The 115343-nt window shown below is 44.7% G+C and carries 100 protein-coding genes, 1 tRNA gene and 1 riboswitch (1 of these 102 cut by a window edge); of the genes, 71 read left to right on the forward strand and 30 right to left on the reverse strand.

The genetic code is table 11. The features are described 5' to 3' along the window. On the reverse strand, positions 1-1277 hold the 5' portion of the coding sequence (locus AABA11_RS06860; RefSeq protein WP_338266489.1) for a penicillin-binding protein activator. It extends 511 nt beyond the left edge of the window; only the first 1277 of its 1788 coding nucleotides appear in the window; the start codon lies at positions 1275-1277; its stop codon lies off the left edge, out of view. A gap of 104 nt (positions 1278-1381) precedes the next feature. On the opposite strand from AABA11_RS06860, the gene rsmI reads away from it, so the two are divergent. The 6 genes from rsmI (at position 1382) to thiH (ending at position 8286) form a co-directional block, all read left to right on the forward strand. Beyond that, positions 1382-2245 carry a 16S rRNA (cytidine(1402)-2'-O)-methyltransferase gene (rsmI, locus tag AABA11_RS06865; RefSeq protein WP_338266491.1) on the forward strand — a complete coding sequence of 288 codons (864 nt, stop codon included), beginning with the start codon at positions 1382-1384 and terminating at the stop codon, positions 2243-2245. A 94-nt stretch (positions 2246-2339) separates the two neighbouring features. Next, positions 2340-2444, forward strand: a riboswitch (TPP riboswitch). A gap of 179 nt (positions 2445-2623) precedes the next feature. Further along, the gene (thiC, locus tag AABA11_RS06870; protein ID WP_338266493.1) at positions 2624-4612 is read left to right on the forward strand and encodes a phosphomethylpyrimidine synthase ThiC; all 1989 of its coding nucleotides are present in this window, start codon (positions 2624-2626) and stop codon (positions 4610-4612) included. 15 nt (positions 4613-4627) lie between these two features. Further along, positions 4628-6145 carry a thiamine phosphate synthase gene (gene thiE, locus AABA11_RS06875; protein WP_338266496.1) on the forward strand — a complete coding sequence of 506 codons (1518 nt, stop codon included), beginning with the start codon at positions 4628-4630 and terminating at the stop codon, positions 6143-6145. Further along, positions 6142-6339 (forward strand): sulfur carrier protein ThiS, encoded by a 198-nt coding sequence (gene thiS, locus AABA11_RS06880; protein WP_265729350.1) that lies wholly within the window; start codon positions 6142-6144, stop codon positions 6337-6339. The genes thiE and thiS overlap by 4 nt, the downstream gene beginning before the upstream one ends. A 1-nt stretch (position 6340) precedes the next feature. Next, a complete protein-coding gene (locus AABA11_RS06885; RefSeq protein WP_338266499.1) occupies positions 6341-7117 on the forward strand; it encodes a thiazole synthase in 777 nt (258 codons plus the stop codon). Continuing rightward, complete coding sequence (thiH, locus tag AABA11_RS06890) at positions 7114-8286, forward strand: 2-iminoacetate synthase ThiH (RefSeq protein ID WP_338266503.1); 1173 nt, start codon at positions 7114-7116, stop codon at positions 8284-8286. Before AABA11_RS06885 ends, thiH begins: the two co-directional genes overlap by 4 nt. Positions 8287-8369: 83 nt before the next feature. Here thiH and aroA read toward each other — a convergent pair whose 3' ends face one another. Then, the gene (gene aroA, locus AABA11_RS06895) at positions 8370-9647 is read right to left on the reverse strand and encodes a 3-phosphoshikimate 1-carboxyvinyltransferase (protein WP_338266505.1); all 1278 of its coding nucleotides are present in this window, start codon (positions 9645-9647) and stop codon (positions 8370-8372) included. A 282-nt stretch (positions 9648-9929) separates the two neighbouring features. Here aroA and AABA11_RS06900 point away from each other — a divergent pair, with 282 nt between their 5' ends. From AABA11_RS06900 to AABA11_RS06915, 4 genes are all read left to right on the forward strand, one after another. After that, the gene (locus AABA11_RS06900) at positions 9930-10829 is read left to right on the forward strand and encodes an aldo/keto reductase (protein ID WP_338266507.1); all 900 of its coding nucleotides are present in this window, start codon (positions 9930-9932) and stop codon (positions 10827-10829) included. A gap of 175 nt (positions 10830-11004) precedes the next feature. Then, the gene (locus tag AABA11_RS06905) at positions 11005-11517 is read left to right on the forward strand and encodes a putative pterin-binding protein (RefSeq protein ID WP_265729354.1); all 513 of its coding nucleotides are present in this window, start codon (positions 11005-11007) and stop codon (positions 11515-11517) included. A gap of 8 nt (positions 11518-11525) precedes the next feature. Further along, positions 11526-13952: an ATP-binding protein gene (locus tag AABA11_RS06910; protein ID WP_338266510.1), complete on the forward strand. Its 2427-nt coding sequence runs from the start codon at positions 11526-11528 to the stop codon at positions 13950-13952. Continuing rightward, positions 13953-15008, forward strand: coding sequence for an HD-GYP domain-containing protein (locus AABA11_RS06915; protein ID WP_338266512.1), 1056 nt, complete (start codon positions 13953-13955; stop codon positions 15006-15008). Here the strand turns inward: AABA11_RS06915 and AABA11_RS06920 are convergent. Continuing rightward, positions 15005-15514 carry a YchJ family protein gene (locus AABA11_RS06920; protein WP_338266514.1) on the reverse strand — a complete coding sequence of 170 codons (510 nt, stop codon included), beginning with the start codon at positions 15512-15514 and terminating at the stop codon, positions 15005-15007. The two genes, AABA11_RS06915 and AABA11_RS06920, sit on opposite strands and share 4 nt — an antisense overlap. A gap of 94 nt (positions 15515-15608) precedes the next feature. On the opposite strand from AABA11_RS06920, the gene sbcB reads away from it, so the two are divergent. From sbcB to pyrC, 4 genes are all read left to right on the forward strand, one after another. Continuing rightward, positions 15609-17063 carry an exodeoxyribonuclease I gene (sbcB, locus tag AABA11_RS06925; RefSeq protein WP_338266516.1) on the forward strand — a complete coding sequence of 485 codons (1455 nt, stop codon included), beginning with the start codon at positions 15609-15611 and terminating at the stop codon, positions 17061-17063. Between the two features lie 9 nt (positions 17064-17072). Beyond that, on the forward strand, positions 17073-18107 hold the full coding sequence (locus AABA11_RS06930) for an AI-2E family transporter (protein ID WP_265727576.1): 1035 nt from the start codon (positions 17073-17075) through the stop codon (positions 18105-18107). Between the two features lie 163 nt (positions 18108-18270). Then, the gene (locus tag AABA11_RS06935; RefSeq protein ID WP_265727575.1) at positions 18271-20148 is read left to right on the forward strand and encodes a DEAD/DEAH box helicase; all 1878 of its coding nucleotides are present in this window, start codon (positions 18271-18273) and stop codon (positions 20146-20148) included. Between the two features lie 139 nt (positions 20149-20287). After that, positions 20288-21319 (forward strand): dihydroorotase, encoded by a 1032-nt coding sequence (pyrC, locus tag AABA11_RS06940; RefSeq protein ID WP_338266521.1) that lies wholly within the window; start codon positions 20288-20290, stop codon positions 21317-21319. A 163-nt stretch (positions 21320-21482) separates the two neighbouring features. Here the strand turns inward: pyrC and AABA11_RS06945 are convergent. Continuing rightward, a tRNA-Leu gene (locus AABA11_RS06945) sits at positions 21483-21567 on the reverse strand. A gap of 183 nt (positions 21568-21750) precedes the next feature. Between AABA11_RS06945 and AABA11_RS06950 the strand changes: the two genes are divergently transcribed. From AABA11_RS06950 to AABA11_RS06970, 5 genes are all read left to right on the forward strand, one after another. Beyond that, positions 21751-22482 carry a DUF599 domain-containing protein gene (locus AABA11_RS06950; protein WP_338266523.1) on the forward strand — a complete coding sequence of 244 codons (732 nt, stop codon included), beginning with the start codon at positions 21751-21753 and terminating at the stop codon, positions 22480-22482. Then, positions 22472-23176, forward strand: a complete 705-nt coding sequence (locus AABA11_RS06955) for an O-methyltransferase (protein WP_265727572.1) — start codon at positions 22472-22474, stop codon at positions 23174-23176. The genes AABA11_RS06950 and AABA11_RS06955 overlap by 11 nt, the downstream gene beginning before the upstream one ends. Before the next feature lie 212 nt (positions 23177-23388). Beyond that, positions 23389-25317 (forward strand): molecular chaperone HtpG, encoded by a 1929-nt coding sequence (gene htpG / locus AABA11_RS06960; protein WP_338266527.1) that lies wholly within the window; start codon positions 23389-23391, stop codon positions 25315-25317. Positions 25318-25481: 164 nt separating this feature from the next. Beyond that, a complete protein-coding gene (locus AABA11_RS06965) occupies positions 25482-26321 on the forward strand; it encodes a DNA ligase (protein ID WP_338266530.1) in 840 nt (279 codons plus the stop codon). A gap of 31 nt (positions 26322-26352) precedes the next feature. Continuing rightward, positions 26353-27057, forward strand: coding sequence for an alpha/beta fold hydrolase (locus tag AABA11_RS06970; RefSeq protein WP_338266532.1), 705 nt, complete (start codon positions 26353-26355; stop codon positions 27055-27057). Here the strand turns inward: AABA11_RS06970 and AABA11_RS06975 are convergent. Both AABA11_RS06975 and xthA read right to left on the reverse strand, forming a co-directional pair. Then, positions 27054-27368: an ArsR/SmtB family transcription factor gene (locus tag AABA11_RS06975; protein WP_338266534.1), complete on the reverse strand. Its 315-nt coding sequence runs from the start codon at positions 27366-27368 to the stop codon at positions 27054-27056. The two genes, AABA11_RS06970 and AABA11_RS06975, sit on opposite strands and share 4 nt — an antisense overlap. A 182-nt stretch (positions 27369-27550) precedes the next feature. Continuing rightward, a complete protein-coding gene (xthA, locus tag AABA11_RS06980; RefSeq protein WP_265727566.1) occupies positions 27551-28363 on the reverse strand; it encodes an exodeoxyribonuclease III in 813 nt (270 codons plus the stop codon). 183 nt (positions 28364-28546) lie between these two features. On the opposite strand from xthA, the gene gorA reads away from it, so the two are divergent. Both gorA and AABA11_RS06990 read left to right on the forward strand, forming a co-directional pair. After that, a complete protein-coding gene (gorA, locus tag AABA11_RS06985) occupies positions 28547-29920 on the forward strand; it encodes a glutathione-disulfide reductase (RefSeq protein WP_265727565.1) in 1374 nt (457 codons plus the stop codon). Positions 29921-30114: 194 nt separating this feature from the next. Next, a complete protein-coding gene (locus AABA11_RS06990; protein ID WP_338266537.1) occupies positions 30115-31587 on the forward strand; it encodes an aminoacyl-histidine dipeptidase in 1473 nt (490 codons plus the stop codon). A gap of 155 nt (positions 31588-31742) precedes the next feature. Here the strand turns inward: AABA11_RS06990 and AABA11_RS06995 are convergent, their stop codons facing one another. Then, positions 31743-32111, reverse strand: a complete 369-nt coding sequence (locus AABA11_RS06995) for a methionine-R-sulfoxide reductase (RefSeq protein ID WP_338266539.1) — start codon at positions 32109-32111, stop codon at positions 31743-31745. A 269-nt stretch (positions 32112-32380) separates the two neighbouring features. On the opposite strand from AABA11_RS06995, the gene AABA11_RS07000 reads away from it, so the two are divergent. The 9 genes from AABA11_RS07000 to AABA11_RS07040 all read left to right on the forward strand — a co-directional run bounded on the left by AABA11_RS07000 (position 32381) and on the right by AABA11_RS07040 (position 43994). Further along, positions 32381-32563 carry a hypothetical protein gene (locus AABA11_RS07000; RefSeq protein ID WP_338266541.1) on the forward strand — a complete coding sequence of 61 codons (183 nt, stop codon included), beginning with the start codon at positions 32381-32383 and terminating at the stop codon, positions 32561-32563. Positions 32564-32785: 222 nt separating this feature from the next. Continuing rightward, positions 32786-33496: a dienelactone hydrolase family protein gene (locus tag AABA11_RS07005; RefSeq protein WP_338266543.1), complete on the forward strand. Its 711-nt coding sequence runs from the start codon at positions 32786-32788 to the stop codon at positions 33494-33496. Between the two features lie 310 nt (positions 33497-33806). Continuing rightward, the gene (locus AABA11_RS07010) at positions 33807-35375 is read left to right on the forward strand and encodes an ABC transporter substrate-binding protein (protein WP_338266545.1); all 1569 of its coding nucleotides are present in this window, start codon (positions 33807-33809) and stop codon (positions 35373-35375) included. After that, positions 35375-36310, forward strand: a complete 936-nt coding sequence (locus AABA11_RS07015) for an ABC transporter permease (protein ID WP_338266547.1) — start codon at positions 35375-35377, stop codon at positions 36308-36310. Before AABA11_RS07010 ends, AABA11_RS07015 begins: the two co-directional genes overlap by 1 nt. Then, positions 36307-37089 carry an ABC transporter permease gene (locus AABA11_RS07020; RefSeq protein ID WP_338266551.1) on the forward strand — a complete coding sequence of 261 codons (783 nt, stop codon included), beginning with the start codon at positions 36307-36309 and terminating at the stop codon, positions 37087-37089. Before AABA11_RS07015 ends, AABA11_RS07020 begins: the two co-directional genes overlap by 4 nt. After that, on the forward strand, positions 37086-38474 hold the full coding sequence (locus AABA11_RS07025; RefSeq protein ID WP_338266553.1) for an ABC transporter ATP-binding protein: 1389 nt from the start codon (positions 37086-37088) through the stop codon (positions 38472-38474). The genes AABA11_RS07020 and AABA11_RS07025 overlap by 4 nt, the downstream gene beginning before the upstream one ends. Positions 38475-38598: 124 nt before the next feature. Further along, positions 38599-38850 carry a hypothetical protein gene (locus AABA11_RS07030; protein ID WP_338266556.1) on the forward strand — a complete coding sequence of 84 codons (252 nt, stop codon included), beginning with the start codon at positions 38599-38601 and terminating at the stop codon, positions 38848-38850. Positions 38851-38961: 111 nt separating this feature from the next. Beyond that, positions 38962-43068 (forward strand): response regulator, encoded by a 4107-nt coding sequence (locus AABA11_RS07035; protein ID WP_338266558.1) that lies wholly within the window; start codon positions 38962-38964, stop codon positions 43066-43068. Continuing rightward, on the forward strand, positions 43065-43994 hold the full coding sequence (locus AABA11_RS07040; RefSeq protein ID WP_338266560.1) for a GGDEF domain-containing response regulator: 930 nt from the start codon (positions 43065-43067) through the stop codon (positions 43992-43994). The genes AABA11_RS07035 and AABA11_RS07040 overlap by 4 nt, the downstream gene beginning before the upstream one ends. 138 nt (positions 43995-44132) lie before the next feature. Here the strand turns inward: AABA11_RS07040 and leuA are convergent, their stop codons facing one another. After that, positions 44133-45806 (reverse strand): 2-isopropylmalate synthase, encoded by a 1674-nt coding sequence (gene leuA, locus AABA11_RS07045; RefSeq protein WP_338266563.1) that lies wholly within the window; start codon positions 45804-45806, stop codon positions 44133-44135. 192 nt (positions 45807-45998) lie between these two features. On the opposite strand from leuA, the gene AABA11_RS07050 reads away from it, so the two are divergent. The 5 genes from AABA11_RS07050 to AABA11_RS07070 all read left to right on the forward strand — a co-directional run bounded on the left by AABA11_RS07050 (position 45999) and on the right by AABA11_RS07070 (position 50924). Then, positions 45999-46472 (forward strand): Lrp/AsnC family transcriptional regulator, encoded by a 474-nt coding sequence (locus AABA11_RS07050; protein WP_409371072.1) that lies wholly within the window; start codon positions 45999-46001, stop codon positions 46470-46472. Between the two features lie 108 nt (positions 46473-46580). Continuing rightward, complete coding sequence (gene ribA / locus AABA11_RS07055; protein ID WP_265727712.1) at positions 46581-47189, forward strand: GTP cyclohydrolase II; 609 nt, start codon at positions 46581-46583, stop codon at positions 47187-47189. A 139-nt stretch (positions 47190-47328) separates the two neighbouring features. Then, positions 47329-48144 (forward strand): hypothetical protein, encoded by an 816-nt coding sequence (locus AABA11_RS07060; protein ID WP_338266565.1) that lies wholly within the window; start codon positions 47329-47331, stop codon positions 48142-48144. Positions 48145-48192: 48 nt separating this feature from the next. Continuing rightward, a complete protein-coding gene (locus AABA11_RS07065) occupies positions 48193-49815 on the forward strand; it encodes a lipoprotein N-acyltransferase Lnb domain-containing protein (RefSeq protein WP_338266567.1) in 1623 nt (540 codons plus the stop codon). Further along, positions 49815-50924: a hypothetical protein gene (locus AABA11_RS07070; RefSeq protein WP_338266568.1), complete on the forward strand. Its 1110-nt coding sequence runs from the start codon at positions 49815-49817 to the stop codon at positions 50922-50924. The genes AABA11_RS07065 and AABA11_RS07070 overlap by 1 nt, the downstream gene beginning before the upstream one ends. 45 nt (positions 50925-50969) lie before the next feature. On the opposite strand, the gene AABA11_RS07075 is transcribed toward AABA11_RS07070, so the two are convergent. Continuing rightward, the gene (locus AABA11_RS07075; protein WP_338266571.1) at positions 50970-52178 is read right to left on the reverse strand and encodes a DEAD/DEAH box helicase; all 1209 of its coding nucleotides are present in this window, start codon (positions 52176-52178) and stop codon (positions 50970-50972) included. Between the two features lie 251 nt (positions 52179-52429). On the opposite strand from AABA11_RS07075, the gene AABA11_RS07080 reads away from it, so the two are divergent. Together AABA11_RS07080 and AABA11_RS07085 are read left to right on the forward strand one after the other, a co-directional pair. Continuing rightward, on the forward strand, positions 52430-52990 hold the full coding sequence (locus AABA11_RS07080; RefSeq protein ID WP_338266573.1) for a DUF1415 domain-containing protein: 561 nt from the start codon (positions 52430-52432) through the stop codon (positions 52988-52990). 79 nt (positions 52991-53069) lie between these two features. Further along, a complete protein-coding gene (locus tag AABA11_RS07085) occupies positions 53070-53903 on the forward strand; it encodes a CvfB family protein (RefSeq protein WP_338266574.1) in 834 nt (277 codons plus the stop codon). Positions 53904-53931: 28 nt separating this feature from the next. On the opposite strand, the gene AABA11_RS07090 is transcribed toward AABA11_RS07085, so the two are convergent. Beyond that, positions 53932-54879 carry a ketopantoate reductase family protein gene (locus tag AABA11_RS07090; RefSeq protein ID WP_338266576.1) on the reverse strand — a complete coding sequence of 316 codons (948 nt, stop codon included), beginning with the start codon at positions 54877-54879 and terminating at the stop codon, positions 53932-53934. Between the two features lie 85 nt (positions 54880-54964). Between AABA11_RS07090 and AABA11_RS07095 the strand changes: the two genes are divergently transcribed. Then, the gene (locus AABA11_RS07095) at positions 54965-55450 is read left to right on the forward strand and encodes a YajQ family cyclic di-GMP-binding protein (RefSeq protein WP_265727721.1); all 486 of its coding nucleotides are present in this window, start codon (positions 54965-54967) and stop codon (positions 55448-55450) included. A 48-nt stretch (positions 55451-55498) separates the two neighbouring features. Here the strand turns inward: AABA11_RS07095 and AABA11_RS07100 are convergent, their stop codons facing one another. Then, complete coding sequence (locus AABA11_RS07100; RefSeq protein ID WP_265727722.1) at positions 55499-55819, reverse strand: MGMT family protein; 321 nt, start codon at positions 55817-55819, stop codon at positions 55499-55501. Positions 55820-55879: 60 nt separating this feature from the next. Between AABA11_RS07100 and AABA11_RS07105 the strand changes: the two genes are divergently transcribed. The 14 genes from AABA11_RS07105 (at position 55880) to AABA11_RS07170 (ending at position 70661) form a co-directional block, all read left to right on the forward strand. Next, entirely contained in the window at positions 55880-56350 is a 471-nt protein-coding gene (locus tag AABA11_RS07105; protein WP_265727723.1) for an FxsA family protein, read from the forward strand. A gap of 129 nt (positions 56351-56479) precedes the next feature. Further along, on the forward strand, positions 56480-56770 hold the full coding sequence (locus tag AABA11_RS07110; RefSeq protein ID WP_024022707.1) for a co-chaperone GroES: 291 nt from the start codon (positions 56480-56482) through the stop codon (positions 56768-56770). Positions 56771-56829: 59 nt separating this feature from the next. Further along, entirely contained in the window at positions 56830-58473 is a 1644-nt protein-coding gene (gene groL, locus AABA11_RS07115; RefSeq protein ID WP_265727724.1) for a chaperonin GroEL, read from the forward strand. 329 nt (positions 58474-58802) lie between these two features. Next, complete coding sequence (locus tag AABA11_RS07120; protein ID WP_338266587.1) at positions 58803-61034, forward strand: motility hub landmark protein FimV; 2232 nt, start codon at positions 58803-58805, stop codon at positions 61032-61034. Continuing rightward, positions 61027-61851 carry a tRNA pseudouridine(38-40) synthase TruA gene (truA, locus tag AABA11_RS07125; RefSeq protein WP_338266589.1) on the forward strand — a complete coding sequence of 275 codons (825 nt, stop codon included), beginning with the start codon at positions 61027-61029 and terminating at the stop codon, positions 61849-61851. The genes AABA11_RS07120 and truA overlap by 8 nt, the downstream gene beginning before the upstream one ends. Then, positions 61835-62452 (forward strand): phosphoribosylanthranilate isomerase, encoded by a 618-nt coding sequence (locus tag AABA11_RS07130; protein WP_338266591.1) that lies wholly within the window; start codon positions 61835-61837, stop codon positions 62450-62452. The genes truA and AABA11_RS07130 overlap by 17 nt, the downstream gene beginning before the upstream one ends. Further along, complete coding sequence (gene trpB / locus AABA11_RS07135) at positions 62445-63653, forward strand: tryptophan synthase subunit beta (RefSeq protein WP_265727726.1); 1209 nt, start codon at positions 62445-62447, stop codon at positions 63651-63653. Before AABA11_RS07130 ends, trpB begins: the two co-directional genes overlap by 8 nt. Then, complete coding sequence (gene trpA, locus AABA11_RS07140) at positions 63650-64456, forward strand: tryptophan synthase subunit alpha (RefSeq protein WP_265727727.1); 807 nt, start codon at positions 63650-63652, stop codon at positions 64454-64456. The genes trpB and trpA overlap by 4 nt, the downstream gene beginning before the upstream one ends. A 31-nt stretch (positions 64457-64487) precedes the next feature. Then, positions 64488-65354, forward strand: a complete 867-nt coding sequence (gene accD, locus AABA11_RS07145) for an acetyl-CoA carboxylase, carboxyltransferase subunit beta (RefSeq protein WP_338266595.1) — start codon at positions 64488-64490, stop codon at positions 65352-65354. Between the two features lie 4 nt (positions 65355-65358). Next, positions 65359-66615: a bifunctional tetrahydrofolate synthase/dihydrofolate synthase gene (gene folC / locus AABA11_RS07150; RefSeq protein WP_338266599.1), complete on the forward strand. Its 1257-nt coding sequence runs from the start codon at positions 65359-65361 to the stop codon at positions 66613-66615. Between the two features lie 3 nt (positions 66616-66618). Continuing rightward, positions 66619-67194 carry an SPOR domain-containing protein gene (locus AABA11_RS07155; protein WP_338266602.1) on the forward strand — a complete coding sequence of 192 codons (576 nt, stop codon included), beginning with the start codon at positions 66619-66621 and terminating at the stop codon, positions 67192-67194. A 93-nt stretch (positions 67195-67287) separates the two neighbouring features. Further along, on the forward strand, positions 67288-67803 hold the full coding sequence (locus AABA11_RS07160; RefSeq protein WP_265727731.1) for a CvpA family protein: 516 nt from the start codon (positions 67288-67290) through the stop codon (positions 67801-67803). Positions 67804-67880: 77 nt separating this feature from the next. After that, complete coding sequence (gene purF / locus AABA11_RS07165; RefSeq protein ID WP_265727732.1) at positions 67881-69389, forward strand: amidophosphoribosyltransferase; 1509 nt, start codon at positions 67881-67883, stop codon at positions 69387-69389. A gap of 96 nt (positions 69390-69485) precedes the next feature. After that, positions 69486-70661, forward strand: a complete 1176-nt coding sequence (locus tag AABA11_RS07170; RefSeq protein ID WP_338266607.1) for an O-succinylhomoserine sulfhydrylase — start codon at positions 69486-69488, stop codon at positions 70659-70661. Between the two features lie 113 nt (positions 70662-70774). Here AABA11_RS07170 and AABA11_RS07175 read toward each other — a convergent pair whose 3' ends face one another. Next, positions 70775-73981 carry an efflux RND transporter permease subunit gene (locus AABA11_RS07175; RefSeq protein ID WP_338266610.1) on the reverse strand — a complete coding sequence of 1069 codons (3207 nt, stop codon included), beginning with the start codon at positions 73979-73981 and terminating at the stop codon, positions 70775-70777. Between the two features lie 11 nt (positions 73982-73992). Further along, entirely contained in the window at positions 73993-75087 is a 1095-nt protein-coding gene (locus AABA11_RS07180; protein WP_265727735.1) for an efflux RND transporter periplasmic adaptor subunit, read from the reverse strand. 260 nt (positions 75088-75347) lie between these two features. Here AABA11_RS07180 and AABA11_RS07185 point away from each other — a divergent pair, with 260 nt between their 5' ends. The 4 genes from AABA11_RS07185 to AABA11_RS07200 are packed head-to-tail and all read left to right on the forward strand — an operon-like array spanning position 75348 to position 82383. Next, the gene (locus AABA11_RS07185) at positions 75348-77276 is read left to right on the forward strand and encodes an ATP-binding cassette domain-containing protein (protein ID WP_338266613.1); all 1929 of its coding nucleotides are present in this window, start codon (positions 75348-75350) and stop codon (positions 77274-77276) included. Positions 77277-77279: 3 nt separating this feature from the next. Next, entirely contained in the window at positions 77280-77888 is a 609-nt protein-coding gene (locus AABA11_RS07190; RefSeq protein ID WP_338266616.1) for a DUF2760 domain-containing protein, read from the forward strand. 4 nt (positions 77889-77892) lie between these two features. Then, entirely contained in the window at positions 77893-79659 is a 1767-nt protein-coding gene (locus tag AABA11_RS07195) for an Hsp70 family protein (protein WP_338266619.1), read from the forward strand. Positions 79660-79662: 3 nt separating this feature from the next. After that, positions 79663-82383 (forward strand): hsp70 family protein, encoded by a 2721-nt coding sequence (locus AABA11_RS07200; protein WP_338266622.1) that lies wholly within the window; start codon positions 79663-79665, stop codon positions 82381-82383. Between the two features lie 44 nt (positions 82384-82427). Here the strand turns inward: AABA11_RS07200 and AABA11_RS07205 are convergent, their stop codons facing one another. From AABA11_RS07205 to AABA11_RS07240, 8 genes are all read right to left on the reverse strand, one after another. Next, positions 82428-83612 carry a murein transglycosylase domain-containing protein gene (locus AABA11_RS07205; RefSeq protein WP_338266624.1) on the reverse strand — a complete coding sequence of 395 codons (1185 nt, stop codon included), beginning with the start codon at positions 83610-83612 and terminating at the stop codon, positions 82428-82430. Positions 83613-83649: 37 nt separating this feature from the next. Further along, positions 83650-85836, reverse strand: a complete 2187-nt coding sequence (locus AABA11_RS07210; RefSeq protein WP_338266627.1) for an OsmC domain/YcaO domain-containing protein — start codon at positions 85834-85836, stop codon at positions 83650-83652. Positions 85837-86030: 194 nt separating this feature from the next. Next, complete coding sequence (locus AABA11_RS07215) at positions 86031-86855, reverse strand: ABC transporter ATP-binding protein (protein ID WP_265727741.1); 825 nt, start codon at positions 86853-86855, stop codon at positions 86031-86033. Continuing rightward, a complete protein-coding gene (locus AABA11_RS07220) occupies positions 86852-87937 on the reverse strand; it encodes a FecCD family ABC transporter permease (RefSeq protein WP_338266629.1) in 1086 nt (361 codons plus the stop codon). The genes AABA11_RS07215 and AABA11_RS07220 overlap by 4 nt, the downstream gene beginning before the upstream one ends. Then, entirely contained in the window at positions 87934-88899 is a 966-nt protein-coding gene (locus AABA11_RS07225; RefSeq protein WP_338266632.1) for a FecCD family ABC transporter permease, read from the reverse strand. Before AABA11_RS07225 ends, AABA11_RS07220 begins: the two co-directional genes overlap by 4 nt. Positions 88900-88958: 59 nt before the next feature. After that, positions 88959-89900 carry an ABC transporter substrate-binding protein gene (locus tag AABA11_RS07230; RefSeq protein WP_338266634.1) on the reverse strand — a complete coding sequence of 314 codons (942 nt, stop codon included), beginning with the start codon at positions 89898-89900 and terminating at the stop codon, positions 88959-88961. Positions 89901-90057: 157 nt separating this feature from the next. Further along, entirely contained in the window at positions 90058-90825 is a 768-nt protein-coding gene (locus tag AABA11_RS07235; protein WP_338266637.1) for a lipase family protein, read from the reverse strand. Positions 90826-91070: 245 nt separating this feature from the next. Continuing rightward, complete coding sequence (locus tag AABA11_RS07240; protein WP_265727746.1) at positions 91071-91223, reverse strand: hypothetical protein; 153 nt, start codon at positions 91221-91223, stop codon at positions 91071-91073. Positions 91224-91693: 470 nt separating this feature from the next. On the opposite strand from AABA11_RS07240, the gene AABA11_RS07245 reads away from it, so the two are divergent. Beyond that, positions 91694-92305 carry a MarC family protein gene (locus tag AABA11_RS07245; RefSeq protein ID WP_265727747.1) on the forward strand — a complete coding sequence of 204 codons (612 nt, stop codon included), beginning with the start codon at positions 91694-91696 and terminating at the stop codon, positions 92303-92305. Positions 92306-92328: 23 nt separating this feature from the next. Here the strand turns inward: AABA11_RS07245 and AABA11_RS07250 are convergent, their stop codons facing one another. After that, positions 92329-92814: a putative 4-hydroxy-4-methyl-2-oxoglutarate aldolase gene (locus AABA11_RS07250; protein WP_338266639.1), complete on the reverse strand. Its 486-nt coding sequence runs from the start codon at positions 92812-92814 to the stop codon at positions 92329-92331. Positions 92815-92916: 102 nt separating this feature from the next. Further along, positions 92917-93432 carry a hypothetical protein gene (locus tag AABA11_RS07255; protein WP_265727749.1) on the reverse strand — a complete coding sequence of 172 codons (516 nt, stop codon included), beginning with the start codon at positions 93430-93432 and terminating at the stop codon, positions 92917-92919. 37 nt (positions 93433-93469) lie between these two features. On the opposite strand from AABA11_RS07255, the gene AABA11_RS07260 reads away from it, so the two are divergent. Beyond that, positions 93470-94624, forward strand: coding sequence for a M14 family metallopeptidase (locus AABA11_RS07260; protein WP_265727750.1), 1155 nt, complete (start codon positions 93470-93472; stop codon positions 94622-94624). A 162-nt stretch (positions 94625-94786) separates the two neighbouring features. Then, positions 94787-95359, forward strand: coding sequence for an elongation factor P-like protein EfpL (gene efpL, locus AABA11_RS07265; RefSeq protein ID WP_265727751.1), 573 nt, complete (start codon positions 94787-94789; stop codon positions 95357-95359). 86 nt (positions 95360-95445) lie between these two features. On the opposite strand, the gene trmJ is transcribed toward efpL, so the two are convergent. Genes trmJ through AABA11_RS07280 form a run of 3 tightly spaced genes read right to left on the reverse strand, consistent with a single transcriptional unit; the run spans position 95446 to position 100170 of the window. Then, positions 95446-96228, reverse strand: a complete 783-nt coding sequence (trmJ, locus tag AABA11_RS07270) for a tRNA (cytosine(32)/uridine(32)-2'-O)-methyltransferase TrmJ (RefSeq protein ID WP_265727752.1) — start codon at positions 96226-96228, stop codon at positions 95446-95448. Positions 96229-96284: 56 nt separating this feature from the next. Further along, positions 96285-97607 carry a J domain-containing protein gene (locus AABA11_RS07275; RefSeq protein ID WP_338266642.1) on the reverse strand — a complete coding sequence of 441 codons (1323 nt, stop codon included), beginning with the start codon at positions 97605-97607 and terminating at the stop codon, positions 96285-96287. A gap of 55 nt (positions 97608-97662) precedes the next feature. Beyond that, positions 97663-100170 (reverse strand): EAL domain-containing protein, encoded by a 2508-nt coding sequence (locus AABA11_RS07280; protein WP_338266643.1) that lies wholly within the window; start codon positions 100168-100170, stop codon positions 97663-97665. Between the two features lie 161 nt (positions 100171-100331). On the opposite strand from AABA11_RS07280, the gene moaC reads away from it, so the two are divergent. The 3 genes from moaC to AABA11_RS07295 are packed head-to-tail and all read left to right on the forward strand — an operon-like array spanning position 100332 to position 101511. Beyond that, positions 100332-100814, forward strand: coding sequence for a cyclic pyranopterin monophosphate synthase MoaC (moaC, locus tag AABA11_RS07285; protein WP_265727755.1), 483 nt, complete (start codon positions 100332-100334; stop codon positions 100812-100814). After that, a complete protein-coding gene (locus AABA11_RS07290; protein ID WP_338266645.1) occupies positions 100807-101061 on the forward strand; it encodes a MoaD/ThiS family protein in 255 nt (84 codons plus the stop codon). The genes moaC and AABA11_RS07290 overlap by 8 nt, the downstream gene beginning before the upstream one ends. Next, positions 101062-101511, forward strand: coding sequence for a molybdenum cofactor biosynthesis protein MoaE (locus AABA11_RS07295; RefSeq protein ID WP_265727757.1), 450 nt, complete (start codon positions 101062-101064; stop codon positions 101509-101511). Between the two features lie 21 nt (positions 101512-101532). On the opposite strand, the gene AABA11_RS07300 is transcribed toward AABA11_RS07295, so the two are convergent. Beyond that, positions 101533-102780 carry a tyrosine-type recombinase/integrase gene (locus AABA11_RS07300; protein WP_338269640.1) on the reverse strand — a complete coding sequence of 416 codons (1248 nt, stop codon included), beginning with the start codon at positions 102778-102780 and terminating at the stop codon, positions 101533-101535. Between the two features lie 332 nt (positions 102781-103112). Between AABA11_RS07300 and AABA11_RS07305 the strand changes: the two genes are divergently transcribed. Then, positions 103113-103385 carry a hypothetical protein gene (locus AABA11_RS07305; RefSeq protein ID WP_265727758.1) on the forward strand — a complete coding sequence of 91 codons (273 nt, stop codon included), beginning with the start codon at positions 103113-103115 and terminating at the stop codon, positions 103383-103385. Positions 103386-103436: 51 nt separating this feature from the next. Continuing rightward, positions 103437-103715, forward strand: a complete 279-nt coding sequence (locus tag AABA11_RS07310) for a hypothetical protein (RefSeq protein ID WP_265727759.1) — start codon at positions 103437-103439, stop codon at positions 103713-103715. Between the two features lie 68 nt (positions 103716-103783). Here the strand turns inward: AABA11_RS07310 and AABA11_RS07315 are convergent, their stop codons facing one another. Next, a complete protein-coding gene (locus tag AABA11_RS07315) occupies positions 103784-105013 on the reverse strand; it encodes a M48 family metalloprotease (protein WP_338266647.1) in 1230 nt (409 codons plus the stop codon). A gap of 212 nt (positions 105014-105225) precedes the next feature. On the opposite strand from AABA11_RS07315, the gene AABA11_RS07320 reads away from it, so the two are divergent. After that, positions 105226-105471: a sulfurtransferase TusA family protein gene (locus AABA11_RS07320; protein ID WP_265727761.1), complete on the forward strand. Its 246-nt coding sequence runs from the start codon at positions 105226-105228 to the stop codon at positions 105469-105471. A gap of 11 nt (positions 105472-105482) precedes the next feature. Further along, positions 105483-106544, forward strand: coding sequence for an AI-2E family transporter (locus tag AABA11_RS07325; protein WP_265727762.1), 1062 nt, complete (start codon positions 105483-105485; stop codon positions 106542-106544). A 72-nt stretch (positions 106545-106616) separates the two neighbouring features. Here the strand turns inward: AABA11_RS07325 and AABA11_RS07330 are convergent, their stop codons facing one another. Further along, positions 106617-108245: an alpha-glucosidase gene (locus AABA11_RS07330; RefSeq protein ID WP_338266653.1), complete on the reverse strand. Its 1629-nt coding sequence runs from the start codon at positions 108243-108245 to the stop codon at positions 106617-106619. 186 nt (positions 108246-108431) lie between these two features. Here AABA11_RS07330 and AABA11_RS07335 point away from each other — a divergent pair, with 186 nt between their 5' ends. Beyond that, positions 108432-109583, forward strand: a complete 1152-nt coding sequence (locus tag AABA11_RS07335; protein ID WP_338266655.1) for an MFS transporter — start codon at positions 108432-108434, stop codon at positions 109581-109583. A gap of 13 nt (positions 109584-109596) precedes the next feature. Here AABA11_RS07335 and AABA11_RS07340 read toward each other — a convergent pair whose 3' ends face one another. After that, positions 109597-110478 carry a LysR family transcriptional regulator gene (locus tag AABA11_RS07340; protein WP_338266657.1) on the reverse strand — a complete coding sequence of 294 codons (882 nt, stop codon included), beginning with the start codon at positions 110476-110478 and terminating at the stop codon, positions 109597-109599. Positions 110479-110571: 93 nt separating this feature from the next. On the opposite strand from AABA11_RS07340, the gene leuC reads away from it, so the two are divergent. From leuC to asd, 4 genes are all read left to right on the forward strand, one after another. Beyond that, on the forward strand, positions 110572-111999 hold the full coding sequence (gene leuC / locus AABA11_RS07345) for a 3-isopropylmalate dehydratase large subunit (protein ID WP_265727766.1): 1428 nt from the start codon (positions 110572-110574) through the stop codon (positions 111997-111999). 9 nt (positions 112000-112008) lie between these two features. Further along, entirely contained in the window at positions 112009-112659 is a 651-nt protein-coding gene (gene leuD / locus AABA11_RS07350) for a 3-isopropylmalate dehydratase small subunit (RefSeq protein WP_265727767.1), read from the forward strand. Between the two features lie 45 nt (positions 112660-112704). After that, positions 112705-113790, forward strand: a complete 1086-nt coding sequence (leuB, locus tag AABA11_RS07355) for a 3-isopropylmalate dehydrogenase (RefSeq protein ID WP_338266661.1) — start codon at positions 112705-112707, stop codon at positions 113788-113790. An 87-nt stretch (positions 113791-113877) separates the two neighbouring features. After that, positions 113878-114996, forward strand: coding sequence for an aspartate-semialdehyde dehydrogenase (gene asd, locus AABA11_RS07360; protein ID WP_338266664.1), 1119 nt, complete (start codon positions 113878-113880; stop codon positions 114994-114996). Positions 114997-115343: the final 347 nt, after the last annotated feature.

The following is a 115343-nucleotide window of genomic DNA, read 5'->3' on the forward strand; positions in this document are numbered from 1 at the left end:
TGTTCAATGAGCCTCTTACGGGCAAAACTTTCATTGATCAATAACAATTTCTGGATGGCATCTTGTCGTCCTTTCGGGGTGTTGGCGTAGGACTGATTGGAAATGATATCAACATTTTCCTTGCTGGCAGCCGCTCGAAATTCGTCACTTTGTTTTAATGCCCAAGTGTCTTGGATGCTTAATATAGCGGCCTTTTTAGCGCCTTCTTTTTTTGCAAAAGTGATGATTTCGTGAATTTCATCGTCAGCACTGAGTGAAAAATGGTACAAATTTTTAGGGTGTTGATTTATGTCCAGCTGGTTTAATGCAATAACGGGATAAGGCAGCTCTTGACGACTGACTTGAGCGACATTGTTTTTTTGCAGTGGGCCAATAATAACATCAGGCTGTTTTTCATTTGCGGCATTAAGGGCGTCTAAAACCGTTGGGAAGGCATCGATATCTACAACGCTCACCGTTGGTCTGGCTTCTTTCTGGCTGTAGTAGGTGGCAAAAAAACCATCAACTATGGCTTGAGAGGCGCGCTCGAGCTTACCGCTCATTGGCAATAATAAGACAATCTTTTGAGGTGCCATTTCTTTGACCGATGACATGATCAAAAAGTCTTGCGGTGGTGTAAGTGATGCTGGATGGTTTGGGTTGGCTGTCTGCCATTTCTCAAACATAGTGAGCTGTTGCTCGATTGATAAAGATTGATCTCGCAAAATACTGCTGATGGTTATCCAGCCATTCAGTAACGGAATATTTTGCTGTGATAGTTCATCCAGGTCGTTTTGAGAAAGGTTTTGAATGGCTGTCCATAATTTGGCTTGATTCTCATCGCCCTCGTTCAATGGCAAGTTGTACGTTAGATCCATGCGTAGGCGAACCGCATCAGACCAATTTCCAAAGTACTCCAATAAAGACGCTTTCGACTCTTTTAGAGTGTTTTGATTATCTGGATGACGCGCGGCAGGCAAGGTATCGGCTTGCTCTAAATAGTGCATTGCGTCTGTCGCGTTGTCTAAATAAGCGGCGGTTTGTGCTGCCAATAGATAAGCGTTGAATTGTATTGAGGAGGTGGTTGGTAAAACATCGCTCTCTAACAGGTCTAGGGCTTTCTGAAATTCACCTTGCTCATAAAACGTTTTTGCCGAGGTGTAGCTCGCCGCTAAGGCGTCCGAAACGTCGGAGCTTTTCCTTGGATGGTAGATGCTTGGAGGCAGTGTATTTTCTACTGGGGTATTCACAGTGGCTTTTTGAGCTTGGGGTTGTGGCTGCTCCATATTTAAATTCATGGAATTACAGGCGCTTAGCAGCAAACTACAAAGAGTTAATGGTATGATGCGGTAATTAATGAGGCTCATAAGCTTATATAAAAGTGACAAATAAAAGAGGCAACATGGTACCACATAGTTCTGATGATGCGAGAGGGTCGCTGTACATAGTTGCGACCCCAATTGGTAATCTAGACGATTTCAGTAAACGAGCTGAGCAAACTTTACGGGATGTAGATTATATCGCCGCAGAAGACACACGTCATACTCGGCGTTTACTCAACCACTTTGGTATTGAGGCTAAGCTATTTTCTATTCATGACCACAATGAAAAAGACAAAGCGGACTATGTTGCGAGTTTATTGGATGAAGGTAAGAGTGTTGCTTTGGTGTCCGATGCTGGCACGCCATTGATATCCGATCCTGGCTATCATGTCGTACATGCTTTGCGTGAAAAGGGTCACAAAGTCATGCCGATTCCTGGAGCTTGTGCTTTGATCGCTGCGTTATGCGCTTCAGGTTTGCCGACCGATCAATTCTTTTTTGCAGGGTTTGTCCCGGCTAAATCAAAAGGACGTTGTGACCTTTTTGAATCATGGAAAACGCAAGCGGGGACGGTGATTTTTTATGAATCAACGCACCGAGTCTATGACTCCATTGCCGATGTGCAAAAAGTGTACGGTGACGATGCCCAATTGGTTTTGGCACGCGAAGTCACAAAAACCTTTGAGACATTCTTGTCCGGCACGGCGTCTGAGATTCTTGCTATGTTCGACGAAGATGCGAACCAAATGCGTGGTGAGTTCGTGGTCATGCTGAGTTTTACGCAAGAGAGCGGCAACGAAGCGGAATTAGAAGCGAAGCGTATTTTGACGATTTTGTTAGAAGATTTACCGGTTAAGCAAGCGGCAGCGATGGCAGCAAAATTAACTGGTGAGAAGAAAAATTATCTCTATAAAATGGCCTTGGAAATGCAGGGCGCTGAATAATTCCAGGTTGGCACTTTAGACTGGGTTGATGATCGTTTTAAACAGACGGACAAAAAATCCGTGTTTACTTGGCGATCATAGTGAGTATACTCAGCGCTACTTGTCGGAGTGCCATTTGGCTGAGATCGCATAATTAAATGCGGGATCCGCAGAACCTGATCGGGCTAATACCCGCGTAGGAAACAAGAAAGTCTCCATTTTTTCTTATCTGCATCGAATGAACTCCTGATTTTTATGGATCCGATGCGGCCTTATTGTATTAGCCTCTTCCTCTATAATTTCAGGGTTCGTGTTTTGCTATGAACGCCTAAAGTGCGTTCGTGCGCTAAACAGCACCCAGACAAGCAATTCTCCATTTTTATAATAAGGGAAGTGCTCATGTCGACCACGAATGAATCCAACAATAAACCTGTAACCATTTCTAAAAAACAGTCTCGTGAAGAGTCACGCCAAGCGGCAAAATCTTTCATTGAATCTTTACAAGCCAAGCCTTTTCCCGCGTCTGAACGCATTTATTTGACAGGCTCAGACGATTCCATTCGCGTCCCTATGCGCAAGATCAATTTGACCGATACGCCAATTGGATCAGATCCTGATAATCTAACGTTTGAACCCAATGAAGCGATCTATGTTTACGATTGCTCTGGCCCTTATGCGGATCCTCAAGAACACATTGACGTTTATCGTGGTTTAGCACCAATGCGTGCTTCATGGATCGAAAAGCGTGGAGACACGGAAGTATTGCCTAGTGTGTCATCAGAATTCGCGCAGTCACGATTGGCCAATTCGGCACTGGATGACTTGCGTTTTAAAGCGTTGCCAACAGTCCGTAAGGCACGCCAAGGTAAATGTGTCACGCAAATGCATTACGCCCGTCAAGGAATCATCACACCAGAAATGGAATACATCGCGCTGCGTGAAAACCAGAATATCGACGCGATTAAAAGTGAATTGTTATTGAAGCAGCATCCTGGTCAAAGCTTTGGCGCGAACCTTCAAACGCGCATAACGCCAGAATTTGTCCGCGAAGAAGTCGCAAAAGGCCGCGCCATCATTCCAAATAACATCAATCACCCTGAATCTGAACCCATGATCATTGGTCGTAACTTCTTAGTAAAGGTGAACGCCAACATTGGTAACTCTGCTGTTACGTCTTCCATTGAAGAGGAAGTTGAAAAGCTAGTGTGGTCGACTCGCTGGGGTGCGGATACCGTGATGGATTTATCGACGGGGAAAAATATTCATGAAACCCGCGAGTGGATTTTGCGAAACTCACCTGTGCCCATAGGTACCGTACCGATTTATCAAGCATTAGAAAAAGTAGACGGTGTCGCGGAAGATCTTAACTGGGATGTTTTTCGCGATACTCTGATTGAACAAGCGGAGCAGGGAGTCGATTATTTCACCATTCATGCCGGTGTTTTGTTGCGTTATGTGCCAATGACGGCCAAGCGTCTGACAGGGATTGTGTCTCGTGGTGGCTCTATCATGGCGAAGTGGTGTTTGGCTCACCACAAAGAAAGCTTTTTATACGAACGCTTCCGAGAAATTTGCAAACTTTGTGCGGAATACGACGTGGCCTTGTCATTGGGTGACGGCTTACGTCCGGGTTCAATTATGGACGCCAACGACGAAGCGCAAATGTCGGAACTCCGTACCTTGGGCGAATTAACAAAAATTGCTTGGGAATATGATGTGCAAGTCATGATCGAAGGTCCTGGGCACGTACCGATGCAGTTGATCGAAGAGAACATGACGGAGCAGCTGAAACATTGTCATGAAGCTCCGTTTTATACCTTGGGGCCTTTAACCCAAGATATCGCTCCAGGTTACGATCACATTACGTCTGGCATTGGGGCGGCGCAAATTGGTTGGTACGGTTGCGCCATGTTGTGTTACGTGACCCCCAAAGAGCACTTAGGTTTGCCAAACAAAGAAGACGTAAAAGAGGGTTTGATTACCTATAAAATCGCGGCTCATGCAGCGGACTTAGCCAAAGGGCATCCGGGCGCTCAAATTCGCGATAACGCTCTTTCTAAAGCTCGCTTCGAATTTCGCTGGGAAGACCAGTTCAACTTATCCTTAGATCCTGAAACGGCGCGTTCTTATCATGACGAAACCTTGCCGCAAGCGTCAGGCAAGGTTGCGCATTTCTGTTCCATGTGCGGGCCCAAGTTCTGTTCAATGAAGATTACTCAAGAAGTGCGTGATTATGCGAAAGGGCTGGAAGACGCACAAGCCATTGATGTGAGTGCTTTAGAGGCAAGTGATGCGGAAGCAGGTATGCAGCAAATGTCAGAGCAATTTCGTGAGTTAGGCAGTGATGTCTATTTAACCACGGATAAAATTCAAGAAAAGTCGCTGTAAGAGCCAGGAGGATTTATGACTATAAAGCCTCCTGTTATCTGGTGTGTGGGGGGATCGGATTCATCTGCCCATGCTGGATTGCAAGCGGATTTACGCACCGGACAAGATTTAGGTTGTCATGTACAAACGATCGTCACTTGTATTACGGCGCAAAACTCTAAGGAAGTGCAGTCTGTCGAAGCAGTGTCGTTGGCGATGTTTAATCGGCAATGGCAGGCTTTGCTTGACGATGTGCCGCCAAACGCCATCAAGGTGAGCTTATTGCCTACTATTGAGTTGGTGAAGGCATGCGCTCATTGGTTAAGGAAAATGAAAGCCGACTTTCCTCAAGTATCGATCGTGTTTGACCCCGTTATGGCGGCCAGCAGTGAATTGGGAAATCGCCTGCAAAGTACGTCTGTGGGAGTGTGCCTATTACAAAACTTGTTGGCGCAGGTAGATGTAATTACGCCCAACCTTATGGAGTTTGAAACACTGACCGGCGTCTCTGGCGAGCAATCCATTGAAAAGATACATCGTCAGCTTGCTGCGTATTTTGCCTTGTCGCCGTCGCGCTGGTTATTAAAAGGCGGGCATGGGGTGTCAGATCAGTCGACTGATTGGTTGTTAGATGTGAATTCGATGGTGGGATTTGTCAGTCCGCGATTGTCGGTGAGCAATACACGAGGCACAGGTTGTACTTTATCGACGGCGTTAGTAAGTTTTATGGCTCATGGTTACGATCTTTTAGACGCAATGACCATGGCAAAGGCGTACATCACTGGGGCATTAAAAACGGGTGTTCAAATTGGGAAAGGAGCGGGGCCATTAGGAAGACCCGGTTGGCCGTTGCAAATTGACAACCTCCCTGAGATTGTTTCACCCAATATGAACGCACAGACCTCGACAAACTTGCCTTTTGCCAAGATGGACCTCAATAAAATGGGTTTGTATCCCGTGGTTGATTCCGTGGAATGGCTAGCATTAGTGCTAAAACAAGGGGTGAAAATTGCCCAATTGCGGATTAAGGACCCTCATGATGTAGATCTTGAATCACATATTCAGCAGGCCATCGCGTTAGGTATTGAGCACGACGCCCAAGTTTTCATTAATGATTATTGGCAATTGGCGATTGAGTGTGGTGCTTACGGTGTGCACCTTGGACAAGAGGATCTTGATGTGGCCGATTTGGTACAAATCCAAGCGGCGGGTTTGCGACTTGGTATCAGTACACATGGGTATTATGAAATTGCCCGAGCGCAATCTATCCAACCAAGTTACATCGCGTTAGGTCATATTTTTCCAACGCAAACCAAAGACATGCCGTCTCAGCCGCAAGGTTTAACTCGTCTTGCGCATTATGCAACGTTACTAAAAGGCGTGGTTCCTACCGTGGCTATTGGTGGTATCAGTGCTGAGCGGTTAACGGCGGTGGCGCAAACAGGAGTGGACAGTGTGGCGTTAGTGACAGCCATTACGCGTGCTGAGAATCCAGAATCCGCTACTCGATCACTAAAGGCGTCGTTCGAATGCCGTAACGAGGTGTGGCTATGAAAATTATGCTGAATGACGCGCCATGTGATTTTTTAGGCCACACTCTTTTGGATTTGTTGAGGTATCTGGGTAAAAGGGAGCAGGGTATTGCTATTGCGATTAATCAACAAGTCGTGCCAAAGAGTTTATGGGCAAGTACTGAATTGAACGAACACAGTCAGGTGTTTATTTTTGAGTCTATTGCTGGAGGCTAACATGTCGTCTTTTTTTATTGCTGGGCACGAATTTCACTCCCGGCTTTTTACTGGTACTGGTAAGTACGCCAGTGCGAACACCATGATGGATTCTTTGATTGCCAGCAAGAGCGAATTGGTGACTTTGTCTTTACGTCGTATGGATCTCAAGCAGCAAACGGATAATATTCTTCAGCCCTTGCAACAGCATGGCATGAAACTTTTGCCAAATACCTCTGGGGCAAGAACAGCAAAAGAGGCCGTTTTTGCGGCGGAGCTTGCTAGAGAGGCACTGGAAACGAACTGGGTTAAATTAGAGATTCATCCTGACCCGCGTTATTTGATGCCAGATGGCATGGAAACCTTGTTGGCAGCCGAAGAGTTGATCAAGAAAGGCTTTGTGGTGATGCCCTATGTGCACGCAGATCCCGTACTTTGCAAACGCTTAGAAGAGGTGGGGTGTCAATGTGTGATGCCGCTGGGCTCACCTATTGGTTCCAATATGGGGTTGGCAAGTCGACCATTTCTGGAAATTATCATTGAGCAAAGTACGGTGCCCGTGATCGTAGATGCGGGTATTGGTGCACCTTCAGATGCCGCCTTGGCGTTAGAGATTGGCGCCGATGCAGTGTTGGTCAATACGGCAATGGCGGTCGCTAGACAGCCTGCACAAATGGGAAAGGCCTTTCGGCTTGCTGTCGAGGCTGGGCGTATGGCGTATGAATCTGGCTTGGGGGAGCGAAGAGTGCAAGCACAAGCGACGAGCCCATTAACCGAGTTTATTGGGGCCTTGTCATGATGAATGAGCGTGTTCAAAACGTTCGCTTGTTAGAGCAAAGCCCAGCCGTGCCAGGGCAGTTTAGTGAATGTGTTGAAAATACGGATTGGCATGACGTTACGCGCTGTCATCAAGAGAAAACAGAGCACGATGTGTTGCGAGCCTTGAGCAAGAATAAGTTAGATGTCGAGGATTTCGCTGCGTTGATTTCGCCTGCAGCAGAGCCATATTTATTCGATATGGTGGCGAAAAGTGAACAACTGACTTTGCAACGGTTTGGAAATACGCTGAGTCTGTTTGCACCTTTGTACTTGTCCAACACCTGTGCCAATGAATGCACTTATTGTGGCTTTTCTATGAGTAATGCCATTAAGCGCTTAACGCTAAATGAATCGCAATTAGCAAAGGAAGTGGCGGCGATTAAAGCAAAAGGTTTTGACCATATTCTCTTGGTAACAGGCGAGACCAACAAGGTGTCTATGCCGTATTTTGAGCGCATGATTCCGCTGATCAAGCCGCATTTTAGCCAGCTGTCTATGGAAGTACAGCCATTGGACGTAGACGAATACAAGCAACTGCAAGTTATTGGTTTGGATGGTGTGTTGGTTTATCAAGAAACCTATCGACGTAAAACGTATTTGGAGCATCACTTACGCGGCAACAAGTCAAACTTCAATTATCGCTTGGATGCCCCCGATCGAATTGGTCAAGCGGGTATTCATAAGATTGGCTTGGGTGTATTGCTTGGCTTGGAAGACTGGCGTACTGATTCTGTCATGATGGCGCATCATTTGCGGCATTTGCAAAAGCGCTATTGGCGCAGTCGTTTCAGTGTGGCGTTCCCGCGTATTCGTCCTTGCGAGGGAGGCATAGTACCCAAGTCGGTAATTTCTGATCGTCAATTGGTTCAATTGATTGCGGCCTGGCGATTGTTTGATCGAGACTTGGAAATGAGCTTGTCTACTCGCGAATCCCCTGAATTCCGCCATCATGCCGTTAGAATGGGGTTTACTACCATGAGTGCGGAATCTAAGACGCAACCAGGAGGATATGCAGAGGACTCCCAAGAAGCCCTTGAGCAATTTGAAATCAGTGATGAACGACCGGTCTCTGACATTATGGCTATGATTCGTCAACAAGGCCGTGAAGTGGTGTGGAAAGATTGGGATCCTGCGCTGTCACAGGGTTGAGGGATTCAATTGGATGTATTCAACCGACATAACACGTTATGTGCGTAATGCGGCCCCAGCCGTGAAAGCTGGGGCTTTTTTGCTTAGCTGGCTACGGTATTAAATAGCTCAAAATACGTTGGGAAAGTTTTTGAGGTACAGCCAGGGTCGTTAATGGTAACAGGGGTGTCTGAAAAGGCGACCAGAGAAAAACACATGGCAATACGGTGGTCATTGTAGGTATCAATGGCGGCGTTTTGCAGCTTTGGCACTGGTGTTACCGTAATAAAGTCTTCCCCTTCGATAACCTCGGCGCCGAGTTTTTTCAGCTCTGTTGCCATGGCGTACAAACGGTCTGTTTCTTTTACTCGCCAGTTATAAATGTTGCGAATTGTTGTGGTGCCTTTTGCGAATAAAGCCGTTGTTGCAATCGTCATCGCTGCATCAGGGATGTGGTTCATGTCTAAGTCAACGCCGTTTAATTCATTGTGCTCGGCTTCTATCCAAGTTGGCCCATAGGTGATTTTGGCACCCATTTGCGCTAGTACATCAGCGAATTTCACGTCGCCCTGTACGCTGTCTGTGCCTACACCGTGAACTTTGATTTTGCCACCCGCGATGGCTGCAGCAGCAAGGAAGTATGATGCAGAAGACGCATCGCCTTCGACCATGATTTCGCCTGGGCTTTGGTAAGTTTGCTGACCTTTTACCACGAATGCTTGGTAATTCTGGTTTTCCACTTCCACACCAAATTGTTTCATCGCGTGCAGGGTGATGTCGATGTATGGTTTAGACACCAACTCACCATCAACGTTGATGGTGAGATCGTTTTTTGCGAGTGGTGCGCTCATTAGGATAGCGGTTAGGAATTGGCTTGAAATATTGCCTTTAATGGATACTTCGCCACCAGATAAACCGTTTGCCTTGATACACAATGGCGGGTAGTTTTTCTCACCTTCGTAAGCAATGTCCACGCCCAATGCTTGTAACGCGTCCACGAGGTCACCAATAGGGCGTTCGTGCATGCGAGGTTCGCCGTGCAAGTGGAACTCTCCCTTACCTAAGCAAAGCGCCGCAGTTAAAGGTCGCATTGCGGTGCCTGCATTGCCAAGGAATAGATCGCCGAAATCCGCTTTGATCGGCCCGCCAAGGCCTTCTAATACGCAGGTCGTGCCATTGTCTTCAATAGTGTAGTTCACGCCTAATTTGGTTAGGCTCTCTAGCATGTGGCGAATGTCGTCACTGTCTAATAAATTGGTGATTTTCGTAGTGCCCTTTGCCAAAGTGGCTAGCAACAAGATGCGATTTGAAAGGCTTTTGGAACCCGGAATTTGGATCTCTCCATTGGCTTTGGAAAGAGGGCCTAGCGTAATTGAATTCATTATTAAGTCCATCACAGTGGTGTTATGTAGATTGTTTGCTGTTTGTGTTTAATGCGTGTCGCTGCGAGTAAATTATAAGTGTTCGATATTGCGCAAATTGTGTCCGTTTGTTGTGTGGTCGCGTCACTCTATTTAAAGAGGTCAGTCTTGAATGCCAATTAGTATACCTTTGATGGTGGGTTGTGTCAGTTATGTCAATCAACGCGTCGTGCTATTTTTTAGCACGCATCGCCTTTAGAATAAGGCGCATTAAAATAATGATGTCATTAAAGGAGTCAATTTATGAGGCACCAATATCACCCTTTAGGGTTTGAAGGTTCGCGTATCGCTCAGGGTTTTTGGCGAATGAATGAATGGGGCATGTCTGCAACGGACTCATTGGGTTTTATCGAGGCGTGTTTGGATTTGGGTGTGACGACCTTTGATCATGCGGATATTTATGGTGATTATCAGTGTGAAGCTTTGTTTGGCGATGCGTTAAAGTGCAAACCTGCATTACGGGATAAAATGGAGATAGTCACTAAATGTGGGATTTTACTACCGTCTTATAATCGACCAGACATTCAAGTGCATCGGTATGATTATCGCTCTGAGCATATAATAGCGAGTGTTGATCGCTCTTTGGCAAACCTACAATGCGAATACATAGACACCCTGTTGTTGCATCGACCAAGCCCTTTAATGGACGCCGATGAAATCGCACAAGCCTTTGATTTGCTGTTTACTCTTGGCAAGGTGAAGCATTTTGGTGTGTCTAATTTCACGACACGACAATTTGATTTGTTGCAATCACGTCTAGACGCGCCGCTGATTATTAATCAGGTTGAGCTGTCACCGTTGGCGTTGCAGCACTTTGAAGATGGAACGTTAGATCATGCTCAGCAACATGCGGTGACGCCAATGGCGTGGTCGCCATTGGCGGGCGGTGAGTTATTTTCTGCAAAAAGTGAAAAAGCGGTTCGGGTGTTGGCTGTGTTAACGGAATTAGCAGCAAGTAAAGCGTGTTCGGTAGATCAAATTGTCATTGCCTGGTTGCTACGACATCCATCAGAAATTTGTCCGGTGATGGGCTCGGGAAAAATTGAACGATTGGCGTCGCTGGCTGGCGCACAGTCGCTGACGTTGACTGATGATGACTGGTTCCGTATTTGGATAGCGTCTCAGGGGCAGTCTGTTCCTTAATGTTTCGTAAGTCTATGTTTTACTATTTAAAAGCCGCAATTGCGGCTTTTTTTGTATCGGATGTTTTAGCTTTGTTTTTGTCGGTGTAGAAAGTGTGTTGTTTCGTAAGGTGTGACTGAAATTCCTTTTTTATTCTTTATACTTGCGCGATTCAAACTATTGTAGGTGGCATTAAATGAAACAGTACATTGCTATGGGGTTAGTCGTTTTAAGTGGTCTTTTTGTTTTTGATGCTGTGCACGCGCAGGATCTTCCTAAACCAAAAGGTAAAGTGATTCTGACGGTTTCTGGCAGCATCAAAAACACAAATACCGATGCAAACACGGCAGAATTTGACCGTGAGATGTTGTTGAACTTGGAAGTCAGGGAGCTGAATACAGGAACGCCATGGAGTGAAGGGGTTGACTCATACCGTGGTCCATTGTTGCGTTCTTTAATGGCGGCAGTAGGTGCGCAAGCGGGTAATTTGTCTGTAACGGCATTGAATGATTATAGTGCTGTTGTGCCTAGTCAAGACGGCGAGGATTACAATGTTATTTTAGCGATGGATTTAAATGGCACTCCTATGTCAGTTCGTAATAAAGGGCCATTGTTCCTTTTGTATCCATTTAATGAGTTGCCCAGCTTGAACAATGAAGTGATTCATAATCGGTCTGTTTGGCAAATTAAATCCATTCGTGTCGAGTAACGAACGAAATGCAATCTAACGTGACCCTTACACCGCGAGACATAAACCGAAGAAAATCATCGCCATTTTGGATTTTGTTGGTGGCGGCATGCCTATTTATGGGCGCTTCGGTGTTGATTTTTTTTGAATTGGTTGACCGTCAAAAGGTCATTATGTCTGCGGTTGAGGAAGATGCGTTATGGGCGTCTTACCAGTTAGATAGAGAGTCACTGAAGCTAAGAAACGCGTTGAAATTGCTGGAAGAAGATTTCAATGAGGGGCGTTTAGATGAAGCCAGAATGAGGTTTGATATTTTGTACAGCCGAATTCATGTGTTAGAGACAGGCCAGTTAAACGACATCTTCAGTCGTCTACCTGACTCTGAAACACTGTTAAGTTTTTTGCAAAGCAAGATGGCTGAAATGGACGTTCTTCTTTTTTCAGATTCTCCGATGGACACGGTGAATACCATCTTAAATCAAAGCGATGAATTGCTAAAAAAAACAGAAGAGGTTGTGCTTAAAACACTGGCGTCTAGGTCGCGACAAAAGGTCCTAGAGAGAAATGACTCGTTAGGGTTGTTTTTGTATTTGGGGTCGCTGATTGCTTTATTGACCTTTACAATGATTTTTATTATCGCGATGCTGTTTAAACAGCTGAAAGTAGCAAGAAAATCATTTGAGAAATCGCAAAAGTTAGCCGTTGAATTAGAGTCTGCAGTGCACTCGGCGGAAAAAGCATTGAAAGTGAAAACGGAATTTTTGGCAACGATGAGCCATGAAATCCGCACTCCAATGAACGTCATTATTGGGTTTAGTTATTTGTTGCTTGATGATTCTTTGGACAAAAAACAACGAGAAAAAGTAGTCAAAATCCAAAAATCGGCTGACGGTCTGTTAGCGATCATTAATGGAATTTTAGACTTTTCGAAAATTGAGTCTGGCAAGCTGGAGTTAGAGTCTGAAGTCTATAATCTAGATGAAGTTTTGGATTATGTTTACTACAGTAATGAGGAGGCCGCTAAGTCAAAAAAACTAGATTTTCTCATAAGCCGTGACTTTTCCATTAGCAATCAGCTCATTGGTGACAAGGTTAGGCTTCAGCAAATTTTGCTCAATATTGTGAGTAACGCCATTAAGTTCACTCATGCAGGGTCTGTGAGAATGTCATTCAGTTTACTTGGTGATGAATTACACATCGAAATAAAGGATACCGGGGTTGGAATCCCTGATGGTGTGGATGTGTTTGATGTATTTCAGCAAGCCGACAGCAGTACCACTCGGCTTTATGGCGGTACAGGGTTAGGTTTAAGCATTACTCAGCGGTTGGTTGCATTGTTAGGTGGTCAAATTTCTTATGAAAGTACGTTGGGTGAAGGGTGTGTTTTCCATGTACGACTGCCTTATCGGCCTAACAAAGACGTCAGTGGCGTTGAGTTAGAGGCTATTAAGGTCACTTTATTGCATGAAGATGCTGAATTAGGTCCATTGTTTGCCTCTCTCAACATTCCCAATGAAACGGTAAACGCATTTAGCGTTTTGGAGGCTGAGTGCCCTATTGTGGTGAGTGGTAACTGGTATCGTAGCCAAACGGTATTGCAGGATAAAGCGGCCGCTTATTTGGAACAAAAGGCCGTGTTCATTGGAAGTCATATTTCGTTTTTAAAGGGTTCCTCAACAACGGGCCTTGTTACACCTTCGAACTTTAAAAATATTTTGTTTTCACAGAAGTCAAAAGACGATGCTACGGCAAGCGAGATAAACGCTAAACCCAGCCATAAAGAAGACGCGCTCCGAAATAAAGTCATTCTTTTGGCGGAGGACAATAAGATTAATGCGAACATTGCCATTGCGATATTGAAAAAAGTGGGCGCGAAAGTCGATTGGGTTGAAAATGGTCAATTGGCGTGTGAAAAAATCCTTTCGGGCACATACGACTTAATTCTCATGGATATTAGGATGCCGATCATGGATGGTTATCAAGCAAGTCAAAATATTGCGAATGTTTTACAAGAACGTAAACCGCCGATTTTGGTGTTAACCGCGGACACATTTAATATGGAGCCAAGTAGCTTCGCTTCTTACGGCATTGATGACTTTCTGTTCAAACCCCTCGATCCGTATTTGTTGATCGACAAAATTGATACTTGGGTATCAAAAGTGGGTAGAGGTTCTTCTAGTGCTCGCACAACGCAAGTAGGTCAGGGAAACCGTGGTGCGATTGATATTGTTGACATTATTAGGCAACTTGAAAAGCTGGAAACCTGTTTGATGGAAGGCCATTTGAATTCTGAAAAAATGATTGAAGATATCGTTGCGTGTTGTGGTGATATTGAGGGCGTGGATGAACTGAAGTTGGCGATGCATGATGTGGCCTCGTACGATTATCATGATGCAATGTCAAAGGTTGCCATGTTCAAGAAAAGCTTACATTGCGACAGTTTAGAGGGAAATTAAGTGACTAATATAGCGGAAATAGACAGCAAAATGCAGTTGCAAGACAAGCGTGTACTTATCGTTGACGATGTACCAAGAAACATAGATTTGTTGAAGGATATTTTGTCTGAAAGATATCAGGTTCAAATTGCCAAAAGTGGCAAAGTGGCGTTAGACATTATAGAGCGCACCATGCCTGATATCATATTGTTGGACATTATGATGCCAGATATGAATGGGTTTGAAGTGTGCGAAAAGGTGAAGGCGAACCCTAAAACAGCGGATATCCCCGTGATTTTTTTAACCGCTGTAACCGATGCACAACATGAACAAAAAGGGTTTGATTTAGGGTGTGTGGATTTTATTACCAAGCCGATCACACCACTCACTACGCTTTCTCGAGTCGCAACTCACCTAAAGTTAGCAGAAGATAATTTGCGAAATAAACGCATCATTGAACACAGAACCAGAGAATTGGATGATGCTCTAGAGTCGGCTATTGGTATGCTAGGTGAGGTGAGTCAGTTGAACGATACTGACACTGGGGTTCACATGTGGCGAATGGCCGATTACAGTGCGGCATTAGCAAAAGAGATTGGCTGGGATGATGCTAAGGTTGAGCTATTAAAACTAGCAGCGCCATTGCACGATACTGGGAAAGTGGGCATTCCACACGCCATTTTGAAATCGCCGAATAAGCTGACAGAAGATGAATGGGAAATAATGAGACAACATACTGTCATTGGTCATCAAATATTAATCAAGAGTGAAGCGCCCTTGTTTAAATTGGCGGCAGAGGTAGCATTAGCGCACCATGAAAAATGGGATGGAAGTGGCTATCCCTATGGGCTTGCAGGGAAGGATATTCCAGAATCTGCGCGAATTGTTAGCATAGCGGATGTGTTTGATGCACTTACAATGGAGCGTGCTTACAAGCGTAACTGGTCCATTGAAGAGGCCTTTGACTACATTCGCCAATCCTCAGACGCCCATTTTGACCCAGAGTTGGTGGAACGTTTTCTTTCTATAGAAGATGAGCTACGCAAGATTAAAGACAAATGGAGCGCTGTGCATTAAGCCGCAGCGCAACATTTTTTGAATTTCTTGCCTGATCCACACAAACACGGGTCGTTTCGTCCCACTTTCATGGCGTCAGAGTTGATTAGGGGGGTGTTTTTCTGCACATCATGCTCCCCTGAAATATAGAACCACTGTCCTTTTATTTTTTTGAACACAGAGCGCTCGCTCAAGCGGCCAATGTGTTTGCCCTCTTTGAAGTGCGCTGAGAAGGCAACAATGCCGGTTTTGTCTTTTTCTAAACCATCCTCAGTGGCATTCACTTCAAGCTTTATCCATTTAGTATGTTCGTTACTGTCTTGGATGTCTGTGGCCGCTTGACCTGGTTCATCTTGCAGCTTTTGTGTTTTGGCTACGTATTCAAAATCACCAATGGCAAAAGCGGTGTAGCGAGAGCGCATCAGAGTTTCTGCAGTGGGTGCGGTGCCTGGGTTGTTGTGATACATACCACAACACATCTCATATGGGCTTCCTGTTCCGCACGGACAGTTCACTGGGATTGGCATAAATCAACTCCTCTCATCGCCAAATACACTTTAACAAATGCACTTTAAGGTGCGTATAATACTTTTTTTATTTAACGGCTAACAGGAATTATTTGTGACTTCAGCGGGCCCAACCTCTTTTTTTTGGTTTGATTTTGAAACGACCGGAACAGACCCAGCACGAGATCGTCCTATGCAGTTTGCGGGAATCAGAACCGATTTGGAGTTTAACCCAATCGGCGACCCTATCATGTTTTATTGCCGATTAGCAGAAGATGTATTACCGCAACCAGAGGCGTGTTTATTGACCGGAATCAGTCCGCAAGATGCCAATCGTGAAGGTTTGTGTGAAGCTGAGTTTATGCAAGCGGTGGAGGCTGAGTTGTCTGTGCCGGGAACCTGTGCGCTTGGTTACAATACCATTCGATTTGATGACGAGGTTGTTCGTTACGGTTTTTATCGCAATTTCATAGACCCCTACGCGCGAGAATGGCAGAACAATTGTTCACGCTGGGACATCATTGACTTGGTCCGAATGACGTATGCGATGCGCCCCGAAGGCATTGTGTGGCCAAAAGGGGACGATGGCCTGGTTTCCATGAAATTAGAAGCGCTGACGAAAGCGAATGGCATTTCACATGAGCAGGCGCACGACGCCTTGTCGGATGTGTATGGCACGATTGAAATAGCCAAGTTGATTCGAGATAAGCAACCTAAGTTGTTTGATTACTATTTTAAGATGCGTCAAAAGCATGAGTTGCAACAGTTTATTGATGTCGCTCGGTTAAAACCCTTTCTGCATATTTCAGGTATGTTTGGTCAGGCAAAGCACTATGCTGCGTTTGTGGTGCCTATTGCACCGCACCCAACCAATAAAAATGGCGTTGTTGTGTTTGATTTAATGGCAGATGCGCAACCATTAGTTGAATTAAGTGCCGAAGAAATTCGTCATCGCGTGTTTACGCGTCAGGAAGAGCTCGGTGAAGTAGAGCGTTTGCCGTTGAAAGTGATTCATTACAATAAATCTCCCGCGGTTGCGCCTGCGACGTTTTTAAAAGATGCGGATGTTGTGGCGCGCCTCAATCTGGATGGTGCGGTATGTCGTCATAATCTTGCCATCATAAAAGGGCATGCTGGATTAGCGGCTAAGCTGAGTGATGTTTTTTTACAAGAAGAGCGAGCCATCCATAAAGACCCGGATGTGATGTTGTATTCAGGCGGATTCTTTTCTAGGGAAGACAAAAGCAGAATGGAAAAAATTCGTTCTACACCGCCGAATCAACTTGCCGACTTAGCGTTGTCTTTTGATGATCGCCGTTTGCCTGAAATGTTAATGCGCTATATCGGTCGGAATTATCCAGAACAATTGACAGAGCAGCAGAGAGTAGAATGGGAAGAGTACCGACACATTCGCTTGCTTGAAAAAGAAGGTGGAGGATCCATTAATATGGAGCAATTCTTTGCGCGCTTGAACGATATCGCTCAAACGCCAGATCTGCCAGCTTCAAAGCAAATTATGCTGCAAGATTTAGCGGATTATGCGCAGAGCATTTACCCTGTGACTTTTTAAGGAAGTTGTATGAGCGAACAACATAAAGGTATTCATTGGCTGGTGGGCTTTGCCGCTTTTATTATTATCATTGCTGGCTTAAAGGCGGCTTCGCAAATTGTCGTTCCATTTATGTTGTCCGTTTTTATTGCCATTATTTGCGCGCCAGCCATGTCTAGTTTGCGCCGTCGAGGCTTGCCAACATGGTTGTCAATTTTATTGGTCGTGTTGCTGATCATGGTAGGTATTGGCTCGCTTGCGGTATTGGTTGGCGCCTCATTGGACAGTTTTTCCAATCAATTGCCCAACTATAAAGCGCGCTTTGCTGATGAGATGTCGGGACTTATCCGCGTTATAAATGGAATGGGGTTGCATATATCCTATGACCAGGTGAAAGGGTATGTTGATCCTTCTTCGCTTATGCAAATGGTTGCCAATGCATTGAGAGGGTTGGGGAGTGCGTTGACTAATCTTGTTTTGGTGGTGATGATCGTGATTTTTATTCTGTTTGAAGCGGTGGAGTTGCCAAAAAAATTGTCTATAGCGTTGCAGAACTCTTCTGTTTCGATGGGAAAGTTTGATTCGTTTATCAAGTCGGTCAATAGATATCTGGTCATTAAGACCTTGGTTAGTATGTTAACTGGTGTTTTGATTACGATTTGTATGTGGGTGCTGGGTGTGGACTTCCCTATATTATGGGGTGTTTGTGCATTCCTGCTGAATTTTGTGCCAAATATTGGATCTATTATTGCGGCGGTGCCCGCTGTGATGCTGGCGTTTGTTCAGTTGGGCGGTTTGTCAGCGGGGCTTACTGCGATGGCCTTTTTGGCGGTGAATTTAATTGTTGGGAATGTAATTGAGCCGCGTTATATGGGGCGAGGTTTGGGGCTTTCGACGTTGGTTGTCTTTTTGTCATTGTTGTTATGGGGATGGGTTTTCGGTCCCGTAGGAATGCTGCTTTCTATACCGTTAACTATTATTCTTAAGCTGGCCTTTGAAGCCAACCCACGAATGCATTGGTTGGTTGTCTTGATCGATTCAGACACAAGCGACTCTAAGCGTTAGAGGCGATAATCTGACTGACTAGGCAAGAATCTATTTTGCATTTTGACTAGCTTATTTTCCATTCTTTGTATATACTTTGCGATCAGTTTTTCCTCCGAGAATTTCATTAAGGCATGTAAATGGTTACAGGCCTTATCCTCACCAAAAAAAGGTACTAATTTACATGTCTGACGCTGATACTCAGCCTACATTTGATTCGTTGGGCCTAATCGCCCCTGTTCTTAAAGCGGTTGCTGACCTAGGTTACGAGCAACCATCTGCTATCCAAGCGCAAAGTATTCCATATCTATTAGAAGGTCGTGACCTTTTGGGGCAAGCGCAGACGGGTACTGGTAAGACAGCGGCGTTCGCGCTTCCGTTGTTGTCTCGCATTGACGTTACAGATAAAACGACACAATTACTTGTTCTGGCTCCTACTCGTGAACTTGCTATTCAGGTTTCTGAAGCATTCCAAAGCTATGCTCGTAACCTTCCAGATTTTCATGTGTTGCCAATTTACGGCGGCATGTCATATGACACGCAATTGCGTCAGCTTCGTCGCGGCGTACAAGTCGTTGTTGGTACGCCTGGTCGTGTGATGGATCATATACGTCGTAAAACATTGCGTCTAGATACACTGAAAGCATTGGTGCTTGATGAAGCGGACGAAATGTTGCGTATGGGATTCATCGACGATGTCGAGTGGATTCTTGAGCAAACACCGCCAACGCGCCAGATTGCGTTGTTCTCTGCAACAATGCCTTCTGTGATTCGTCAGGTAGCTAATCGTCATTTGAACAATCCTAAAGAAGTTAAGATTGTTACTAAGACATCTACGGCGACAACGATTACTCAAAAATTCTGGCCTGTTAGCGGTTTGCACAAGCTAGATGCGTTGACTCGTATTCTTGAGATGAATGAACATGACGGTATGATCATTTTCGTTCGTACTAAAGCGGCAACGGTTGAATTGGCTGAGAAGTTAACGGCTCGTGGTCACGCTTGTGAAGCATTGAATGGCGACATTAGCCAAAACTTGCGTGAACGTACAGTTGATCGCATCAAGAAAGGTCAGATTGACATTCTGGTTGCAACTGACGTAGTTGCGCGTGGTTTGGACGTTGAGCGTGTTAGTCACGTTGTAAACTATGACATTCCATACGATACAGAATCATATGTTCACCGTATTGGTCGTACTGGCCGTGCAGGTCGTTCAGGTACTGCTATTCTATTTGTTGCTCATCGTGAGCGTCGTATGTTGCAAGCCATTGAGCGTGCAACTCGTCAACCAATTGAAAGCATGACATTGCCAACGGCTTCTGACATTAACGCGCATCGCGTGAACCGCTTTAAACAAAGCATCACAGATACGATGGACAACGAAAATCTTGATTTCTTCCTAGAGCTTGTTCAGGGCTACCAGAAAGAAAACGAAGTAGATCCATTGAAAATGGCGGCGGCTTTAGCGCATATGGCGCAAGGTAAAACACCGTTATTGTTGTCTGAAATGGAAGTGCGCCAAGAGCGTCGTGAACGTCGTGAAGATCGAGATGGTTCTCGTGGCGAGCGCGGAGACCGCGGTGATCGAGCGCCTCGTGAACGTAAAGTTCGTCCAGTAACAGCGGAAGCAATGCCGTTAAAAGACGATCCAAGCACGTCTATGACACGCTACGTTGTTCAGGTGGGTTACAATGCGGGTGTTAAACCTGGCAATATCGTTGGTGCGATTGCTAACGAAGCGGAAATCGAAAGCCGTTACATCGGCCATATCGAAATCTATGAAGATTTCTCTACGGTTGATTTGCCGACGAACTTGAATTCTGATGTTTTGGGTAAATTAGGTAAAACACGCATTTGTGGCCAGCGCACTGATATCGCTAAGTTGGAAAATGCTGATGAGCTAAATAAGCGCGCAGCATCTCCTTCTTCTCGCAAGCGTCCGGGTGGTGATCGTGATCGCCGTCCATCTAATGCGGGTGAGCGTCGTCGTCCTTCTGGAAACCGTGATCGCGACAATAATCGTGGTGAGCGTCGTCCAAGAGCGCCTCGTAAAGACAGTTAATCTTTGTAGATTGCTTAGATAATGTTAAAAACCGAATCTAGAGATGGATTCGGTTTTTTTATGTCCGCAAGTTAGGTGTTTTGACTTATCGACTTCTGATAAAATTCACCCGTTCCCCTCTTAACTCAAAAGGCCAGTAATGAACGAAATTACTATAATCAAACCAGATGATTGGCATTTACATTTTCGTGATGAAGATATGTTGCTAGAGACCGTTCCTGCGACAGCGCGTTGTTTTGAGCGTGCTGTGGTGATGCCAAACTTGGTGCCGCCAGTAACTACCGCTGAGCTTGCTTTGCGCTATAAAGAGCGTATTTTGGCGGCACGTCCAGCTGGTAGTAGCTTTACGCCTGTGATGACTATTTATTTAACAGATAAAACCAGCGTTCAAGACATCAAAGAGGCTAAGCAAGCAGGGGTTTTGGCTGCCAAAATGTATCCCGCTGGCGCGACAACGAACTCTGATTCTGGAGTGAATTCTCTGGAGTCTTTGTACCCGGTGTTTGAGGCATTAGCTGAGAACAATATGCTTTTATTGATTCACGGCGAAGTAACGCAAAAACACATAGACATTTTCGATCGTGAGAAAGAGTTTATCGATCAGCATATGGTAAACATTGTCGAGCGAGTGCCGAATTTAAAAGTGGTATTTGAGCACATTACGACCAAGGATGCGGTGGATTTTGTGTTATCTGCTCGAGAGGGGGTCGCGGCAACAATCACGCCTCAGCATTTGATGTTGAACCGAAATGATATGTTGGATGGCGGCATGCGCCCACACAATTATTGCCTGCCTGTATTGAAGCGCAGTACCCATCAGCAAGCATTGCGTGACGTGGTTAAAGCGGGTTCACCTAAGTTTTTCTTAGGGACAGATTCTGCGCCACATGCCAAACACCGCAAAGAGTCTGACTGTGGTTGTGCTGGTTGTTACAGCGCTTGGTCTGCGTTAGAGCTTTACACTCAAGTGTTTGATGAGTTGGGTGCGCTTGATAAGCTCGAGGGCTTTGCCAGCCTTTATGGTGCTGACTTCTATGGTTTACCACGCAACACAGAGACTGTTACTTTGGTACGTGATTCTTGGGAAGTGCCGACAAGTATCACGCTTCCAAATGGTGATCCAATTGTGCCTTTCTTTGCAGGCAAGCAAGTGTCTTGGAAGCTCAAATAAAGCGGCGCCATAAGAATAAGTGATCAAATGCAACCGAATTCAGAAATGGGTTCGGTTTTTTTATGGTTATAGAACGTCAGTTATAAAACGCAAGATAGTGTGTTAGTTAGTGCAAAGGAAACTATTTTGAAAATGACTTAATACAAAAGAGGAGTGCATAAGATGGTGCGGATGGAGAGACTCGAACTCTCACGCCGTGAAGCACTGGAACCTAAATCCAGCGTGTCTACCAATTCCACCACATCCGCATGTCGTGTTGACGGGCGAGATATTACCTAGATTTTTTGACGATGCAAGCGTTTTTTGGTTTGGTATTTATATTTATTTTGTTCGAGATTTTTGCATAATTTTATAATGGCAAACGAGGACATCTAAATTGAAAAATGGTCTAATAATATCACCCTAAACTGTTATTTCAGCAGAGCGAATATATGGACAGCCATTCCGTTTCACTATTGTTAAATCCTCTTGATCTTGCAACACTTTTTGTCTTTTTTGCGTGTTGGTGGGGGTACGCTTTTTATGCTCAATATAATTCGAAACGCCGGTCTTGTTTGGTGAGCGTGTTGCATCAGTTTCGATTGGCTTGGATGTCACGATTGTTAAGACGAGATAACCGTATTGCCGATGCGTCTGTTATGGCAAATTTAGAAAGAAGTAGCTTATTTTTTGCATCAAGCAGTTTGTTGATCATTGCGGGGTTGTTTACGGCGTTTAACTATTCAGAAAAGGCGCTTGGAATCTTGTCGGATTTTTATCTTCTGGCGCCCATGAGTCAACAAGAATGGGAATTAAAAATTATTGTCTTGGTGGCTATTTTTTCTTATGCCTTTTTCACTTTCACTTGGTCAGTACGTCAATACAACTTTTGTTCGGTGTTAGTGGGGAGTGCGCCTTTGGCGACGGAGCGTGGTATCGAAGACAGTGAACGTGAATTGTACGCAATGCACATGGCGCAAATTTGCAGTTTAGCGGCTAACCAATTCAATTATGGCTTGCGCGCGTTTTATTTTGCGATGGCATTTTGTGGCTGGTTCCTTGGGCCTTACTTTTGTATGGCGGCAAGTGTGATGGTGGTGGCGGTACTTTACCGTCGTGAATTCCGTTCTAAAACATTCAAGACCTTGAGCCGCGGACTCGTAATGAAATCCCATGCTTCCTAATTTCCCTAAACCGTTACCCGAAGACGATAAACCAACCAATCGGACGATAAACGTTGACGATCGCTTGTATCAATATCTTGTGGATGTGTCTGTTCGAGAAGATGATTTATTAAGAGCACTACGACGTGAAACGGCTCAATATCATATGGCTCGCATGCAGTTATCGCCCGAAGTGGGGCAGTTGCTGGCCTTGCTTATTAAGTTTCAATCGCCCAAAAAAATCCTAGAAATAGGCGTGTTTACTGGCTATAGCACCTTGTCGATGGCGATGGCCATGCCAAACAATGCTCAGTTGATTGCGATTGAAAAAAAGCAGATGTGGCTGGATATTGCGACGCGTTATTTAGAGCAAGCTGGTGTGATCGATCGTGTGACAACGTATTGTGATAAAGCTTTGCCGGTCATGACGTCTTTTTTAGACACCGAACGTGAAAGCTTTGACTTCATCTTTATCGACGCGGATAAACAAAACCTTTTGGCTTACTATCAACTGGCAAAACAACTATTGCGCCCCGGTGGCTGTTTGTTGATTGATAACACCTTATGGTGGGGAAATGTTGCAGATGAGTCATTTACAGATAAAGACACCAAGATAGTTCGAGAGTTAAACCTGACCATTCATAAAGATAAAGATGTCGAGCTTTCACTCATCCCGATTGGTGATGGTTTGACCCTGGTTCGTAAAAACACCTAAAGCCTGATCGTAAAACGATCAGGTGTCTTTGCTATTTCCCTCCGAATGCCTTCCACTTTTGTATATCCACAAGTTTATTGTGACTTTTTGGCTCTTTTTATGGTTATGGCCTCTTGAAATCGCTTTAAGAGGCTTTATCTATGAGGCACAAGTGAAACGAAATACGCCTTTGGTTTTTCCGAAGGTTCATTCAAATAGGAGCAAGCTACAACATGGCAACTGATACTCAAAAAGAAACGTTAGGGTTTCAAACCGAAGTGAAGCAACTACTTCATTTGATGATCCACTCTTTGTACTCCAACAAAGAAATCTTTCTACGAGAGCTTATTTCAAACGCATCTGATGCGGTAGACAAGCTTCGTTTTGAGTCTGTCGCTAACGCAGACCTTCTCGCAGAAGACCCAAACCTACGTGTTCGTATCGAATTTGATAAAGAGACGAATACGGTTGTTATCGACGATAACGGCGTTGGTATGTCCCGTGAAGAGGCGATTACTAACCTAGGCACGATTGCAAAGTCAGGCACGTCTTCTTTTCTAGAGCAATTGAGCGGTGACCAGAAAAAAGACAGTCAGCTAATTGGACAGTTTGGTGTGGGCTTTTATTCTGCTTTTATTGTTGCTGATAAAGTCACCGTTGAAACGCGTCGTGCTGGAGCCGCAGAAAGCGAGGCGGTACGCTGGGTGTCTGATGGTTCTGGTGAGTTCACTATCGAAAACATCGACAAAGACACTCGCGGAACGCGTATTACCCTTCACCTTAAAGCCGATGAGAAGGATTTTGCGGATAACTTCCGACTACGCTCTTTAGTGACGAAATACTCTGATCACATCTCTATTCCTGTCGAAATGGAAAAGCCGGTCTACCCAGAAATGGACGAAGAAGGCAATCCTAAGCCAGTGGAAGAAAATAAAGCACCTGAATACGAAGCGGTAAACTCTGCAAAAGCACTTTGGACGCGCCCTCGTAACGAAGTAACAGATGAAGAATACCAAGAGTTCTACAAGCACATATCTCACGATTACCAAGAACCTTTGAAGTGGTCTCACAACAAAGTAGAAGGTAAATTGGAATACTCAAGCTTGTTGTACATTCCTTCCAAAGCGCCTTACGATCTTTGGAATCGGGACATGCAACGCGGCCTGAAACTCTACGTTCAGCGCGTATTCATCATGGACGAAGCTGAAGCTTTCCTACCGCCTTACATGCGTTTCGTGAAAGGTGTGGTGGATTCAAATGATTTGTCTTTGAACGTTTCTCGTGAAATTTTGCAAAACGACCACGCGGTTGATTCCATGCGTTCTGCATTGACCAAGCGTGTTTTGGACATGTTGACAAAAATGGCGAAGAACGAGCCAGAAGACTACCAAAAATTCTGGGATGAATTTGGTAATGTCATCAAAGAAGGCCCAGCCGATGACATGGGTAACAAAGATAAGATCGCTGCTTTGTTGCGCTTTAGCTCGACTCACACCGACGCGGCAGCGCAAAACGTGTCGTTGGTCGATTACATCGAGCGCATGAGTGAAGGCCAAGATAAGATCTACTACATCTATGCAGAGAACCACAATACGGCGAAAAACAGCCCGCATTTGGAAATCTTGCGTAAGAAAGGCTTTGAAGTCTTGTTACTGAGCGATCGTATCGATGAGTGGATGATGTCTTCTCTACAAGAGTTTGAAGGCAAATCTTTCCAAGACGTTACCAAGGGTAAGCTAGACTTAGCGGACCAAGAGAACGAGGAAGAGAAGAAAGAGAAAGAAGAAAAGGCTGAGCAAATCAAGCCGCTTCTAGATCGAATGAAAACCGTACTGGAAGAGAAAGTCGCTGGTGTAAATTCAACAGATCGTCTTACGAACTCGCCAGCTTGTTTGGTGGTTGGTGAGTACGACATGGGTCTGCAGATGCGTCGCTTGTTGGAGCAAGCAGGTCAGAAGCTACCTGAGTCTAAACCAACATTGGAAGTGAACCCAGATCACCCAATCGTTGCTAAGATGGATTCTGAAACCGATGAAGAGCGTTTCGCTGATATGGCGTGGTTGTTGTTTGAACAAGCGACCTTGTCTGAAGTTGGTCAGTTAGAAGACCCAGCTACGTTTGTTAGCCGTATGAACAAATTGATTGTTCAGCTAAGCAAATAACGTAGAAACCACACAGCGCTTAAAGCCCATATTTGGTAACAAATATGGGCTTTTTTTGCATTAACAAGAAGCTCGGTATGGCGTTAAGTTTGCGTGTCGAATCGAAATCGTTTAGCGTTAATGCGTGCTAAGGATTAGCATCTTGATAATCAAAGGAGTGAACGGTGTTTCTGATTAAAAATGGTTTAATTTATGTATTTCTGCTTCCCATGCTGGTGTTTGCACAGCCCGATGTGCAATTAGCCAAAGTCTATTCTGATGACACGCAAATCAATGATTACCTTGTGAGTGAAAAGTTCGACGGAGTTCGTGCTATTTGGACTGGGAGTGCTTTGGTTACACGTCAAGGAAACCCCATTTATGCGCCTTCTTGGTTTATCGAGCCATTACCGGCGGTTTGGTTGGATGGCGAGTTGTGGTCTAAACGAAATGATTTTGCCAATATTATGTCGACGGTAAGCAAACAAACACCTATAGACAGCGAGTGGCGTTCGATCCGTTATATGATTTTTGATGCGCCTGACAAAGATAGGCAAGACACCTTTGCCGAACGTTACCAACGCTATACTTCGATTGTGAATGAAATATCGCAGCCTCATGTGCAGCCGATAAAGCAATTTTCGGTTAAAAATAACGAAGAATTACTACGATTGTTGGCAGAATACGTTGATAACGGAGCGGAAGGTTTGATGCTGCATCGTAAGCTGGCTCGATTTGAGACAGGCCGCACGGATAACCTTCTGAAATTGAAACCTCACATGGACGCAGAAGCGAAAGTGATTGCGGTGCTAAAGGGCGCTGGAAAGTATCGGGATAAAATGGGGTCACTCATTGTGGAAATGCCGACAGGTTTGCGTTTTAAAATAGGCACAGGTTTTACGGACGCTGAGCGTGATTCTCCTCCCCAAATAGGCGAATATATCACGTATAAATACCACGGTTTTACGTCGCGAGGAGTGCCTCGTTTTGCGAGTTTTTTACGGGTTCGTGACGTGAATTATTAACGAATGTACTAATGTGAAGTTGAGGTGATTTGTGGATGTTTATTGTTTGCCTGGCACTATGTGTGATCATCGACTTTGGGCGTCCACCCAGCGCGCTATAGGCACATCGATTAAGTTGATACATTGTGCGATTCCAATGGAGAATACATTGGATGCTATGGTAGAGGCGCTTGCAAATCGATTACCAAAGGAGCCTTTTGATTTATTAGGCTTCTCGATGGGTGGCTATTTGGCGTGTGCATTTGCTATAAAATACCCAGAGCGCGTACAGCGTTTAATGGTGTTGTCTAACACTGCGTCAGGCTTGCTGGAGAGCGAGAGAAAACAGCGTGAAGTGGCGTTAAATTGGGTGTCTTCACAAGGCTACCGAGGGATACCCAAAAAAAAGGCACAGGCCATGCTGGGAAAGCGCCATAAAGACAATACGGATTTGTTGGCATTGATTCAGGCAATGGATGCCACACTGGGTGAAGCCGTATTGATTCAACAACTGACAAGCAGTCTGGATCGTCCTTCCTTGCTGAGTGAGTTGGAGCAGACCCACTTTCCGATTTGTGTCTCGGTGGGGGAGGAGGATGAACTGATGCCAGCGTCAGCTCTCTCTCATTTGAATCATTCAGATCGATACGAAGTTCGCGTGGCGGCGGATTGTGGTCACATGTTACCGATAGAGCAACCAAAATGGTTAGCGGATGTCCTTGTCCAGTTCTATTCGGGTGGGTGTGTTACTCGCTAAACGGTTGAGCAAAAGAGTGAATGCAGAGTCTTAATCAGCTCTTTTACCCGACTGTCGCCTATGCTGTAAAAAATCGTTTGAGACTCACGTCGAGTACTGACTAAACCGTCTTTTCTTAACACCGCTAGGTGTTGTGATAATGCCGATTGGCTTAATGGAAGTTTTTCGTTGAGCGCGGTAACGGACAATTCTTGATCCAATATATAACATAGGATCATCAGTCGGTTTTCATTGCTCAATGCTTTTAAAAAGACGGCGGCTTGTGAAGACTGCTTCAACATGTCTTCCATTGTAAGTTGCTCATTTGCCATGATGTTTTCTCGTAATGTAGAGCGCTAAAGTCACATTAAGTTCGTGACACAAATAAAACCATCCACAATCTCTGTGGATAAACGGGGGAGTAGTGCGGTTTGATTGCCGTTCGTATCATGTTGGGCGGTCATTATACGTTCTTGTATACTATTTGCACAATGACCCCCAGATGGTTGCTCTATTAATCTAGATCAAAGCTTGTCCAGATAGGAGCGTGATCGGACGGTTTTTCAAGGGCGCGTAAATCGTAATCGACATCGGAATCTTTTAAGAAAGGGGTTAATCCATTTGATGACATGATCACATCGATTCTAAGACCGCGTTTAGGCGTGTCTTCAAAGCCTTTTGAGCGATAGTCAAACCAGCTAAAACGGTCATTTTTTTCTGGGTTCAATTGACGATAGGTGTCTGTCAGTCCCCAGTTGCTGAGGGTGGTAAACCACTCACGCTCTTCTGGCAAAAAGCTGCATTTTCCTGTTTTTAGCCAACGCTTTGCATTAGGTTCACCGATACCAATGTCTAAATCGGTAGGGGAAATATTGATGTCTCCCATGACAATGATCTTTTCATCTGGCGAGTGAGCTGCAAGGTAGTCCATAAGGTCTGCGTAAAATTTACGTTTCGCAGGAAACTTGGTTTCATGGTCTCGGCTTTCACCTTGAGGGAAATAGCCATTCAGTACCTTAACAGGACCTTGTGGTGTGTCGAACGTGGCGATGATCATGCGACGTTGCGCGTCTTCGTCGTCGCCTGGAAAGCCATACTCTACGCTAGTGGCTTCTTGTTTACTGAATATCGCCACACCATAATGGGACTTTTGACCATAATAATAAGCGTGGTAGCCGACGGATTTAGGGATGTCGTGAGGAAAGGCATCGTCGTGCACTTTTATTTCTTGTAGCCCAATCACATCCGGTGCGTGTTTTTCGACTAAGGCTTCGATTTGATGTGGTCGTGCGCGCAAACCATTGATATTAAAAGAGACAAATTTCATGTGATTTATTCCGTAGCGGGTTTTCTTAATCATACCTAGATGTTGCTATTCCATAAAGTACTTAACGAATGAGAATGAGTTAGATATTTTTGATCACAACAATAGCCGCATTCTTTTTAACTTCTTTCACGAGCCCTGTTACACTGTTCGCATTAATTAATGCATTCACATTGGAGAGCTTAAATGGCTTATCAGTACGATTTATTTGTCATTGGTGCGGGTTCTGGCGGCGTAAGAGCGAGCCGTGTCGCAGCCTCAAAAGGATACAAAGTTGCCGTCGCTGAAGGCAGTGCATTAGGTGGAACCTGCGTTAATATTGGTTGCGTACCAAAGAAATTGTTTGTTTATGGCTCTGAATACGGTCACGGCTTTGACGAAGCGGCAGGCTTTGGGTGGTCCCATCAGGGGGTTGAATTTAATTGGTCTGTATTGCGCGACAATAAAACCAAAGAAATTGAACGTTTAAATGGTATCTACGGCAATATGCTTGGTAATGCCGGTGTGGAAGTTATCTCTGGTTTTGCGAGTTTTGTTGATGAACATACCGTCATGGTGGATGGCAAAACTTACACAGCAGAGCGAATTTTGATCGCGGTTGGTGCTAAGCCTTTCATACCTGAATTTAACGGCAGTGATCTGGTTGTCAGTTCTAATGACATGTTCTATTTGGACGAGCTGCCCAAAAAAGCCCTTGTTGTGGGCGGTGGTTACATTGCCGTGGAATTTGCTGGCATCCTAAATGGCTTAGGTGTTGATACCAGTCTTGCTTATCGCGGGGACCAGTTGTTGCGTGGCTTTGATCAAGATGTTCGAGATTTTGCCAGCGAAGAATACAAAAAGTCCGGCATCGATGTACGCCTGAATACTGACGTTGACCGCATTGAGCTGGTTGATCCTGCTAATCCAAATAGTTTACGTACAGTACACTTCAAAGATGGTCACTCAGAAGAATTCGGCTTGATTCTTTATGCAACCGGTCGAGTGCCGAATGTGGCTACGTTGGCTCTTGAAAACGCCGGTATTGAAACGGGCAAAAATGGTGCGGTGATTATTGATAAAAACTTCACTACGTCGGCAAAAAGCGTCTTTGCCCTTGGTGATGTGACGGATCGTATACAGTTAACGCCTGTTGCGATTAAAGAAGCTATGGCATTGATCGCTTATTGGTTTGAAGGCAAAGAAGTCGATTTTGATTACGACAATATTCCAACGGCTGTCTTTAGCCAACCAGCAATCGGCACAGTGGGTTTAACCGAGCAAGAAGCAGAAAAACGAGGCTTAGATTTCCGTGTGTATCAAACGGACTTCCGCCCAATGAAGCACACGCTAAGCGGCGGTACGTCTCGTTCCCTAATGAAGTTACTCGTAAATAACCTAGACGATAAAGTGATTGGTGCACACATGGTGGGTGACTACTCTGGCGAGATTATCCAAGGTCTGGGGATTGCCATTAAAGCTGGCGCGACCAAAGCGGATTTTGATGACACGGTGGGAGTCCATCCAACCAGTGCGGAAGAATTTGTGACATTCTCTGCGGCATCCTTAAAGAAAAAATAAGCTCGAAAGAGAAATGCATTCGGACAATGAACTTAATAAAGACGCGTCGGTAGTAATGATCGACGCGTCTTTTTTTATGGGTGTTATTTCACATACGTTTTCTCTATCGGCGTAGTCTTAATTTCGATTGCCACTCTTCATGCTCTTCTTTAATGTGCTTAACACAATAGACACTGAAAAATTAAGAGAGCAGAATGAACGACGTTTTAACCACGCTAGAGCCAAAAGCCATTTGGCGTCATTTTCAAACATTATGTAACACACCGCGCCCGTCCTATCATGAAGCCGAACTCAGAGAGCATCTTATCCGTTGGGCGAGCGGACTGGGCCATCAAACTTATGTCGACCCTGTTGGAAATTTGTTAATTCGTAAAGTGGCCAGTCAGGGGATGGAAGACAGAGAGACGGTCGTCTTGCAAGGTCATCTAGACATGGTTGCGCAGAAGAACGCCGACATCGATCATGATTTCACCAAAGACCCAATTGTTACACAAATCATCGACGGTTGGGTGCACGCAACTGGTACCACGCTTGGTGCCGATAATGGAATTGGCGTCGCAGCTGCGATGGCTATTTTAGAGTCAACCGATCTGGCTCATGGGCCAATCGAAGCCTTATTTACCATAGAAGAAGAAACCAGCTTGCGTGGCGCATTGCAGCTGGAAGAGGGTATTCTAAAAGGCAAGATCTTATTGAACTTGGACTCAGAAGACCGCGGCGATGTTTATATTGGCTGTGCTGGTGGCATGGACATAAACATTGAAAAACACTACCCCGCAGTCGCTGCGGACAGCAGTAGGAAGTCTTTTACCATTACGGTGTCGGGTCTACGTGGTGGGCATTCTGGTTTGGATATCCATAAAGGCCGTGCCAGTGCCAACGTGCTTATTGTCCGTTTATTGAACTTGCTGAAAGAGCGCTGTGAGTTTGGTCTATGCGCTTTTGCTGGCGGCACACTTCGCAATGCGATTTCACGAGACGCGCAAGCAACCATTAACATAAATCACAATGACCAAGCCACTCTATTTGCTTTTATTGAAGGGTTCAAAAAAGCCACCAAGGCGGAATTTTCCACGACCGAAGCTAATTTGGACGTGACACTGAACGCTGCGGAACTGGATTCAGAACTGAGAGACGCAGACAAAGATGCGTTGTTAAATGCTATGTTCTGTGCGCCTCACGGTGTACATCGCATGAGTGCTGATTTGGAGGGGGTAACGGAAACTTCCTGTAACTTTGGTGTGATTAACCTGCGGAACGCGGCGGATGGCAAGAAAGCATTTGATGCATGCTTGTTGGTTCGCTCTCTTGTGGATTCTGCCGTAGAGCACCTTGCTTATGTGGCAAAATCGGCCTTCTCCTTAATCCAAGCGGACGTCAAACTGGAGAACGGTTACCCAGGATGGAGGCCTGATCCAAAAGCAGGATTGTTGAAACATTTCTTAATGGTTCATACAGACGTCATGGGTCACGAAGCCAATGTGAAAGTGATTCATGCCGGCCTTGAGTGCGGCATCATTGGCGCGAAATACCCCGGTATGGAAATGGTGTCATTTGGTCCCAACATTCGTGGTGCGCATTCACCGACCGAACGCATGGAAATAGATTCCGTAGGGGATTTCTGGCGACTGCTGGTTGCTCTACTGGCGTCCGTTCCAAAGATTTAGGTCATTTCTCTTACCAGAGGAAGGGTGAGAGTTTACGCGGCATTTTTATGTCGCTTAAACTGGCTGAAGAGTGGAGCGGATCAAGTAAATGGAGCGACATTTCCTTCGATATTGTCGTGAGACTCAATGTGAATGTCGCTCTATTTTTGCTCTATTTACTCTTTACTTTTGAATGTCATTGAAATGGAGTTCACACAATGACGAATGTTGTTTTCAGTCAGCCTTTCTCCTTCAAACACATGGCCTAAGTGGCCGTCGCAATTTGCGCATACGATTTCAACACGACGTCCATCCGCATCGGGGACCCGTTTTACGGCATTGGGGATTTCGTCATCAAAGCTTGGCCAGCCGCAGTGTGATAAGAATTTATGCTCAGACGTGTATAGCGGTGCGTCACATTGACGACAAATATACACGCCATTCTCCATGGTATCAGTATATTCACCGGTAAAAGGTCGTTCTGTGCCTTTATGAAGTAAAACTTGTGCTTCTTCTGGCGTCAGTCTGTTGTATGGTTTGCTCATATAAAATCACTCTTTTCCACGGTAATGGGACGGTATTTCAGTAAATTATGGCATGTCTTGTTACAGGATACTAAGACAATAAATTGCATGACCGGTTCCAGCTAGGACGATTGAATGTTGGAAAGTGTCTTACTTTAAGGTAAGACGTTTTGCAAATAATCACTATATTTCATAGAAATATGAATTCGATTTATTTGCTTTTACTAAGTTGAATATTCCCTGCTAATCTAAATATTCCTATTTGATTGGCCTGTTCGGAGGGCTGTCTTATGCTTCTTAATTCTACGCAAATATTCACTCCATCAAACTCGGCGCTTTCTACTGAGTTCTATTCTTTGAGTGATGGATACGACGAGTATGACGAGTACGATAACGAAAGTGATGATGAAGAGTTTTACGGTGACCTTGAAGAAGGTGATGACGATTATTGGGATGATTCCAGCGATGACTGATACTTACGGGTAAAGAGTAAAGCTCAGGCATCCGCTGGCCTGTTTACACGTTACGCCCTGCCGACTGACGATGAGTACGAAGGAAGTTTAAACAACTTCCTTTTTTATTGGTGGTTATCCTTTTGTTATAAGTCAAGTTCGCTCGATCGGATTGCTTTCACTCTGCAGCGCTGGTTACACTGGAAGTGCATTTTCTCGATATAAAATTGAAAGGGGCATATTGTGAGCCAGACATTCGACTCTATTTTTAAAGACGACATCAAACGGGTGCATTATCAAATTGACGGTTTGAGTTCTAAAAAAAGTCATATTCAAGTGGTTATTTGGCCAACATTTTCAGGCCTGAGTGATTTTGAAAGAAGGGTGGCCGATCATATTGCGTCTCTTGGCTTTTCCGCGACGGCGTTAGATTTATATGGCATAGAGAATAACCCGCATGAAATGGATGAAAAACGCGCCAAGATGGGCGCTTTGCTTGCGGAATCCGAGCCACTGCATGGTTTATTGGCCGAGCTCACGCAATCGGCGTGCGATGCTATGCATGGTAAAACCATTGTGCATGTGGGGTTTTGTCTTGGCGGGCGCTTGGCTTTAGAGGCTGGATTGCATTTTACGGAAAGTGCTGGCGCGGTAAGCTTTCATGGGTTGATGAGCTTTAATCGAGCGCAATCAGAAGAAAAAGCCAATACCCATACAAAAATACTGATTCTGAACGGTTATCAAGACCCGCTGGTTGAGGAGTCTGACGCTCAGACGGCAAAAGGGTATTTGACGAGTTTAGGGATAGATTTTCAGTTTGTTGATTTCAGCAATACCATGCATTCGTTCATGCTGCCAAGTGCGAATAACCCAGATCATGGTAGCCAATTTAACCCTCTGTCGGCAAAACGTGCTTTTGGCTATCTTGCTAACTTTCTAGAAGAGTTTGTGTAAGCCTAGGGCGCACTTTCTCTGAATGTGACATTGACAGCCATCAGGCTGATATAAATGTATCAGTCTGAAGGCGCAATATTGCCATCGTTCCTATCTGGTTTTCTCTCTGCGTATTTTTCTTCTTAAACACGACCTTTTCACTTTTTTCAAGCGGTCTTGAACTGACCTCAAATAGTTGGACATTCCAATGACTGGGGTCTTTTTATTTTTCAGGTTGATTTCTTAATAAATAAAAGTCGTTCTCAAACAATTGCGAATCTTGATAATTATGTTATATCATAACGTTTTAGCATATTTGGATAATTCGGTTATGACGGTACGGTTTTCTTTTGGGCGGGTAATGTTGTCTGTTGCAGTGCTAAGTGTGTCATATGTGGCGCCTGTATTCACTCATTCGGCGTACGCAACGCCAAATGTGACGAATACATTGTCAATCAGTGCGGCTTTTGAATTCACCAGTTTAGATCCCTCAAAAAATGGCTTTATTTTCAGTCGCATGCAGATGTTAGAAACCTTGGTCGATGTCGATGAAAACGGTTTGTTGCTTCCAGCCTTGGCGAAAAGTTGGCAGGTAAGTGATGATGCTAAAACCTGGACATTTGAGCTACGTGATAAGGTGTATTTTCATGACGGCAGCTTAATGGATGCCGATGCGGTAGTGAACAGTTTGCGCATTGCGCAAGGAAAGCATGGTGCGTTAAGAACGGCACCTGTTACAAGCATCGAAGCGGTTGACGAAAGTACGGTGGCGATCACTTTGTCTCGTCCCTATATTTTGTTGGGTGCGGTATTGGCAAATTACGCCAACAGTGTTTTGTCGTTAGACGCGTATGGAAAGAATGGTGATGTGCTGGCGTTGTCAGGGACGGGACCGTATCAACTTTATCAATTTTCACCCCCGCATAAATTGGTGGTAGATAAGTTTGAGGATTACTGGGGAAAGAAAGCCAGTATTCCTTACGCAAGTTATTTGACGGGGCACCGTGCAGAAAGTCGAGTTTTACAAGCCAGAAGTGGTCAAGCCGATATTGTGTTTGGCTTGGATCCGGCTAGCTTGCCCTCTTTAAAGCGACTTCCGAACTTGGAAGTTCACTCTAATCCTATTCCGAGAACAATCGTGCTTAAGTTAAACAGCGGTCATCCTTTTATGAAGGATGTGAACGCACGTAAAGCCTTGAGTTTAGCGATTAACCGTCAAGGTATTGCGAAAGGGATTTTGCGTGTCCCAGGTTCTGAAGCGGACCAGCTTTTACCGACTTCTATGTCTAATTGGCACTTAGCCAATGTGACCAGCAAAACGGAAGCGGAGGCGGGTACACCAGAATCTCTGTTGGCGTCTTTGGGATGGAAGAAAAATTCAAACGGCATGTTGGAAAGAGAGGGTGTGCCATTTCATTTGACCATTATTACGTATGCGGATCGACCAGAACTGACCACGGTAGCGACGGCGATTCAAGCTCAATGGCAGGCGATTGGTATCGATACGAAAGTTGAAGTAACCAATTCCAGCGCCATTCCAATGGGGCATCAAGATGGTTCATTAGACGTTGCCTTGATCGCGCGTAACTATGGTTTTATTGCGGACCCGTTGGGCGTTATGCTGTCTGATTTTGGTTCCAATGGCGGAGGCGATTGGGGGGCAATGAATTGGAATAATGAAAAGCTAAGTGCCGATTTGATGACGTTAGAAGAAACGTCTGATCCAGTGAAATACAAAAAAATGGCTCAACACAGTGCTCAGATTATTTATGACGAGCGTCCCATGATTCCAGTGTCATCTTATGTTCAGCAGACGTCGGTGAATAAGCGTGTTAAAGGTTTTCGCTTTGATCCTTTTGAGCGTAGCTTTTATTTAAATGAAATGGAGTTCGTAAAATAATGAAAGCAATGCTTTTAAAAAGACTGCTTCAATTGGTCATAGTGGTTTGGGGAGTGGGTACTCTGACCTTTATTTTGATGCGCTCTTTACCTGGTGATATGGCATATCGAATTGCGGCTAGTCGTTATGGGCAAGACAATGTTGATTCTAATGCGGCGGCATTGGTACGAGAAGAGCTAAAGTTGGATCAAGGTGCTTTGACGGCTTATTGGCATTGGTTGACAGATCTTCTGCAATTTAAATTAGGCGATTCATTGGTCAGTGGTTTGCCCGTGATGGACACGGTTCAGCATATGTTAGGGCACTCTTTGATGTTGGCGTTTGCTGGTTTGATGGTGTCGGTTTTGATAGCGGTGCCGTTGGGATTGCTGAGTGCATGGCGAGGAAACCCTTTTGATTCGATTCTAATGAGTTTATCCAGTGTGATTCGAGCCATGCCGGTGTTTGTTTTAGGCGTATTGTTCATTTTGTTATTTGCTCTTCATTGGAATTGGTTTCCTGTGGCGGGTTTCGGCTCGCCTGCGCATTTGGTTTTGCCCGCTGTTACCTTGGCGTTGAGCTTGGCAGCGGTGTCCAATCGTGTGGTTCGAGATTCTGCCAAACGAACCTTTGCTGCGGCGTTTTATCAATTCTCGAAAGTGAAAGGATTGTCTGCTTGGCAGACATTTCGTCAGCATGGCGTGCGCAATATTGCGGTGCCAGTGGTGGCGTTTTTTGGCATCCAGTTAGTGAGCATGATTGAAGGGATTGTGATGATTGAGTCATTGTTTTCATGGCCGGGGATTGGGCATGGTTTGGCTCATGCGATTTTTGCCCGTGATATTCCAGTGATACAAGGCGCGGCTTTGGTGCTGGGGGTTTTGTTCGTTTTATTGAATACCTTGGTGGATGTTATCTGTTTATGGATTGATCCAAGAGGGGCGAAAACAGTATGAAGATGATTAAATCCCAATGGGTTGGCCTGTTTATTTTATTGGTCTTATTGGCGTTCTCGTTGTTGGGGATTGTATTTTCGCCTCATAGCATCTCCCAGCAAGATTTAAATGCGATTATGGAGCCGCCTTCTGCGGCACATTGGCTCGGTACAGATCATTTTGGCCGCAGCATGATGACGCGTATGGCGCATGCGATTGGCTTGTCTTTTGCCTTGAGTGTGTTGTGTGTGCTGACGTCTTCTTTGGTCGGTACAACGTTTGGTGTATGGGCGGTTTGGGGCGGAAAAAAAGTCGATAGTGCGCTGAATGTGATGGTCAATATATTGCTTGCCTTACCAGGCTTGGTGGTTGTGTTGTTGCTAGCGGCCATAGTTCCTGGTTCGTTTTTGATGCTGTATTTGGCGATTTCTTTAGTGCAATGGGTCGAATACTTCCGCGTGGTTCGAGCCGTAACTCAGGGTGTGATCCAAAGTCCAGCAAGACAATCTTCCGAGATGATGGGCTTTGGTCGCTGGTATCAGTTTAAACGCCATATTTGGCCTGCTATTTCCCCTTCGGTGTTCACTTTGGCGGCCTTTGGTGGTGCGAACGCGATTTTGACCATGGCGTCGCTAGGGTTTGTTTATGTCGGGATACAGCCACCCATGGCTGAACTTGGTTTGATGACGGTTGAACTGTTTCCTTATTACAGCGAAGCACCTTGGTTGTTGGCTCTGCCATTAATGGTTATTGCGTTGTTGGTGTTTTCATTTCATTTATTGGCAGGTAAACGAGCATGAGCGTATTGCTGAAATTAACCAATGTGGCGGTTTATGTGGGCGACGCTTGCTTGTTAGAGCCAATTTCTTTGGCGTTAAAGCAAGGTCAACCGTTGACGATACTGGGTCAAACGGGTTCGGGTAAAAGCTTGTTAGCGCAAGCTATTATGGGGTTATTGCCTACTGATTTGAGTGTGTCTGGAGACATAGAGGCATTTGGTAAGGTGATGACGATTGAAGAGCGTCAAGCTTTGTGGGGACGTGAAATGGTCATGTTACCGCAAGAGCCTTGGCATTCTCTTGATCCGTTAATGAAGGGCATTGATCAAGTCAAAGAGGTATATCAATTCGTGCGTGAGAAAGACCCGCAGGAAGCGCTAGCGATGGCCGAAGAGGATTTACGTCATGTTGGTTTGGCGGATAATGGCCATAAACGCGCGGATGAGTTGTCTGGCGGTATGGCACAACGACTGGCCATTGCGGCGGCGACAGCGGGTGGTGCGCATGTGATTTTGGCGGATGAGCCAACCAAAGGGCTGGATGTAACGCGCCGAGACGGCATAGTGCGGTTACTGCAAGCGCGTTCTAAGTTGGGTAGTTTGCTGACGATCACTCATGATGTGGCGGTTGCGCGCCAGTTGGGTGGTTTGTTATTGGTAATGAAAGAAGGTCGGTTAGTCGAGCAAGGTGAAGCCGCTCAAGTGCTTGATCATCCAAAAGACGATTACACACGTGAGTTGATCGCTGCCGAGCCCAGGGCTTGGCAAGATATGGCGCCAACAATGCGAAAGAACGACGCTGATGATATTTTAATCGCGGATAATGTGCGATTAGAGCGAGGAGGGAGAACCTTGTTTGACGGTTTGTCTTTCTCTATCAAACAGGGCGAAGTGGTGGGTATTGTCGGTGACAGTGGGTGTGGTAAATCCTCTCTTGGTGACGCCTTGCTTAACTTACTGCCTGTTTCTTCGGGTAAGCTGACTCGTTCTAATAAAACCGCTAAGCCACATCAGTGGCTGAAACTCTATCAAGATCCGCCTTCGGCGTTTTCATCTAGCGTTACATTGGGTCAGCTGCTTGATGATGTGGTGGATTTACATGGTATTGATAAAGCCCGTATTTCGCCTTTGATGGACCGGTTGAATTTACCTGAAGGCATTCTAGACCGTAATTGTTTGGCAGTGTCTGGTGGTGAATTGCAGCGTTTTGCGATTCTGCGGGCTCTGTTGTTGGATCCGGTGTTTTTATTTGCTGATGAGCCAACGTCACGTCTTGATCCGATTACCGCAAAGGAGGTCACTGGATTGTTGGTTGAGTTAGCAAGCGAAGCGGGTTGCGCGGTATTGTTGGTCAGTCATGATATGGACTTAGTCCGAAAGACGTGTCATCAGGTGGTGTCGATATAGCGACAGCTTTCATAAAGAGTGTGAAACAAACCAATAAAGCGCTGGATGTTACCGCGCTATAGGTTTCACTTTTGACTGGCGTATGGTCTAATTTTTCTTAATTGTATTTATTAGGAAAAAGCTCATGTTAAATAAACGTTGTGTGTCTGTTGTTCTATTGACTTCTGCTGCACTGTTAGGCTCCAGTAGTGTTTTGGCTTTTGATGACTACTGCACACCAAAACTCAATAAGTACTTGGAAAATGTTCAGAATACCGTAGATTCAAAATATATTTCGCAGCGTCAAAAAGACGTGGCGCAAAAGATCCTCGACAAAGTGAAGAATAGCCGCAATGAAACAGAAGATTGTGTTTTGATCGATAAATTATTGCCTTAGTTTTTGGGTTTTAAATGCAGCAAAATATTGATCTTCTGTTATGTTTTATAAATAGGATTAATCAAACTTTGCTTTGTGGTGTTTTGAATGCAGCCTCTTGAGGGGAAATGAATGGATCCATTACTGGCTTCTTTGAAAGTCGCTCGATCTCTTTTGGGGATGTCATGTTCGGGTTTACTTTTTGAAGACGGTCGTGTTGTTGTTTCTGGTGAAATTGCAGGTGTTGAGGCGGATGACTTATCTGCCTTGATGACTCATTGTTGTGACACTGCTTCTACACGATGGCTTGATGTTCTGTCGACGCCTTCCGCCCCATCGATATTCTCCAAGTACCCTCAAATAGCGTGTTGTATGATTGAGTGGTTGCCGACTCATCATGTGCGTTTGTTTTTCTTCAATGATTTGCCTTGTGCTCTTTCTGAAGAGAATATTGGCGAACATGTCGCTTCATTGGGTGCCATGTTGTCTGGTTTACTGCCGTCATTGCCCATAGCGAGTGCTCATAAAAAGACACGCTTCTTTGAGAATGATGAATTGTTGCCCTTCAACGATAGCCTTTCTGTGTATCTTGCGTTTTTGGACAGCGATTTACGTTACAGATACGTTAATCAGGCCTATGAAAAACGCTTTGGTTTATCAAAAGAGCTCATTCTTGGTAAGCATGTAAAAGACGTTGTCTCAGCTGACATGTTTGCAGTGATAGAAAATAAGTTGTTGGACGCTCTTCAAGGGAATGAGGTTCGTTTTCAATATAAAACAAGTCAAATGGCTGATATAGGGGGGCGGTTTAACGAATCGTCCTACATTCCTAGAATAGAGCACGGTGAAGTCACTGGTATTTATGTGTGTGTGCAGGATGTCACGCCTCAAAGAACCACAATGCAAACTCTTAAACGCTTGCACGAGGTGACGGCAAATTCAGCACTGAGTCTGGATGAGAAATTGCAGAAAATACTAAAAGTTGGCTCCGATCAATTTGCACTTCCCATCGGCCTTATCAGTTGCATCGAAGGCGATGTGTACACAGTGAAGTACAGCCATACGCCAAATGGTGAGGTGCTGCCTGGTACAGAATTTGAGTTAGGCAATACTTACTGTGTTCATACGCTCAGCAGTGATTTGCCCACGTCGTTTTTCCATACGGCGATAAGCGACATTAAAGAGCACCCGTGTTATGTGAATTTTGGTTTAGAAGCTTATATAGGGATCGTCGTTTATGTAAGAGGGAGGCGCTGGGGAACGCTTAACTTCTCAAGCCCCACACCTAAAACACAGCCTTTTAGTGAAGACGATTATGAAGTGATGAAATTGCTTGCTCAATGGGTTGGCAATGAAATGACCTTGGAACAAGATCGGGCGTTACAGCAACAATACGAAAATGAGTTGAAGGAACAAAAAATATTTTTTGAGTCCTTGTTTGTGAATGCGCCGGAAGCCATTGTGCTCGTCGGAGCTGACCGTAGAGTTAAGATGATCAACCCCGCATTTAGTGAACTATTTGGGTATCAACTTGATGAAATTAGAGGTCAAAGCACCCAGATGCTTTACGCGGAAGAGCGGGACTTCATTAAGCAAGGCGACGCCTACGATGTTACGACAGCAGACATTTTAAATCGCTATCGAGCTAGCTATATACACAAACAGGGCCATGTGTTCCACACGGAAACCATTGGCAGCCAAATTCGAAATGTGGATGGCAGTCTGGGTGGCTACATCGCGCATGTGCGTGATGTTAGTGAACGGCTAGAGGTCGAAAAGAAAATGATCGACACCAATTTGCGCCTGTCTATCGCAGCAGATGCGGCAGGAATTGGTGTTTGGGAGCTGGATTTACATACCGAAACATTAAATTGGGATGATTGGATGTATCGACTTTACGGTACATCACAACAAGCAGGTCTTTCTCCATTAGATTTATGGGAAGAATGTGTTTACCCAGAAGATAAAGTGAGGCTGCGAGGTGTTTTTCAAAATTTAAGCATGGAGGGATATCTCACCTCGCCAGAAGTCGCATTTATTTCAAAAGAACTCGATTTTGACTTTAAAATCGTACGTAAGGATGGACAAACACGTTACCTAAAATCGGATGCCATCCTCGTATTGGATAAAATGGGGCATGCATCACACCTAATTGGCGTCAATATGGACGTTACTTCCCGAAAAGAAACGGAAGTGTTGCTACGTGAAGCCAGTCAACAGGCTCTGGCTGCCAGTAAGGCCAAGAGTAACTTTCTTGCAACCATGAGTCATGAAATCCGTACGCCATTAAACGGTGTGTTGGGCATGGCTGAATTGTTGTCTGGTACCTCCCTTAATTTTGAACAGAGAGAACAACTGCGAGTCTTACAAGAGTCAGGTGAAGGTTTGTTGACTCTGATAAACGATTTATTGGACTTTTCAAAAATTGAAGCGGGGCATTTGTCGATTGAGAGAGTGGATTTTAATTTAGAGAAAACACTCTACGACATTGTCCGAATGTTGGTGATAAAAGCGGAAGAAAAAGGCATTGATCTGCTGGTGGAATACGCAGAAAACTGCCCTCGGTTTTTGGTGGGGGATGTTTTTAGAATTAAACAGATCTTAACCAACTTGATTAGTAATGCGATTAAATTTACTAACGAGGGCCATGTTTTAGTGACGGTAAATGGCATAACAAACAAGCAAGGTCAGGCAACATTAACCATCCATGTTGCGGATACCGGTGTTGGGATTGACAAAGCGGTTCAGCCTTTCTTGTTTAATGCCTTTGTGCAAGCGGATAGCTCAACAACACGGAAGTTTGGTGGCACAGGACTGGGACTGGCCATCACTAAGCAATTAATTGCTCTAATGCAGGGTGAAATCAGTTTGGTGAGTGAGCCTGATGTAGGTTCTACTTTTTCGGTTTGTCTGTCTTTGCCAGTGAGCCATGCGATCTCACACATTGAAACTGTGGTTAATGAAGACCTGTTGATTGGTAAAAAAACGCTGGTCATTGATGATAACGAAACCAATTTGACCATTTTAAAGAATCAATTACGTTCTTGTGATATTTATACCGACACAGAAGTGGACCCTGTTGAAGCGCTCTATCGAATTAAAAAAGCGATAGATGACGGTGTGCCGTATCAGATTGTCATTTTAGATTATATGATGCCTGAGCTGGATGGCTTAATGTTGGCGAAACTGATCCGAGAGGCAAGTGGCTCTACTCTGCGCCCCGTTATTTTAATGACGACTTCTGCTGGGTTGATTTCGAGTGAGAAATTGTCCGATGTGGGTGTGAATGTCAATGTGGCGAAGCCAATGACCGGGGTAATGTTAAAAAAAGGGCTGATCTCAGCCTTGTCAACGCATGTTATTGGTCGGCAGATTTCTTATTTTGACTCTAAAGACAAATCGCTGAGCGGGGTAGAAATACAGAGTGATGAACCGCCTAAAAAACGGGGGTTGGTCTTGGTTGTTGAGGATATGCGCGCCAACATGGCAGTTGCAAGAGGCATATTAGAGCGAATGGGGTTTGATGTATTAGGCGCTGAAAATGGCGCAATTGGTGTTGATATGTGGAAAGCACACCAACCTGATTTTATCTTTATGGATTTGCACATGCCAGTGATGGATGGTCTATCGTCAATGCGACATATTCGACAGGCTGAAAAAAGCACAGGTAGAGAACGAGTGCCAATTCTGGCATTGACTGCAGATGTTATGTCAGACACCCTTGCTGAAGTGTTTCGTGCTGGTGGTGATGGGTTAGTACCTAAACCATTTAAGCAACAGGAGTTTATCGCTATGTTAGATAAATGGTTCCCTAGAGATCGATCCCCTGAGGTTGAGCAAGTGGATATTGAAAAAGTGTCTGCAAAAACAGCATCGATGGCGTCCGCTGTGGCGCAGATTGATACTGGTGTCTTGGTGGAGTTAAAAGCATTACTTGGAAATGATTTTCTATTATTGTTGGAAGCGTTCTACAGTGATGCGGACCAGATAACAGCGTCTTTTAGTGACATGTTAAAACGCCCCGATGAGCCAGACTATGATGCTATTCATAAATTGGCTCACAGTTTAAAGTCGGTAAGTTTGAGTGTTGGTGCTCGATTGCTATCCTCTATGGCTGAGCAACTTGAAAAAGAAAGTCGGCAACAAGATATTCCTGAGCTAAGCGCGAAGTTACGAGACATCATTGATCGCTATCACTTAGCAAAAAATGAACTTAAAAAAATAGTAGTGACCTTATGAAGATTCTCATCGCTGATGACACGAATACGGACAGATTACTGTTAAAGTTATACATTACTAAGCTAGGGTATCGTGTCGTCGAAGCCAGTAATGGACAGGAAGCGATAGATCAATTTATTGAGCATTCACACGACCTAGATTTGGTGTTGATGGATGTTCAAATGCCCATTATAAATGGCTTTGACGCCGTCAAGGCGATGCGGAATATTCAAGAGCAGCAAAAACAAGAATGGATCCCCGTCATTTTTCTCAGTGCCAGCGCCGAAGAAGATGATGTGGAAGACGGGATTTTAGCTGGCGGCGACGATTACTTGATTAAACCTATTGGCCAGAAAGTGTTGGCGGCCAAAATGTTATCGATGAAGCGTATTGCTGATATGCGACGTCGTTTGGTGGAATCAAACTCCGTTCTTGAACGTTTGGCTGCGACCGACTATTTGACGGGAGTTGCCAATCGGCGATCATTTGAAATGACATTGGGCAAAGAAATGCAAGTAGCCAAAGAGCAGGGTTTATCAATGGCCTGCGCGATGTTTGACCTAGATAAGTTTAAAGTAGTGAATGATACCTACGGGCACGATGCTGGTGATGCGGTGTTGGTAGAGATTATGAAGCGCATGAAAGCGAGTGTAAGAGACATTGATTCGATAGGGCGATTGGGCGGAGAAGAGTTTGGAATACTTCTACCCAATATTTCTGAATCTGAAGCGAAGGACACATTCACTCGATTTTTAAGTGTCGTGTCGGATGCTCCAGTGGTGTATGAAGATACAGAAATCGCGGTTACAACGAGCATTGGTGTGGCCGTTTACTGTGGCGATGATGAAGATAAAAAATCATTGTTAAAGCGCGCTGACGAATGCTTGTATGAAGCAAAAGACACTGGAAGGAATAAAGTGGTTCTTAACTCCCGCGTTACATCTTGAGAGTGTTTACTTGCAAATATTCCAACACGCTATACTTTAAAAATCGTTTGTCTTAAAAGATATGTCGCTTGAATAGTCACAAAAAAGCCGAAACTCCTAGGCGTTTCGGCTTTTTTGTATTTGCTCGAAGTGAATGAATTACGCTACGGCAGAGTCTGAATTTTCTGTCACTTTTTGGTTTACGGTGGCCAATAAAGCTTGAATAGAGGCAGACACAATGTCGTTATCAATTGCCACACCATTAAAACGATCACCATCGATATTGGCTTGAACATACGCAATCGCTTGTGAGTCGCTGCCAACAGTTAATGCGTGTTCTTGGTACTGGATAATATCAACGCGCATGTTGAAATGCTTGCCAAGTGCTTCACTGAAAGCTGACAAAGCGCCATTGCCATTTCCTGTGATTTTGACACTTGTATTATTACCGGTTAATTCTGCGTGAACGGTATCTACATCGTCTTTCGCAAGGTCGTACTTGCCCAATTTGTATGGCGTGGTGCCTGTCATGAAGTTGTTTTCAAACAAATTTTTCATGGATTCGGCATCAACTACACCACCGTCTTTTTCTGCAAATGCTTGCACGATTGGGCTGAATTCTACTTGCAACCAACGTGGCAAAGCCAAGCCGTATTCTTGCTCAAGAGTATAAGCAACACCACCTTTGCCTGATTGGCTGTTTACGCGAATCACTTCCTGGTAGCTACGACCTACATCACGAGGGTCAATTGGCAAGTACGCCACATCCCAAGGTTTGTCGTCGGTTTGGTTAGCCAAACATTTTTTAATCGCGTCTTGATGAGAGCCAGAGAAGGCGGTAAACACCAATTCGCCAGCGTATGGGTGACGCGGGTGAACTTGTAACAAGGTGCAAGCTTGAACCACGCTTATGATGCGGTCCATATCGCCCAACGCCAACTCTGGATCAATACCTTGGCTGTAAATGTTCATCGCCATGGTGACGATGTCCATGTTGCCTGTGCGCTCGCCGTTCCCTAGCAATGTGCCTTCGATACGGTCTGCGCCAGCCATTACGCCTAATTCTGCTGCCGCTACACCACAACCACGGTCATTGTGTGTGTGCAAGCTTACAATCATGCTGTCGCGTTGTTTGACGTTACGGCAGAAGTATTCAATTTGGTCTGCGTAGCGGTTAGGTGTGGACACTTCTACCGTCGCTGGCAAATTGATAATGATTTTGTTTTCTGGTGTTGGCTGCCAAACCTCGGCAACCGCATTAACGACTTCAATGGCGTAGTCTATTTCTGTGCCAGTAAAGCTTTCAGGTGAGTATTGAAATACCCATTCTGTTTCAGGGTGTTTCGCTGCATGGTCTTTTACGCATTTAGCGCCATTCACGGCGATTTGCTTAATGCCTTCCATGTCCATGCGGAATACTTGCTCACGTTGCGTGGTAGACGTTGAGTTATAAACGTGAACGATGGCTTTTTTCGCACCTTTTAGAGATTCGTAAGTGCGCTCGATCAACTCTGGGCGAGCTTGAGTCAATACTTGAATGTAAACATCGTCTGGCACTTGATCTTCTTCGATCAACCAACGCACAAAGTCAAAATCCAATTGTGAGGCAGCCGGGAAGCCGACTTCGATTTCTTTAAATCCAACGTCTACTAGTAGGGCGAAAAATTGTTTCTTTTGATCCACTGTCATTGGCTCAACCAAGGCTTGGTTGCCGTCGCGTAGGTCAACGCTAGACCAAATTGGTGCTTTGGTGATGGTTTGATCTGGCCACGTGCGGTTTGTAATGGCGACTGGTTTGAATGGAGTATACTTAGTATGGTCAAAAGATGTCATGATCTTTCCCTTCTTCATGTCGTTGAGCGGGTAAGCTCTGGTTGTTAATGCGTCACTTGGTTAAGTGATTCTTTATGCTTCTATCATAGCGAATTTTATTGGGTAAAAGATTGCGTTTTTTGTGGAATTTTCAATGTGAATGGCATTATATTGCGTATAACATGAAAAAATTAGCAATTTGGAGTCGCTATAATGGCTTTTGATAAAATCGACTTAAATATTTTGCGTGAACTGCAGCAAGATTCTAGCTTAACAAACCAAGAGTTGGCGGATCGAGTAGGGTTGTCAGCGTCTCCTTGTTTGCGTCGTGTAAAAGCACTAGAGGATATTGGCGTAATTGATCGAAAGGTGACCATCTTAAAAAAGTCGAGCTTAGGGTTAAAATTGACGGCCTTTTTGCAAATCAGCATGGACCGACATACTCCGGATCGATTTAGTGTGTTTGAAGATGAAGTGGACGCGTTTCCTGAAGTAAGGAACTGCAATCTAGTGACAGGTCAAAATTGTGATTACTTGTTGGAGGTTGTTGTTGAGGATATGGAGAAATACCACGATTTTCTATTAGGAAAATTAACACGTATTCCTGGCGTGACCGGTGTTCAGTCAAGCTTTTTGCTACGCAGTGTAAAAGAAAGTACTTCTTTGCCACTGGATCATTTGATTTAAAAGCTTATTTCCTTATTTAGTATTGATATTTTAGCTTTTGACCAAATTAATGAGCGTTATACTTGTACTAAGTAGATACAGTAAAAAATCCCTAGTAGAGAAGATGTGATGAGTGATTTGACAATTAAACGTCGAGTAATGATCCCCGTGAGGGCGGGCGACGTGATGGCTGAGTTTATTTCCTTTAACGGCGATGACTCAGGCAAAGAACATATAGGGATATTTTTTGAAGGACAAAACACACCGGCAGAATCGAAGGTGCCATTAGTACGTTTGCATTCAGAATGTTTGACGGGGGATGTATTCGGCTCCGGGCGATGTGATTGTGGTGAGCAGCTTGATGAAGCAATTGATCGAATAAATGAAGAAGGTGGCTATATCCTTTATTTGCGTCAAGAAGGTCGTGGCATTGGTTTGTACGCAAAGTTAGAAGCGTATGCCTTGCAAGATAGGGGGTATGATACTTACCAAGCCAATGAGATGCTGCACTTGCCTGATGATGGGCGTGACTTTGGGGTGGCGGCAGAAATGTTGAAAGCATTGGAGGTTAAAGAGGTGCGTTTATTGACCAATAACCCTGACAAAGCGCAACAATTGGTTGAGCATGGCATTGACGTTGTTGAGTTGGTGCCAACCAAGGTGCATGTGAATCAGCATAACCGATCGTATTTAGAAACTAAAGCAAAGCGAAAACAACATACCTTGAAGTTTGATTAAAGCGATTTAAGAGTGTGGTAGCCTCCTGCATGGGGGCTTTTTTTTGCTTAAAACTTTGTGTTTGCGTTTTTTTTTATTATTCTTGACGTTGTTGTTACATGGTTTGCTTTTCTCAATTCATATCAATGTGGGCATAACGATGAAAAAAAGCCTTGTTTTACTCCTACTTGCTTTCTCTTCTTCTGCGTTCTCTGCTGACGCAGTAATTGGTATTTATTGTCAGGAAAATACCAATGGCGCTAAGGTTTATCTAAATGACAGTTATAAGTTTGATTGTGAAGATTTTCAGCGGGAGGCATTTTTAGTAGATGAGGGAACGTATCAAATTCGAGCGGTGTTAAGCGTAAATAAAGAAAAGGAGAAAATTTTCTCAGCCTCTATAGAGGCTTCTTCTAGTCGCCCACAGCGAGTAAGAGTTATCTTACCAGCTGCATCACTAACCGCATATGGTGTAGAGATGAAAGTACTTCGTGATCAAGAAGCTGCTCGGCGCTTAGCATTAGAAAAAGAAAGGAAGCTAGCAGCGGCAGTGAAATCCGATATAGAGAAATCTGAAAAAGGCGACCTTAAGGCGATTCAACGTTTAATTTCCCGCTATCAAACGGGTGACGGCGTAGATCAAGACCCACAAAAAGTTAGCTTTTGGACTGATCAATATCAGGCCTTGAAAAAGGAAAAAGATCGTCAAATAAAACTGGCAGCGCTTAATAAAGAGTTGGAAGCGAATCCTTATTTTTATTGGTTGGGTTTGTCTCCACGAGCGATAGAAAACTCTAACTCAAGCGCAAGTTCAACGATGGTGACAGGTTTGCCGAGTTTGACCGTTGTTGATTTACTATCGTCTCCCTCTATTTACTCAACTCGTCGAGGTATACAAAACCGAATAGAAGACTTGGAGGTGCATGCTGTTCGTTGGGCGAACCCTGACTCAATGGTCGCGCAAGCCTCCCAGTAATATTTTATGAGTTTTTTTGTCGCGTGCCGTCTTGGATGTTTGGTGATCTTGTTAGCACTATCAGGTTGTGCCTTTCATAGAGCAGACGTATCAAGAGTTGGTTCTTGCAATATTGAGGCAGATGGCGTGTTACAAAAAAAGGCCCCTAAACTGATTGCTCAGGCATCAGCTCAGCCTGATTTGTGTCATGCAATTTCTGCGTTGTCACGAGAGGAAATAGCACAAGATGATACGACCTCTGCTCTCAATACAGCAGGCATAATAGCCGATCAACGTTTTATGTATGTACAATCACTGGTTTCGGATAGGCATAGACAAGATGTGGTGAGCTTCTCTTCGCTTTTGATGGCTTATTTGACTCAAGCCGATTTTGAGTGCCGACATCCTATTTACGCATCCTATTTTAGAAAGCGCTTCGATGGTCAGTTAAATTACGATCATTGTCTTCAATCCGTGCCTTTTTTTCTATTTGACACGCATGTTGGTGGGCAGCTTGTTACGGTTGATCCGAGAGCTGTGCGAGAAATACATTTGGTCTTTGCTTCAGAAGGGAAGGGGGTTGCTTCTTCATTTGGTCATGTTTCTGTACGTTTTTTAGTGTGTCCTGATGTGAGCTCATCGCTTCTGGACTGTCGCAAGAATCTTCTTAATCACATTTTTCTAGGCTATGTCGCACGGATTGATGGAATGGAGATGGACCTTTTAAAAGGTTTAGTTGGTGGGTATGACGCGCATTTGTTCGGCTCCACGTTCCGGGAAGTTTTTCGCAGTAATACCGTATTGGCTGACCGTGATGTCTATTCGCTGCCTTTGAATCTTAGTGAAAATGAAATAATACAGATCGTGCGTGATTTGTCAGAGATTCACTGGGCATATCGAGGAAATTATCGATTCATTACCGCCAATTGTGCGACTTTGTTGCAGGATTTGTTAAATCAAGCCCTTGGGTTGGAGGAGGAAGAAGAAACCGAGTTAGATTTTTTACGTCCTGATTCATTATTTAGCGCTTTGCGTGATAGTAAGTTGGCCCGTGGTGATGTATTTGCATCATTAGCGTTGGCGGAACAGCAAGGCTATTTTTTTCCGCGTAACCGTATTTATTACCAGCAGGCTTTGGATTATTTGCAGAGCAATATAGCTGACTATCCTTTTTATTCTTTAGATGAATACGGTCAGACCCGCGCTTCGGCCAGATTAATTGCTTTGCTTTCTGACGATGCTATTTATAAAGCATTTCAGCGAAATGAACGACTTGTTGAAGCACAGCGCTTGCTTGAGGAAAGATGGTTAATGTTGCTGTGGTTTGAGTCTTTTCAGCAGGTAGTCTCTATCATTGTGGAGCTAAATTTAATTCAGCTTCTTGAAGTAAAAATAGCGCAAATGTCAGATGGCGAGGATAAGCAATTATTGCTGCAGTGTTATATGCAGCCTTTGCGACAAATTAGTAGGGAAGTCGAACGATTCAATGGAATACCGAGTGTGTCGCAGTTACCCGAATACATCTTTGATAAACGACGGAGCTGCCATTCCCAAGAAGCTCAACAGCGTGTATTCGACGTTATTAACTCTGCGTTAGTGTCGGATAATTCATTGATTAAAAAGCTAAAAGGGCTAGAGCATGAATTGGCGCAGGCATTGGACAATATAGAGACATTAGAGAGGTTTTTTTAATGAATCGCTTCATGGTAATTAGCTTTTTAGTAGGGTTGGGCTTTGCGTCTCATGTACACGCAGAGTCATCTAAAGACGATGCAATGTCATTGTTGGATCAACTGGACCAACTGGATCAATTGGATGAGATTGAGTTTAATGAAGCTGTAGATAAGGCCTATGATTGCGCTGAAAACGAACGTTTTAATTGTGCGGATCGTGAAATAAAAAGGGCGCGGGCTTTGGTTTTTGATAAAGCTTCAAGCGTTACTCTGGCTGAACTTGTGACGTATCGCAAAAAACAAGAAGACTTTTATAATGAACAAAAGCGTCTGGCTGCACAGATAAAACTGGAAGAGCAGTGTGCGTCTAGTTGTCCAAGGTCTGAAGAATATGGCATGTGCGTAGTGGGAGATATGATTCATTACTATTGTACTGACGTCCCTGCGCCGAGAAGAAATGATTCATCTTCAAGTAGCTCCAATAGTACTCTTGCGGCATTTAGTGCTGCATTGAATCAAGTGAATAGCCAATTGCAGGCAGATTTGGCTCGTCAGCAAGCAGACTTTCAGAGGCAGATGCAGCAATATGAAGCCCAACGTCAAGAGCGTGAGCTTCGTAAACAAGAACAACAAGCTCAGCAACGACGTTTGCAACAGCAGCAGCAAAATGCCTTGGCGATACAGCAGCAACAGCAAGAGCAAGCTAGACGTCAAGCGGAGCAAAGGCGTAAAGCTGAAGAGGAAAGGCGCTTAGCTAACGAAGCCCGTAAGCGTGAGCAAGAAGCTCGAAGGTTAGCAAGGCAAAGGGAGAATGAGCAGGAGGAAGCCAATAAACTGGCCTATCTGGGAAGTCTAAAAGCAGGTACTCGCCTTGCGGCTCGAAATTGTTTTGGGGAAAGTCATGTATACGGTGTATTGCCAAGCATACAACCTAGACTGGTGAGTTGTGTTAATGTGAGTTTTACTGTGCAATGTCCAGCCAGCAGTGTGGTTCAGTATCGGGGAGTATTGAACAATATGATCAGTAATACTGGCGGGTGTTATGGTGACACGGTGCAAGTACCAAACTCTATTTCTTGTCCAGTAGATCAATTTGTCGTCAGAGCGACCAGTGTTGAAGGTTGCTGAGTATAAAAGGGCGCATATTGCGCCCTTTAAGATAATGGTCTTTGGCTATTTTTTGCTTGGGGCAGGCTTCTTCTTGCTTTTTTTCTTATTGCTTGGTGAGCGAGCTTTGGTTTTAGGCTCAAGCCCCTCAATGCGACCAAACTTGATGTTGGCTTGCATAAAACGTTGAATCTTTTCGATCATTGGTAGGTCGTTAATGTCGATTAACGAGATGCAATCACCCGGTGCGCCTTCACGTGAAGCTCGACCCGCTCGGTGAATGTAGGAGTCTGCTTTGCGTGGTAAACGCAAGTTAATGACGGTGTTGATTTCTGGTAGATCAATGCCGCGGGACGCAACGTCCGTTGCGACCAAGACCTGTAGGCGGCCGCGTTTCATTTGTTTCATGTGCTCACTGCGGTCGCCTTGCTTCATCTCGCCATGCAAGCCGTCACACATTAACCCCATTTTGCGAATTCGTTGAACCCAGACGTCTACGTGTTCGCGGTTGGATACGAATAACACGGCTTGTTGCACACGTTCTTGCGTGAGTAGGTGTTTCAAAACGGCTTCTTTGTGTTCTTCACTGTCTACGCGGTAAGCAATTTGACGGATTTGGCTCGGTACAGTGCGAGCAGATTCACCCAGACGAATTTGCTGAGTTTCACTGTTCAAAAGTGCACTTGCAAAGCGCCCCATTTTTTCGCCTTCAAGTGTGGCTGAGAACATCAGAGTTTGGTGTTCTGTTGGTAGCTCTTTAGCAATGTGATTGATGGCGTTTACAAAGCCCATGTCCAACATGCGATCGGCTTCGTCGATAACAAAGTACGATACATCCGTGAGATCCAGCCATTGCTTTTCATCCAGTTCGACAAGGCGCCCTGGCGTAGCGACTAGGACATCGCACGGTTCGCTCAGTTGTTGTTGCTGCATGCCATAAGGCGTGCCGCCAATAATGAGCTGCGATTGGATGCGAGTATGTTTTGTGAGTTGTTCTACCACATTAAAAATTTGACGGGCTAGCTCACGACTAGGGGCTAAAATAAGCACTTTAGGGGCGGTGGTGGATTGCTCGTCACGGTCAAGGATGTGCTGAATCGCTGGTGCGCAAAATGCAATGGTTTTTCCTGTGCCAGTCGGTGCGGTGGCCAGAAGATCAGAGCCATCTAAGGCGATAGGAATGGCTTGTTCTTGGATTTCCGTTGGGGATTCAAAGCCAAGATCACTAATGGCTTGTTCAATGGTGAAATCCAAATCTAATTCAGCAAATGACATGTAAACTCTCTGTAGCGGGATAAATGGCAAGACCATTTATGAAAATCATTGGTTAACCATGACAATCATAAATCTACTATGGTTATCATAATAAATATCGAGGTATGGCCACTATAATGGACTGTATTTGCATTCATGATACCTTGTTTTTTGTGGATTCGAAATCTAAACATCAGTGGATGGCTTGATAAGTTAGACCCTGTGTTGGCTTTGCTCTAAAATACAAACAAATATTGATAAGAAGACAAGATATGTTGCTATCGGATGAGTTGGTCACCACCCAAACTATGTCGTGGGTGAAAGAGTTTATTGTGGCGTTGAATGTTTGTCCTTTCGCCAAGCGAGAAGTAGAACGCGAAACAGTGCGCTGTGTGGTATTGCGTTCAAAAAAAATGGATGTGGCGTTGGAAGAGCTGATGGCGGAAGTGCAGTGGCTTGATGAACACCCTGAAACAGAAACGACTTTGTTGATTTTTCCTACGTTGTTTAAAGACTTTCATCGCTATTTGGACTTTGTTGAAACAGCGGAAAATGTCATGTTTGACCAAGGGTGCGAAGGCGTTTATCAGTTGGCAACGTTCCACCCGGATTATTGTTTTTCTGGCGCCGAACCGAACGATGTGTCCAATTACACGAATCGATCGCCTTATCCTATGTTACATCTTTTGAGAGAGGCGAGTGTTGATAAAGCGATTGAGTTTTATGGTGATACGTCTGATATCCCCAATCAAAATATAGAAAAAATGGAAACGCTTGGAAAGACAAAACTAGACGATATGTTTGCTGGTTGTATGAAAGCCGAGAGTGAATGAGCGTTGAAATTAAACTGTCTGTATTGCGCTTAAAAATGAAGTGCGTATAGTGCGAAAAAAATTGCTTGCCGGAGAACGCATGGCTACTCAAATTGGGCGCTTAAACATATTAAGAGTCGTTAAAGAAAAAGATTTTGGTGTGTATTTAGACGCCGACCTCCTAGGCGAAATATTGTTGCCTAAACGTTATGTACCAAAAGGCGTTGGTATAGATGATGAAGTCGAGGTGTTTGTTTACCTTGATTCAGATGATAAATTGATTGCGACAACCGACTTCCCTAAAGCGCAAGTAGGTGAGTTTGCTGCATTGACTTCCATTGCGGTTAACCAAGTGGGTGCGTTTTTTGACTGGGGATTGCCAAAAGATTTATTGGTGCCTTTCAGTCAACAGAAGAATCGAGTGGAAGAAGGCGAAACGCACCTTTTGTTTATTTACTTGGATCAAATAACAAACCGTATTGTTGCTACGACTAAGGTAGATGCTTTATTAAATCGAGAAGAGGCTCCTTACCGAGTGGGTGACAAGGTTTCTATCATTATCGGAGATAAAACCAACATCGGCTTTAAGTGTGTTATCGATAACCGCTTTTGGGGTGTTTTGTTTTTTGAAGACGCTTTTAGGCAATTGCGTAAAGGCGAAAAAACAGTGGGTTTTATTAAGCAAATGCGAGAAGACGGTAAAATCGACTTAAGTTTGCAAGAAGTCGGCTATAAGAAAGTTCGAAACATTTTAGATGATATTTTGGACTACTTAGACGCTCATGGCGGCGAGTCTCCGTTGACGGATAAAGCCTCTCCAGAAGCCATATATGCGGTTTTTAAAGTCAGTAAAGCGACGTATAAAAAAGCCCTTGGCGCATTGTACAAAGAAAAGAAAATTCTTCTGACAAAAGAAAAAATCACAAAAATTTAGTCGTCACTGTTGATTTGCTAAAAAGCTGCTAAGGAAGACTTAGCAGCTTTTTTTTGACTTCTTCACGTTGTTCTGCAAAGGCAACACCATTGTATAGTAATCTCTGAACGGGAAGTTCAATCGGGCTGTTTGCCAACAAGAACCCTGAAATAAAACTGTTTTCCGTTTGTCTGTGTAGGCGAATGTCTTCATGCATCGACGAGCGATTAAGTCGCGTTAACTGGGCAACGGTATGCACTCTGTTTTTTAAATTTTCCGAAGTGAGGTGCTGGCTTTCTTGGGCGTAACTGAATTGTGGGTGAGTAAAAACACTGGACAGTTCGGTCAGTGTGGCTTCAACTAAAGGTTTAAATTCGTCATTTAATATGTCGCCATTATGTATGTTGAAAATGGCTGTGATAGGGTTAATGACGGCATTTACCGCCAGTTTTTCAATCATTCTTTGGTGAATGTTGGTTACCGTCATGTTGTCAACAGGGAACTCTTTGGGTTCTGATTGCGTACGCCATTGACCGAAGTAAGTGTCTCCAAGGCCAGTGTGCTTAATATGGTTGCTTTCGATCTTTAGTACGCCTTCGCTGGTGGTTCCAGCCCACAATGTTTGGGTATCTAGCAAGGTGCTTTGCAGCTCTTCTTGCGCGCCAATGCCGTTACACAAACAAGCGATGTCTGCGTTTTCGGTGACATGATCAGCGATTTGTAAGAAAGCGTCTTTAAGATCGAAAGACTTAGTGCACAGTAGGACCTTGTCATATTGATCGGTTAGTTCGCTGGCTTTGAAGCTTTTAATTTTATGCTTGGATTCACTGACCTGCTGTTGTCCTTCTTCATCGGTCAATGATTCTAGGGTGATTTTTTTTCCGGGACTCTCAGATCGATACACAAGATGGACTTTATTGCCGAGCTTTTCTAGCTTACAGGCCCAAAAAAGACCAATAGCGCCAGCGCCGATGACTAACCAAGGCGTGTTCTTCATAAATAGGTTTCCATTAGGTGTTTTATTTCAATCCCTGTTATTATCGCGCCAAAATACATTATTTGGAAATGCTAAGGAGCAGAAAATGCCATCATTTGACGTAGTATCCGAGTTGAATTGGCACGAAGTCAGCAATGCTGTCGATCAGGCCAACAGAGAAATTACTACACGTTATGATTTTAAGGGCGTAAAAGCGCATTACGAAATTAAAGATAAATCCAGTGTCGTAATGGAAGCGGAAGCCGAGCCCCAACTTCGCCAAATGTCTGATATTTTGAATCAAAAGTTGGTAAGTCGTGGGATTGACCTGAAAAGTCTGGAAAAAGAAAGTGTTGTTAAAGGCAATATGCGCGCTTCTCAAGCCGTTAAAATGAAAGAAGGTTTGGAAACAGACGAAGCGAAAAAGATCGTTAAAATGATCAAAGACAGCAAAGCGAAAGTGCAAGCTCAGATTCAAGGTGATCAATTGCGCGTAACGGGTAAGAAGCGAGATGACCTTCAGCAGGTAATGGCTTTATTGCGTGGTGCGGATTTGGCTCAGCCAGTGCAATTTACGAATTTTAGAGATTAGTCTTGATTTACGAGAGCCAAGTGAAAGAATAATGACCTGTTTTGTTGTTTATTTTGCTTGGCTCTTTTCATTCAGTACGAGTTTTGTTCCCACGATTACCCAGCCTTCTTGTTCCAGCCTTTCTCTCTGCCTGACATAAGCGTCTGAATTTTCTGTAAAGCTGATTCTTTTTTGTGCGTTTACGACTCTGTGCCAAGGCAGTTTGGTGTCTTTAGGGAGTGTTTTCAACAGGGTGCCAACATGGCGGGCATATCCGGGGAAGCCGGCTTGCTTGGCCAGTTCCCCATAGGCGATGTATTGTCCGAACGGAACCTCGCTTAATATAAGTAGTACTTGAGATTTAAAATGCAACATTGCTTGATTAGTCAAAGGTTCGCCCATAGATATCATGTATTGTTCGAATTTAAGTATGACATAAAGAAGGTGATTATGAGATTTGCACTGTTACTTTTTATTTTGGTGCCCATTGTCGAGATGACAGTGTTGATTCAAGTCGGCAGCAAAATTGGTGCGCTGGCGACGGTTGGTTTGGTTTTTTTGACGGCCATTATTGGTGTGACTTTGATTCGTAAACAAGGTCTGGAAACGTCGTTAAAAGCGCAGGAAAAAATGCGTCGTGGAGAGTTACCTGCAGCTGAAGTGGCGGAAGGGGTAATGTTAATCTTCGCTGGTTTGTGTTTGTTGATTCCAGGCTTTGTAACCGATGCCATAGGGGCGCTGTTATTGGTGCCACCACTAAGAAAGCTTTTTGCGGCGGGTCTCATTGTGAAATTCATCAGTTCAATGATGGCGCGCGGCACGCAATGGCGTGCGGGACAAGGGACATATTCTTCCCGTGATGGAGACATTATCGAAGGGGAATATGTTCAGGATGATAATGATTTAATAGATAAAAAATAATTCACTGCTTGGGTTGAAATACGAATTACTAGCCGTATATAAAACCTCGATAGAGATTCTTGCTTTTAGAAAGCGAGATAAGTCCTGCCAGGGGCGTCCTGGTATTGTTTTAATTGGAGAAAATGATTGATGAATATTCGTCCTTTGCACGATCGTGTCGTTGTTCGCCGTAAAGAAGAAGAGACAACAACCGCATCTGGTATCGTTCTGCCTGGATCTGCTACAGAAAAGCCTACACAAGGCGAGGTTTTGGCTGTAGGCACTGGCCGTATTCAATCTAATGGTGACGTGCAAGCGTTGGCTGTTAGCGTTGGTGACACTGTGTTGTTTGGTCAGTACTCAGGTCAAACAGTGAAAATCAATGGTGAAGAACTACTTATTATGAAAGAAGACGAAATTTACGGCGTTGTTGAAGCCTAATTTGTCCTGGTAGTTCATATTCGATTTGTAACACTTAAAACAGTTAAAGGTATAAAAGAATGTCAGCTAAAGAAGTAAAGTTTGGAGATAGCGCACGTCAGCAAATGCTGAAAGGTGTTAATGTTCTTGCGGATGCAGTGAAAGTCACGTTGGGACCTAAAGGTCGTAACGTTGTCATTGAAAAATCTTTTGGCTCACCGTTAGTGACAAAAGATGGCGTCACTGTAGCTAAAGAAATCGAACTTGAAAACAAGTTTGAAAACATGGGCGCGCAAATGGTTAAAGAAGTGGCATCTCAAGCAAATGATGTTGCTGGTGATGGTACAACAACGGCGACAGTATTGGCTCAAGCGCTTGTTACTGAAGGTCTAAAATCCGTTGCAGCGGGTCGTAATCCAATGGATCTTAAGCGCGGTATCGACAAAGCTGCGGCGGCTGTTGTTAAAGAAATTGCAGAATTGTCTACGCCTTGCGCTGATACTCGTGCAGTGGAGCAAGTGGGTACTATTTCTGCGAACTCTGATTCTTCTGTAGGTAAAATCATTGCAGAAGCGATGGAGCGTGTTGGTAAAGAAGGTGTTATCACAGTAGAAGAAGGTTCTGGTTTTGATGACGAACTGGCTGTGGTTGAAGGTATGCAGTTTGATCGCGGCTACTTGTCTCCTTATTTCATTAACAACCAAGAAACAATGAGTGCGGAACTAGAAAACCCATTTATTTTGTTGGTTGATAAGAAAATTTCCAATATCCGCGAATTGCTTCCTGTATTGGAAGGTGTTGCTAAGGCATCTCGTCCTTTGTTGATCATCGCTGAAGATGTTGAAGGTGAAGCGCTTGCTACACTTGTTGTCAACAGCATGCGTGGCATTGTGAAAGTGGCGGCGGCAAAAGCGCCAGGTTTTGGTGATCGTCGTAAAGCTATGCTAGAAGACATCGCGGTTCTTTCTGGTGCGACTGTTATTTCTGAAGAAGTGGGCTTGAGCCTTGAAACGGCGACTCTTGAGCAGTTGGGTACAGCGAAGCGCGTTACACTGACTAAAGAAAGCACAACTATTGTTGATGGTGCAGGCGTTGCCGCTAACATCACAAGCCGTGTTGAGCAGATCCGTGCTGAAATTGCGAACTCTTCTTCTGACTACGATAAAGAAAAACTTCAAGAGCGTGTTGCTAAATTGGCAGGCGGTGTTGCTGTTATCAAAATTGGCGCAGCAACTGAAGTAGCTATGAAAGAGAAGAAAGCGCGCGTTGATGATGCGCTTCACGCAACGCGTGCAGCAGTAGAAGAAGGCGTAGTTGCTGGTGGTGGTGTTGCATTGGTTCGCGCACTAACTAAAGTGGTTGGTCTTGTTGGCGATAACGAAGATCAAAACGTCGGTATCGCTTTGGCTTTACGTGCGATGGAAGCGCCAATGCGTCAAATCGTAACAAACGCAGGTGACGAAGCGTCAGTTGTGGTTGATAAAGTAAAACAAGGTGAAGGTAACTACGGTTACAATGCAGCAACTGGTGAGTACGGCGATATGTTGGAAATGGGTATCCTAGATCCAGCCAAAGTAACGCGTTCTGCACTTCAAGCGGCGGCATCGGTTGCTGGTCTTATGATCACAACAGAAGCAATGATCGCTGATTTACCAAAAGAAGATGCTGGCATGCCTGATATGGGTGGCATGGGCGGAATGGGTGGCATGGGAGGGATGATGTGATCCTTCCCTAACCCATTGAAGTTAAAGGAGCCTCGCTGTTTAGCGGGGCTTTTTTTTATACTTCGATTGCACTAGTTATGTTTTTTGATAGGTTGAATTGAGAGTAGGTTTCGATAGCGTCTATACTTGTTTATAACGGCTGCTGAATAGCGTGATTTGTTGGTGGTTTTGTTCAAGTAGGAGTAAACGATAAATCGTACTTTTGTATTTTTATTCTCTCTGTTGCATTAAGTGCAAACCATTGATTCTAAAGCTATTGATAAATAGTCACCTGTGTAAGATACTTGTTCAGATATTTATGTCCATTTTTTGTAAATAAAGGGAAGCTTATGCTCAGAAAAACCCTCGTTAGTATTGCTGTGTCAGGTGCGCTATATGTGTCCAGCAGTTACGGATTGGAACTGGGTGAGTTAACCTCTCAATCAAATTTGGATGAGCCTTACCGAGGAAGAATAGAACTTTCCGATGTTGGGGCTTTAACTGATAACGACATTTTGATCCGTTTGGGTAGCGAAAGTGAGTTTCGCCAGGCTGGATTCGCACCAACAAGGGTGCTATCGCAGCTCAAATTTAATGTGACTCGCGAAAATGGTGAACTTGTTGTCGCCGTTACCTCTGACCAACCTTTGCGAGTGGATCAGTTGCATTTTATTTTAGCCGCTCGCTGGCCCAGTGGTCAGGTGGTTCGTGAATACCAAACGCCATTGAACCAATCCGCGCTTGTTGAAAAGTCTCAAAAAGAGGTGGTTCAATCTACGCCTGTTTCTGCCCCGCAAACTTCTGCAAATAATTCTGTATTCCGTCAAGCGGCCTCCACTGCAGAAACTATGACCCCAAAGGGGCAGTTGAATGTAGTAAAAGGCAATACGCTTTGGTCTATCGCTGGGCAAAATAATCCTACTAATCAGTTGACCATCTATCAGACGATGATGGCAATTCAGGCGTTGAACAAAGACGCTTTTTATTCAGATAACATCAATCTTTTAAAAGAAGGCGTAATCTTGCGTCTGCCTACACAAGAGCAGATCGCTCTGTTTAACAAATCCATTTCAAAAGAAGAATTCCAGCGTCAACATGACGCATGGATGGCATTGAAAGGCACTCAAGGAAACGCTTCAGTTGAGCAGGCTCAGTTAAACACACAAGCAAAAGCTAAGTCTGCCGCTACGTCGCCTTCTGCGGGTGGTGACAAACTCACCTTGGCGTCAGGGCAAAGTTTGTTGCCTGAGGAAATGGCCAGCTCTAATGTCGGTGAAGATTCCAATGCGGCCATGAATGCATTGCAAAGTGAGCTGTCTGCTTCAAAGGAATTGTTAGATAAGGAGCAGCGTGAGAAAAGTGAGTTGTCTAATCAGCTAGGTGACTTGAATAAGCAACTAGAAACACTAGAACAGCTTATAACGCTGAAAGATAAGCAAATGGCCGAGTTGCAACAGCAATTTGCCAGTGCGCAACAGGCACTTCAAGAGCAAAAAAATACGGTTGACCAGTTATTAGAGGCGGATCAAATTCGTCGTGAAAAAGAACAGGCAGAAGCTGATTCACTGGTTAATAAAATTTTTGGTAATCCGATAGTCGTGGCGATTGGTGCGGTTGTTCTATTGCTGATGGGGCTGCTGATTGGTTTGGTTATGCGACGTTCAGGGAAAAAACAGGAGGATCAAGAGTCATTAAAAAAGGATGAATTTGATCTTTCTCCAGCCGCAGTAGCTGCACCTGTCGCTGTTGCCGCAGCGGCAACAGAATTCGCTTCAGCGGAAGAGCCTAGCCCTAAAGAAGAGCTTCAAGAAGAGGACCCATTCGCATTTGATTTTGACACGCCGGATGCGGACGAGGATTTAAGTGACTTTGGTTCGTTCGGTGAGGAAGAGACACCTGCTGCTCTGTCAGAGCCAGATCTTGTTGATGATATGGATCTTTCTGATGGCCTGGATGACGAATTTGAAAGCGCTTTGGAAGCGGATTCTGATGATGTTGATGATATGTTCGCTTCTTTTGAGGAGGATTCAGCTCTGTCAGAACCCTCAGATGATGCGGATGAGTTTGATGAATTAGAAGCGTTTGTTGAAGATGATGACATTCCAACTGTCTCGCCAGAAGCCGAAGAGTCTGATGTTGATACTATTGCTGAGACAGAAAGTGAAGAGCTAAGTGAAGCTGAAAGCGAGGAAGCGTCTTTTGTTTCCAGTTTGTTGAATGACGTTGAGCAAGATGATGCAGACGAGTCTGCTATTTTTAGTGGTTCGCCTAGCGATACATTAGCCAACTCTATTGAGGAGTCATTGGCAGAAGCTCAACAAGAAGAGGAGTTTGATGTTCCTGCTTTTGGTGAGGCTGAAGCGGCTGAAGATGAAGAAATTAGTGATGACGAAGAAGAGTTTGACTTCTTTGATGCAAGTGGTGACGAAGCGGCAACGAAGCTTGATCTTGCACGAGCCTATATGGATATGGGGGATGAAGAAGGTGCAAGAGTCATTCTTGAAGATGTTATTGAATCTGGTAATGAGCAGCAGATTGCTGAAGCTCAAAATATGATGGAGCGAATGTTCCCAAGTGACTAAAAAAGTAGTTCTGGTGGTTGAGTATAACGGCTCTGAATATAAGGGCTGGCAGGCACAAAAGTTTGGTGTTCCAAGTGTTCAAGAAAATCTAGAAAAAGCGTTGGCTGTGATCGCAAATCACCCTGTAAAGGTGGTTTGCGCAGGTCGAACTGACTCTGGTGTTCACGCAAGTGCGCAAGTCGTTCATTTTGAAACAGAGGTAGAACGTAAAGAGCGCGCGTGGACAATAGGGGTTAATACTTACCTTCCTACAGATATAACCGTAGTGGCTGCGCGTTATGTTGCTGATGATTTTCATGCTCGTTTTAGTGCATTGAGTCGTCGTTATCGATATGTGATTTATTCCTCCGATTTTTGCCCCGCAATATTATCAAAAGGGGTAACATGGACCTATAAAACGTTAAATGTACAGGCCATGAAAAAGGCAGCGTCAGTCTTTTTAGGGACGCATGATTTTTCGTCTTTTCGGGCCATTGGATGTCAAGCGAATACGCCAATCCGAACCATTCTGCATTTTGATGTTCAGCAACTCGGGCAATACATTGTCTTAGATGTTAGGGCAAACGCGTTTTTGCACCATATGATCCGTAACTTCGCTGGTGTGTTGATGGCAATTGGGGCAGGCGAAAAACCGGTTTCGTGGGCTAAGCAAACCTTGGATGCGAAGGATCGAACGAAGGGGGGGATTACTGCCCCGCCAACGGGTTTGTATTTTGTGGATGCCCAATATCCAGAAGAATTTAATGTGCCTGTTCGTCCGTTGGGGCCTCACTTTTTACCTTTTGTTGAAGAGCCAAAGTATGAATTGCAAGGTTAAAATTTGTGGCATAACAAACATGGATGATGCGCTGATGGCGTGTGGTCATGGGGCGGATGCGTTGGGTTTTGTTTTTTATGAAAAAAGTCCACGCTATATTGCACCCGAAAAAGCCAACGCTATCGTCGCTCAATTGCCCCCGTTTGTAACACCCGTGGCGTTATTTGTTGATGCTGAAGCGTTCCTAATCGATTCGGTGATTGCGGGAAGTTCTCGTTGGGTCATTCAATTTCATGGAGATGAGTCTGAGCAAGAGTGTCTTTCCTACCAGCGGCCCTATATTAAAGCCTTGAGGGTGCGGGATGGGGATGATGTTGCCTTTCTTTTTACCCAATACCCAAGTGCCAGTGCAATGTTGTTGGATGCCTTTAAAGAAGGTGTGCCTGGCGGAACAGGTGAAGTGTTTAATTGGTCGTTAATACCTGATGAATTGTCCAAACCTATTGTGTTGGCAGGTGGGTTAACGCCCAATAATGTGAATCAAGCGATAGCGCAAGTTTCTCCTTATGCGGTGGATGTAAGTGGGGGAGTTGAGTTGTCTAAAGGCCTTAAGAGCGAATCTAAGGTGAAAGAGTTTATACGTGGAGCAAAACGTGGATAAAAATATTGATTTCGATTTACCTGACTCCCATGGGCGATTTGGCCAATACGGCGGCATTTTTGTTTCAGAAACATTGATGTCTGCCTTAGAAGACTTGGCAGAGATGTACGAGCGTTTATCCAAAGACAGTGCTTTTCAGGCCGCTTTTGATCATGACTTGGCGCATTATGTTGGTCGCCCATCTCCGCTTTATTTTGCTGAGCGTCTTACTGAAAAAGCGGGTGGAGCAAAAATTTATTTGAAGCGTGAGGATCTGAATCACACTGGCGCTCATAAAATAAACAATACAATTGGCCAGGCGCTTCTCGCGAAGCACATGGGCAAGCCTAATATCATTGCTGAAACGGGTGCCGGACAGCACGGTGTTGCTTCGGCAACCGTGGCGGCTCGATTGGGTTTAAAATGTAAGGTATTCATGGGGGCGGAAGACATTCGTCGTCAATCATTGAATGTCTATCGAATGAAATTATTGGGTGCAGAAGTGATTCCTGTTGAGTCTGGTACCAAGACGTTAAAAGATGCACTTAATGAGGCAATGCGTTATTGGGTTGGTAATGTCGATGATACTTTTTATATCATTGGTACGGCCGCAGGTCCTCACCCTTATCCAAAACTCGTTCGAGACTTTCAGGCGGTAATTGGTCGTGAAACCAAAGCGCAATGTTTAGAGCAAGAAGGTCGTTTGCCTGATGCTGTCGTGGCGTGTGTGGGTGGTGGCTCTAATGCCATCGGAATGTTTCACCCATTTATAAAAGACGAAAGCGTTGCTATGTATGGTGTTGAAGCAGGGGGCGATGGTATTGAAACGGGTCGACACGCAGCGCCTCTTAGTGCGGGGCGTCCAGGTGTGCTGCATGGTAACCGTACATATGTAATGGCAGATGATGATGGTCAAATTATTGGCACGCATTCCATTTCAGCCGGTCTTGATTATCCGGGTGTTGGTCCTGAACATGCGTGGCTTAAAGACGTTGGTCGCGCGCATTATGTTGCGATTAATGATGATGAAGCAATGGATGGTTTTAGAGACCTGACCCGCTTGGAAGGAATTATGCCCGCGCTTGAGTCAAGTCATGCAGTTGCTTACGGCATGAAGCTGGCTGCGACAATGGATAAAGATAAGATTGTCGTGATCAATCTTTCTGGTCGAGGTGATAAAGATATCCTTACCGTTGCAGAATTGGATGGAATAGAAGTATGAGTCGCATTAAACAATGTTTTGAAAATTTAGAAAAGTCTGGTAAAAAGGCGCTCATTCCGTATATTACCGCGGGCGACCCAAGTCCAGACTTTACCGTGACGATGATGAATTCTTTGGTTAATGCTGGCGCTGATGTGATTGAAATCGGCATGCCTTTCTCTGATCCGATGGCCGATGGTCCAGTGATACAGTTGGCGTGCGAACGTAGCTTGGCGGCGGGTACTAATATCAAAAAAGTACTGCAAATTATTACGGAATTTAGGCAGACAAATACGCAAACCCCTGTGGTCTTGATGGGATATTTGAACCCTATTGAGTTTTTTGGTTATCAAGCGTTTGCAAATGCCGCAAAAAATGCCGGCGTGGATGGTGTTTTATTAGTAGATCTGACTCCAGAAGAGGCGACAGATGTAGTAGAATGCTTCCGAGAAAATGAGATTGATCTTATTTATTTGCTGTCACCGACGACAACCCCTGAACGTGCTAAGAAAATTTGTGACTTGGCGACAGGGTATGTGTATTACGTTTCTGTTAAAGGTGTGACCGGATCGGCCGAGTTAGATGTTAATAGTGTAAAAAATCACGTTGATTCATTGCGTGCGATTACTTCTTTACCAATTGGCGTAGGTTTTGGTATCCGTGATGCAAAAACGGCGGCAGCCGTAAGCAAATGCGCGGATGGTGTGATTGTGGGCAGTGTTTTAGTAAACGCTATCGCTGAAAATAAAGATCGTCAAAAAGAATATATAGCTGACGCTTTAGAGGCCATTTTATTACCAATGCGTAATGAAATGGACGCTTAAGCGGCAGCAAACGAGAAATATGGAGAAATAAATGAGCAGCTGGTTAGATAAATTTGTCCCTTCAATTGTGCGCAGCGAATCAAAGCGCGCTGCATCGGGTTCTGTTCCTGAAGGGCTTTGGAAAAAATGTCCAAAATGTGAAAACGTTTTATATCGTCCAGAGTTAGAGAAGAATCTAGATGTGTGCCCTAAATGCAATCATCATCTTCGTGTTAGTGCTCGTCGTCGTTTATACATCTTCTTAGACAAAGAAGGCCGTCATGAAATTGGTGCTCATCTTGAGCCAGAAGATAAATTGAAGTTTAAAGACTCAAAACGTTATAAAGACCGAATTGCAGACGCGCAGAAAGCAACTGGTGAAAAAGACGCATTAGTCGCTATGCAAGGTGTCTTGAATGGCATGCCAGTGGTTGCTGTGGCGTTTGAATTTAGCTTCTTGGGTGGCTCGATGGGAGCGATTGTTGGCGAACGTTTTATTCAAGCCGTTAATGTGTGTTTAGAAAAGCGTATTCCATTGATTTGTTTTTCTGCCAGTGGTGGTGCGCGTATGCAAGAAGCATTGATTTCATTGATGCAGATGGCGAAGACAAGTGCTGGACTTGAGCGTATGAAGCAAGAAGGTATTCCATACATTTCGGTTATGACTGACCCTGTGTTTGGTGGTGTATCGGCTTCCTTGGCAATGTTGGGAGATTTGAACGTTGCCGAGCCAAACGCGTTGATCGGTTTTGCTGGCCCTCGTGTTATTGAGCAAACAGTGCGTGAAAAATTACCTGAAGGCTTTCAGCGCAGTGAGTTCTTGCTAGACAAAGGCGCGCTAGACATGATTATTAAGCGCGAAGAAATGCGTGATCGCCTATTTAATATTTTGTCTTTGCTTACCCATAAGGTTGCGTAATTAGATGACGCATACGTCATTAGCGAGCTGGCTTTCGTATATCGAAAGTCAGCACCCCTCTGAAATAGAGTTAGGTCTAGAAAGAGGGAATACTGTATTAGCTCGACTGAATCTATCTAGGCCTAAACATAAGGTTATTACGGTTGCCGGTACCAATGGTAAAGGCTCCACATGTGCCATGTTGACCCAATATCTGTGTGCTCAGGGCTATTCTGTCGGCACCTATACTTCCCCACATTTTCTGCATTTCAATGAGCGTATTGCTCTCAATGATTCGCCTTGTGACGACGATATGTTGTGTCGTGCTTTTGATGCTATAGAAACGGCACGTGAAGGCATTGCGTTAACCTATTTCGAATTCAGTACGTTGGCAGCTTTGTGGATATTTGATCAATCGAAACTGGATTACTGGGTTCTGGAAGTGGGGTTGGGCGGTCGTTTGGATTCGGTCAATATGGTCGATACGGATGTGGCTGTAGTGACTTCAATCGCATTGGATCACATGGATTGGCTCGGTGATAATTTAGACGTTATTGCACGGGAAAAAACAGGCATTGCAAGAAAAGACAAACTACTGATTAGCGGCGTCGTGAATCCACCCTCTACTATTGCCAGTACTGCTCAGGAAATTGGGGCTATATTACGACAAAAAAGCGAAGATTTTCATTTTAGTCGTAATGGCGGTGTTTGGTCATGGTTGGGTGAGGATGTTCAATATGACAATTTGCCTGTGCCGGCGTTGCCATTGCAAAACGCTGCAACTGTCGTTGCTGTTTTAGTTTATATGGGGTTCACGCCAACACAGGCCGATTTGTCTACGTTATTTGCAAGCGCACAGTTGACGGGGCGCTTTCAGCAGGTGGCTTCTTCGCCAGATGTGTATATTGATGTTGCTCATAATCCTGAGGCGGCTGTGGAGTTGTCTTTACGCCTAAGTGAATTGCCAACCAAACCCATCGCCGTGTGCGGTATGTTGAAAGACAAAGACATAGATGCTGTCATGGATCATCTCTCGGGTAGTTTTTCACGTTGGTTTTGTTGTGACTTACCGGGCCCAAGAGGCGCCAAAGCCAGTGAATTGATAAAATCTATTTCTCAACAGTCCCATAAATCGTCATTGGAAGAATATTCGTTTCAGTCTGTTCGTGAAGCGTTCGCGGCAGCGCTTGCTCAGGCGAGAGTAGAACACTGTCCGGTGATTGTGTTTGGGTCCTTTGTAACTGTCTCGGAGTATTTGGCGCTTAGCCAATTGAAAGAGTGATTTATGATAGATAGAGCCGTAACGTATAGGCTGATTGGCGCGGGGATTATGGTCTTATCTTCAGCCATTGTATTGCCACTGATTTTGGATGGTGAACGGCCGGCTGAGCTGGACATGCAAGTCCAAGTCACTGCGCCTCCGGCTTTTCCAGTGATTGAAATTTCTCCCGTACAGCCTGCGGATAGTGTATCCAATGAGCCCGTTGCCGAGATTGAGGGCAGTGAAGACGACATTCGTTTGATTCCACTGCCTAAACCGTCACAAGATGTGAAGATCATTAGCAAGCCGGAGCCCGCTGCTAAGGCGGAGCCCAAGACGCCATCAGAAAAGCTTGCACCGACTGTCGTTGCAGATCGCTGGACTCTTCAAATAGCTACTTTCAAAAGTAAAGACAACGCGAAGCGTCTGGTCGAAAAACTTAAAAACGCCAATTACGATGCTTACAGTTTAACCACTAACTCACTCTATAAAGTGTATGTGGGACCGGAACTGAAACGAGAAGTGTCGGATAAAATGCGTGATGACATCAAAAAGGAATTTAGGTTGAACGGTATTGTTGTGAAATATTCGGTGAATTAGTTCATTGATGTGTGGCGCAGTATTTGGAAAAAGTTAGGCATCTGTTAAACTCCGCAGCGATTTTTAGAGGTACTCATGGAGCAGGTAAGTTCAATGTCAACGGTTGACTGGTTAATTATTGCAGTAGTGGTTCTTTCGACTCTTTTGAGTTTAAAGAGAGGGTTTGTAAAAGAAGTTTTATCGTTACTTACTTGGGTAATCGCTTTTGTGGTTTCGGTAAAGTTTTCAGATCAGATGCAGTCTCTGTTAATGGATCAAGTACAGAACGACCAGATTCGTTATATCGTTTCTTTTGTGTCTCTTTTCATCGCTTCGTTAGTGGTGGGGGCGCTGGTAAGTTTTCTACTGGGGTCGCTTATTCAAGTGACGGGCTTGTCGAGTACAGACAGAGTATTAGGGATGTTATTTGGTTTTGCTCGCGGAGGCTTAGTTGTTGTGGCTTTTGTTTCTTTGTTGAGCTTAAGTCCAGCGGTTGAACAAACTGAATTTTGGAAAACGTCACAATTGATTCCTCAATTAGGGCAATTGAATGATTGGACGCGTGATATGTTAGGCAAGAGCTCGGATCTTATGGATTCGACTCTCATAGATCGCGCCCTAGGTAATTAGTTGCTTATATAGCAACCAAAAATAGATTTAAAAATTTGCGACGTTTGTCGCAATTCCCCAACACGAGGATCTAGAACATGTGTGGTATCGTTGGTGTCGTAGGCACGTCGGTGGTTAACCAAGCAATTTTTGATGCGTTAACGCTTCTTCAGCATCGTGGGCAAGATGCTGCAGGTATGGTGACTAGCCATAATGGACGGTTATGTTTACGTAAAGACAATGGTCCGGTGAGTGAGGTGTTTCGTACTCGCCATATGAAAAAACTACACGGTAACATTGGAATAGGGCATGTTCGTTACCCAACAGCAGGTACGTCCAGTTCTGCAGAAGCTCAACCTTTCTATGTTAACTCTCCATACGGTATTTCGCTTGCTCACAATGGTAATTTAACCAATACCGCTAAGTTGAAGCAGGAAGTATTTGAATCTGATTTGCGTCATATTAATACCACGTCGGATTCAGAAGTTTTGGTTAACGTGTTAGCTCACGAACTTCACGAAGAAGGTAAGTTGGTTCCGACACCGGAAGATATTTTTAATGCGCTTGAGCGTGTGTATAAACGTATCGAAGGGGGTTACGCGGTGGTTACCCTGATCACTGGTTATGGTATTTTGGCCTTCCGTGATCCTGATGGTATTCGTCCTTTGATTTACGGTTCTCGTCAAACAGATTCTGGCGTTGAGTACATGGTGGCGTCTGAGAGCGTGGCATTGGATGCGGCAGGCTTTAAAATCGAGCGTGACATCCAGCCTGGTGAGGCAATCTTTTTTGACCTAAACCATAACGTCCATGTTCGTCAGTGCACGCCGAAAAAAGTGGCGCGCCCTTGTTTATTTGAATATGTGTACTTTGCTCGTCCAGATACCGTGATTGACAGTATTTCTGTGTACAAAGCGCGTATCAATATGGGTGATCGTCTTGCTGAGAAAATTCAGCGCGAATGGAAAGATCATGACATTGATGTGGTGATTCCTATTCCTGACACGAGTCGAACGGCAGCTTTGCAAATAGCGCAAGCTCTGAATATTCCTTTCCGTGAAGGCTTGGTCAAAAACCGTTATATCGGTCGCACCTTTATCATGCCGGGCCAGGCTATTCGTAAGAAGTCTGTTCGTCAGAAATTGAACCCTGTGCCTTTCGAGTTCAAAGATAAAACGGTATTGCTTGTTGATGACTCCATTGTTCGTGGAACCACGAGTAAAGAAATCATCGAAATGGCAAGAGAGGCCGGTGCGAAGAAAGTATACATTGCATCAGCGGCGCCAGAAGTTCGATACCCAAATGTTTACGGTATTGATATGCCTGCGGCAAAAGAGTTGATTGCGCATAATCGAAATGTGGATGAAATTTGTGAGTTAATCGGCGCAGACAAATTAATATTTCAAGATTTACAGGATCTGATCGAAGCGTGTATTGATGAGAAACACTCTGATGTTCGTGAATTCGATACGTCTGTGTTTGATGCAAAATACATTGCAGGTAATATTGATGAAGCCTACTTGGCTGGCATTGAAGGCGCGCGCAATGATATGAATAAAGCGTCAGTTGAAGACATGCAAAGCAGCGATATGATGCACCCAATGTAATATTGGAAACTTGCAGTGACGGATTACACTAAGCCAGGTCACACCTGGCTTAGTTGTTTTTAGGGTAGATTTTAGTAACGGGCTTGGAGTGAAGAAATGTCTGATTATAAAGACGCGACGAATGCGATTCGTGCAGGTATTCGACAAACACAAGAACAAGAAAACAGTGAAGCTATTTTTATGACCTCAAGCTTTGCCTATGGCAGTGCTGAAGAGGCGGCCGGAAAATTTTCCGGTGAAGAAGACGGTAACGTGTATTCGCGTTTTACCAACCCGACTGTTGAATTATTTGAAAAACGCCTAGCGACTTTAGAAAAAGGCGAAGCGGCTATCGCAACAAGTTCCGGAATGGCGGCTTTGATGACGCTGGCGTACAGCTTACTAAGCGCGGGTGATCGTGTTGTTTGTTCTCGTAATATCTTTGGATCAACCGTGAAATTCTTTAACACCTATACTACGAAGTTTGGTGTTGAGGTGGTGTATGTCGATGCCACCGACTATGCGGCGTGGGAAGAAGCCATTAATGATAAAACTCGCCTTTGTTATTTCGAAACACCGTCTAACCCATTGTATGAAGTGGTTGATGTGGCCCGAGTGGCGGAATTGGCGCATGCCAAAGAGGCGTTGTTGTGTGTGGATACCGTGCTAGCAACCCCCGCTTTGCAAAACCCACTAACGCAAGGTGCAGACATTGTAATGCAATCTGCGACCAAATTTATTGATGGTCAAGGGCGTTGTTTGGGTGGTGCTTTGATAGCGAGCCAAGATATTGTGAATGTGTTTACCGCCTTTATGCGTAGTGCCGGTCCATGCATGAGCCCATTTAACGCTTGGGTATTGCTAAATGGCCTTGAGACATTGTCGCTAAGAATGACCGCGCACTCAGCAAATGCACTTAAGTTGGCTGAGTTTTTAGAGGCACACCCTAAAGTATTGAAAGTGAATTACGGCGGATTGCCAAGTCATAAGTACCATGAGCTTGCTAAGCGTCAGCAAAAAGACTTCGGTGGTCTATTGTCGTTTGAAGTGGAAGGTGGGCGTCAGGCTGCTTGGTCAGTAATCAATGCCGCTAAGTTAATGTCGATTACAGGGAACCTCGGAGATACGAAAACCTTGGTGACGCATCCTGCAACAACGACACACGGACGCTTAACCGATGAAGAAAAAGCCAAAGCGGGTATTACTGAAGGGCTTATTCGTGTGTCAGTTGGTTTAGAAGACATTGAAGACATTATTGCTGATGTTGACAGTGCATTGGCTCAGTTGCCTTAAATTATCGTTCATTGCTAACTGTCATAGAGACTAAAAAGCAGACTTAGAATGCACTAAGTCTGCTTTTTTTTGTCTGCTTTTTTTGCGTAAAAGTTGATAAGAAAGGAAGACAACTAGGGTTGCTCTCCTTTGGTGTCTACTGTGCTTTCAGGTGGTTCGTCCTGAGCTTGGGCTTCGAATGCTTGCGACTCAATAGCTTGAGATTCCAGCGCTTGCAATTGTTTTCGCTCTTTTCGTCGATAACCCAATACTAACAAACACGGGGTTAGGATTAGAGTTAATGGCGTAGCGAAGGTTAATCCGCCAGCAATGGCGGTAGACAGTTGAGTCCACCATTGTGCTGACGGAGCACCAATACTAAATGACTGGTGTACAAGGTCGATGTTTAGCTGAAAAACCATAGGAACCAACCCCAAGATGGTCGTAATAGTGGTCAGCATTACCGGCCTTAAGCGTTGAACACCAGTTCTAATGGCGGCTTCACGGACTAACATGCCTTGTTTTCGAAGGCCGTTGAATGTGTCTATCAAGACAATATTGTTGTTGACGACTATCCCTGCTAGGGCGATTACACCAACCCCACTCATGACGACCCCAAAGGGTTGTCCCTTGGCCATTAGGCCAATTAATACGCCCATGGTAGAGAAAATCACCGCACTTAGGATCAATAAGCATTGGAAGAAATTATTAAACTGGGTAACCAAAATAATGGCCATAATGAAGAACGCCACGCCAAATGCCTTCATTAAGAACATCATCGATTTTTGTTGTTCTTCCGTATTGCCTCGGAATTCATAACTCACCGATTTGTCCATACCAGACGCATCCAGTTTTGCCTTAATCGTCTTGATGACTTCATCTACCACTAGTCCGTCTTTTACGTCTGCATCAATTTTGATGGTTTTTTTGCCATCTGTTCGATTAATAACGCCTTGCTTCGGTGCGGCATAACGATGAATAAAGTTACTCGCTGGAATGCTGCCTTGGTTAGTGGGGATTTGCAGTTGATCTAATTGATCCAAGTTACGCTGGTTAACGGGATAACGTAAGACGATATCAATCTTATCGTCTGCACCTTCAGGTAGAAAATCACTCAATGTGATGCCTGTGGTAACCAGTTTGATTACATTACCAAGGCTGTTCACATCGACACCATAGCGGCTCGCTTCTGCGCGATTGATATCAATTCGCCATTCGATACCCGCCAAAGAGCGGTCATCGCTTACGGTAACGATTTCGTCTCTTTGCAGTAGCTGTTTGGTGATTTCATCGGCAGCCTGATTTAGGGCGGCTGAATAATTTGAACTCAATTGCAACTGTATGTCGGCACCCGATTGTGGGCCGCCTTGTTCTTTTTCAGCGCTGACTTCGATACCTGTAATTTGTTTGGTTCGCTCACGAATTCTATCCAAAATGACACTGGCCGACTCGCGTTTGTACCAATCGATAAACTCCATACTGATGGAGCCAATGCTGTCTGGTGCCGCGTTGTTGCTTGGTGTTGCATAAGATGTAGAGACAACGCTTTTTAGCTCTCTTGTGCCAATAACTTGTTGTTCGACCAGTTGCACTAAAGCGTCTTTCTCTTCAAGGGATAGGTCGCCACGGGCGCGGATATCCAAATTAGCGGATTCGGGTTCAATATTCGGGAAAAATTCCACGCCTTTGCCGAATTTACCATAGCTAATGAAAATGCTGATCAACAGGGTAATGGTAAACAGCAAAACCCAAACAGGTCGTTCGACCAAGCGAGTCAGTAATCTCCCGTACATACCTGTTGGGCCAGTTAATTCGCGAAGGTCACCCGTTTCAGTAATGCGCAAGGCGTGCATGGTTTTGTCGCTGTACGCGCCTTTTTTACCAATAATGGAGCCGATCGTAGGCAACACGATCAGCGCCATAACTAAGGAAGAAGACAGGGTGGCAATGATGGTGATGGGCATGAATTGCATGAATTCGCCCACGATGTCAGGCCAAAATAGCAATGGCATGAAAACAGCGAGGGTGGTGGCTGTTGAAGCCGTTATTGGCCATGCCATACGTTTTGCCGCTTCACTGTAGGCTTGTCGTTTAGACGCGCCTTCCGCTAACTTTCTGTCGGCGTATTCGGTTACGACAATGGCACCATCGACGAGCATGCCCACGCTGAGTATCAGTGCAAATAGCACCACCATGTTGATGGTGTAGCCTTGTAGGTCAAGGATCAGGATGCCAGAAAGGAACGCGCCAGGAATTGCCAATCCCACCAAGATGGCACTGCGAACCCCAAGCGCCCAAACAATAACGATCATAACCAATAAGGTAGCCGCTAAGACGTTGTTAAATAGGTCGTTGAGAGATGTTTCAATATCAATGGATTTGTCGCCAGTGAGATTGTATTCGACACCATTCGGCCATTGTTCGCTTTCGCTCTTAACAACGGCTTTGATGGCTTCAATGGTTTCGATGATGTTTACACCGACGCGTTTTGAGACCGCGAGTGTAATGCTGCGTTTGCCTTCTACACGGGCGTAACTGCTAGGGTCTTCAAAGGTTAACTCTCCCGTTGCAATGTCTCCCAGCAAAACGACTTGGTCGCCATCGGCTTTGATGGGTAGGTTTAGGATGTCTTCTTTGGTTTTCAGTAGACCGGGAACTTTTAGTGAGAATCGACCTGCGCCAGTATCTAAGTTGCCTGCGGCAACAAGGCGGTTATTTCCTGATACAAAGTTGGCAACGTCATTTAAAGAAAGGTTATAAGACTCAAGTTGTTCGGGACGAATAATGATTTGGGCTTGTTGGTCTCTGTCACCACTTATTTTAGCTTCTAATACACCGTCGATGGCTTCAATGGAGTCTTGTAGATTCTTGGCGGTTCTGCTGAGTGTACCAAAATCAACATTGCCGGATAAATTGACACGAATGACAGGGAAGGTCGATAAATTGATTTCTGTTACCGTCGGTTCGTCGGCGTCGTCAGGCAATTCACTTTTGGCGCGGTCGACTTTGTCTTTGGTGTCGCTGATTGCTTGGTCAATATCCACGCCAGATTCAAACTCTAGCATGATGGACGCATGACCTTCGGAAGCGGTTGACTTGAGTTCTTTTAATCCCTCAAGGCCTTTGAGTTCTTTTTCTAACGGGTGAGCCAATAAGCTGTCTGCGTCTTCCGGTGAAATGCCTTCTAAGGATACGGACACATAAGCCATGGGAATGGTAATGTCCGGATCGCTTTCTTTGGCTATTTCGATATAAGAAACCGTTCCCATAATCAGTATGAGAACAAAAAACATCATGACAGTTCGAGAGCGCGCTAAGGCTGCCTCAATTAACGTTTGCATAGTGGGCCCCCTTAGTTTTGATAGTGTGCGTCAACAAGATCGCCAGCCGACACAAAACCTTGTCCGACGGTGATGATGTTTACATTATCAGGCAGGCCCACCACCCAAACTTGATCCCGTTCAGACTTCACAATTTCCACCGGCGTAATCGTCACCGTATTGTCAATACTGATGGTTTTAATGGCGGTTCTGCCGGTGTCGTCTAGCGTTAACAATGCAGGAGACAAAGCATGGGCTTTTTGTTCATCCACAATGAAATCGACCGCCGCGGTAAGCCCTGCTGAAATTTTGTTATCGGGGTTGTCAATTTGCATCTCAACGCTGATGGTGCGGCTGGATTCGTTGGCTGTAGTGCTAACGTAAGACACAAAACCTTCCGCTTCATAGCCGGATTCCAAGCGAATATTGCCGGGCGTGCCAACAGCAATTTGATGGATTTTATTTTGCGGGATGTCCACTCGAACTTTAATGGGGTTGAGTGAAACCAGAGTACCAACCGTTGCGCCATTCGACAGAACTTGGCCAGTTTGTACGTCTAATGTATTTAAAATGCCGGAAAACGGCGCTGTTAGCGTAGCGTTTTCTAAATCAACCATTAACGCACTTTGCGTGGCTTTCGCAGACGCTAGATCGGTTTCGGCCTGAGCCAAGTTCACTTTTGAAGATAGATTAGTGCTATTGAGCTTTTTGATGCCATCTAGCTCAAGCTGTCGTTGTTTGACCAAGAGAGTGGCTTGCTCAATTTGTAATTTCAGTGTTCGGGTGTCAATTTGTAGAATCGGTTGGCCTTTTTTGACAAAGAGGCCTTTTTCAATGGGGAGCTTGGTGATTCGTCCTTGGTAGCTGTTGACCAGAGTGAGCGTCTCATCGGCTAAGGTTTTACCGCTCAATGGCAAATGCATTTCAATACGCTTTGGTGTGAGCGTTTTGGCTTGTACAGAATAGGCCAATTTACTCTCTGTTGAATGCGAAGAAGCGGTGTTTTCTGTAGGTTGGCTTTCTGTTGGACTGACGGTAACGCCATTACCACCGGCAAGCATCCAGCCGACCGTTGCGGTTGCTACGACAACGGCTGTGATTGGGCCTAACTTATTTTTTAACGCCATTTAACGCTCCAAGCTATTGAAAAGTTATTGTTATGTAAGCCTTAGTATATTCGCAAATAATAAGGAAGAAAGAGGTATTCTATAATATCTGAACAATTGGTCATGATGTTAATTGTTCGATTCCAGTATTAAAGAAGCAAATACCATTCTGAATAAAATATTCCTTTTCTTTTTATTCTTAAGTGACTTGTATTTGCTGAACCTTCGCTTAGAAGAATGATACTATACGGCCACAAAATTTTTACTTTATATGGATAGATATGAGTCTATTGTCGTTAGAACAGATCAGTGTTGCTTTTGGGCATAATCCACTGCTGTCAAAAATCAGTTTTTCAGCAGAAGCTGGAGAGCGTGTTGCCATTATCGGTCGTAACGGTGCTGGTAAATCTACATTATTAAAAGTCATCTCTGGTGAGCAAGTTGCTGATGAAGGGGTCGTGCGTTTAGAAGGTGGCATGACCATCGGGCAGTTACCACAAGAATTGCCTGACGCAAATGACAAAACCGTGCGAGAGGTGGTCAGTGAAGGTGCGGGTGAAGCGCACTCTCTTATGACTCGTTATTTCAAATTATTAGAAGATTTCGAGAATGATCACGCCAACGAGCTGAGTGATATTCAGACTGAATTGGATCGCATTCAGGGTTGGGATTTAGAGCAACGTGTGAACCACATGATTCAGCGTTTGGCTTTGCCTGCTGATAAGCTGATGTCTGAACTTTCTGGTGGTTGGCGTCGTCGTGTTATTTTGGCGCAAGCGTTGATTTCTAATCCAGATGTTTTGCTATTAGACGAGCCGACGAACCATTTGGACGTGCCAACCATCGAATGGATGGAGCAACAGCTTCAGCAATTCCGTGGTTTGATTTTGTTCATTACCCATGACCGTCGTTTCCTAGAAAAATTGGCTAACCGCATTATTGAACTTGATCGTGGCAATCTTATTTCCTTCAGCGGCAACATCACGGCTTTCCTTGCTTTTAAAGAGAAAATGCTTGAAGAAGAAGAGCGCGCAAACGCCTTGTTCGATAAACGTCTTGCTGAAGAAGAAGTGTGGATTCGTCAGGGCATTAAAGCACGTCGGACCCGCAACGAAGGGCGAGTGCGTGCTTTGAAAGCGTTGCGAGAAGAACGATCTCAGCGTATTAATCGTCAAGGTAATGCCAAAATGGCGATTGAGACCAAAGATAAATCTGGTAAATTGGTTGCCGAATTTACGCAAGTTGGTCACTCTTTTGAAGATAAAGTCATCCTACAGCCGATGGACTTTATGGTGAATCGTGGCGATCGTATTGGTCTGATTGGTCCAAATGGTTGTGGTAAAAGTACCTTCCTAAAAATTCTATTAGGCGATCTAGAGCCTGAAACCGGCACAGTGCGTCAAGGCACCAAGCTTGATGTCGCCTATTTCGATCAGCTGCGTGAGCAACTTGACCCAGAACAAACGGTTGCGGAAAACGTGGGTGAGGGCAAAGACGTTATCGAAATCAATGGTCAGAACAAACATGTTATTGGCTACCTTGGAGACTTCCTTTTCCCACCTGAGCGTGCTCGTACGCCTGTAAAAGCCTTGTCTGGTGGTGAGCGAAATCGTGTGTTGCTAGCGAAGTTATTTACTCGCCCAGCCAACCTTTTGATCATGGATGAGCCAACCAACGACCTAGATGTTGAAACATTAGAGCTGCTTGAAGAACTTCTGATGAACTACCATGGCACATTGTTGTTGGTTAGCCATGATCGTGCTTTCCTAGATAACGTGGTTACCAGTGTGATTGCGTTTGAAGGCGAAGGTCGAGTCAAAGAATACGTTGGTGGCTATCAAGATTGGATCCGTCAAGGTGGTAAATTCCCAACAGAATCCACGTCACAAACGGACGACGCGCCAAACAAAAAAGAAAAGGCCAAAGCGGAAGCCAAAAAAGTCGAAGAAGAGAAAAAATCTTCTGTGCAAGCTAAGCCAAAAGCCAAACTCAGTTATAAAATGCAGCGCGAATTTGACACTATGCCTGCGACCATTGCGAAGTTGGAAGAAGAGATCGCCGCATTGCATGTCACCACGAGCGCGCCAGAATTTTATACCGATGATGCGGATAAGGTTCAGAAAACTTTGGCAAAATTAGCGCATAAAGAAGAAGAGCTTGAAACAACCATGGAGCGTTGGTTAGAGCTTGAAGAAATGCAAAACGGGTAGATTATGACGAATAAAATTAAACCAGTTTCATTTATACCGCGCTTTTTTGGCGCTTTCGGTCAGTTCTTTAAATACATGGGGAGCGGCGACTATGCCGCTCGCTGTCAAACGGTGGATCAAGGCGAGCCATTTGCCTTCGAAGTCGAGCCGAAAGTCATTACAGAAGAAGTGGAAGTGATTCGTGAAATCGAAGTCGCTGCCCCTGCTTTGGACACGGTTAATGCAGACGGTGCGCATCAGTTATTGCAACTGTTGCAACAAGAAGCACGTTTTATCGATTTCATCCAAGAAAGCATTGATGATTACAGCGATGCGGACGTGGGTGCGGCATCTCGCCAAATTCACGCTGGTTGTTCTAAAGTGCTCAAGCAACATTTCACCATTGATGTGGTGTCTCTTGACGTATTGAATACCGCGGCGGAAAGCAGCCGTGTTGAAGTGCCAGCCGGTTATGACGCTAAGCAAATTAAGCTTGAAGGTCGTGTTGAAGGCGATGGTCCTTATGCTGGCTCATTAATTCACCCGGGCTGGAAGGTAACAGAAACACGTTTACCAAAAGTAACCAATACAGAAAGTCTGAACATTTTGGCGCCAGCTGAAGTCGAGGTATAAATCCATGAGTCAATATTTCATTGGTATCGACTTGGGTACCACGCATTCTGCTGTCTATTTTTCTCCATCTAGCCAAACCGCAAGCGAATCTGATCAAGTAGGGCGCATTCAGCAATTGGCAATTCCACAGTTTATTGCGGCTGGTCAAGTGGATGTTCGTCCTTTGCTTCCTTCCTTTGTGTATTTTCCTCACCAAAGCGAATTCCTAGAAAGTGATCTACAACTTCCTTGGGGCAAAGCAGGCGCTATCGTCGGACAGTTGGCGCGTGAGCTAGGAGCGAAATCTTCTGGCCGATTGGTACAAAGTGCTAAAAGCTGGTTATGCCATTCTCGCGTGAGTGCGGATGAAGCGGTATTACCTGTGGATGCGCTTGAAGAAGTAGAAAAAGTGTCTCCAGCCCAGGTGGCAGAAACCTTATTAGCGCATTTGGTCAGTGCATGGAGCCATCAATTTCCTGATGCGCCCATTGCTGAGCAAACCCTTGTTATAACTGTGCCTGCGTCATTTGACCCAGCTGCGCGTGCCATTACCGAACAAGCCGCAGAAAAAGTTGGTTTGCGTGCACGTTTAATCGAAGAACCGTTAGCGGCGTTTTATGCTTGGCTGAGCGATCAGACAAATTGGGCCGACAGCCTAGATGTTAACGAGCATATCTTGGTTGTCGACGTGGGCGGTGGTACAACAGATTTATCGTTAATCCAAGCGGTAGAGCAGGATGGAGCGCTTGGCCTTGAGCGTGTAGCGGTTGGTCGTCATATCTTGCTTGGCGGTGACAATATGGATTTGACGCTGACTTACCATTTGGCGGCTCAGCTAGCGCAAAACGGCACGAATCTTGATCCGTGGCAAATTAGCGGATTGACCCAAGCTTGCCGTGAAGCAAAAGAGCGTTTGTTAACCAATGCGGATTTAGAAGACGTGAGCGTTGTTGTGCCAAGTCGTGGTCGCAGTTTATTTAATAACAGTATCAAAGCCACCCTGACACAAAGCGACGTTCAGCAACTTTTGATCGATGGTTTTTTTCCTCAAGTTCAACTCGGTGAGCAGGCTCAAAAAACGGCCCGCAGTGGTTTTAGTGCGATCAATTTGGATTACGAAGGTGATCCAGCGATCACTCGTCACATCAGCGAGTTCTTAGCTCAACACGATGTTAAGCCAAGTAAGATTTTGTTAAACGGCGGTGTGTTTAACGCCAATGTCATTCGCAGTACATTGGAAGCGCGATTGGCTAGTATGCTGGGTGGCCGTGAAATAACGATGCTGACACCATCACATTTGGATCACGCGGTGGCCAAAGGTGCAACGTATTATGCCCAAGTGCAAGCCGAAGGCGGTGTTAAAGTAAAAAGTGGACTAGCGGCAAACTACTACATTGGTGTTGCCAGCCCCATGCCGGCGATTCCTGGCATGGCTCCACCGGTTGATGCGATTTGTGTCGCGCCATTTGGTTTGGAGGAAGGTTCAGAAGAGCAAATGCTGCCGAATGAGTTTTCTCTTGTGGTTGGTGAAAGTGTGACATTCCGTTTCTTCCAATCACAACACAGTGATGTCGATTCGGTTGGTAAAGTCATTGCGTCATTTTCTGTTCCCCAGCTAAATGAATTGAATCCTTTATCGATTCGACTTGATGCCGGTCACTACCAAGCTGGCGACATGGTGCGAGTCTATCTGACGGCCCGTGTTACTGAATTGGGGCTGCTGCTGTTACAAGCACACGACACCCAATCGGATCTAAGTTGGACGATTGAGTTTCAAGTCAGGGAGTCTTAAACCATGGCGCAGACGGCTTTTCCTTCTACTTATCGCGTAGGCATTGATTTGGGGACAACCAACTGTGTTGTCTCTTATATTCAAGTATCAAATGATTCGAATGTCAATGCGCCAGAATTATTGTCGATTCCGCAAGTGATGGCGGATGGTTCTGTGCAAGAGTTCACGCATTTGCCCAGTGCTATTTATGTTTTGGCCTCCGATGAAGTGGGTAAAATCGATCCGGTTTTGCCTTGGCGTCATCATGATAGAGAGCGCATCGTGGGTGTTGGTGCGTTGGCATTAGGTCAGCGTCGAGCAGGGCAATTGATACAAAGCGCGAAAAGTTGGTTAAGCCATCGTCAGGTCGATAGGCGCTCGGCTATTTTGCCTTGGGCGAGTGAGTTCCCGAAAAAGCTCAGCCCTCTTGAGGCCAGCAAGGTTCTTTTATTACACATTAAGCAAAGCTGGAATCATCGTTTTGCCGATGCACCGCTAGAGTCACAATCCATCGCGTTAACCTTGCCAGCATCTTTTGATGAAGAGGCGCGAGCGTTAACTTTGGAAGCGGCGAAATTGGCGGGGTTGCAGGATTTATATCTGCTGGAAGAGCCACAGGCAGCTTGTTATCACTACATCAGTGATGACGAAAAACTCGCTGCATTAGCGGACAAAAAAATGCTTTTGGTTGTCGATATCGGCGGTGGCACCAGTGATTTTAGTTTGGTGGCGATCAAGCCCACGTCAGCTAAAAACAGCAGCGTATCCCTTAAGCGTGTTGCCGTAGGCGAACATTTATTGCTGGGTGGCGATAACCTAGATCAAGCCTTGGCGTTTCAGTTAGATCCAAAGCAAATTTCTGCTTTATCAGCCACGCGTTTAGCGGCCTTGGTTCAGCAAACTCGTCAGGCAAAAGAGACGTTGTTGGGAGAAGGCGCGCCAGACTCGTTAAGCATTACAGTACTTGGTGGTGGTAGTCGATTAATTGGTGGCTCGCAGAAATTTGATGTCTCCAGAGACGCCTTGTTAGATCAAATTCACAATGGCTTTTTTCCTTTGGTGAATCATGATGACAAGGTGCAAAACAGCGATTACGCTATGCACACCTTGGGCTTACCTTACGAATCAGATCCTGCTTTTACACGCCATTTAGCGGCGTTCCTGCAGCAGCATAAAACGGCAATTGAAGCAGCAACAGGCTCTCCTATGCCGGATGCGGTGTTGTTTAATGGTGGTCTGTTTAATAGTCCAGTGTTGAAGTCACGTCTGATAGAACAACTTAATGCTTGGTCTGCTGAACCGATTCTTGCTTGTACTGCGGACGAACCTAACGACGCGGTGGCCAAAGGTGCGGCCATGTATCTAAACGCTTTAGCAGGCGAAAGTGCGCGTATTGAAAGTGGTGTGGCGCATAGTTTGTATTTGAAACTTGGTGAAGATCAATTCGTTGGCATCTTGCCAAAGGACACCCTGAAAGGCGAAACCATTCACTTGGAACAAGAGTTCTTTGTGACTTTGGGTCAGCAAGTTCAGTTTCCCTTGTATCGATCCGACGACCATATCAATTGTGTCGTCGGTAAGGTACGCGATCAAAATGGGCTGCATTACATTTCCACCTTGATGACAGAACTAGACGGTTCCATCGAGTCGCAAGAAACGGCGGTAAGCCTATCGGTGCAAATGACCGAAGTGGGTGTGTTGCAAGTGGTGTTAAACGCCAATAATCAGAAAGACCAGTGGCGTTTGGATTTCTCGACCCATGTGGGTTCCTCACAAGAGAATGAGCAAGCTGATGAAAGTGGTTTGCTGCATGCCAATATGGGGCAAGCTGAAGAGCATTTAGCTAAGTGTTTTTCCAGTGCGGGTCAAAAACAAAATCCTGACTTGGTTAAATCGCTTAAACAGGATTTGGACCAGCTGTTGGGCCATCGAGATAATTGGAATCTTGCCACGTCGCGGCGTTTGGTGGATAAACTGTTAAGTGTGAAATCAGGTCGAACAAAAAGTGCTCAGCATGAACGGCAATGGTTGCAGCTCATGGGTTATTGTTTGCGCCCAGGCTTTGGTGCTGAGGATGACTTAGCGCGAGTTCAGCAAGTAGTTAACATTACTAAAGCAGGCGTCCAGTTCGATACGGCACCCGTTTGGGGGCAGTATTGGACTTTGTATCGCCGAATTGCTGGTGGCTTATCGGTGGAACAACAAACGCATTTGTTTAAACAGTTTAGCCAGTACTATTCGCCAACAGGGCAGCGCTCTCGTGACAAGATGAAAGCGCTGACGACAAAATCCAGCGATGATCTGATCCGTTTAGTTGGTGCGTTAGAGAGTCTGTCTAACGAAGATAAAACCACTGCCATAGATTGGTTACTAAAGCGTTTGCAAAAAACATCTGAGCCAGACACGGCTTGGTGGACAATAGGGCGCATCGCTTCTCGTCATCTTTTATCTGGCAAGCAAGCGCAAAGAATTGCTGAGGATCAGCTCTTTCCGATTCTAGAAACCGTTCTTAAGGAAGATTGGAAGAAGCGCAAACAAGCCGGATTGGCCGCGGTTTTGATGAGCCAAGTCAGCCTTGGTGAATCCGAAAAACTGGGCGTTTTACGTAAAAAAGTGGCGAACAAACTCAAAAAGGACAAATGCCCAGCGCAATGGTTGGAACGTTTAGAAAGTCAAATTGAGATTAACAGTGATGAACTGAATGCCTTGGTCGGTGAAAGCTTACCTATCGGTTTGCGTTTATAAATTAACGCTTTATCACGGTCACCAAAGCAATGTGTTTGACCCAATCACTCGTAGTTCTTTTTCGCTTTGGTGACTTTTTCTAAGTACATTTGAGATTCCGATCTTGGGTGATCGTATCTAAGTTTCTTATACACATTGCTTGTGGATGTCTGGTTAATTTTGCTCATTGCGCGAGTCCGGTCAGTATCAAATGTTTTTAATACATTGCCAGTGCCGCCGTTATAGGCAGAGATCATCGAATATTCTTGGCTAGTTTTGTTTGCGACTTTGGCGAGGTAACGCGTTTGTAAAATGTACAAATAGGCGCTGCCGATGTCGATGTTGTTGGCGGGTGAAAAAAGCACTTCTTTGGTCGGTTCGCCGGATTTTTTCTTTACTAAATTATAAACGTCCCGACCTGCTGTCGCGGGTACGACTTGCATCAAACCATAGGCGTTCGCTGGGCTGACGGCGTATGGGTTAAACGAGCTTTCGGTTTCAATTATGCCGTAAATAAGCGCGGGCGATAAGTTATAGCGTTGCGCCGCGGCAATCACGTATTGGCTGTATTTTTCTTGCCGAAGGTGTTCGTGTTGGGCGACTAAATTAAACTCTACGGCGTAAACCGTTTTGCCATTGGATGTGAACTTTTTTAGTTTATTGGACACTAGATAATTAGAGTAGCGTTCCGCTCGCCAGCGATATTGTACCAATTTGCCATCGTGGTCTATGACTTGAGGGTATAAAAAAGGCACACCTTCGGTATTGGGTACATCGCTGGAAAAAATATCGGTTTTTGTTGGGTCCGCCGTGGTCAGTAATGTGGTGGCTACGGCTTGTTTAAGGGTGTTGAGAGGTTGCTCGGTCGTTAATGTTTCGACACGCACGGTGCCTTTTTCAAAGTCGACAATGGTTCTTGCCTGATAGTCATTTGTGTACTTAACGTACTTTTTCTTTTCAGGAAGTTCGCTATTACCTTTCCCCCATTTTTTATTTACTTTCTGATCCAATTCGGCGTACAGCGCTTTAATTGCTTTGATGTCTGCTCTTATCGCGTCTCTGGTGACTTTTGCTTGCTTGGCAATGGCTTTAACGTCATCAATGTCGTCTGCGTTTTTGATTTGCTTTGAAAGTTGATCCACAGAATCAACAGAGTCAAAGGACAATGGCAGGGACTGGCAGCCATTTAATGTTAGTAATAAAAAGCCGATGCATGCGGTGGCGGAGTGTCGGGCAATAGTTTCTAACATTAAATGACCTTGTGTATTATCGTTTAATTTAATGTGTTTAATTCAATGCGTTTGCTTTGCGAGCTTGGTGCAGTTTCTTATAGCTTTCGATTAAACGCAAATGCGGTTCTATTCCTTCGAGTTGCATGCTGGTTTTTGTAAGGCCATAGAATCTGACTTCGCCAGTCACAGAACCGACCACATTATCCATAATGTCTTTACCAAACATTCGATTGAAGTTATGTCGGAAGTCCTCTAGTTCCAGCTCGTCGTCTAACGTGACTTCCAGTACCGCATTCATTGCTTGGTAAAATAGCCCACGTTGAACGGTGTTGTCGTTAAATTGCAAGTATTCTCCCACCAGTTCGAGGGCGTCTTCATGAGCACCCAGTGCCAAGTAGATGAGGATTTTAAGTTCCATGATAGTTAACTGACCCCAGATTGTGTTTTCATCAAACACGATGCCTATCAAGGTGGGAATGTCTGTGTAATTATCAAGTTGGCTTTCTTCAAGTCGATTCACCAGGTTTTCCAGTTGTTCATCGCTTAAAGAGTGAAGGTTTAAAATGTCTTCACGGTAATCTAATGCTTTGTTGGTGTTGTCCCACACCAGATCTTCCACAGGATAGACTTCGGAGTAATCTGGCACCAGAATGCGGCAAGCGGAAGCGCCTAAATCGGTCAATTCCGCGACGTAAACCTCTTTCCCCAGATCTTCAAGTATGGCAAAAAGCGTATTGGCTTCTTCTTCGTTTGTGCCTGAGAAGTCCCACTCACAAAATTCGTAATCGTGTTTGCTGCTAAAAAAGCGCCATGAAATTACGCCAGTTGAATCGATAAAATGTTCCACAAAATTTTCTGGCTCGCTAACCGCCATGCTATTAAATGTGGGCTTAGGTACGTCGTTTAGGCCTTCAAAACTACGGCCTTGCATTAATTCCGTTAAGCTGCGTTCAAGCGCTACTTCAAAGCTTGGGTGGGCGCCAAAAGAAGAAAATACGCCACCTGTTTTCGGATTCATAAGCGTGACGTTCATCACTGGAAATTGTCCACCTAACGAGGCGTCTTTGACGACAATCGGGAAGCCTTGTTCTTCTAAACCTTGGATGCCAGCCAATATGCTGGGAAATTGCTCCAAAACCTGCATAGGGACATCTGGTAATACGATTTCTTGTTCAATAATTTGACGTTTGACCGCGCGCTCGAAAATTTCAGACAAACATTGAACTTGCGCTTCTAGCAAATTATTGCCTGCGCTCATGCCATTGCTTAAAAATAAATTCTCGATCAAATTGGAGGGGAAATAGACGGTTTCGCCATCAGATTGACGCGTATAGGGAATAGCGCAAATGCCACGCGCTTTATTGCCAGAGTTTGTATCAATAAGATGTGAGCCGAACAATTCGTCGTCTGGGTTATAAATGTCCAAACAATACTCATCCAGTAAGCCGACAGGTAGGGCGTCATCTTCCTCCAAAGGGAACCATTTTTCGTTTGGGTAATGAACGAACTCGCTGTTCGCAATCTCTGTCCCAAAAAATTGGTCATTGTAGAAAAAATTGTTGTTTAAGCGCTCGATAAATTCACCAAGCGCAGAACACAACGCGCTCTCTTTGCTTGCGCCTTTGCCGTTGGTGAAGCACATAGGCGAGGCCGCATCGCGAATGTGAAGTGACCATACGTTGGGGACGATGTTGCGCCACGATGAAATTTCGATCTTCATCCCAAGTTCCGCTAACATGGCCGTCATGTTAGCAATGGTCTGTTCGAGCGGTAAGTCTTTTCCTAAAATCACTGTGCTTGCTGCGCCGTCAGGCTGTGCCATCAGCATGGCATTGGCGTCAGCATCTAGGTTATCTACATGTTCAATTTTGAACTCAGGGCCAGTCTGTACGACTTTTTTAACCGTACAGCGATCGATGGAGCGCAAAATGCCTTCGCGGTCTTTGTCGGAAAGGTCGTCTGGTAGCTCGACTTGAATTTGAAATATTTGGTTATAGCGATCTTCTGGGTCGACGATATTATTCTGCGACAACCGAATGTTGTCCGTAGGGATGTCACGCGCCTTGCAATACACCTTAACAAAATACGCAGCGCACAACGCTGAGGACGCTAAGAAATAATCAAATGGACTGGGTGCAGACCCATCACCTTTGTAGCGGATCGGTTGATCGGCGGTGATGGTGAAATCATCAAACTTGGCTTCGAGTCTGAGATTGTCGAGAAAATTAACTTTGATTTCCATTGGATTTGTCCACTTTGTAGGGCGTGTGTGCAGGGGATTTACCAAGCAAGTGCGCTGGTAATGATCAATGCGGCAATTATCTTCGATAAGTGGGGGCAGAGTAAAATCAAATTGGCTATTTGGACAACAAATGCTTCCTCTTACCGTGTTTTTAACGCTAAAAAGGCAAAAGAAAGCATTCTGCTGGAAAGACGCTAGCCTCTTACTCGTTGAATGTTGATTAAGATAGGGCTTCCTGTCATAGGATCGGGAATAAGATCGCAATCAACACCATACAGTTCACGAACAAGTTCTTTGGTCATGATGTCTTTAGGGCTGCCTTGGGTGAGTATTTCTCCTGATTTCATGGCAATTATGTGGTCGGAATAACGGCATGCGCTTGGTAAATCATGGACCACCATAGCTAAGGTTTTACCCTGTTTTGATAAGGTTCGGATCAGCTCAAACACTTCGATCTGATGACCCAAATCCAGAGCTGAGGTTGGCTCGTCTAGCAAAAGCAATGGCGTTTCTTGTGCTATCGACATCGCAATCCAAGCCCGTTGCCTTTGCCCGCCAGATAAGGTGTCTAGTAGGCGGTCTTTTAGACCAATCAAATCCGCCGCTTTTAATGCGTAATCAATCGCATCTTGGTCATTCATCGCCCATTGCTTTAAAGCACTTTGATGTGGATGGCGACCAAAGCGGATTAGCTCTTCAATGGTAATACCATCAGGTGCCAACGTATCTTGGGGTAATAAGGCTAAACGACGCGCTACCTCTTTCGAAGGAAGAGAATGAATGTCTTTGCCATTAAGTAATACCACGCCAGAGCTTGGCGCATGGACGCGAGATAAACCATTGAGCAATGTCGACTTTCCGCACCCATTTGGCCCTACTATCGCGGTTACTTGACCTTCTGGCAGCGTGACATTGAGTCGTTCAATAATCGTGGTCTTGCCATGTTTAAGGGTAAGCTGCTCTGCTTCTAGGCGAGCATAAGAGGAGGAGTGGGTGTGCTGAAAAGCAGAGGCCGTCATAACGAGCTCCTTGAAGAGCGTTTAATAAGAATCCAAATTAGATAAGGTCCACCAACAACTGCCGTTACAATGCCTACGGGCAGCTCGATGGGGGAAAGAATTGTGCGCCCCACTAAATCAGCAATAACCATCACAAGTGCCCCAGTTAATGCAGAGCTCACTAATAGGATCCCCCGATAGCGTGCCAATACTCGGGCAATTTCTGGACCTACTAGCGCAACTAAGCCAACAGGCCCGGCCACTGACACAGCAAGTCCTGTCAATGTAATACACAACACCAGCGCAATAATGCGGATGTATTTGATGTTTGCTCCCAATCCCGTTATTACCTGATCTGAGAACGGTAGTAGGGCAAATTGAGACGCGAATACCAGACACGCCACAAGACAAACGGCAACGCCTGCCCCTAGAATGTGTACCATGAATGGGTCTCGCGCACTCAAACTGCCTACTGTCCACGGGTAAGCGCTGTTGGCCACATCGATACTTACTTGGCTTAATAATAGCTGGGTGACAGCGCCAGCGATGGCTCCAATACCAATGCCCGCCACAATAAAGCGATAGCCTCGAGTACCACTGCCGCCGGCTAAGCCAAAAGCTAACGCAGTTGCGGTTGCAGCGCCCGCTAATGCCATCGCTGACGGAGCAATCGACAACCCCATACCCACAACAGATGAAACAGCAAACGCCATCGCCGCGTTATCAATGCCGATAATGCCTGGCGTTGCCAGACGATTACGCGCCATCGTTTGCATTAGACAGCCCGCTAAACTAAAAGCCGCACCAGTAAAGACAGCGGCAAGTAAGCGTGGTAAGCGCAAGTCTTGAACAATGAATTGGCTCATGGGGGAACCGTGGCCAAATACGACAGCGATGACTTCTTTGGGGGATATCATCATGGTGCCAATACCCAGAGTCATGACACAAGAAAGAAGCAGAATTAGCACCAACCAAATGTTGCGCACGACGGCTTTTTTCTCGATCAGAATGCGGACTTTGTGACCCAAGGTTAAGAGTTTATATCCATTGGGTGGCACGGTTTCTTGTGTCGCATTGGGCATAAAAAGACGGTTAGGAATCATAATGTGGGCAGTCTATGTGATCGGACTATGAATAAAAGAACAGGCGCACCGACAATAGCCGTTAGCACACCCAGTGGCATTTCAGCAGGCTGAGCCACAAGTCGAGAAATAATGTCTGCTGTGATTACGATAATGGGACCCAATGGTAGGCAAAGCCATAACGTTCTGCGGATATCGGGACCTACTAAAGCCCTAGCAGCGAAAGGCACGACCAAACCGATAAACGCGACTGGGCCTGCAATCGCAGTCGCAGCACCCACCAATAATGCAACCGCAATAATAACGATGCCTCGAATTCGTCGTGGCTTATGGCCAAGACCAATAGCCACGCGCTCTCCTAGCGCCAAGGACGCAAGAGGCTTTGCTGTATATAAAATACAAATCAATGCCAATAGCATGGAAGGCAATACGCTGATGAGTGTGCTGGTATCACGTCCGGCAACACTGCCGGTTACCCAAAAGCGGATTTCATCAGCGGCTCTTTGATCAAACAATAAAATCAGTGATGTCATGGCGAGCAGTAAACTGGACAGCGCCGCGCCTGCGAGTACGAGGCGTATTGGGTCGTTTCTCTGGCCTTGCATTTTTGCCGTGCCGATGACGCAGAGACAACCGACCAAGGCACCAATTTGTGCAATACCAACAGTCAGTGTCGCCGTACTTGCACCCAAAACAAGTGCCATGGCAACAGCGAAAGAGCTGCCTGCGCTGACGCCAAGTAAGCCAGGTTCTGCCAATGGATTGCGTGCAACGGCTTGCATAAGAGCGCCCGCAATACCTAAGGTTAATCCGACAAACAATCCGACCAGTGTTCTTGTTAAACGCAAATGAAACACGGTGAATTCCGCATCAGCAGAACCGTGACCCAAAAGGGTTAGGAGTGACGCATGAGGCGCTAGTCCCCCAGCCCCCAATAATAAACTCAGCACACAGCAAAATGTCAGCACGAAAAGTGCTGACATTAAGACGCTGGGCAGTGGCCGCTGTGCGGGTGTAACAGAAAAGCATTTCAGCATCGGGTTTATTTCATTTTTGTGTTAATTACGGCTTCTATATCATCCAAGATGGCGTGAGCCGCGAGTGGACCTGCTGCGCTAGTCCATAGTTGGCCATTTACCGTGATAACCTTGTTTTCTTTTACCACATTAAGGCGAGAGAACGACGGTGATGATTTCGCGGCATTTAGAGCATCTTTGCCTTCGCTATTTAGCGTTGCAAGAAACAACCAGTCGCTGTCTACTTTTGATAAATTTTCTAAGCTAAGTGGGCTGCTGTGAGGGCGACCTTCTTTTATAACGCCAGCATCATTGATAACAAACCCCGTTGATGCCAATACATCGGATGCGAATATCTGAGACGACATGACAATAGGCCCTTGTGGCATCCATCGAGCCAATGCCGCAGTGCGTTTGCCTTCTGGTACATGGGTGGTGATGGCGGCTTTCAGGTTTTCTTCGCGTTCGGCAATGTTGTTTAAAATAGTGTCCATTTCCGCGCTTTTATTCAATGCGTTTGCATAAACTCGCGCTAGAGTAATCCAGCCATCCGACACCATTCCCGGAGAAATGGGAACGACTGTTGGCGCAATTTTAGACAAGATATTGTATTGGTCTTGAGGCAAAGACGCTGACGCCAAAATTAAATCAGGACGCTGCGCAGCGATGGCTTCCAAATTATTTTGTCTGGACGTACCGACAATTTTAACGCCGTTGGCTCTTTCTTGGATGTATTCTGCTACGGAATCACCGCCTCGTGTAGCGACAGCGCCCAATGGCTTCACGCCAAGCGCAATGGCACTGTCAAGCGCGTCTTCAGATAAGACGACAACACGACTGACGTTGTCGTTTACTTGTATATTGCCATATTTTGTGGTGACAGTATGTTCGCTTGCCAATGCGCTAAAAGAGGTAGTAATACAGGCGCAGAGTAATATTTTTTTCAATGAGAGGCGTTTAAGCGTCATAGCACATTCCTTAATGTATGAATCAACTATAGTAATGATAACGCTTCTTATTACAGTTTTTAACTGTTTGCCTTCATAAATTTATCACTTAATGTGCAACGCTGTGTTTTATATCTCGCTATAAATCATGCTAGGCCACGCTTAATAAAGAGAGTAACTAGTCAAATGAAAAGCCAAAAATACTGATGCCGGTTTTATACGGCACGTTAGTTGCTGTTTGGGTTAACCCATCAATCAGACTTAGATAAGTGTCCATTTTATGGGCGATGAGATTCTTTTCATTAGGGACAGAGGTGGTGAATTTTGTGGCTCTTAACATCGCTTTGACCCCATTTGTTTGTGAGAATTTGTTGTCTCCCATCAAAATGACTTCTTCTCCGATGTGCCAAAAAATGTCCAAATCTCGAATTTGCATGGGACTGATTGGAGGGACTAACGGCACTATGTCGTTAAGTGTGACGACTCTGATTAACGGCAGTAGATCGTATTTTTTAGCGCCAGTGACATTGGTCACTTTGGGCTGACCGAAAGTGATGATTTGGGTAACGGCGTAATCCTCTTGCTGTAGATACAAGCCTAATATAACGGCAATTGCGCCACCTAAGCTGTGGCCAGTTATATGAACCGGCAGCTTTTCATTAAGGTAAGGTTTAATGTCGGTGTAGACTGCTTTCGCTGCGGAACCAAAGCCCTGATGCAGTTTTATGTCGAGTGCCGTGTCGGGTTTTAATTCCAGGTCTAGGTCTAGCATTACGTTTTCGAGGTTGGCCGTACCTCGTATTGCTATTGTTTGAATACCATTAGCGCGGCTCAGAAAATAGCTCACTTGAGATTCTGGAATGATTGATTGGTGAACCAATGTTTGATTTTGTGTTTTGAGACGAGATTGCAGCTTATTGGCTTCAAGGTATGTGTCATTAGACAATTGAGCTAGGCTCTCAATGATAGAAAAATCTGGGGACGCGTGAGCAAGTGATGTGAAAAGAATCAACAATAAAAAACATTTGGACTTGAACATAGTGAGATTAAAACCCGATGGCGATTAGGGGAGCGCAGGGTACTAAAAAATACTTTTTACGGACAGTGTTTTTATTGGGGGAAGCGGAAACCTAGGTTGGTGAGTCTAGCATTGCGTGTACCAACCTAGTGAAGAAGCGATGATGAGTGTGATCACTCGCAACCACTCCAGTTAATGCGTTGAATGCCTTCTACGTTGAGAGTAGGTAATGCCGTAAAAGTGCCTTTCATTGTATAAAATGCATAGGCTATACGAAGTGCTTTTGAGATCTTGAACAGTGTGATTTTGGATGTTAATGCGTACATATTTTTTCCTCTTCGGGTGATGTCTGGACGCATAATAAAGAGGCAAATTATTCGCAACAAACGACATGTTTTCATCGAATTGATGAATTATATTCACCTGAATGTATTGTGTTAAGAATGCATGAATTGTGGGTTAACTTGCCGAAAATTAAGGAAAATAAACCATTGTATTTACTTAATTAGCGACCCTTTATAGGGGGGGCGGGATAATGTGGCTGTAATGTTTTGACCAAATGGACATGTAAGTTGAAACGCATCAAACATTAGAGTGCGGTATTTCTGAGGTAATGACTGAAAACCTAGCGATGCACCCACGCTTGGGTTATGTAGAAGTGAAACGAAAGCATGATGATGGCTTTCGGCGTGTATTTTTTCGAAAGCAAATATCACCAAAATGACTTTGCAATGGGCTATAATTATCGGCTTTGAATGGTTCCGCCATTTGTTCCTTTATCTAACTAAGAGTTGTTATGAGCACTGAGTTTTCTATTCTATCCGCCACTTTATTGTTCCTGTTTGTTATTGACCCATTTGGTAATATTCCAATTTTGTTGTCTGTGATGAAGGGTGTTCCACAGAAGCGTCAATATCAAATCGTGATGCGCGACGGTGTAATCGGTTTGATTATTTTGGTGAGTTTCTTGTTTTTCGGTGCTGAGTTTTTGGCGCTGTTGCATTTGGAAACGGAATCTATCTCGATTGCTGGCGGTGTCGTCTTATTTGTTATTGCCTTGAAGATGATTTTCCCATCACCGTATACGAAAGACGCAGGCCCCGTGATGGAACCATTTATTGTGCCGATATCCATTCCTATGTTAGCAGGACCGTCGACGCTGGCAACGTTGTTAGTGATGGTGAAGAGTTACCCGAATGATCAGCAAGACTTGCTTATTTCTGTTGGTGCAGCATGGGCGATTTCTGTGATTATTTTGGCGATGGCGCCATTGTTGAACCGTGTTTTGAGAGAGAAAGGTTTGGCGGCACTTGAGCGTTTGATGGGGATGTTGCTGCTGATGATGTCAGTGCAGATGCTGGTCAACGGTGTGCGCAGTTTGTTTACTCATACCTTGGCCGCGCTATAATGCTTTCTAAGAGATTAGCCCTTCTACGGAAGGGCTAATGGCTGTTTAGAGACGGCAATGCCATTGAAATCACAATAAATATAATCCCCTTGGGTGATTGTTATACCCGCAAAACGAAGCGTTTTTCCTAGGTCGCCCAAACCTCGTTTTTCTGTTGGCATCGGGTGAGCGCATAAAGCATGAATGCCAATGTTTAATTGTGATTGCGCCGCAATGTCACGAATAGCCCCGTTTATCACAAATCCTTCCCAGCCATTATTAACGGCTTTTTCCGCCAACATATCCCCAAGCAAAGCGCGTCGTTTGCTGCCGCCACCGTCAATCACCATGACTTTACCTTTGCCATTTTGAGTGACTAGCTCTCGAACTCGGCTGTTGTCTTCAAAGCAGGAAACCGTGACGACTTCGCCATAAAAATGCGTACGCTTTCCGTAAGAGGTAAAAATAGGGTCGGCAATTTGAAGTTGTTCTGGGTACAGGTCGCAAAGATCGGGGAGAAGGTCTTTCATGTTCGGCACCTATTTAGAGTGAAAAAGAATGCCTTTGACTCTAAATAGGTGGTTGTAATATAGCCAGTTGTTCTGACCTATAGTCACTATTCAGTGATGTGATTAATCTTCTACGGCGGGAATGTCGTTTGGATCAATCAAGCCATGTTCCACGGCGATTTGCAGTAATTGAATGACCAGCTCATCTGGTGGTAAAAGATGCAGAGGTGTGGTTTGGCCTTGTTCTGTAACGGCGTCGTCTAAATTGACATCGCGCTCTTCAAACCAGGAGTGAATACTTTGCACTTCAAAGCTAGGCTCTAGGCCTTTTATGTCATAGGTTGCTTCCACCAAAAGGCTAACGGACTCTGGTTCCAGTGCATAAATCACATCAGTATCAAATTCATTGATCCATTCCGCTAAAATGTCACTGGCTTCAAAGCCGAACTCGTACAGTTGTTGTTCATCCAAATCGAGTGCATTAGGTTCGATGCGATGGTTTTCAAGCCATTCATCATCTGGTATGACTAAGACTTCTTTTACTTGTGCTTCATGAGTGGACCAGGTGAAAAGGAGTGGAAATGCGGGCTCGTCGGAAGAGTTGGCGACAGCCGTCATGAATATAGGTAAACTTGCCATAATTTAGAACCAATGTTTGATTGTTAAGGAAGAATAAATGACCAGCCGAATCAAGATCAGTAGTGCGTTTGATGGCGGTAACATCTCCGTTATTAATGCCTCGGAGCCGGACAATATTAGAGTAAAGATCCCTAATGATACAAACTCTAAATTTTTGCAGTGGTTTTATTTTCGATTGCAGGGTGGAATGGGCGAGCAATGCGTTATTCAATTTGAAAACGCCAGCGACGCCGCTTATCCAGACGGTTGGGTGGATTATCAGGCCGTTGCCTCATATGACCGTGAATATTGGTTCCGAGTCCCGACAGAATACGTTGACGGCAAATTGGTGATTACCCATCAGCCAGAACAAGACAGTGTGTATTACGCCTATTTTGCGCCATACAGCTATGAGCGCCATTTAGACATGATGGCTTGGGCGGCCAGTAATGAAGATTGCATTACCGATCACTTGGGTGAAACGGCAGAAGGTCGTGATATTACTTTGTTAGAGATCAGTAAAACCCAAGGGCTTGCAAAAAACATCTGGATCATTGCTCGTCAGCATCCTGGTGAAACCATGGCTGAGTGGTTTGTGGAAGGTTTGCTTGAGCGCTTGTTTGATGAATCGCACCCAATCGCACGTGCGTTATTAAGAAATTGTCGTTTTTATGTGGTGCCAAACATGAACCCAGACGGTGCTGTGCATGGCAATTTGCGCGTGAATTCTAAAGGGGTAAACCTGAACCGTGAATGGAAGAACCCAACGGCCGAGTTCAGCCCTGAAGTATTGGCTGTGCAAAAGAAAATGGCGGAGACAGGCGTGGATTTGTTTTTAGACATTCACGGTGATGAAGCTTTGCCTGTTAACTTTGTAGACGGTTGCCAAGGCGTACCATCGTTTGATGCTCGCATGGAAGCAATGGAGACGTTGTTCAAAGATGTGTTTACCGCAGTCAGTCCAGATTTTCAGACTGAAATTGGCTACACCCCAGATCAATTTGGCGAAGCGAATTTGACGGTGGCAACTAAGTGGGTGGGGGAAACCTATAAGTGCTTGTCTTTCACTTTGGAAATGCCATTTAAAGACAATAAGAACTTGCCAGATGACGTTGTTGGTTGGTCGCCAGAACGCGCTAAGATTTTAGGCGCCGATGTTCTGTACCCAATTTATCAGGTGATCATGAGTTCGCATATGAAAGCAGATGACTGATTAGAAGAGACTATTTTCGCTGTTTTGCGTTATTTGAAGGGCAAATCGTGATTTATTATCTAGCGAACTTGGTGAAACTGGATTACGATCTGCCAATTCAAAATTGCAATGAATTTAATGCCCTTTTTATTTTTATAGAACGTAATTTTAGGACGAGAAAAAATGCCTAAGGCAAGTGAAATCAAAAAGAACATCGCTATCAGTTATGACAACAAAACGTACATCGTAAAAGACATCGAACGTTCTGTTCCTCAAGGACGTGCTGGTGGCAGTCTATATCGTATGCGCATGTACGATGTGGTTACGGGTCGTAAATTGGACGAAACGTTTAAAGATTCAGACATGATCGATTTGGCTGATCTGGTTCGTCGTCAAGCGATGTTTTCTTATTCCGATGGTGATGAATATGTTTTCATGGATAACGAAGACTACACGCCTTACAGCTTGAATAAGAGTGCTATTGAAGAAGAGATTCTGTTTGTTAACGAAGAAACACAGGGTATTCAAGTGGTTTTGGTTAACGACGTGCCTGTGATTATCGAATTGCCGACCAACGTTGAGTTGGAAGTTGTAGAAACAGACCCATCTATTAAAGGCGCCTCAGCAACATCTCGTAATAAGCCTGCAAAATTGTCAACGGGTGCGGTAATTCAAGTGCCTGAGCACATTTCTACAGGTGACCGTATTAAGGTCAACGTAGAAGAGCGTAAGTTTGCCGGTCGCGCTGAGAAATAATTTCTCTAATACGTTAGCAATGAATGAAAAAATGCAGCCAATAGGCTGCATTTTTTTGTTCTGAATAAAAGTAAAGATAGCCAAATTTAGTCTTTCTTAGCCGTTTCTTTTAATGCGTCTTTGACCTTTTTCTCAGGGTGATTGTTGGCCTCTGTTAGACCCGCTTCACGTTGAACAGCAGCCAGTACGCCTCGTAAAATGCCTAATTCTTGTTTCTCAGGGCGAGAGCGATTAAAGAACCGATGTAACTTATCAAGCACTTTACCCGGATGGCTGCGAATGATGAAATTGATGCCATACAGCGTCTCTTCTAAGTGGTCGTAGAAAAGATCCATGTCTTTTTTGTGGGGGTATTCAGGCGTTTCTTTCTTGATGTATTCTTTGTTCTGGTTTGCCATCCATATTTCGTAAGCAACGATTTGTACCGCTTGGGAAATATTTAGCACGGGGTACTCGTCATTGGCATCGATATATACTTGGCGATGGCATTGAGCAATTTCATCGTTCAATAGCCCCGTGGTTTCCCGACCAAACACGATGGCAACATTATGGTTTACCGCTTCGGGGATAACGCTTTCAGCGCATTCGCGAGCATTCATGATAGGCAGTTGAAATGTGCGATGACGTGCACTGGTGCCAATGACAAGACTGCAATCCGCGATGGCTTCTTCTAATGTCGATACGATGGTCGCATTTTCAAGGAGATCAACAGCGCCAGCCGCGCGGCTAGTGGCTTCCTCTGAAGGGTAGTCGTTTGGGTCAACCAAATATAAGTTGGTTAGTCCCATATTCTTCATGGCACGGGCGATGGCGCCTACGTTGCCGGGGTGGAAGGTGTTGATCAATACAATTCGGATGTTACTTAGCATGGGTCGTGAAGCACTCAGGGTTGTTTGTCACTTAGACTTATTGTCTTGTCGTCAGATTATGGCTTTAGCGTGAGCGATTGCTCGGTGCTGGCGAAATCGACGTTGTCTAAGATGACTTTAGTTGTGTCATTAAAGAGGAACTGATTACAGGCGTGATGATACAGGGAACCTGTCTCTAACACCAATCGGTAGTTGCCTCTTGGAATGTAATTGGCGGCATACGCTTGTTTTCCATACAAGTAGATGGAAAAGGGCGCTTGACCGTCATAGGATTCGAACGTCAGCATGCTGTGCTCGGGGAGTTGGTTGAGTATGCGTAACCGGCTTGTCCCGTCGGCATTTCCTATCAATTCACCGTGCTGCGGTGCAATGCCAGGTTGGCCGATACAGCCCGTTCTCATGGCTTGTTGCACACTTCCATATCCAATATTTTTTGCTTCTACCCAGCCATTGATCCCTTGGTAACGAACGGTTAACCAGTCGCCCTGCAATTTAATACTTTGCAGATTGGATTGCGGTGGAATAGTTTGAATTACTGTTCCACTGGCGTCAGGCTCAGAGAATAAACGGGTCTCGTTAAGGGTGTATCCGGATCCCACTCGAAACTGAGGATACAGCCCGCTAACGTAAGGGCTTTCGTTTGATTCGAATTGGCTCGTTTTGTTAGCTGATTGCCAATAAAGCGTGCTGTAAATACCCGCTGCAAAACAAGCGATGTAGGTGGCGGCGCGAAAAGCCGCTTTGGCTGCATCTAATCGAATGGGTTGGCTAACAGGTCTGCTTGCTGGGTGTTCTTTTGGCTCAATTTCGTCTTCATCAACAAACGATTGGTAAGGTGGAATATCCGATGTATCCGATTGGTAGTGTTTGGTGTCGTCACCAGTGTGGCTAGATGAGTAATCATAGCCTTGGGCCGTGAAATTTTTAGAAGCCTTGAAGGCTTCTTCATACAGGGCTTTTACGCGCTTTTCATTGAGCGTGTTTCGCGCTGCTTTTATGGCGTCGTCACGGGTTTTTTCTTGATGCGCGTTATTGCGCTTCATTTCATCGTATGCCCGTTGCCGCTCTTTTATGAAGGCTTCTTGTTCTTTGTCTGTGGCAGTGGAGACGTGCGAATATCGATTTTTAGCCCCAGAGCTTTGTGTGTTTTCACTGGTAAAGCTAAAAGGCTTCCAGTCGTTTACTTGCGCGCTTTGGCGAATGGCATTCGATACATTTTCATACGCCGCTTGCAGTCGCTGGAACAATTCTGTGGTGTCTGTATCTGGGTTTTTGTCGGGATGGTAACGCCGAGCTAAACGTCTAAACGCGGCCTTTGCTTCCTGCTCACTGGCACTGGTGGGGATTTCCAGTAGTTGATAGTCGTCTATTAAGCTCATGCTTTTTGGGTTACTAACCGTGTTATACAGTGTGAATGAATAAGTCTGTTACGCATTATGCACGATTTGTTGGTGCGGACAAAGATGGATCTTTTTCAGCCAAAAGCTCGAGGTAGTGTACGGGAGACATGGGGCGATAGAGATGGTAACCCTGCCCAACTTGACAGTTCCATTGTAACAAGAGTTGTAAAATGCCTTCGGATTCAATGCCTTCTGCTACACTGGCGATTTCCAAGGCGTCGCACAAGTCTATCATGCTTCGGCACAAGGTTTGACTTTGTGCATCGTTGAGTAAATTCATGACAAAAAACTGATCAATTTTAAGTTCATCGGTTTCCAATGCGACTAGATTTTGCATTGAACTGTAGCCCACGCCAAAGTCATCGATGGCCAATTTAAAGCCAGCTTGATGAAGCAGTTTGACGTTGTTATGAACGGTCTCGTTATTGTTGAATACGCTGGTCTCGGTGATTTCAATGGTAAACCTATGCGCTGACAATCGGTGTGTCGAAACCGATCCGATGACACGTCTTGCAAACCCTTCTTGTAATAAATCCAGCGCAGAGATATTAATCGATAGACACTGTGTGGCGAGCACCTGGGGGTGCTCGGAAACCCATTTGAAAACCTTTTCAATCAGCATGTCTGTTAGCTTGTAAATGAGTCCAGTTTGTTCGGCTAAAGGAATAAATTCCGCCGGTGAAACTGGACCTAATAGATCGTTGTTCCAACGTATCAAAACTTCGCCACCAATGATGTCTCTGTTTACTAGATGGACTTGAGGTTGAATGTCAAAGTAGAGCTTTTCATGCTCAATATCATTGGTAAGTAGGGTGATAAGGTTAAGTTGATGCGCGTGGTTGCTTTTGAGGTTGTCGTTGAAGGCCGCCCAATTTCCAGATGAATAAGTCACTGAATGTGTCGCAATTAAGGCGTTTTTATAGAGCTTATCCAAATCTGACCCTTGCGATGGGTACATAGCGCTCCCAATTTTATATTGGTGCCTAAAAGGGGTTTTATCGATCAGCGTTGGATTGTCTAAAATGGCCTGAATGGCCTTTATTTGCTGATGCAGCGTTTCGGGCGATACGCTGATTAGTACCATGCTTGTGGTGGTTAATCTAATCAACTTTTTGGTGTTTTGATCGGGTAAAGGGAAAGACATTAATCCTTTTAGGTCGAGGGTTTGTTGGTGAATTCCTTGAATGACATCGCATATCGCGGCATCCGCTTTGGCTGGCCCTAATGCTTGACTTAATGTCTGATAGTTACTGATATCAATGATGATGAGAGCAAGTGTTGACGTTTCATCATGACTTTTTAGTAACTGAGGCAATGTGTCGAAATAGTACGTTCTATTTGGCAACCCGGTGGGCAAATCAGTGATGGCTTGCCGTTGTCGATTGTATTCAATCTGTTTGGCTTTATCGGCAAAGGCAAAGGAAAATCCCAGCAGCTGTAAAATGCTTGAAACAGGAAATATAGACTCAGTAAAGACATTAATAGGCAGCATTTTCCAAAAAATCATTGTGTTGAGGATGCTGCCGGTGAGCAAAAAGAACCATGAAAATAAGTAGAAGCGAACGGCAACGAATCCTTTTAGATAGGCTTTAATCCCCCAATAACAGCAAATGATGAACATAAAAACTTCGAGCGTTGCAAAAAGCTGTGCGGAGGTTTTAACGGAAGTTAGTTGTGTGGACATTAAAAAGGCGATGAAAATAACATCACCATATTTACGCAGAATGGATTTACTGGAAGGAACCTTCACTTCTTTGAGAAAGTGCAACGTGAAGCGGAAGAGTATCCATGCCGCCACGCCAAATAAAACAAACAAGTTTCGAATAATCCATTGGCTAATTTCTTCCGAAAAAAGCCAGCGGTTAAAGCCCGTTATCACCCCCAGCGCGACCAAAATAACAATGTTTAAACCTAGATAATAAATAAACCCAGGCTGTCTAAGCAGAATAAAAACAAAGATATTGTGCGCCAACAAAATGCTTAGACTACTGATGATAAATGTCCAAAACAGCAATTTTTGCTCTTTTTGTTTAATGGAGTCTTGCTCGTCGAAAATCATAAATGGCGTAAGCAGTGGGCTGTTTCCCTGTTTACGGATCAATAAGGTTGTGTCTTCCTGAGTGGACAGAGTGATTGGCACCCAGATACCATCATAATGTTCAATATCACCTTGCCAGTTATCCAGCGCGCCTTTCTTCCATTGCTCTTGTAGGGTGTCGCCATAGAAAAGGTAAAAGTCCAAATGTTCGATAACATAGTAATTTAAGTTAAGGTAAAGAGTCTTTTCGAGAGCATTCGGTGCTAGTTTTGGTAAAGAGAGCTTGTGCCAGTAAGCACTTTTAGCGAAATCTTGCGATTCAGCGTAGGTGCTTGTCTTAAACTTTGTTGAGCGCAGCGCTTCTTCGACAGATAAGTTTGTTGTGTCTTGCAAAGTGGGGAGAGCGCCAATCAGTCGCGCGTTGTCCGTTGTTGAGGCTATGACGGAATGGACACATAATTGCATTGTCAGTAGAAAGAAGTAAAAAATTCGTCTAGATACCATTCCATTTGATCCTATATAACAAAGACGATTATGAACAAAGATGTAGTTATGATTGCTGATCATTTTGTCGTGACAACATCGACAATCTTTGCTTGCAATCAGGTTGGCTTTCTTAAAATATAGGCGACATTTTTAATATATGTACACTGTTTAGGATTTTTATGAGTGATAAATTGACCCATTTGGACCACCAAGGCCATGCTCACATGGTGGATGTTTCAGATAAAGACATCACTAAGCGAACCGCCACGGCGCAAGCTATTTTAGTGATGAGACCTGAAACATTAACCAAAGTGATTGAAGGCGGCTTGCCCAAAGGGGATGTGTTAGCAACAGCACGCATTGCCGGTATTCAGGGGGCTAAAAAAACCGCCGACCTTATTCCTTTGTGTCATCCTTTAATGCTAACGAAAGTCACTGTCGATATTTCGGTATTGGATGAGTGTCGATTAGAGGTGCTGTGTACTTGTTCTTTGTCCGGTAAAACGGGGGTTGAAATGGAAGCGTTAACGGGTGCGAGCATTGCAGCGTTAACACTTTATGATATGTGCAAAGCAGTTGATAAAGGCATAGTCATTCAGAATGTGTCTTTATTGGAAAAGAAAGGTGGCAAAAGTGGAGATTGGAGTAAGCAAAATGACTAGCATCAAGGTGGTCTTTTTTGCCTCTCTTAAAGACGGTGTTGGAATGAGTGATTGCATTATCGATGCTGATTTACCCATTAGTATCGCAGAGCTTAAAGCGGTGCTGGCTGATCATTTAGACAATGGGCAGATCTTGCTGAAAGATGGTGTGCAATCCTCGGTGGACTTTGAATTCACTAGAGACTCAGATTTGGTAACGGCTGGGGTTCGTGAAGTCGCTTTTTTTCCACCTGTGACGGGAGGCTAAATGATTCTTGTGCAGGAAGAGGATTTTGACGTAGACGTTTTGTATAAACGTTTATTACACGCCAATAAAACGGGCGCCGTCGCAATGTTTGTTGGTTTGGTTCGACAGTTTTCGGATTTACCGAACGATGAATGTAGTTTCGAACTTGAGCACTACCCGGGCATGACGGAGCGAAATCTACAAGCCATTGTAGATGAAGCAAACCAGCGCTGGGCGCTTATTGACGTTTGCGTGGTGCACCGAGTCGGACGATTATCGGTGGATGACCAAATCGTTTTTGTAGGAGTGAGTGCATCGCATCGTGCAGAAGCCTTTCAGGCGTGTGACTTCATCATGGACTATTTGAAGAGCCGTGCCGCCTTCTGGAAAAAAGAGACCCAAGGCGCGAAAAGCCATTGGGTAGAAGCGAATGAAAAAGATCAACACAGTTTAGCGCGTTGGTCTAAATAGTTGAATGCTATACCGGAATAATCAATGCGGACGAAGCGCCTTCTTACGCCCACTCGCGTGGCGCTCTCGGTATTCTGTGTCTATGTACTTGTCTGTGGTTGCCATACTGGCGTGTCCGGCGTCTTCTCTGACGTGCTCTTTGGGGCGAGTTTTTACATCTTCTGAAATGCCAGTATGTCGTAACCAGTGGACGGTGGCCACACGCAAGTCGTCGGCGTCTGTTCTCATGCCGTCTTCGCACATACGCTCGTAAGCCTTGTCGAAACAATATTGCACGATGTTTCGCACCTGTCTTGAACTTGTCATTGCGCCTTGTCCTCTGTTTTTGGGCACAAGGGGCGTGTTTTCGGCAATGGTGGGCAACAACGGCAGGTCTCTAAAACGTCTGTATCGGATCAGGGCGTTTAACATTTCATCTGATACAGCAACGAGTCGCTCTTTGTTTCCTTTAGACAATACTTTAAACCACCAGTGACCGTCCGAATCTTTAATAAAGTCCCCCATCACGGGTGCTGATCGCTCATCCGCAACAAGTTCAGAAATACGCAAATACATGCCAAGCAGAGCATTCATTATGAAAAGAGTGCGTTCGTGATTGGCTGGGTCTTCCTCGGCCAGCATTTCGGCTGTTTCAATGACGTAATCCCATTGAAGGTTGGAAATACGTCTTACTTGCTTTCGAGTCACTTCTTTTTTTACAAATTTACTTTTTTGTCGAATAAGTGCCACAGGGTTTTGATGGGCGGCGTCTTCTTGCATTAGGAAACCGTAATATGAAGACAAAATTGAAAAGGTGGCGCGAATGGCGGCTTGAGACAGTGAGTGTTGTTTGGCTTGTGGCGCTTCGCCATTTTTAAATTCAAGTTTACTGACGTGGGCGACAAAAGGGCGCCAGTCTGCATTTGCTGTTCTTTGTCCCATATGCAACTTAAAACGCGCAACGTTCTTGGTACCAATCCAACTTTCTGGAGGGGTAATGCAAAAGTGGATGAACTCTTCAATTTGATCTCTTCTGAGTTCTGTGGATGGACAATGTGCAATGTTCCAAGACCATAACAACAGCCTTTCTACTTCTCGGCGATATGAGTTGAAGGTTGCTTGCGAACCGTTGTAACTGTAAATAAAACACAGCGCCAGCTGAAGGTCTCTACGGTACTCTGCTTCACTTAGCTGAGGTGTGTTTTTGCTAAGTTGCGACACAATGCCTTCAAATTGGGTGAAAGGGTTAGGCAGGTGTTCTAAGTTATCGATCAAAGCAAGTGGGGTCATCATCATTCTTATCCAAATAGTCGCATTAGAATAACAAATTTTTTGATATATCCCTATCGGTTTTGCCTCAAAACGCCTATCTCGCACTCTTATGACGCAATATCGTGTTTATTTATTCCTCATTCTTAGTGCTCTTAGTCTTATTTATTTGATTCATACGAAATTGATGTGATTTTTGTTCAAACTAACGTGCATTTGTTCGTATTTGGAACAAAGGTGGAAGCGTTCTCATCCCTCTTTTATCTTTTTATGAAAGGACTATTATAAATACATCGAAACGATAAACGATTTAGTTTTTAAATATTAATGAATGATCTCACAAGGAGATAAATATGAAAACGTTCACTAAAACAACTTTGGCTCTATTAACTGCAGCAGTAATGACTACGTCAGCATTTGCTGAAACTGGAACAGAGCGTCTTCAAAGTGCAAAAGGCAGTGTTGAAGCATTGGCGACAACATTAGAAAACATGGGTGCAGCTGTTAATACAGATGTTAACTTGAATGGTGCATATACATTTGATCAAAAAGTAGCGGTTTATAATGAAAAACACGCTGAATTACAGGATCAATTTGACGCTCTTCACGCCCAAACAGCTGAATAATTCATCCCATTATCATTGTCTTAGAATTAAATATTATTAAGGAATACAATTATGAATAACCTAAATAAAGCAATGCTTGCCTTCGTTACAGCTTCTGCAATGTCAACTTCTGTTTTTGCAGCGAGTGAATCTGCTTCAGAACGTATCCAAAGCGCAAAAGGCAGTGTTGAAGCTTTGTCTGTGACTCTAGAAAACATGGGCGCTGATGTTGATTCAAGTGTTAACCTTAAAGGTGCTTACACAGCGGATCAGAAAGTGTCTGTATACAATGCAAAACACGCTGAGCTTCAAGCGCAATTTGATGAGCTTCACGCGCAATCTGCAGAATAATGCGATGTTCTAAGTTCTAAAAAAGCCAAACGTTTGTTTGGCTTTTTTATTGCTGTTCTATTACTTTGTTACTTGTCTACCTCTAAATCCTCTTTTTTCTCTGCCTCTGTGATTAATTTAAACTCCTCTTCGGCATGTATTATTGTGTTTTTTTCGCTATCAGCTGCGTCTCTCTTTGCTCTTTGAATCAAATATTGTGCGGATTTACTTTTTCCCTGACTAAAATCCAACATGGCTCGATAATACAGTGCCATTGGAATGTTGTTTGATGATTTATAATATTGAATATTTGCTCGCCACACTAGGCGGCGCTCATAAAGAAAATTTGAGCGAACGTAAATGGGTTTGCTCTGGGTTAATTGAGAATAAAGCATAGAAAACATAATGTTATTAGGATCAATGTTTAATCGCTTTTGGACAATGTCGAGTCCTTTTTCATTATTGCTGGTGGCGCTCAAACTAAGTGCTTGAAGGTAATCCGTAAAGTTATTGTGGTTTTCAAGCTTGTCTAAGAAATCAACGGACCGTTCAGGGGATTGGATCAGGTAAGAGAACAACGCTTTAGCAAAATTTTTTGCATCATTGTCACGAATCTCTTGATCTAAATAGGCATAGGGTTTGTCTTCAATTCCGGCTCTATAAGCCAAAAGGCTGGCGCGGAAGAATTCAAAATCAGTGTGTTCTTTTTTACTTAAAATGGTGTTTTTTTTGTCCGTCGAAAAAGAATCCGACATTCGAGAGTTTGGGGAGGGGTGTGTTGACAAGAATTCTAGCTTGGGGCGACCTAAAGCTTCTTTAAAGAACGCTTGGAATAGTTTTCTCATTCCTTCCGGTGCCAATCCTGCATCATGTAAATACTCTTGTCCCTGTCTATCGGCTTCTTGTTCTTGATTGCGGCTATACGTTAGGGTGTTTTCTGCTTGATTGGCGATTCCGCCTAGCCATAACGCGCTAGTGGCATCGGATCCTGCTCCTGCAAGCGCGACTGCAATCCCTGCTCCTAACATCATCAATGTTTTTTGCAGCTCTTCACCTGAATGCTGTTGCTGTCTTTCATAGTGCCTTAAATCAAGGTGGGCAATTTCATGAGCCAGTAAACCAAACAGCATGTCTTCTTCGCTGATCATTTCCATGATGTCAGAGTAGATAAATAAATGATTCCCCGGAATGACAAAAGCATTGCTTTGTGAACTGTTTAAAAGGGTCATTTCCACCGTTGTGTTGTACAAGTTGGTTTGCGGAAGAATGCGTGAAATGGTGTCCTTGAGGTAATCGTAAGCTGGAGGAAAGTCGATCAAAGCCCGACTACCATTTAGTTTGCGAAACCAGTATTGTCCTAGGATGTATGAAGGATTAGATAAGGCTCTTTCGTCTTGATTGGCTTCTAGATCTGGTATGCTAGCGTTTGTAAAAGTAGTTGTAAAAACAAGGGTTAAGAGCGCGAACCCTGTTGTAACGTTTCGAAATAGTCTCATAATACGGCAAATGCATTGGGTGGATGAATAATAAAATGACGGTCAATTTAGAGAATCAGTATGACGTAATCTTGGATGCAAGAGAAGATCGTTGCCCAATGCCCTTGCTAAAAGCCAAAATGGCTTTAAACAGAATGTCAGCAGGTGAGTGTCTGTGTCTTAGGGCAGGGGACGCGGGTTCTTTGAAAGATATCCCGCAATATGTGGCGTTGGTTGGTTTTTCTTTGCTGGAAATGCGCGAAGAAGAGAGTGAATATACCTTCGTGATTCAAAAACACTGAACGAGTCTAGTATGTTTAAAATTGTAGATACGCTGATTAAACGATATTTTTCTAATGAAGAAGTGGTGGTCTTTCTACTTTTGCTGATGGCAACAGTTTGTGTTTTGGCGTTTTGGGGTGGGATTTTAGCGCCTATCTTGATTGCAATCGTGTTGGCTTTTTTGCTGCAAGGTGTGGTGGATCGTTTACAGCGGCTTGGTCTTGGTCATTTGACTTCGGTACTGATTGTATTTTCCAGCTTTATCACAGCCTGTACCGTGTTTATTGGGGTGATGGTGCCGATACTGTGGCGACAAGCTGTGCGTTTTGTGCAAGATGCCCCCAGAATGTTTACAGTGATTCGTGATGAAATACAGCAATTTGCAGAAGGGCATAGCGACCTTGTGAGTCAGTCTGCGATTGATGAATTGATCAATTCATTGGCAAACGAATCGACCAATCTAGGGCAATGGCTGGTGTCCTTTTCTTTGTCGAGTATTCCGTCTTTATTTTCTGTGGTGATTTATGTAGTTTTGGTGCCTTTAGTGATGTTTTTCTTGCTAAAGGACCAAGAGCGTATATTGAGTTATTTAACCTCATGGTTGCCAAAAGAAAGAAAAATGATGCGAAACATTGCTCACGAAATGAACGATCAAATTGCCAATTACATACGTGGTAAGTTCATTGAAATGATTGTTGTTGGGGCAGTTACCTACGTTGTATTTTTGATCTTTGGCTTAAAGTACGCGGAGTTGTTGGCGTTGCTTGTTGGCTTATCTGTGCTGATTCCATACATAGGGGCGGCTGCGGTCACGATTCCAGTGGTGTTGGTGGCGTTTTATCAATACGGTACGCAAAATGATTTTATATATGTAGTGGTTGCGTATTTGGTGGTTCAGGCCTTAGACGGCAATGTGCTTGTGCCGTTGCTGTTTTCTGAAGCGGTTAATTTACATCCACTGGCGATCATTGTTGCTGTGTTGTTTTTTGGTGGTATTTGGGGTTTTTGGGGAATATTTTTCGCCATTCCACTAGCTACATTGGTCAAAGCAATTATTAATGCGTGGCCGAACCAAGAGCAGCTAACGTATTAAGCTTTTTACGCCTTTAGACTTTGGTTTTTGCGGTTAAAAACATGCCCGTTCAGTGTAGAACGGGCATGTTTATTATGTGTTTACTGTTGCAAGTAAAACACTGTATGGCGGTAAGACGACGGTATTGTGATGGTCCACATAGCCACTTGGAATGGCTTCTGGAAGCGTTAAAACCGTCAATGTTTGTTCAACAGGCAGAATTTTGTCTTGGTGTGACGTGTTGATCGCGACATACAAACGTTTGCCTTGGAAACTGCGCAAGAAAGTAAGGGTGGTGTCATCGTTGTACAAAAACTCTATGTCACCGAATCGCAGTTCTGGATGGCCACGTCTAACATGCAGAAAATCACGGTAGGCATGCAAAACAGAATCGCGATTGCCATCTTGCATATCAACCGCCAGAGCACGTTGTGATTCAGCTATGGGTAACCAGGGTTGATTGTTTTGAGTAAAGCCGCCTAATGTTTCATTTTTCCATGGAAGAGGCGTTCTGCAACCGTCTCTTCCTTTAAATTCTGGCCAAAAAGCGATCCCAAATGGATCCACCAATTGATCAAATTCAAGTTCTGCTTCGGGTAACCCCAGTTCTTCTCCTTGGTATAAGCACACACTTCCTCTTAGCGTTAAGAGCATCGCCATGTAAATTTTACTTTTTGCGATTGGGTCGTGATTGTTCCCCCAGCGAGTCGCCACTCGTTCCACATCATGGTTGCCGATTGACCAGCATGGCCAGCCATCGCCCAGCCCGGTTTCTATGGTCTGCATTGTGTTGCGAATGTGTGTCATCGAGGAGTCGTGGGTGAGTAAGTCAAAGGAGTAGCACATGTGTAATTTGTCTCCTCCTTGAGTGTAGGCCGCCATCGTGTCGAGAGCAAAATCACAGCCTACTTCACCCACTGTCGTGGTATTGGGGTATTGATCCAGTAAGCCTCGTAAACGTTGCAAAAAGCCGATATTTTCAGGTCTAGATTTATCGTAAAGGTGAAGTTGGTAAGCGTATGGATTGTCGAGACGAACGCCAATACTGCCTTCGACCACGTCTTCTTTTGGTGGGTTGTTACGAAGTTCGACATCATGATAATAGTAATTGGCAGTATCTAAACGAAATCCATCTACGCCACGTTTGAGCCAAAATTCAACGGTTTCTAATAGCGCGTCTACAACATCAGGGTTATGGAAATTCAAATCAGGCTGACTGTCTAAAAAATTATGCAGATAATATTGTTTGCGGCGACTGTCCCAGTGCCAAGCTGGTCCACCAAACACCGAGAGCCAATTATTCGGGACAGTGCCATCCGAATTCGCGTCTGCCCAAATGTACCAATCGGCTTTAGCGTTAGCATGATTGCTACGAGATTCAACAAACCAAGGGTGTTGGTCTGAGCTGTGATTCAGCACCTGATCAATCATGACCTTTAATCCATGTTGGTGGGCTGACTCTATTAGTGCATCGAAATCACTCATGTCGCCAAAAATAGGGTCTACGTCACAATAATCAGACACATCGTAACCAAAGTCTTTCATTGGAGAGGTGAAAAAAGGCGAGAGCCAAATCGCATCGACTCCCAATGAGGCAATATAGTCCATTTTTGCGGTGACACCGGGTAGGTCGCCAATGCCATCGTTATTCGAATCAAAAAAACTTCTGGGATAAACCTGATAAATGACTGCGCCACGCCACCACTCTTGATTATTAGTCATGATTTTTCTCTCTTAAAATAGGGAAGTTTTGGTATAAGCGCTAACAGAATTAGTTAGATTTATAGAGGATAGGTTCCATTCTCTGTCGTGCTTTTTGTTGCTGTTTCCAGCATACTCAATGATTCCTATTAATGCATACTTATTTGCCGTTATAACCTACCAAATTTCTGGTTTTCTGGAGCTCTGATGTTTTCTGAAAATGCTCGTCCTGTGGCATGGCCCTTGTTCTTTTTTTACTTTTTTTTCTGTGCCTTGGTAGGCGTCATGATGCCTTATATTTCGATGTATTATAAATCGATTGGTTTAAGTGCCTCTGAAATTGGCCGTTTAATGTCGACGTTTACTTTGTCGGGTATTGTCATTCCGCATTTTTGGGGGTGGTTGACGGCAAAAGTGGGGTTGCCAAAGCGCATACTCCAGCTTGGGATATTGGGCTGCTTTGTTGCCGTGATTCCTTTTAACTGGAGTAATGAATTCGAAACCTTGTGGTTATTAACGTGCACTATGGCGCTGTTTTACTCGGCGTTGATCCCTATGACTGACTCTCTGGCTGTGAGAAGTATAAGGCACTTAGACGTACCGTATACTCGATTGCGAGTTGGTGGTTCGATAGGGTACGTGTTTGCAGTGACGGGTGCGGGTTTCTTGATTGGACAATTTGGTACCGTTGTTGTCATTCCGACCATGTGTACTTTTCTTGCTTTAGCGGTGGTGACGTCGTTTTTTCTGAAAGAACAAGCGTATGAAGTTAATACGCAAAAAGCGACCACCTCCTTTATGGCTCTAGTGAAGACCCCAGAGTCAATGTTGTTCTTTACGCTGGCTTTTTTGGCTTTTATGTCCCACGCGCCATTCAATGTCTTTTTTGCGGTGCATTTATCAAACCTCGGATACAGCGGTCAGTCTATTGGTCTATTAATGGCGCTTGGCGTCGTGATTGAGATTTTTTTGTTTTTGTTTTTTGGCAACACCATTAAAAAATTCGATGTTGTGCACATTATCATGTTGTGTTTCGTTTGTGGTGTTGTTCGTTGGGTATTGGTTGGATGGTTCGCTTCTATTGTTTGGGTATTGGTGCTTACCCAGTTGCTGCATTGTGTCACTTTTGCTTTGTTTCATATGGTGTCAATTGAACAAATTCGTCGATTGTTTCCTGAGCGTTATGCTGGTCAAGGGCAAGCCATGTACAGTGCTTTCGCGATAGGTTTGGGTGGTGGTTTGGGAATGGTGATTGCTGGATATTTGTGGGAGTGGATCGGTGGCGCGTGGGTGTTTACAGCCGCCGCCTGTGTTAGCGCGTCGGCGCTGGCAATTATAATACTCAGCCAGCGCCGTTGAAAAAATGGCCATGTTACATTGTACTGCTGTCATTTTTTAATAATTCGATAAAGGCAATGGCAGCACGGCTAAGCGTTCTTTGCTTGTGATGAATAACACCTAACTCTCTTTCTACGTTCAGATCGGCAAGGTTTAGTACGACCAATTTGTCATCGACTAAAGTAGACGGCAGCAAAGACCATCCCCAGCCAATACCTACCAGCATGGCCAATGTTTCTAGATTGTTGGTATTCATACGGACTTTGGGTTTTAGTCCTTGTTTGCCGAACGCTTGCTCGGCAATTTGTCGGGTAAAGGTGTTTTTATTTGGCAGTACACATGCGTGTTTCGCTAGTTCGATAAGCGTTAGATTGTTAGATGACGCCAGTGGGTGATCTTGACTGACAACACATGTCAACGGATCGGACCAGATCGGCAAGGATTCTATAAGCGCGTTTTCTTTATTAGATAAGGTAATGATTCCTAATTCAGCGCGTCCTTTCAAAACATCTTGGTAGGCTTCTTCTGATTGAACAAATTCAATTTCCAATTGCGCGCTTGGAAAGTCCTCTTGGAATCGTTTGAGAAATGTCGGTAGACGGTGCAAGCCAATGTGATGGCCGGTTGAAATGCGTAATTCGCCGCTCACATCTTGCATTTGCAATGTCATACTGCGTTTTATGTCTTGTAGATCTTCCGCCATTTTTATTGCTTTGGGCAGAAGGCGTATACCGGCTTCAGTCAATTGCACTTGGCGTCCTATTCGATCAAAAAGCGTAACCCCTAAGTTACTTTCTAGTGCCGCAATGCGTTTGCTGACAGCGGGCTGAGTCACGAATAGTTGCGCGCCCGCTTCCGAAAAGGAGCTGGTTTCGGCGACTTTTATAAAGGTGAGTAGCTCTGCAATATCTATCATTCCAAAAAATTATCCAAAATATGAAAAATATGAATTTGAGTAATTTAAGTCAAAGTTTTAGGATAGCGCAATAGATTTCTGAGGAGAGAACTTATGTCAGCGAAAACCCTTTACGACAAGCTGTGGGATAGCCACCTTGTTCAGCAACGAGATGACGGCAGCGCTTTGATTTATATCGATTTACAGCTGCTTCATGAAGTGACATCACCACAGGCTTTTGAAGGTCTTCGATTGGCTGGGCGTAAGCCTTGGCGTGTGTCTTCAAGCTTGGCAACACCAGACCATAACGTACCGACAACTAAGAAAGAGCGAATTTCGGGTGTTGATGGTATTGAAGACCCAGTTTCTAAGATCCAAGTAACGACTTTGGACGATAACTGCAATGAATTCGGTATCACTGAATTCAACATGAAAGACATTCGCCAAGGAATCGTGCACGTTGTTGGGCCAGAGCAGGGTGCAACGCTTCCAGGCATGACGGTTGTGTGTGGCGATTCACATACATCCACGCACGGTGCGTTTGGTGCTTTAGCACATGGTATCGGTACCTCTGAAGTTGAGCACGTTTTAGCGACTCAGTGTTTGGTGCAGAAGAAAAGCCGTAACATGTTGGTTCGCGTGGATGGTGAATTATCACCTTGGGTTTCGGCGAAAGACGTTGTGTTAGCTATTATCGGTGCGATCGGAACCGCCGGCGGAACAGGCTTTGCGATTGAATTTGGCGGAACAGGTATTCAATCTTTGTCGATGGAAGGTCGTATGACCGTTTGTAACATGGCCATTGAAGCCGGCGCGCGCGTTGGTTTGATTGCGGTAGATGATACGACTGTCGAATACGTTAAAGGTCGTCCTTATGCACCAAAAGGGGCTCATTGGGATATGGCGGTAGAGGCTTGGAAAGACCTTGTTTCTGACAAAGACGCGCAATTTGACGAAGTGGTTGTGATCAAAGCGGAAGACATTAAGCCACAAGTCACGTGGGGAACTTCTCCAGAAATGGTTATTGCCATTGATGAACCAATTCCTCGTGCGGAAGATCAGAAAGACCCAGTGAAAAAAGAAGGCTACGCGCGTGCTTGGAAATACATGGGTCTAGAAGGCAAAACTATGTTGTCTGATGTGGTTCTAGATCGTGTTTTCATTGGTTCTTGTACAAACTCTCGTATTGAAGATTTACGTATTGCCGCTGAAGTTGTTAAAGGCCGTAAAGTTGCTTCTACACTTAAGCAAGCGATTGTTGTGCCTGGCTCTGGTTTGGTAAAAGCGCAAGCGGAAAAAGAAGGCTTGCATGAAATTTTCGAAGCCGCTGGATTAGAATGGCGTGAGCCGGGTTGTTCTATGTGTTTGGCAATGAACGCTGACAAACTAGGTGCTGGCGAACATTGTGCGTCTACGTCCAACCGTAACTTTGAAGGTCGTCAAGGCTTTGGTGGTCGTACGCATTTGGTTAGTCCTGCAATGGCCGCGGCGGCAGCGATTGCTGGCCATTTTGTTGATGTTAATGAGTTTGTTAAACACTAGGAGAACAGTATGCGTCCTTTTACTAAACATACAGGTCTAGCCGCTCCTTTGGATTTGGCGAACGTTGATACTGATATGATCATTCCAAAACAGTTCTTGAAATCCATCAAGCGCACTGGTTTTGGTAAGAATTTATTTGATGAACTTCGTTATGAAGACGAAGGACAGCCAGACCAAGAATGCGATGGTCGTCCTATTCGTAAGGATTTTGTGTTAAACCAAGATCGTTACAAAGGTGCGAGTGTATTGTTGGCACGTCAGAACTTTGGTTGTGGTTCTAGCCGTGAACACGCGCCTTGGGCATTAGATGATTATGGTTTCCGTTCCATTATTGCGCCCAGCTTTGCGGATATTTTTTACAACAACTGTTTCAAAAATGGCTTGTTGCCTATCGTATTACAAGCCGAAGAAGTGGATCAATTGTTTGCGGAAGTGGCATTACGTGAAGGCGCTCAAGTGATTGTTGACCTTGAAAACCAAACCGTCACTTCGCCTTCTGGTGCGACATTCGAATTTAATGTCGATAATTTCCGTAAACATTGTTTGTTGAATGGTTTAGACGATATCGGCTTAACGTTACAGCAAGATGCCGCGATCCGTCGTTACGAAGAAAAACGCATGAATGATGCGCCGTGGCTTTTCTTGCCACGCGGTCAATAGTTTTCAAAACAACATATTAGAAGACAGATTTTTAAAGGGTTTAACATGACTAAGAATGTATTGGTATTGCCGGGCGACGGTATTGGTCCAGAAATCGTAGCGCAAGCGGTTCGAGTATTGGATGCAGTGAATGAGCAGTTTTCCTTGAATATTCAGCATGAAAGCGCTTTAGTCGGTGGCTCTGCTTACGATGAGACTGGCTCTCCGTTGCCAGAAGCTACATTAACAAAGGCGAAAGCGGCTGATGCTATTTTGCTTGGTGCGGTTGGTGGCCCTAAGTGGGATAAGTTAGACATGTCAGTTCGCCCTGAAAAAGGCTTACTTGGTTTGCGTTCTAACCTAGAGCTATTTTCGAATCTTCGTCCTGCGATTCTATACCCACAGCTAGCTGATGCGTCTAGCTTGAAGCCAGAAATCGTTGCAGGTTTGGATATTCTGATTGTTCGTGAGCTAACGGGTGGTATTTATTTTGGTCAGCCTCGTGGGATTCGTACGTTAGAAAATGGCGAACGTGAAGGCTTCAATACCTATGTCTACAGCGAATCAGAAATTCGTCGTATCGGTCGTTCTGCTTTCGAAGCGGCTCGTCAGCGTGGTAAGCGTGTTTGTTCTATTGATAAATCCAACGTGCTAGAAGTGACGGTACTTTGGAAAGAAGTCATGGAAGAAGTAGCGAAAGAGTATCCAGACGTCGAATTGACTCATATGCTAGTCGATAATGCTGCTATGCAGCTTGTTCGAGCGCCAAAACAGTTTGATGTAATGGTTACTGGCAATATGTTTGGTGATATCCTTTCTGATGCGGCTGCGATGTTGACAGGTTCTATTGGTATGCTACCTTCTGCTTCTCTTGATGCGGAAGGTCGCGGTATGTATGAGCCATGTCACGGCTCTGCGCCAGACATTGCAGGCAAAGGAATCGCTAACCCATTGGCGACAATTTTGTCAGTTGCTATGATGTTGCGTTATTCTTTAGACGCAAAAGAAGCCGCCGATGCTATTGAAGCAGCGGTAAGCAAGGTTCTAGATCTAGGTCTTAGAACGGCAGATATTGCATCAGAAGGGTGCGAAACTGTTAGTACGCAAGCCATGGGCGATGCCGTACTTAACGCGTTAACAGCGCAGCATTAAAAAGCTTAATATCATAACGATATTGGGTATTCATTAGGGATACTGCTCTTGGTATGAGTGGCCCCACAAAAAAAGGTAACGTTAACCATGTCAAAACACACTGTAGGTTTAGTCGGATGGCGCGGAATGGTCGGTTCCGTGTTGATGCAACGCATGATGGAAGAAAAAGACTTTGATCATATTGATCCTGTTTTTTTCACGACATCTCAAACGGGGCAGAAAGGTCCAGAAATTGGTAAAGATATTCCATTGCTTCAAGATGCCAGCGACATCGAAGCATTGAAGAAAATGGATATTATTATTACCTGTCAAGGCGGGGATTACACCAAGGCTATTTACCCACAGTTGCGCAATGCTGGTTGGAAAGGTTACTGGATTGATGCGGCGTCATCACTTCGCATGGAAAAAGACGCAATTATTGTGCTTGATCCAGTGAACTTAAACGTTATCAAGCAAGGTTTGAATAGCGGCGTTAAAACTTTTGTGGGTGGTAACTGTACGGTTAGCTTGATGCTATTGGCGCTAGGTGGGTTGTTTGAGAAGGGCCATATCGAGTGGATGACTTCTATGACTTACCAAGCCGCTTCTGGTGGTGGTGCGCGCCACATGCGTGAATTGATTAATCAAATGGGCATGTTGCAAGGTTCTGTTGCTTCTGAGCTTGCTGATCCTGCTAGTGCGATTCTTGAAATTGATCGTAAAGTGGCAGAGACAATGCGCTCTGGTAATTTGCCGACGGATCAGTTTGGTGTTCCGCTAGCGGGCTCTTTGATCCCTTACATTGATAGTCAGCTTGATAACGGCCAGAGCCGTGAAGAGTGGAAAGCACAGGCTGAGTGTAACAAGATCTTAGGTATCGACGGGAAACCTATTCCTGTAGATGGTCTATGTGTTCGTATCGGTGCGATGCGTTGTCATAGTCAGGCTTACACGATCAAGCTAAACAAAGACATCCCTGTTGCGGATATCGAAGGAATGCTTGCAGAGCATAATGATTGGGTGAGTGTGGTTCCTAATGATAAGCAAGCGACTATGGAGCGTTTAACTCCTACGGCTGCCACTGGAACATTGACTATTCCAGTTGGTCGTATTCGTAAGCTGAATATGGGACCTGAGTACATTAGTGCTTTCTCTGTTGGTGACCAGTTGTTGTGGGGCGCTGCAGAGCCTCTACGTCGTATGTTACGGATTTTGCTAAACGACTAGTCGCGTATTTTTCTAGGCTAACCGAAACGCCAGTCTTAACCGACTGGCGTTTTTTTTTTGCTGATTTTTAATGTTCCGCTATATGGCAGGTGCAATTCTTCTCTCATTTGTTTTTTGGCTGCTACACTTACCTAGCGACTGATTGAATAAGATCACTTCGCGGTTAAAACTAAAGCTTGCTATAGGTGTAAAAAATATTTATTTTAATGAAAGAGCGATTGAATGCTTTGCTCTTTTAAAGTGGTATGGTATTGATATATAAAGTGTTTAAGGGGTATAAGTGGCTTTCTTCGGTGTTTTTGTTTGTTCATGATCTTGAACAAGTTTTTACATTACAGGCATTGAAA

The organism is Marinomonas pontica, from assembly GCF_036322735.1.
Taxonomy (GTDB): Bacteria; Pseudomonadota; Gammaproteobacteria; order Pseudomonadales; family Marinomonadaceae; genus Marinomonas; species Marinomonas pontica.

What these genes read in the sequence shown, in the direction of transcription:
- rsmI (WP_338266491.1), top strand. Translation starts at nt 1,382, where the DNA reads ATGGTACCACATAGTTCTGATGATGCGAGAGGGTCGCTGTACATAGTT.
- thiC (WP_338266493.1), top strand. Translation starts at nt 2,624, where the DNA reads ATGTCGACCACGAATGAATCCAACAATAAACCTGTAACCATTTCTAAA.
- thiE (WP_338266496.1), top strand. Translation starts at nt 4,628, where the DNA reads ATGACTATAAAGCCTCCTGTTATCTGGTGTGTGGGGGGATCGGATTCA.
- thiS (WP_265729350.1), top strand. Translation starts at nt 6,142, where the DNA reads ATGAAAATTATGCTGAATGACGCGCCATGTGATTTTTTAGGCCACACT.
- AABA11_RS06885 (WP_338266499.1), top strand. Translation starts at nt 6,341, where the DNA reads ATGTCGTCTTTTTTTATTGCTGGGCACGAATTTCACTCCCGGCTTTTT.
- thiH (WP_338266503.1), top strand. Translation starts at nt 7,114, where the DNA reads ATGATGAATGAGCGTGTTCAAAACGTTCGCTTGTTAGAGCAAAGCCCA.
- aroA (WP_338266505.1), bottom strand. Translation starts at nt 9,647, where the DNA reads ATGAATTCAATTACGCTAGGCCCTCTTTCCAAAGCCAATGGAGAGATC.
- AABA11_RS06900 (WP_338266507.1), top strand. Translation starts at nt 9,930, where the DNA reads ATGAGGCACCAATATCACCCTTTAGGGTTTGAAGGTTCGCGTATCGCT.
- AABA11_RS06905 (WP_265729354.1), top strand. Translation starts at nt 11,005, where the DNA reads ATGAAACAGTACATTGCTATGGGGTTAGTCGTTTTAAGTGGTCTTTTT.
- AABA11_RS06910 (WP_338266510.1), top strand. Translation starts at nt 11,526, where the DNA reads ATGCAATCTAACGTGACCCTTACACCGCGAGACATAAACCGAAGAAAA.
- AABA11_RS06920 (WP_338266514.1), bottom strand. Translation starts at nt 15,514, where the DNA reads ATGCCAATCCCAGTGAACTGTCCGTGCGGAACAGGAAGCCCATATGAG.
- AABA11_RS06930 (WP_265727576.1), top strand. Translation starts at nt 17,073, where the DNA reads ATGAGCGAACAACATAAAGGTATTCATTGGCTGGTGGGCTTTGCCGCT.
- AABA11_RS06935 (WP_265727575.1), top strand. Translation starts at nt 18,271, where the DNA reads ATGTCTGACGCTGATACTCAGCCTACATTTGATTCGTTGGGCCTAATC.
- pyrC (WP_338266521.1), top strand. Translation starts at nt 20,288, where the DNA reads ATGAACGAAATTACTATAATCAAACCAGATGATTGGCATTTACATTTT.
- AABA11_RS06950 (WP_338266523.1), top strand. Translation starts at nt 21,751, where the DNA reads ATGGACAGCCATTCCGTTTCACTATTGTTAAATCCTCTTGATCTTGCA.
- AABA11_RS06955 (WP_265727572.1), top strand. Translation starts at nt 22,472, where the DNA reads ATGCTTCCTAATTTCCCTAAACCGTTACCCGAAGACGATAAACCAACC.
- htpG (WP_338266527.1), top strand. Translation starts at nt 23,389, where the DNA reads ATGGCAACTGATACTCAAAAAGAAACGTTAGGGTTTCAAACCGAAGTG.
- AABA11_RS06975 (WP_338266534.1), bottom strand. Translation starts at nt 27,368, where the DNA reads ATGGCAAATGAGCAACTTACAATGGAAGACATGTTGAAGCAGTCTTCA.
- xthA (WP_265727566.1), bottom strand. Translation starts at nt 28,363, where the DNA reads ATGAAATTTGTCTCTTTTAATATCAATGGTTTGCGCGCACGACCACAT.
- gorA (WP_265727565.1), top strand. Translation starts at nt 28,547, where the DNA reads ATGGCTTATCAGTACGATTTATTTGTCATTGGTGCGGGTTCTGGCGGC.
- AABA11_RS06990 (WP_338266537.1), top strand. Translation starts at nt 30,115, where the DNA reads ATGAACGACGTTTTAACCACGCTAGAGCCAAAAGCCATTTGGCGTCAT.
- AABA11_RS06995 (WP_338266539.1), bottom strand. Translation starts at nt 32,111, where the DNA reads ATGAGCAAACCATACAACAGACTGACGCCAGAAGAAGCACAAGTTTTA.
- AABA11_RS07000 (WP_338266541.1), top strand. Translation starts at nt 32,381, where the DNA reads ATGCTTCTTAATTCTACGCAAATATTCACTCCATCAAACTCGGCGCTT.
- AABA11_RS07010 (WP_338266545.1), top strand. Translation starts at nt 33,807, where the DNA reads ATGACGGTACGGTTTTCTTTTGGGCGGGTAATGTTGTCTGTTGCAGTG.
- AABA11_RS07015 (WP_338266547.1), top strand. Translation starts at nt 35,375, where the DNA reads ATGAAAGCAATGCTTTTAAAAAGACTGCTTCAATTGGTCATAGTGGTT.
- AABA11_RS07020 (WP_338266551.1), top strand. Translation starts at nt 36,307, where the DNA reads ATGAAGATGATTAAATCCCAATGGGTTGGCCTGTTTATTTTATTGGTC.
- AABA11_RS07025 (WP_338266553.1), top strand. Translation starts at nt 37,086, where the DNA reads ATGAGCGTATTGCTGAAATTAACCAATGTGGCGGTTTATGTGGGCGAC.
- AABA11_RS07030 (WP_338266556.1), top strand. Translation starts at nt 38,599, where the DNA reads ATGTTAAATAAACGTTGTGTGTCTGTTGTTCTATTGACTTCTGCTGCA.
- AABA11_RS07035 (WP_338266558.1), top strand. Translation starts at nt 38,962, where the DNA reads ATGGATCCATTACTGGCTTCTTTGAAAGTCGCTCGATCTCTTTTGGGG.
- AABA11_RS07040 (WP_338266560.1), top strand. Translation starts at nt 43,065, where the DNA reads ATGAAGATTCTCATCGCTGATGACACGAATACGGACAGATTACTGTTA.
- leuA (WP_338266563.1), bottom strand. Translation starts at nt 45,806, where the DNA reads ATGACATCTTTTGACCATACTAAGTATACTCCATTCAAACCAGTCGCC.
- AABA11_RS07050 (WP_409371072.1), top strand. Translation starts at nt 45,999, where the DNA reads ATGGCTTTTGATAAAATCGACTTAAATATTTTGCGTGAACTGCAGCAA.
- ribA (WP_265727712.1), top strand. Translation starts at nt 46,581, where the DNA reads ATGAGTGATTTGACAATTAAACGTCGAGTAATGATCCCCGTGAGGGCG.
- AABA11_RS07060 (WP_338266565.1), top strand. Translation starts at nt 47,329, where the DNA reads ATGAAAAAAAGCCTTGTTTTACTCCTACTTGCTTTCTCTTCTTCTGCG.
- AABA11_RS07070 (WP_338266568.1), top strand. Translation starts at nt 49,815, where the DNA reads ATGAATCGCTTCATGGTAATTAGCTTTTTAGTAGGGTTGGGCTTTGCG.
- AABA11_RS07075 (WP_338266571.1), bottom strand. Translation starts at nt 52,178, where the DNA reads ATGTCATTTGCTGAATTAGATTTGGATTTCACCATTGAACAAGCCATT.
- AABA11_RS07080 (WP_338266573.1), top strand. Translation starts at nt 52,430, where the DNA reads ATGTTGCTATCGGATGAGTTGGTCACCACCCAAACTATGTCGTGGGTG.
- AABA11_RS07085 (WP_338266574.1), top strand. Translation starts at nt 53,070, where the DNA reads ATGGCTACTCAAATTGGGCGCTTAAACATATTAAGAGTCGTTAAAGAA.
- AABA11_RS07090 (WP_338266576.1), bottom strand. Translation starts at nt 54,879, where the DNA reads ATGAAGAACACGCCTTGGTTAGTCATCGGCGCTGGCGCTATTGGTCTT.
- AABA11_RS07095 (WP_265727721.1), top strand. Translation starts at nt 54,965, where the DNA reads ATGCCATCATTTGACGTAGTATCCGAGTTGAATTGGCACGAAGTCAGC.
- AABA11_RS07105 (WP_265727723.1), top strand. Translation starts at nt 55,880, where the DNA reads ATGAGATTTGCACTGTTACTTTTTATTTTGGTGCCCATTGTCGAGATG.
- AABA11_RS07110 (WP_024022707.1), top strand. Translation starts at nt 56,480, where the DNA reads ATGAATATTCGTCCTTTGCACGATCGTGTCGTTGTTCGCCGTAAAGAA.
- groL (WP_265727724.1), top strand. Translation starts at nt 56,830, where the DNA reads ATGTCAGCTAAAGAAGTAAAGTTTGGAGATAGCGCACGTCAGCAAATG.
- AABA11_RS07120 (WP_338266587.1), top strand. Translation starts at nt 58,803, where the DNA reads ATGCTCAGAAAAACCCTCGTTAGTATTGCTGTGTCAGGTGCGCTATAT.
- AABA11_RS07130 (WP_338266591.1), top strand. Translation starts at nt 61,835, where the DNA reads ATGAATTGCAAGGTTAAAATTTGTGGCATAACAAACATGGATGATGCG.
- trpA (WP_265727727.1), top strand. Translation starts at nt 63,650, where the DNA reads ATGAGTCGCATTAAACAATGTTTTGAAAATTTAGAAAAGTCTGGTAAA.
- accD (WP_338266595.1), top strand. Translation starts at nt 64,488, where the DNA reads ATGAGCAGCTGGTTAGATAAATTTGTCCCTTCAATTGTGCGCAGCGAA.
- folC (WP_338266599.1), top strand. Translation starts at nt 65,359, where the DNA reads ATGACGCATACGTCATTAGCGAGCTGGCTTTCGTATATCGAAAGTCAG.
- AABA11_RS07155 (WP_338266602.1), top strand. Translation starts at nt 66,619, where the DNA reads ATGATAGATAGAGCCGTAACGTATAGGCTGATTGGCGCGGGGATTATG.
- AABA11_RS07160 (WP_265727731.1), top strand. Translation starts at nt 67,288, where the DNA reads ATGTCAACGGTTGACTGGTTAATTATTGCAGTAGTGGTTCTTTCGACT.
- purF (WP_265727732.1), top strand. Translation starts at nt 67,881, where the DNA reads ATGTGTGGTATCGTTGGTGTCGTAGGCACGTCGGTGGTTAACCAAGCA.
- AABA11_RS07170 (WP_338266607.1), top strand. Translation starts at nt 69,486, where the DNA reads ATGTCTGATTATAAAGACGCGACGAATGCGATTCGTGCAGGTATTCGA.
- AABA11_RS07175 (WP_338266610.1), bottom strand. Translation starts at nt 73,981, where the DNA reads ATGCAAACGTTAATTGAGGCAGCCTTAGCGCGCTCTCGAACTGTCATG.
- AABA11_RS07180 (WP_265727735.1), bottom strand. Translation starts at nt 75,087, where the DNA reads ATGGCGTTAAAAAATAAGTTAGGCCCAATCACAGCCGTTGTCGTAGCA.
- AABA11_RS07185 (WP_338266613.1), top strand. Translation starts at nt 75,348, where the DNA reads ATGAGTCTATTGTCGTTAGAACAGATCAGTGTTGCTTTTGGGCATAAT.
- AABA11_RS07190 (WP_338266616.1), top strand. Translation starts at nt 77,280, where the DNA reads ATGACGAATAAAATTAAACCAGTTTCATTTATACCGCGCTTTTTTGGC.
- AABA11_RS07195 (WP_338266619.1), top strand. Translation starts at nt 77,893, where the DNA reads ATGAGTCAATATTTCATTGGTATCGACTTGGGTACCACGCATTCTGCT.
- AABA11_RS07200 (WP_338266622.1), top strand. Translation starts at nt 79,663, where the DNA reads ATGGCGCAGACGGCTTTTCCTTCTACTTATCGCGTAGGCATTGATTTG.
- AABA11_RS07205 (WP_338266624.1), bottom strand. Translation starts at nt 83,612, where the DNA reads ATGTTAGAAACTATTGCCCGACACTCCGCCACCGCATGCATCGGCTTT.
- AABA11_RS07210 (WP_338266627.1), bottom strand. Translation starts at nt 85,836, where the DNA reads ATGGAAATCAAAGTTAATTTTCTCGACAATCTCAGACTCGAAGCCAAG.
- AABA11_RS07215 (WP_265727741.1), bottom strand. Translation starts at nt 86,855, where the DNA reads ATGACGGCCTCTGCTTTTCAGCACACCCACTCCTCCTCTTATGCTCGC.
- AABA11_RS07220 (WP_338266629.1), bottom strand. Translation starts at nt 87,937, where the DNA reads ATGATTCCTAACCGTCTTTTTATGCCCAATGCGACACAAGAAACCGTG.
- AABA11_RS07225 (WP_338266632.1), bottom strand. Translation starts at nt 88,899, where the DNA reads ATGTCAGCACTTTTCGTGCTGACATTTTGCTGTGTGCTGAGTTTATTA.
- AABA11_RS07230 (WP_338266634.1), bottom strand. Translation starts at nt 89,900, where the DNA reads ATGACGCTTAAACGCCTCTCATTGAAAAAAATATTACTCTGCGCCTGT.
- AABA11_RS07240 (WP_265727746.1), bottom strand. Translation starts at nt 91,223, where the DNA reads ATGTACGCATTAACATCCAAAATCACACTGTTCAAGATCTCAAAAGCA.
- AABA11_RS07245 (WP_265727747.1), top strand. Translation starts at nt 91,694, where the DNA reads ATGAGCACTGAGTTTTCTATTCTATCCGCCACTTTATTGTTCCTGTTT.
- AABA11_RS07250 (WP_338266639.1), bottom strand. Translation starts at nt 92,814, where the DNA reads ATGAAAGACCTTCTCCCCGATCTTTGCGACCTGTACCCAGAACAACTT.
- AABA11_RS07255 (WP_265727749.1), bottom strand. Translation starts at nt 93,432, where the DNA reads ATGGCAAGTTTACCTATATTCATGACGGCTGTCGCCAACTCTTCCGAC.
- AABA11_RS07260 (WP_265727750.1), top strand. Translation starts at nt 93,470, where the DNA reads ATGACCAGCCGAATCAAGATCAGTAGTGCGTTTGATGGCGGTAACATC.
- efpL (WP_265727751.1), top strand. Translation starts at nt 94,787, where the DNA reads ATGCCTAAGGCAAGTGAAATCAAAAAGAACATCGCTATCAGTTATGAC.
- trmJ (WP_265727752.1), bottom strand. Translation starts at nt 96,228, where the DNA reads ATGCTAAGTAACATCCGAATTGTATTGATCAACACCTTCCACCCCGGC.
- AABA11_RS07275 (WP_338266642.1), bottom strand. Translation starts at nt 97,607, where the DNA reads ATGAGCTTAATAGACGACTATCAACTACTGGAAATCCCCACCAGTGCC.
- AABA11_RS07280 (WP_338266643.1), bottom strand. Translation starts at nt 100,170, where the DNA reads ATGGTATCTAGACGAATTTTTTACTTCTTTCTACTGACAATGCAATTA.
- moaC (WP_265727755.1), top strand. Translation starts at nt 100,332, where the DNA reads ATGAGTGATAAATTGACCCATTTGGACCACCAAGGCCATGCTCACATG.
- AABA11_RS07290 (WP_338266645.1), top strand. Translation starts at nt 100,807, where the DNA reads ATGACTAGCATCAAGGTGGTCTTTTTTGCCTCTCTTAAAGACGGTGTT.
- AABA11_RS07295 (WP_265727757.1), top strand. Translation starts at nt 101,062, where the DNA reads ATGATTCTTGTGCAGGAAGAGGATTTTGACGTAGACGTTTTGTATAAA.
- AABA11_RS07300 (WP_338269640.1), bottom strand. Translation starts at nt 102,780, where the DNA reads ATGACCCCACTTGCTTTGATCGATAACTTAGAACACCTGCCTAACCCT.
- AABA11_RS07305 (WP_265727758.1), top strand. Translation starts at nt 103,113, where the DNA reads ATGAAAACGTTCACTAAAACAACTTTGGCTCTATTAACTGCAGCAGTA.
- AABA11_RS07310 (WP_265727759.1), top strand. Translation starts at nt 103,437, where the DNA reads ATGAATAACCTAAATAAAGCAATGCTTGCCTTCGTTACAGCTTCTGCA.
- AABA11_RS07320 (WP_265727761.1), top strand. Translation starts at nt 105,226, where the DNA reads ATGACGGTCAATTTAGAGAATCAGTATGACGTAATCTTGGATGCAAGA.
- AABA11_RS07325 (WP_265727762.1), top strand. Translation starts at nt 105,483, where the DNA reads ATGTTTAAAATTGTAGATACGCTGATTAAACGATATTTTTCTAATGAA.
- AABA11_RS07330 (WP_338266653.1), bottom strand. Translation starts at nt 108,245, where the DNA reads ATGACTAATAATCAAGAGTGGTGGCGTGGCGCAGTCATTTATCAGGTT.
- AABA11_RS07335 (WP_338266655.1), top strand. Translation starts at nt 108,432, where the DNA reads ATGTTTTCTGAAAATGCTCGTCCTGTGGCATGGCCCTTGTTCTTTTTT.
- AABA11_RS07340 (WP_338266657.1), bottom strand. Translation starts at nt 110,478, where the DNA reads ATGATAGATATTGCAGAGCTACTCACCTTTATAAAAGTCGCCGAAACC.
- leuC (WP_265727766.1), top strand. Translation starts at nt 110,572, where the DNA reads ATGTCAGCGAAAACCCTTTACGACAAGCTGTGGGATAGCCACCTTGTT.
- leuD (WP_265727767.1), top strand. Translation starts at nt 112,009, where the DNA reads ATGCGTCCTTTTACTAAACATACAGGTCTAGCCGCTCCTTTGGATTTG.
- leuB (WP_338266661.1), top strand. Translation starts at nt 112,705, where the DNA reads ATGACTAAGAATGTATTGGTATTGCCGGGCGACGGTATTGGTCCAGAA.
- asd (WP_338266664.1), top strand. Translation starts at nt 113,878, where the DNA reads ATGTCAAAACACACTGTAGGTTTAGTCGGATGGCGCGGAATGGTCGGT.